At 39.1% G+C, this 115,343-nt stretch carries 90 protein-coding genes and 1 pseudogene (1 of these 91 running past the window's edge); 47 read left to right on the top strand and 44 right to left on the bottom strand.

From position 1 onward, the window contains the following. The first annotated feature begins 308 nt into the window (after positions 1-308). The 4 genes from H4K35_RS03880 (at position 309) to H4K35_RS03895 (ending at position 7,146) form a co-directional block, all read left to right on the top strand. A complete protein-coding gene (locus H4K35_RS03880; protein ID WP_182626082.1) occupies positions 309-1,364 on the top strand; it encodes a CNNM domain-containing protein in 1,056 nt (351 codons plus the stop codon). Positions 1,365-1,881: 517 nt separating this feature from the next. Beyond that, positions 1,882-4,440, top strand: coding sequence for an ATP-dependent Clp protease ATP-binding subunit (locus H4K35_RS03885; RefSeq protein ID WP_182626083.1), 2,559 nt, complete (start codon positions 1,882-1,884; stop codon positions 4,438-4,440). Positions 4,441-4,584: 144 nt separating this feature from the next. Then, positions 4,585-5,949: a 30S ribosomal protein S6--L-glutamate ligase gene (rimK, locus tag H4K35_RS03890; protein WP_182626084.1), complete on the top strand. Its 1,365-nt coding sequence runs from the start codon at positions 4,585-4,587 to the stop codon at positions 5,947-5,949. A gap of 54 nt (positions 5,950-6,003) precedes the next feature. Then, positions 6,004-7,146 carry an LETM1-related biofilm-associated protein gene (locus H4K35_RS03895; protein ID WP_182626085.1) on the top strand — a complete coding sequence of 381 codons (1,143 nt, stop codon included), beginning with the start codon at positions 6,004-6,006 and terminating at the stop codon, positions 7,144-7,146. On the opposite strand, the gene H4K35_RS03900 is transcribed toward H4K35_RS03895, so the two are convergent. Next, complete coding sequence (locus H4K35_RS03900) at positions 7,143-7,793, bottom strand: carbonic anhydrase (protein ID WP_182626086.1); 651 nt, start codon at positions 7,791-7,793, stop codon at positions 7,143-7,145. The genes H4K35_RS03895 and H4K35_RS03900 overlap by 4 nt on opposite strands. Positions 7,794-7,804: 11 nt before the next feature. Continuing rightward, positions 7,805-8,443: a carbonic anhydrase family protein gene (locus tag H4K35_RS03905; protein WP_182626087.1), complete on the bottom strand. Its 639-nt coding sequence runs from the start codon at positions 8,441-8,443 to the stop codon at positions 7,805-7,807. A gap of 389 nt (positions 8,444-8,832) precedes the next feature. On the opposite strand from H4K35_RS03905, the gene metK reads away from it, so the two are divergent. Next, complete coding sequence (gene metK, locus H4K35_RS03910) at positions 8,833-10,125, top strand: methionine adenosyltransferase (RefSeq protein WP_182626088.1); 1,293 nt, start codon at positions 8,833-8,835, stop codon at positions 10,123-10,125. 278 nt (positions 10,126-10,403) lie between these two features. Here the strand turns inward: metK and H4K35_RS03915 are convergent, their stop codons facing one another. The 3 genes from H4K35_RS03915 to H4K35_RS03925 form a co-directional block, all read right to left on the bottom strand. Next, positions 10,404-11,498, bottom strand: a complete 1,095-nt coding sequence (locus H4K35_RS03915) for an inorganic phosphate transporter (protein WP_182626089.1) — start codon at positions 11,496-11,498, stop codon at positions 10,404-10,406. A 17-nt stretch (positions 11,499-11,515) separates the two neighbouring features. Next, positions 11,516-12,160 carry a DUF47 domain-containing protein gene (locus H4K35_RS03920; RefSeq protein ID WP_182626090.1) on the bottom strand — a complete coding sequence of 215 codons (645 nt, stop codon included), beginning with the start codon at positions 12,158-12,160 and terminating at the stop codon, positions 11,516-11,518. 266 nt (positions 12,161-12,426) lie between these two features. Further along, complete coding sequence (locus tag H4K35_RS03925; RefSeq protein WP_182626091.1) at positions 12,427-12,942, bottom strand: hypothetical protein; 516 nt, start codon at positions 12,940-12,942, stop codon at positions 12,427-12,429. Positions 12,943-13,140: 198 nt separating this feature from the next. Between H4K35_RS03925 and H4K35_RS03930 the strand changes: the two genes are divergently transcribed. Beyond that, on the top strand, positions 13,141-14,769 hold the full coding sequence (locus H4K35_RS03930) for an acyl-CoA carboxylase subunit beta (protein ID WP_182626092.1): 1,629 nt from the start codon (positions 13,141-13,143) through the stop codon (positions 14,767-14,769). A 129-nt stretch (positions 14,770-14,898) separates the two neighbouring features. On the opposite strand, the gene H4K35_RS03935 is transcribed toward H4K35_RS03930, so the two are convergent. The 9 genes from H4K35_RS03935 to H4K35_RS03975 all read right to left on the bottom strand — a co-directional run bounded on the left by H4K35_RS03935 (position 14,899) and on the right by H4K35_RS03975 (position 33,990). Beyond that, on the bottom strand, positions 14,899-15,840 hold the full coding sequence (locus H4K35_RS03935) for a YeiH family protein (protein ID WP_182626093.1): 942 nt from the start codon (positions 15,838-15,840) through the stop codon (positions 14,899-14,901). Positions 15,841-15,911: 71 nt separating this feature from the next. Next, a complete protein-coding gene (locus H4K35_RS03940; protein WP_182626094.1) occupies positions 15,912-16,808 on the bottom strand; it encodes a LysR family transcriptional regulator in 897 nt (298 codons plus the stop codon). Positions 16,809-17,229: 421 nt separating this feature from the next. Further along, positions 17,230-17,751 (bottom strand): hypothetical protein, encoded by a 522-nt coding sequence (locus H4K35_RS03945; RefSeq protein WP_182626095.1) that lies wholly within the window; start codon positions 17,749-17,751, stop codon positions 17,230-17,232. Between the two features lie 7 nt (positions 17,752-17,758). After that, positions 17,759-18,478 (bottom strand): M15 family metallopeptidase, encoded by a 720-nt coding sequence (locus tag H4K35_RS03950; protein ID WP_220497647.1) that lies wholly within the window; start codon positions 18,476-18,478, stop codon positions 17,759-17,761. A 476-nt stretch (positions 18,479-18,954) separates the two neighbouring features. Next, a complete protein-coding gene (locus tag H4K35_RS03955; protein WP_182626096.1) occupies positions 18,955-19,236 on the bottom strand; it encodes a hypothetical protein in 282 nt (93 codons plus the stop codon). 8 nt (positions 19,237-19,244) lie between these two features. Then, positions 19,245-30,113, bottom strand: a complete 10,869-nt coding sequence (locus H4K35_RS03960) for an RHS repeat-associated core domain-containing protein (RefSeq protein ID WP_182626097.1) — start codon at positions 30,111-30,113, stop codon at positions 19,245-19,247. Positions 30,114-30,125: 12 nt separating this feature from the next. Beyond that, complete coding sequence (locus H4K35_RS03965; RefSeq protein WP_182626098.1) at positions 30,126-31,892, bottom strand: hypothetical protein; 1,767 nt, start codon at positions 31,890-31,892, stop codon at positions 30,126-30,128. 351 nt (positions 31,893-32,243) lie between these two features. After that, positions 32,244-32,870 (bottom strand): 2OG-Fe(II) oxygenase, encoded by a 627-nt coding sequence (locus tag H4K35_RS03970; protein ID WP_182626099.1) that lies wholly within the window; start codon positions 32,868-32,870, stop codon positions 32,244-32,246. Positions 32,871-33,063: 193 nt separating this feature from the next. Then, on the bottom strand, positions 33,064-33,990 hold the full coding sequence (locus H4K35_RS03975; protein ID WP_182626100.1) for a bestrophin family protein: 927 nt from the start codon (positions 33,988-33,990) through the stop codon (positions 33,064-33,066). A 270-nt stretch (positions 33,991-34,260) separates the two neighbouring features. On the opposite strand from H4K35_RS03975, the gene H4K35_RS03980 reads away from it, so the two are divergent. From H4K35_RS03980 to H4K35_RS04010, 7 genes are all read left to right on the top strand, one after another. Continuing rightward, entirely contained in the window at positions 34,261-34,851 is a 591-nt protein-coding gene (locus H4K35_RS03980) for a superoxide dismutase (RefSeq protein ID WP_182626293.1), read from the top strand. A 1-nt stretch (position 34,852) separates the two neighbouring features. Next, positions 34,853-35,299, top strand: coding sequence for a tetratricopeptide repeat protein (locus H4K35_RS03985; protein ID WP_182626101.1), 447 nt, complete (start codon positions 34,853-34,855; stop codon positions 35,297-35,299). Positions 35,300-35,314: 15 nt separating this feature from the next. Continuing rightward, positions 35,315-36,286 (top strand): ribonucleotide-diphosphate reductase subunit beta, encoded by a 972-nt coding sequence (locus H4K35_RS03990; RefSeq protein ID WP_182626102.1) that lies wholly within the window; start codon positions 35,315-35,317, stop codon positions 36,284-36,286. Positions 36,287-36,313: 27 nt separating this feature from the next. After that, positions 36,314-38,647, top strand: coding sequence for a ribonucleoside-diphosphate reductase subunit alpha (locus H4K35_RS03995; protein WP_182626103.1), 2,334 nt, complete (start codon positions 36,314-36,316; stop codon positions 38,645-38,647). Positions 38,648-38,753: 106 nt separating this feature from the next. Further along, complete coding sequence (locus H4K35_RS15650) at positions 38,754-38,933, top strand: hypothetical protein (RefSeq protein ID WP_220497649.1); 180 nt, start codon at positions 38,754-38,756, stop codon at positions 38,931-38,933. Between the two features lie 100 nt (positions 38,934-39,033). Further along, positions 39,034-40,479 carry a Na+/H+ antiporter NhaC gene (gene nhaC / locus H4K35_RS04005; RefSeq protein WP_182626105.1) on the top strand — a complete coding sequence of 482 codons (1,446 nt, stop codon included), beginning with the start codon at positions 39,034-39,036 and terminating at the stop codon, positions 40,477-40,479. 138 nt (positions 40,480-40,617) lie between these two features. Next, entirely contained in the window at positions 40,618-41,523 is a 906-nt protein-coding gene (locus H4K35_RS04010; RefSeq protein ID WP_182626106.1) for a DUF4822 domain-containing protein, read from the top strand. Between the two features lie 53 nt (positions 41,524-41,576). Here H4K35_RS04010 and H4K35_RS04015 read toward each other — a convergent pair whose 3' ends face one another. Then, positions 41,577-42,476 carry an AraC family transcriptional regulator gene (locus tag H4K35_RS04015; protein WP_182626107.1) on the bottom strand — a complete coding sequence of 300 codons (900 nt, stop codon included), beginning with the start codon at positions 42,474-42,476 and terminating at the stop codon, positions 41,577-41,579. Positions 42,477-42,618: 142 nt separating this feature from the next. Between H4K35_RS04015 and H4K35_RS04020 the strand changes: the two genes are divergently transcribed. From H4K35_RS04020 to H4K35_RS04055, 8 genes are all read left to right on the top strand, one after another. Next, entirely contained in the window at positions 42,619-43,242 is a 624-nt protein-coding gene (locus tag H4K35_RS04020) for an urease subunit beta (RefSeq protein ID WP_182626108.1), read from the top strand. 20 nt (positions 43,243-43,262) lie between these two features. Then, entirely contained in the window at positions 43,263-44,969 is a 1,707-nt protein-coding gene (gene ureC / locus H4K35_RS04025; protein WP_182626109.1) for an urease subunit alpha, read from the top strand. Between the two features lie 782 nt (positions 44,970-45,751). Next, the gene (locus H4K35_RS04030) at positions 45,752-46,390 is read left to right on the top strand and encodes a peroxiredoxin (RefSeq protein WP_002985718.1); all 639 of its coding nucleotides are present in this window, start codon (positions 45,752-45,754) and stop codon (positions 46,388-46,390) included. 28 nt (positions 46,391-46,418) lie between these two features. Next, positions 46,419-46,727 (top strand): co-chaperone YbbN, encoded by a 309-nt coding sequence (locus tag H4K35_RS04035; protein ID WP_182626110.1) that lies wholly within the window; start codon positions 46,419-46,421, stop codon positions 46,725-46,727. Positions 46,728-46,745: 18 nt separating this feature from the next. Next, positions 46,746-47,003: a hypothetical protein gene (locus tag H4K35_RS04040; protein ID WP_158963096.1), complete on the top strand. Its 258-nt coding sequence runs from the start codon at positions 46,746-46,748 to the stop codon at positions 47,001-47,003. Between the two features lie 144 nt (positions 47,004-47,147). After that, entirely contained in the window at positions 47,148-47,681 is a 534-nt protein-coding gene (locus H4K35_RS04045) for an NADPH-dependent FMN reductase (RefSeq protein WP_182626111.1), read from the top strand. A 231-nt stretch (positions 47,682-47,912) separates the two neighbouring features. Continuing rightward, the gene (locus H4K35_RS04050) at positions 47,913-49,022 is read left to right on the top strand and encodes an FUSC family protein (protein ID WP_182626112.1); all 1,110 of its coding nucleotides are present in this window, start codon (positions 47,913-47,915) and stop codon (positions 49,020-49,022) included. Positions 49,023-49,066: 44 nt separating this feature from the next. Continuing rightward, entirely contained in the window at positions 49,067-49,405 is a 339-nt protein-coding gene (locus H4K35_RS04055) for a hypothetical protein (protein WP_255492358.1), read from the top strand. A 19-nt stretch (positions 49,406-49,424) separates the two neighbouring features. Here the strand turns inward: H4K35_RS04055 and H4K35_RS04060 are convergent, their stop codons facing one another. Further along, positions 49,425-50,813, bottom strand: a complete 1,389-nt coding sequence (locus tag H4K35_RS04060; protein ID WP_182626295.1) for an aminopeptidase P family protein — start codon at positions 50,811-50,813, stop codon at positions 49,425-49,427. Between the two features lie 55 nt (positions 50,814-50,868). After that, entirely contained in the window at positions 50,869-51,582 is a 714-nt protein-coding gene (locus H4K35_RS04065; protein ID WP_182626113.1) for an SDR family oxidoreductase, read from the bottom strand. Positions 51,583-51,743: 161 nt separating this feature from the next. Between H4K35_RS04065 and H4K35_RS04070 the strand changes: the two genes are divergently transcribed. From H4K35_RS04070 to H4K35_RS04105, 8 genes are all read left to right on the top strand, one after another. Then, a complete protein-coding gene (locus tag H4K35_RS04070) occupies positions 51,744-53,078 on the top strand; it encodes an amidohydrolase family protein (RefSeq protein WP_182626114.1) in 1,335 nt (444 codons plus the stop codon). A gap of 423 nt (positions 53,079-53,501) precedes the next feature. Continuing rightward, the gene (locus tag H4K35_RS04075) at positions 53,502-54,317 is read left to right on the top strand and encodes a 2,3,4,5-tetrahydropyridine-2,6-dicarboxylate N-succinyltransferase (RefSeq protein WP_182626115.1); all 816 of its coding nucleotides are present in this window, start codon (positions 53,502-53,504) and stop codon (positions 54,315-54,317) included. 79 nt (positions 54,318-54,396) lie between these two features. Next, positions 54,397-56,262 carry an LTA synthase family protein gene (locus tag H4K35_RS04080; protein ID WP_182626116.1) on the top strand — a complete coding sequence of 622 codons (1,866 nt, stop codon included), beginning with the start codon at positions 54,397-54,399 and terminating at the stop codon, positions 56,260-56,262. A gap of 74 nt (positions 56,263-56,336) precedes the next feature. Continuing rightward, a complete protein-coding gene (locus H4K35_RS04085) occupies positions 56,337-57,086 on the top strand; it encodes a glycosyltransferase family 2 protein (RefSeq protein WP_182626117.1) in 750 nt (249 codons plus the stop codon). 40 nt (positions 57,087-57,126) lie between these two features. Further along, complete coding sequence (locus H4K35_RS04090) at positions 57,127-57,891, top strand: glycosyltransferase family 2 protein (RefSeq protein ID WP_182626118.1); 765 nt, start codon at positions 57,127-57,129, stop codon at positions 57,889-57,891. 116 nt (positions 57,892-58,007) lie between these two features. Then, positions 58,008-59,429 (top strand): right-handed parallel beta-helix repeat-containing protein, encoded by a 1,422-nt coding sequence (locus H4K35_RS04095; RefSeq protein ID WP_255492359.1) that lies wholly within the window; start codon positions 58,008-58,010, stop codon positions 59,427-59,429. Positions 59,430-59,496: 67 nt separating this feature from the next. After that, positions 59,497-63,165, top strand: a complete 3,669-nt coding sequence (gene purL / locus H4K35_RS04100) for a phosphoribosylformylglycinamidine synthase (protein WP_182626120.1) — start codon at positions 59,497-59,499, stop codon at positions 63,163-63,165. Between the two features lie 159 nt (positions 63,166-63,324). After that, positions 63,325-63,549, top strand: coding sequence for a hypothetical protein (locus H4K35_RS04105; protein ID WP_182626121.1), 225 nt, complete (start codon positions 63,325-63,327; stop codon positions 63,547-63,549). 118 nt (positions 63,550-63,667) lie between these two features. On the opposite strand, the gene H4K35_RS04110 is transcribed toward H4K35_RS04105, so the two are convergent. The 6 genes and pseudogenes from H4K35_RS04110 to H4K35_RS04135 all read right to left on the bottom strand — a co-directional run bounded on the left by H4K35_RS04110 (position 63,668) and on the right by H4K35_RS04135 (position 72,012). After that, positions 63,668-63,985 carry a rhodanese-like domain-containing protein gene (locus H4K35_RS04110; RefSeq protein ID WP_182626122.1) on the bottom strand — a complete coding sequence of 106 codons (318 nt, stop codon included), beginning with the start codon at positions 63,983-63,985 and terminating at the stop codon, positions 63,668-63,670. Between the two features lie 90 nt (positions 63,986-64,075). Next, positions 64,076-65,092: a hypothetical protein gene (locus H4K35_RS04115; protein WP_182626123.1), complete on the bottom strand. Its 1,017-nt coding sequence runs from the start codon at positions 65,090-65,092 to the stop codon at positions 64,076-64,078. A gap of 17 nt (positions 65,093-65,109) precedes the next feature. Further along, positions 65,110-65,757 (bottom strand): hypothetical protein, encoded by a 648-nt coding sequence (locus H4K35_RS04120; RefSeq protein WP_182626124.1) that lies wholly within the window; start codon positions 65,755-65,757, stop codon positions 65,110-65,112. A gap of 235 nt (positions 65,758-65,992) precedes the next feature. Then, positions 65,993-66,484, bottom strand: a complete 492-nt coding sequence (locus H4K35_RS04125; protein ID WP_182626125.1) for a hypothetical protein — start codon at positions 66,482-66,484, stop codon at positions 65,993-65,995. Then, positions 66,462-67,187: pseudogene (locus H4K35_RS15735) on the bottom strand (RHS repeat-associated core domain-containing protein); the annotation flags it as partial. The pseudogene H4K35_RS15735 and the gene H4K35_RS04125, both read right to left, overlap by 23 nt. A gap of 397 nt (positions 67,188-67,584) precedes the next feature. Next, positions 67,585-72,012 (bottom strand): translocation/assembly module TamB domain-containing protein, encoded by a 4,428-nt coding sequence (locus H4K35_RS04135; protein WP_255492360.1) that lies wholly within the window; start codon positions 72,010-72,012, stop codon positions 67,585-67,587. 209 nt (positions 72,013-72,221) lie between these two features. On the opposite strand from H4K35_RS04135, the gene tsaD reads away from it, so the two are divergent. Genes tsaD through H4K35_RS04155 form a run of 4 tightly spaced genes read left to right on the top strand, consistent with a single transcriptional unit; the run spans position 72,222 to position 76,243 of the window. Beyond that, the gene (gene tsaD / locus H4K35_RS04140) at positions 72,222-73,244 is read left to right on the top strand and encodes a tRNA (adenosine(37)-N6)-threonylcarbamoyltransferase complex transferase subunit TsaD (RefSeq protein ID WP_182626126.1); all 1,023 of its coding nucleotides are present in this window, start codon (positions 72,222-72,224) and stop codon (positions 73,242-73,244) included. 12 nt (positions 73,245-73,256) lie between these two features. Next, on the top strand, positions 73,257-73,964 hold the full coding sequence (locus tag H4K35_RS04145) for a 16S rRNA (uracil(1498)-N(3))-methyltransferase (RefSeq protein WP_182626127.1): 708 nt from the start codon (positions 73,257-73,259) through the stop codon (positions 73,962-73,964). 8 nt (positions 73,965-73,972) lie between these two features. Next, positions 73,973-75,064, top strand: coding sequence for an AI-2E family transporter (locus H4K35_RS04150; RefSeq protein ID WP_182626297.1), 1,092 nt, complete (start codon positions 73,973-73,975; stop codon positions 75,062-75,064). Then, a complete protein-coding gene (locus H4K35_RS04155; protein WP_182626128.1) occupies positions 75,065-76,243 on the top strand; it encodes a class I SAM-dependent methyltransferase in 1,179 nt (392 codons plus the stop codon). Between the two features lie 12 nt (positions 76,244-76,255). Here H4K35_RS04155 and H4K35_RS04160 read toward each other — a convergent pair whose 3' ends face one another. Next, a complete protein-coding gene (locus tag H4K35_RS04160; protein ID WP_182626129.1) occupies positions 76,256-76,816 on the bottom strand; it encodes a hypothetical protein in 561 nt (186 codons plus the stop codon). A gap of 487 nt (positions 76,817-77,303) precedes the next feature. On the opposite strand from H4K35_RS04160, the gene H4K35_RS04165 reads away from it, so the two are divergent. Beyond that, entirely contained in the window at positions 77,304-77,882 is a 579-nt protein-coding gene (locus tag H4K35_RS04165; protein WP_182626130.1) for a thioredoxin family protein, read from the top strand. 405 nt (positions 77,883-78,287) lie between these two features. Beyond that, on the top strand, positions 78,288-78,557 hold the full coding sequence (locus tag H4K35_RS04170) for a twin-arginine translocase TatA/TatE family subunit (protein WP_182626131.1): 270 nt from the start codon (positions 78,288-78,290) through the stop codon (positions 78,555-78,557). A 101-nt stretch (positions 78,558-78,658) separates the two neighbouring features. On the opposite strand, the gene H4K35_RS04175 is transcribed toward H4K35_RS04170, so the two are convergent. The 5 genes from H4K35_RS04175 to H4K35_RS04195 are packed head-to-tail and all read right to left on the bottom strand — an operon-like array spanning position 78,659 to position 82,905. Then, positions 78,659-79,315: a nitroreductase family protein gene (locus H4K35_RS04175; RefSeq protein WP_182626132.1), complete on the bottom strand. Its 657-nt coding sequence runs from the start codon at positions 79,313-79,315 to the stop codon at positions 78,659-78,661. Between the two features lie 10 nt (positions 79,316-79,325). Then, a complete protein-coding gene (locus tag H4K35_RS04180; protein ID WP_220497651.1) occupies positions 79,326-80,411 on the bottom strand; it encodes an RnfABCDGE type electron transport complex subunit D in 1,086 nt (361 codons plus the stop codon). Next, positions 80,412-81,683 carry an RnfABCDGE type electron transport complex subunit C gene (locus tag H4K35_RS04185; RefSeq protein ID WP_182626133.1) on the bottom strand — a complete coding sequence of 424 codons (1,272 nt, stop codon included), beginning with the start codon at positions 81,681-81,683 and terminating at the stop codon, positions 80,412-80,414. A gap of 6 nt (positions 81,684-81,689) precedes the next feature. Further along, entirely contained in the window at positions 81,690-82,607 is a 918-nt protein-coding gene (locus H4K35_RS04190) for an FAD:protein FMN transferase (protein WP_182626134.1), read from the bottom strand. Then, positions 82,576-82,905 carry a hypothetical protein gene (locus tag H4K35_RS04195; RefSeq protein WP_182626135.1) on the bottom strand — a complete coding sequence of 110 codons (330 nt, stop codon included), beginning with the start codon at positions 82,903-82,905 and terminating at the stop codon, positions 82,576-82,578. Before H4K35_RS04195 ends, H4K35_RS04190 begins: the two co-directional genes overlap by 32 nt. A 164-nt stretch (positions 82,906-83,069) precedes the next feature. Here H4K35_RS04195 and H4K35_RS04200 point away from each other — a divergent pair, with 164 nt between their 5' ends. Continuing rightward, complete coding sequence (locus tag H4K35_RS04200; RefSeq protein ID WP_182626136.1) at positions 83,070-84,080, top strand: sensor histidine kinase; 1,011 nt, start codon at positions 83,070-83,072, stop codon at positions 84,078-84,080. Positions 84,081-84,083: 3 nt separating this feature from the next. Next, positions 84,084-84,785, top strand: coding sequence for a LytTR family DNA-binding domain-containing protein (locus H4K35_RS04205; RefSeq protein WP_182626137.1), 702 nt, complete (start codon positions 84,084-84,086; stop codon positions 84,783-84,785). 10 nt (positions 84,786-84,795) lie between these two features. On the opposite strand, the gene H4K35_RS04210 is transcribed toward H4K35_RS04205, so the two are convergent. Further along, on the bottom strand, positions 84,796-85,179 hold the full coding sequence (locus tag H4K35_RS04210; RefSeq protein WP_182626138.1) for a nuclear transport factor 2 family protein: 384 nt from the start codon (positions 85,177-85,179) through the stop codon (positions 84,796-84,798). 156 nt (positions 85,180-85,335) lie between these two features. Between H4K35_RS04210 and H4K35_RS04215 the strand changes: the two genes are divergently transcribed. Then, on the top strand, positions 85,336-85,848 hold the full coding sequence (locus H4K35_RS04215) for a hypothetical protein (RefSeq protein ID WP_182626139.1): 513 nt from the start codon (positions 85,336-85,338) through the stop codon (positions 85,846-85,848). 38 nt (positions 85,849-85,886) lie between these two features. On the opposite strand, the gene H4K35_RS04220 is transcribed toward H4K35_RS04215, so the two are convergent. After that, a complete protein-coding gene (locus tag H4K35_RS04220) occupies positions 85,887-86,870 on the bottom strand; it encodes an aldo/keto reductase (RefSeq protein WP_182626140.1) in 984 nt (327 codons plus the stop codon). 209 nt (positions 86,871-87,079) lie between these two features. After that, positions 87,080-87,631 carry a DNA-3-methyladenine glycosylase I gene (locus H4K35_RS04225; RefSeq protein ID WP_182626141.1) on the bottom strand — a complete coding sequence of 184 codons (552 nt, stop codon included), beginning with the start codon at positions 87,629-87,631 and terminating at the stop codon, positions 87,080-87,082. Between the two features lie 227 nt (positions 87,632-87,858). Between H4K35_RS04225 and H4K35_RS04230 the strand changes: the two genes are divergently transcribed. The 3 genes from H4K35_RS04230 (at position 87,859) to H4K35_RS04240 (ending at position 93,058) form a co-directional block, all read left to right on the top strand. Further along, positions 87,859-89,418: an NAD(P)/FAD-dependent oxidoreductase gene (locus tag H4K35_RS04230; protein WP_182626142.1), complete on the top strand. Its 1,560-nt coding sequence runs from the start codon at positions 87,859-87,861 to the stop codon at positions 89,416-89,418. An 867-nt stretch (positions 89,419-90,285) separates the two neighbouring features. After that, positions 90,286-91,821 (top strand): hypothetical protein, encoded by a 1,536-nt coding sequence (locus tag H4K35_RS04235; protein ID WP_182626143.1) that lies wholly within the window; start codon positions 90,286-90,288, stop codon positions 91,819-91,821. Between the two features lie 145 nt (positions 91,822-91,966). Then, complete coding sequence (locus H4K35_RS04240) at positions 91,967-93,058, top strand: nitronate monooxygenase family protein (protein ID WP_182626144.1); 1,092 nt, start codon at positions 91,967-91,969, stop codon at positions 93,056-93,058. A gap of 25 nt (positions 93,059-93,083) precedes the next feature. Here H4K35_RS04240 and msrB read toward each other — a convergent pair whose 3' ends face one another. Next, the gene (gene msrB / locus H4K35_RS04245) at positions 93,084-94,079 is read right to left on the bottom strand and encodes a peptide-methionine (R)-S-oxide reductase MsrB (protein WP_255492366.1); all 996 of its coding nucleotides are present in this window, start codon (positions 94,077-94,079) and stop codon (positions 93,084-93,086) included. Positions 94,080-94,433: 354 nt separating this feature from the next. On the opposite strand from msrB, the gene H4K35_RS04250 reads away from it, so the two are divergent. Continuing rightward, positions 94,434-95,069 carry a LysE family translocator gene (locus H4K35_RS04250; protein WP_182626146.1) on the top strand — a complete coding sequence of 212 codons (636 nt, stop codon included), beginning with the start codon at positions 94,434-94,436 and terminating at the stop codon, positions 95,067-95,069. 87 nt (positions 95,070-95,156) lie between these two features. Next, positions 95,157-95,642, top strand: a complete 486-nt coding sequence (locus H4K35_RS04255; protein WP_182626147.1) for a PaaI family thioesterase — start codon at positions 95,157-95,159, stop codon at positions 95,640-95,642. On the opposite strand, the gene H4K35_RS04260 is transcribed toward H4K35_RS04255, so the two are convergent. The 8 genes from H4K35_RS04260 to H4K35_RS04295 all read right to left on the bottom strand — a co-directional run bounded on the left by H4K35_RS04260 (position 95,635) and on the right by H4K35_RS04295 (position 106,788). Next, entirely contained in the window at positions 95,635-95,946 is a 312-nt protein-coding gene (locus tag H4K35_RS04260) for a hypothetical protein (protein WP_255492361.1), read from the bottom strand. The two genes, H4K35_RS04255 and H4K35_RS04260, sit on opposite strands and share 8 nt — an antisense overlap. Before the next feature lie 142 nt (positions 95,947-96,088). Then, positions 96,089-96,481, bottom strand: coding sequence for a RidA family protein (locus H4K35_RS04265; protein ID WP_182626148.1), 393 nt, complete (start codon positions 96,479-96,481; stop codon positions 96,089-96,091). A 78-nt stretch (positions 96,482-96,559) separates the two neighbouring features. Beyond that, positions 96,560-97,363, bottom strand: a complete 804-nt coding sequence (locus tag H4K35_RS04270; protein ID WP_182626149.1) for a helix-turn-helix domain-containing protein — start codon at positions 97,361-97,363, stop codon at positions 96,560-96,562. A 98-nt stretch (positions 97,364-97,461) separates the two neighbouring features. After that, positions 97,462-98,703, bottom strand: a complete 1,242-nt coding sequence (locus H4K35_RS04275; RefSeq protein ID WP_182626150.1) for an MFS transporter — start codon at positions 98,701-98,703, stop codon at positions 97,462-97,464. Between the two features lie 203 nt (positions 98,704-98,906). Beyond that, positions 98,907-99,578: a metalloregulator ArsR/SmtB family transcription factor gene (locus H4K35_RS15880; protein ID WP_286466431.1), complete on the bottom strand. Its 672-nt coding sequence runs from the start codon at positions 99,576-99,578 to the stop codon at positions 98,907-98,909. Positions 99,579-99,661: 83 nt separating this feature from the next. After that, positions 99,662-102,130, bottom strand: coding sequence for a phosphocholine-specific phospholipase C (locus tag H4K35_RS04285; RefSeq protein WP_182626151.1), 2,469 nt, complete (start codon positions 102,128-102,130; stop codon positions 99,662-99,664). A gap of 6 nt (positions 102,131-102,136) precedes the next feature. Further along, entirely contained in the window at positions 102,137-103,609 is a 1,473-nt protein-coding gene (locus H4K35_RS04290) for a SusD/RagB family nutrient-binding outer membrane lipoprotein (RefSeq protein WP_182626152.1), read from the bottom strand. A gap of 11 nt (positions 103,610-103,620) precedes the next feature. Continuing rightward, the gene (locus tag H4K35_RS04295; protein WP_182626153.1) at positions 103,621-106,788 is read right to left on the bottom strand and encodes a SusC/RagA family TonB-linked outer membrane protein; all 3,168 of its coding nucleotides are present in this window, start codon (positions 106,786-106,788) and stop codon (positions 103,621-103,623) included. 339 nt (positions 106,789-107,127) lie between these two features. On the opposite strand from H4K35_RS04295, the gene H4K35_RS04300 reads away from it, so the two are divergent. The 4 genes from H4K35_RS04300 (at position 107,128) to H4K35_RS04315 (ending at position 112,649) form a co-directional block, all read left to right on the top strand. Further along, complete coding sequence (locus H4K35_RS04300) at positions 107,128-107,475, top strand: CidA/LrgA family protein (RefSeq protein WP_182626154.1); 348 nt, start codon at positions 107,128-107,130, stop codon at positions 107,473-107,475. Further along, positions 107,472-108,173, top strand: coding sequence for an LrgB family protein (locus H4K35_RS04305; RefSeq protein WP_182626155.1), 702 nt, complete (start codon positions 107,472-107,474; stop codon positions 108,171-108,173). The genes H4K35_RS04300 and H4K35_RS04305 overlap by 4 nt, the downstream gene beginning before the upstream one ends. A gap of 206 nt (positions 108,174-108,379) precedes the next feature. Beyond that, the gene (locus H4K35_RS04310) at positions 108,380-110,656 is read left to right on the top strand and encodes an FUSC family membrane protein (protein WP_182626156.1); all 2,277 of its coding nucleotides are present in this window, start codon (positions 108,380-108,382) and stop codon (positions 110,654-110,656) included. Between the two features lie 217 nt (positions 110,657-110,873). Next, positions 110,874-112,649: a long-chain fatty acid--CoA ligase gene (locus H4K35_RS04315; protein ID WP_182626157.1), complete on the top strand. Its 1,776-nt coding sequence runs from the start codon at positions 110,874-110,876 to the stop codon at positions 112,647-112,649. Between the two features lie 92 nt (positions 112,650-112,741). Here H4K35_RS04315 and H4K35_RS04320 read toward each other — a convergent pair whose 3' ends face one another. The 3 genes in view from H4K35_RS04320 to H4K35_RS04330 are tightly spaced (at most 48 nt apart) and all read right to left on the bottom strand, a layout consistent with a single transcriptional unit that may run on beyond the window. Then, entirely contained in the window at positions 112,742-113,263 is a 522-nt protein-coding gene (locus H4K35_RS04320; protein WP_182626158.1) for a DinB family protein, read from the bottom strand. Between the two features lie 48 nt (positions 113,264-113,311). Beyond that, entirely contained in the window at positions 113,312-114,115 is an 804-nt protein-coding gene (locus tag H4K35_RS04325) for a class I SAM-dependent methyltransferase (RefSeq protein ID WP_182626159.1), read from the bottom strand. 39 nt (positions 114,116-114,154) lie between these two features. Continuing rightward, positions 114,155-115,343 carry the 3' portion of a S41 family peptidase gene (locus H4K35_RS04330; protein WP_182626160.1) on the bottom strand. Its footprint extends 1,034 nt past the window's final position, so the window shows 1,189 of its 2,223 coding nt (coding positions 1,035-2,223); its start codon lies beyond the right edge, outside the window; its stop codon occupies positions 114,155-114,157.

Below are 115,343 nucleotides of genomic sequence, written 5' to 3' on the forward strand. Positions count from 1 at the left end.
TCTCTTCTGATTTTTCTCTTCTGATTTTTCTCTTCTGATTTTTCTCTTCTGATTTTTCTCTTCTGATTTTTCTCTTCTGATTTTTCTCTTCTGATTTTTCTCTTCTGATTTTTCTCTTCTGATTTTTCTCTTCTGATTTTTTTAACTGAGTTGCTGTTTTGATCTATTATTTGATAAACCTATATTTCATTCCATCAACTTCATTACCTTCTCTTGTCCTTTCAGTGCTCATTTTGTGTGTTTGAGTAAAATTGACTTCCATTAGAACTTAAAAAAACAATACTATTGTGCTTATAATTTTTTTTTGAATGAGTTTATTATTAATTTATTTATTTTTAGCCTTAACGGTATCTTTCATTTGTTCCATAGCGGAAGCTGTTTTGCTATCTACTCCACTTTCATTTTTGCATTCCAAAGCAGAGCATCAAGATCCTAAAGCGAAAGCTTTAATACACATGAAAAAAGACATCGACAAACCACTTTCTGCGATTTTGGCTTTAAACACAATTGCTCATACGGTTGGTGCTGCAGGTGTTGGAGCACAAGCTACGGCTGTTTTTGGCGAGGCTTACTTTGGAGTTATTTCTGCTATTTTAACTTTGTGTATATTAGTACTTACTGAAATTATACCAAAGACCTTAGGGGCGAATTATTACAAGACTTTATACGCACCAACGGCGACGGCCATATCGAGTATGGTTGTTCTTTGTTATCCTTTGGTCTTACTTGCTTCATTCCTAACAAGACGCTTGAGTAAAAAACAGCAAGAGTCGAGTATTAGTCGAGAAGAACTATCTAGCTTAGTAAAAATTGGCGAGCAAGAAGGGATTTTTAATGGCAAAGAGACCAAGATTATACAAAATCTAATCAGGCTTAAAGACGTGGCAGTTTCCACCATACACACCCCCCGAATTATGATGATTCAAGCGGATGAAGACACGAGGTTGCGCGAATTTTTGAGCAAAAAAGAATTGCTTCATTTTTCTCGAATTCCCATTTACAGTGAGCAATCGGAAAACATTGTAGGCTATGTATTGCGCGATACAATTTTTGAACATTTAGCGGCTGACGAATTTGACATTCCTTTAAAAGAGTTTAAACGTAATATTCTTCAATTTAACGAGCGAATGAGTGTTGTTGAAGCTTGGAGTAAACTAACGGAGAAACACGAGCACATTGCTATTATCACCAATGAATACGGGGAAGTTCAAGGTCTTTTGACGCTAGAAGATATTTTAGAAACCCTATTGGGCTTCGAGATTATTGATGAAAAGGACAAGATTGTCGATTTGCGTCAATATGCAGAAGACAGATGGAAAAGTAAACAACGCAAGTACCAATTTATAGAGAATAATCAATCGTAATCGCTTTAGTTTGGTCGTCCTTTGTTTGAGGTATACCTTATGTTGGCATACAGATCCCTATTCCTATTACTTATTGGTGCTTTTGTCAATTAATACAGTAGGAAGCTAACGACCTATATCTATAATAAGATACGATGAGTCTATAGACAAATATATAGCGTCTAATTTTTCAAGTTAAAACAACATCAACCATATCTTGGTGCTGTCCTTATCGAATAGAGTTTACCTTATATTTAAGCCTAAACACAGCCTTGTAACGGCTATTCATTAATCAACCTTGTTTAAATCATTTTCAAAGTTCTAGATAAGCTTTTGTTTTTCTCCGTTAAAAAGTAAACTATTCATATTAAAGTCATTTTGTTCGAATAGTTCCCAAAAAAAACAGACAGTAATATTTTTATTTACCAGTTTTTTTTTGTCAATTAGCATATGACAGAAGGGCAATAAAAGTGAACTAGGTACGCTTTTTGCCTTTACTATAGATATAGAAACAAATAATCACCTAAATTCAGTTAATATGGACGAAAATTTTTCACAAGAAATTAAAGATGTTATTTCCTTTAGTAAGGACGAGGCATTGCGTCTAGGTCATGACTTTATAGGAACGGAGCACTTTTTGTTAGCCTTATTGCGAATTGAGCAGGGTGAAGCATCAACGATTCTGCAAAATTTAGAGGTGGATATCGACTTTTTAAGACATAAAGTTGAGAACTTAACCCCCTATTCCACTACCAAAACAGCTGTAAACGAGAAAGGATCACTATATCTTACAAAACAAGCAGAAAGAGCCTTGCGCTTGACGTATTTAGAAGTAAAAGTATTCAAGAATATTGAGGTTACTTCGGCTCACTTGTTGCTTTGTATTTTAAAGAACAACGAGGATCCCATCACACAGATCTTGAATAAGATGAATGTGGACTATGAAAATGTAAAAAGATACTACGTTGAATTCCTCTCTGACGATCAGAAAGAAGCGAATAGTGAAGACATCTTCCACAGCCCAAAAGCTGAAACTTTTGAAGAATCAGGACAAAATGACAGTTCAGCAAACAAGAAGACTGACACTCAAGGGAATTTACCGAATAAGAAGAGTAAGACTCCTGTATTGGACAATTTTGGTCGAGATTTAACAGAGATGGCAATTGAAGGCAAGCTCGACCCAGTAGTTGGACGAGAGAAAGAGATTGAGCGCGTATCTCAGATTTTGAGTCGTAGAAAGAAGAACAACCCTTTGCTTATTGGTGAGCCTGGTGTTGGTAAATCTGCTATTGCAGAAGGTTTAGCCCTTAAAATTGTACAGAAAAAAGTATCTCGTGTTTTGTTTAACAAACGCGTAGTGACCCTTGATTTAGCGAGTTTAGTGGCGGGGACAAAATACAGAGGACAGTTTGAAGAGCGCATGAAAGCCGTGATGAATGAATTGGAAAAAAATACGGATATCATTCTGTTTATAGACGAGATTCATACCATTGTAGGTGCTGGAGGAGCCACAGGTTCACTTGATGCTTCTAATATGTTCAAACCCGCTTTAGCACGAGGTGAAATTCAGTGTATTGGAGCTACAACCCTTGATGAGTTTAGACAGCACATTGAAAAAGATGGGGCGTTAGAACGCCGTTTCCAAAAAGTATTGGTGGAGCCTACTTCAGTAGACGAAACAATAACGATATTGCACAACATCAAGGACAAATACGAAAGTCATCACAACGTGAGTTATACGGATGAGGCAATTGATGCCTGCGTAAAGTTAACCAACCGCTATATGACGGATCGCTTCTTGCCAGACAAAGCTATTGATGCTTTGGATGAAGTTGGATCACGTGTACACATCACTAACATTCACGTTCCTCAAAATATTCTAAGCTTGGAGCAAGAATTAGAAGAAGTACGCGAGAGTAAAAACGAAATGGTACAAAAGCAGAAGTACGAAGAAGCAGCTAACCTTAGAGATAAAGAAAAAAACATCGAAAAAGAGTTAGAGATCGCACAAGAAGCTTGGGAAAAAGATGTAAAAAACAATCGCATTGTCATTACTGAAGACGATGTTGCGGATGTGGTATCGATGATGACGGGTATACCAGTGAATCGAATTGCCGAAAAGGAAATCAATAAACTAGCCAATCTTCCTTCCATTATTAAAGGTAAAGTAATTGGTCAAGATGAAGCAGTCGGAAAAATTGCCAAGGCAATTCAGCGCAATAGAGCGGGATTGAAAGATCCGAACAAGCCGATTGGATCGTTTATTTTCTTGGGACAAACGGGAGTTGGTAAGACACAGCTAGCCAAAGTAATTGCCAAGGAGCTCTTTGATTCAGAAGATGCGTTAATTCGTATTGACATGAGTGAGTACATGGAGAAATTTGCGCTTTCTCGTTTAATTGGAGCACCTCCAGGATATGTGGGTTATGAAGAAGGAGGGCAATTGACGGAAAAAATCCGCAGAAAGCCCTACAGTGTAATCTTATTTGATGAAATTGAGAAGGCACACCCTGATATTTTCAATATGCTTTTACAAGTACTTGATGACGGACACCTAACCGACAGTTTAGGCCGCAAGGTTGACTTTAGAAACACCATCATTGTGATGACCTCTAATATTGGAGTACGCCAATTGAAAGATTTTGGACAAGGGGTTGGTTTCGGTACACAAGCGCGTAAAGAACAATCGGATCAACACAGTAAGTCAGTGATTGAAACTGCGTTGAAAAAAGCGTTTGCTCCTGAATTCTTGAATCGAATTGACGACATTGTAGTATTTAATTCTTTAGAGAAAGAGCACATTCATTCGATTATCGACATTGAATTGGCCAAATTATTCCAACGCATTGATGATTTAGGATACAAATTAATCCTCACTGACAAGGCGAAGAATTTCATTGCTGACAAAGGCTTTGACAAGCAATATGGGGCTCGTCCATTAAAACGAGCGATTCAAAAATACATTGAAGACCCTATTGCGGAAGAAATTGTAAATTCGAAGTTAACCGTTGGCGATACCATAACCTTGGATGCGCCAAAAGAAGAAAATGGAGAAGTTTTAACGATTAAAATAAAAACAAAAAAACCTGCTAATTAGCAGGTTTTTTCTTTTTATTCCTAGAGGTAGAGGCACTAAAGCTTTCTTGCTTGTTATATAAACGTTATTATTAAATTTTTTATCTTTATTCAATAATACTAATTACTTTAAAGTAGTACTTTCGCATTTGAATAATTAAATATAATGGTAGATAAACTCATTGTAGGTAGTGAAGAATGGTGTTCTTTCTCTACATTAAATATCCCAGCAATTAAAGCCCGTGTTGATTCTGGAGCAAAGACTTCTGCATTACATGCCGTAAACATTAGCGCATTTGAAAAAGACGGAGAGAAATGGGTCAAGTTTGATGTAAATCCGTTGCAAAATAATGGCAAGACCATTATACATTGCGAAGCCAAAATGGTGGATAAAAGAATTGTCAAGAGTTCTAGTGGATCTAGAGAGTCTCGCTATGTAATCAAAACCACCCTTGTATTGGGTGAAGCTTCTTGGGATATTGAATTAACCCTTACCAATCGAGATTCCATGGGATATCGCATGCTATTGGGAAGAGAAGCGATGGGCGGTCGTATTTTAGTAGATCCTGAAAAGCACTTTTTACTTGGTCAACCGACAGTAGAAAAATTAGACGAATATTACAACAAGCCCAAAGAAGCTAAAAACGGCTTGCGCATTGGGTTATTAGCGAGTAATCCTGACTTATACAGCAATCAACGCATCATTGAAGCGGGAGAATTGAGAGGACATGAAATGCACTTCTTAAATCTGAAATACTGCTATATGAAATTGGATGCGAATCAACCTGAAATTCACTATAGAGGTGGACGCGTATTAAATGATTTTGACGCTGTAATACCTCGTATACGCCCGAGTATGACGTATTATGGATGCGCCTTAACCCGTCATTTTGAATCTTTAAAAGTATATAGTTTAAACAGTGCAGCAGCTATTGCTCAGTCACGTGACAAACTGTTTTCCCTTCAGCTGTTATTAAATCACGGGATTGACATTCCGACTACGGGATTTGCCAATTCTCCTTTGGACACGAACGACTTGATAAAGATGGTTGGTGGTAGTCCGCTTATTGTCAAATTATTAGAAGGAACACAGGGAAAAGGGGTCGTATTAGCAGAAACTAAAAAAGCCGCTGAGAGTGTTATTAATGCATTTAAGAGTTTAAATGCCAACATCTTAGTTCAGGAATTCATCAAAGAGGCTAACGGAAAAGACATTCGCTGTTTTGTGGTGGATGGCAAAGTAGTTGCGGCGATACAACGCGAGGCTGTTCCTGGCGAATTTAGAGCGAATATTCACTTGGGTGGTACCGCATCGATCATCAAGGTAACGCCTGAAGAAAAACGCATTGCAATACGCGCTGCTAAAGCAATGAATTTAAAAGTAGCAGGGGTAGATATTATCCGCTCAGCTAAAGGTCCTTTGTTGTTAGAAGTAAACTCCTCTCCTGGTTTAGAGGGAATCGAAGGAGCGACAAATAAAGACATTGCCTCTGAAATGATTAAAGCAATTGAAAAACAAGTTAAATGGTAAAGAAATAGCGCCCTGCTATTTCTTTTCCTTCATCATCTAAATTTTCTTGTATTTATGAACCCATCAACGTCTGGCTGGATAAAAAAATACTTCGCAGAACAGGATAAGTATGCGATATTTCAAGCGACTACACCTACTGAATTAGCTCATGAAATTAGGGCGATTGGTTTTAGTTTCGGCAAAATAAACAGCCGTGCACTTCCAGAGATCTACACGACTTTTAACTATACCCAAGAGGAATTAGCGAAAATTTGTTTTTTACAACTGTTGGAGAAAATTTACTTTTTCCAATACCCTACTCATACAACAGACGAATTTGTAGGCTGTTTACTCGACTTTTACCAGCTTTTTGTCCCGCATAAAACCAATTTCTTTACGAGTTTATTTGAAGATAAGCACACCTATGCCCGATTGGAACACTTGTTTGCCATTAAGTGGAAAGAGAGTTTCTTTTCTCAATCAAAAAGCAACAATATTGTGCTTAATTTATTGGTGTTGTCTATCTATTTCTTGACGTTTGAAACACATTTAGCAGGAAAGATACACCCGAATTTATATCATGTATATATTGAAGATCTCATTCAAGAAATTTTAAATCACACTCAACACCAGACGGCGGACCTTCATTTGGTGGACGGATCCAATGACTTTGCTACGGAGGAAATTATGGAGGTACAGTCCTCCTATTTAGAGTCGAGCTTACTGTTGGATATTGTAATGTGTAGTTCGTGGAATAACGAGACTAAATCGCTTCATTTGCCCGATTTTTCGGTTGCTCCTTTTGAGCGTTTATCCTTTTCCCCTGAGCAAATCGAGGATAGCAGCAGCTGTTTTATGCTTTTTGTACAGCAAAACGACTACAACTACCACTATTTGAAATCGACGAATTTGTTCAACAATATGATCAACAATTCGACGAATTACGTGGAATTTTTAGTGGGAAGAAACAAAGGGCGTATTCTAAAAGAACTTCAGAAAAACAAACAGTTGATGCAGTTATTAATGGACTCTACGCATCGTAGTTTAGATAGTCAAGAAAAGAAATTGATCAAAAAGCAAACCTTAGAGGTTATCAAAACAATTCCTTCTCTTGCTATATTTATGTTACCCGGAGGTACTATTTTATTACCAATAATTTTAAAATTTATTCCTTCTCTCCTACCTTCTTCCTTTAACGAGAATTTGGATGAGGATTAGATTTTTCTAAAGCGCAGTTGATAGACTTCGTCAAGGTCTTGATTACTTGTCACATTCACCTCTAGATCAGTAACATAACCCGAATTCAATCCATATACCCATCCGTGTATACTCAGGTCTTGATTACGTGCCCAAGCGCCTTGAACAATAGATGTTTTAGCTAAGTCGTACACTTGTTCTTGCACATTGAGTTCGACAAAGCGATTGAAACGCGCAGTGGTATCGTCAATGCTGTCTAATTCGACGTTGTGCAAGCGGTACACGGTTTTAATGTGTCGGATCCAGTTGTCAATCAATCCGTAGGATTCATTTTTCATAGCGGCTTCCACTCCACCACATCCGTAGTGTCCGCAGACGATTATATTGGTTACTTTTAGGATATTTACGGCGTAATCTAATACGCTTAGCATATTCATATCCGAGTGAATCACCATATTGGCGATATTTCGGTGTACGAATACATCGCCTGGTTCTGCGCCGATAATCTCATTAGCTGGTACGCGGCTATCCGAACACCCAATCCATAAAACAGGCGGGGTTTGCTTGTGGCATAAACGCTTGAAATACTCAGGATTAATGGCTAGTTTTTCTTCTACCCAAGCTTTGTTATTTTCTAATATCTTTTTATAAAATTCGTTGTGTTTCAACCCTATAGTTTTTATTCAACAAACATTTCTTTTACGAAATCTACTTCTCCTGTCTCCACTTTGTAAAAAGCACCTACGATACCAATTTCTCCTTTTTCATACATTTCACAAAGAACTGTACTTTTGGTTAAAATGTGGTTGATGGTGTATTCGACATTGTAAAACGCGACCATATCTACCCCTTCTTTTGATTTGATATCTAAGTCAGGATAGTATTTTTTCACGTGTTCAACAGCTGGATCCACTTTGGCTAACAAATTGCTTAGGTGACCTAATTTAACGTCTTTACACGCACCTGTAATGGCACCACAATGTGAATGTCCCAAAACCATAATCAATTTAGAGCCTGCGAGCTTACAAGCAAATTCCATCGAACCGATGATATCTTCATTCAACACATTTCCTGCGATTCGCGTGCTAAACACATCCCCTAATCCTTGATCAAAGATCAATTCTGCCGAAGTTCTGCTGTCAATACAGCTCAAAATAATTGCAAAAGGGAATTGGCTTTCTTTCGTTTCGTTTACTTGTTCTAGTAAATTCGCATGTGATTTTAGGTTTTCTACAAAGCGCTTGTTTCCTTCCTTTAAAAAAGACAGCGCCATTTGCGGAGTCATTGACTTTTGATCGTCTATATTATGTAGTCTCATTTTTACGCGATTAATACGATAATAATTTCGAAACAAATGTAACCAAAAATGGCTTTTAAAATATAAATAAAGCAATATTCCTCTATATTTTTATCGATTTAAAAAAAACATAACACTTTTTAAGTAATTAATACGCGAGTATGTTTCATATCTGATTGGTATAAAGGTATATTTCCTCTGGAATAGTAGAAATCACATAATCGTTAAGGAGAATATAAAAAAGGATAAAATTTGTTCAGATTAAAAAATAGTTGATACATTTGCAAAGAATTTCATAGGAGGAAAAATTTGAACTGATTGCAACCTCGGTAAAAAATGCTAAAGCAGAATATATTGTATCTTCACTTTAGCCATTTCCTCTTTTTTAAACATTTTAAAAAACATACAATATGGCTTATTACTTCACATCGGAATCTGTAAGTGAAGGACATCCTGATAAAATTGCAGATCAAATTTCAGATGCTTTAATTGACAATTTCTTGGCTTTTGATTTAGAATCGAAAGTAGCATGTGAGACATTAGTAACTACAGGGCAGGTAATTCTTGCTGGAGAGGTAAAATCAAAAACGTATTTAGACGTACAACAGATTGCTCGTGATGTCATCAACAAGATTGGTTACACGAAGAGTGAGTATATGTTCGACGGCAATTCGTGTGGTATTTTATCTGCTATACACGAACAATCGGCAGAGATCAGTCAAGGAGTTGAACGCGCGAGCAAGGAAGACCAAGGCGCAGGAGACCAAGGGATGATGTTTGGTTATGCTACGACAGAAACGGAGGATTATATGCCTTTAGCGTTGGATTTATCGCATAAATTACTACAAGAATTAGCGGTTATCCGCAGAGAAAATAAAGAAGTAACCTATTTGCGTCCAGATGCAAAGAGTCAGGTTACCTTAGAATACAACGACGACAACAAGCCTGTGCGCATTGTAACAATTGTATTATCGACACAACACGATGATTTCATTCCAGCAGAAAACGCGACTGCGGAGGCGAAAGCGAAAGCAGAGGCTGCCATGCAAGCGCAAATCAAGAAAGATATCATTGAGGTATTAATTCCTCGTGTATTGTTGAAATACCCTCAATACAACTACCTATTTGAATCCAAAGAGGAGATTGAATTTTTAATCAACCCTACGGGAGTGTTCATCATTGGAGGGCCTCACGGAGATACAGGATTAACAGGAAGAAAGATCATCGTGGATACATATGGTGGAAAAGGCGCGCATGGTGGAGGTGCTTTTTCTGGAAAAGATCCTAGTAAAGTGGACCGAAGTGCAGCATATGCCACACGTCACATTGCTAAAAACCTTGTTGCTGCTGGTGTAGCTGAAGAGGTGTTAGTTCAAGTATCCTATGCGATTGGAATTGCTAAACCTACGGGAATTTACGTAAACACATACGGAACGTCAAAAGTAAACCTATCAGATGGTGAGATTGCGAAAAAAGTAAATGAATTATTCGATTTACGTCCGTACTTCATTGAAACGAGTTTAAAGTTGAGAAATCCAATTTACAGCGAAACAGCTGCTTATGGACATATGGGGCGCAAACCGCAGGTAGTAACCAAAACGTTCACACGACCTGGTGGAGAGACAAAACAAGTAGAAGTTGAGTTGTTCACATGGGAAAAATTAGACCGTGTAGCTGACATTCAACAAGCTTTTAATCTATAGTTTCCAATTGGAATACACAAACAAAAAGACGCTTAACCACCACAGGTTAAGCGTCTTTTTTGTGGGAGTTCTTGTACTACTTCAATATTAGAGCAATCAACAGCTCTCCCTCTATCTGAAAAGCATTGTAGAACAAGGGCTACTTAACAAGCAGTACAACAAAAAAAGGAATGATCGTACTGATCATTCCTTTTTGTATATGAAGTTGCCAAGTAGTTGAGATAGTATTTATATCGAGTACTAATCTTCTCTATCACTTAGCGAATGTAGTCTTTTAATTACATTACTGCAGCAACGATATAATAGACAATCATTGCAATAATAGCGGAAACTGGGATAGTTAGAATCCACGCCCACAACAAGTTTATCGTTACTCCCCAACGAACTGCAGATACACGTTTGGTAACCCCTACCCCTATGATTGAACCCGTAATGGTATGGGTGGTAGAAACGGGAATTCCCAAGTGTTCTGTTACGTATAAGGCTACGGCTCCAGCTGTTTCAGCGGCTACTCCTTCCAATGGCGTTACCTTTGTGATCTTACTACCCATGGTTTTTACGATCTTCCATCCTCCTGATAAAGTACCTAAACCTATGAATAAGAAGGAAGCTAAAGGCACCCACCACCAGTGCTCTACGAATACTTTAAACGTATCTACATCTCCCATATAAGCAGGATCCATATCTATGTTTATGTGGTAAAAGATTACAGCGGCTCCAATAATACCCATTACTTTTTGTGCGTCATTTCCTCCATGTCCCAAAGAGAACAAGGCAGAAGAAACTAATTGCAAGCGCTTAAACCACTTTTCACATTTATAGTGGTTTTGATTTCTGCAAATCCACATAATAGCAACAGTGATAAAATAGGCTAATATTAACCCCAGTAAAGGAGCTCCGAAGATAAATAAGAAGATTGGAATCACTTTGGAGTAAACCACAACATCTACCCCTTCAATAGAGAAACCACCTGCATGAGCAACGGCTGCACCAATAAAACCACCAATTAAGGTATGGGAAGAAGAAGACGGAATACCTAATTTCCAAGTAGCTAAGTTCCAAATAATTGCAGCAATCAAACCTGCAAAAATAACTTCTAAGGTAATAAAATTTTCATTAACTGATTTAGCGATGGTATTACCAATTTTAAACTCCCCAATAATATAAAGGGAGATAAAATATGCAACAAAGTTAAAAGCTGCTGCCCAAAGTACCGCTTGGAAAGGGGTTAAAACACGAGTCGTTACAATGGTAGCGATCGAGTTTGCAGCATCGTGAAAACCATTGATATAATCAAATCCTAGGGCTAATACGATAATAACGATTAGCATAATCCCACTTTGATTACTCAATATTTCTGTAAAAAATTCCATATACTTGCGCTAGATCATTAAGAGTATTTAACGATAACAGTTTCAAGTACATTAGCCACATCTCTACAACTATCTGTAGCCGTTTCTAACGCCACCATTACCTCTTTGTATTTTATAATTTCGATGGCGTTATTTTCATTTTCGAAAATATCGGCAACGGCCTTATCAAAAACTTTATCTGCTTTTCTTTCTAAGCGAGAAATATTTTTACATACAGTCGCTAACTCTTCTAGCTTTTTTAAATCTTTCAAGTGCAAAAGTCCCTTGTGTACTTCGCTACAAGCTTCTAGGTTTGCTTCAGTCAGTTTGCGCAAAGGTTTTGTGATTTTATCAATTTGATACAATCTCATACGAGAAGCAGCATCAGATAAATGGTCAGCTACATCGTCAACTGCTGTAATCAAATTGTGGATATCTTCTCTGTCAAAAGGCGTGATAAAGTTTTTTCCTAATTCGATTCTCGTTTTCTGTGCAATTGCTTCAATCTCCACCTTAATTACCTCAACATCTTTAAGTAATTTCTCTCTTTCTTTTGCTGGAGTATGCACAGCTTCGTTCAGCGTTTCTGATAGTTTTTTAAGCTTTACAGCTGCTTGTTCAAATAAAGGATAAAACGTCTTGTCCTTTGGAACTAAAAATTGAAAAATGTTATTCAATGACATTATATAGAATATATGTTATAAACAGGGACAAAATTACGCAATAATATCAACCTAATGTTTCCTTAACGTTAATTTTTATCTCAAAAGCAGGTTTCTTCTGATTTTATGGCAACAAAAAAAACTTACCCATTAGTAATCAGACACTTAATAATTTAATGATAAATTAATCTTTTGCGACTTTCTTAACCATAAAACAACCTAAAGATAACATTATTAAAATAAAACAGTTCATCGGTAAAGCTGTCAAGTAAGTACTATTCAACTTATTACTCTTGTTCTTCTTGATTTGGAATAACCCAAAGGGCTATTTTTCTCATGTGAGATATCAATAGATAGCCTAGTACTATATTAAATAGAGTAACAAACCAAAAATTGCCTGTTTGTACGTATTCATAGGGGTTATTTACTGATTTGGCTTTAAACCAAAACAGGGCATTGCTAACTAAAGAGGGAAGATTATCAACAATAAGTCTCAATCCAACAAAAAACACACCTAGTTGCGTCAAGCCAATCATCGTTAGCGATTTAGAAGGAATAGTGAGATTGGAGAAGCCTTTTTCTACTCGAAAAAAATCGACAATATGCCCCGCATAGACAAATAGCAAGACCAAACCAACTAGGAGTAGCAGGATATGGACTAGCTCCATTGCATTGGTTCCCATTACATCTTCCTTCATCCCGATTTGATAGAGAACCAAAGGGAGATTTAACACTAGAACATCGATCAATAATCCACCAGCCACTAACTTAACAACTAGGACAAACAAATCTCTTACTCTCATATTTTTTATTTTATAGCAACGAACTAATTTAACAAAATCATCGCAATTTCTATGGTTGCATTCCGCTGTTGAGTTACTTTCTATTCGAATACCATATAAATTTACGCATTCTTGAATATTACTGCTAGAGTAAGCCCTAATAATTTTTATTTTGTACTTTAGCGAAAACTAATAATATTATACACAACCTAGATAACTATGGATATTAACTTCAATAAAAACGAAGATCACAACAAGTTATTACTTTCTGATTTAAAACGAAAACTAGCAAAAGTTAAACTTGGTGGAGGTGAAAAGCGAATTGAAAAATTACACCAACAAGGAAAAATGACAGCCAGAGAACGCATTGATTATCTATTAGATCCAAAGACTAATAGTATAGAGATTGGTGCATTTGCGGGAGAAGACATGTATGAGGAGCACGGAGGATGTCCTTCAGCTGGTGTAGTGGTCAAGATAGGTTATATTAAAGGTAAGCAGTGTATTGTGGTAGCGAATGATGCAACAGTAAAAGCTGGAGCTTGGTTTCCTATTACAGGAAAGAAAAACCTACGTGCCCAAGAGATTGCCATTGAAAACAAGCTTCCTATTATTTATTTAGTAGACAGTGCTGGGGTTTATTTGCCCTTACAAGATGAGATTTTCCCTGACAAAGAGCACTTTGGACGAATTTTCAGAAACAACGCGATTATGAGTAGCATGGGGATCACCCAAATAGCTGCTGTAATGGGTAGTTGTGTAGCTGGTGGTGCTTATTTGCCAATTATGAGTGATGAAGCTTTAATCGTGGATAAAACGGGGAGTATTTTCTTAGCGGGAAGTTACCTTGTAAAAGCGGCGATTGGTGAGAGTATCGACAATGAAACACTGGGAGGAGCAACTACACATTGTGAAATTTCAGGAGTTACAGACTACAAAGCAAAAGACGATAAAGACGCTTTAGATACCATCAAAAACATTGTAGATAAGATTGGTGATTTTGACAAAGCGGGTTACAATAGAATTGCAGCTAAAAAACCAGCAGCTGATCCGAATGAGATTTACGGTATATTACCCAAATCACGTGCTGAACAATACGATATGATGGAAATCATCAAGCGTTTGGTTGATAATTCTGACTTTGAGGAGTACAAAGCGGGATATGGTCAATCCCTAATTACGGGTTATGCTCGTATTGATGGATGGGCTGTAGGTATTGTTGCCAATCAGCGCAAAGTGGTAAAAACTAAAAAAGGAGAAATGCAATTTGGCGGGGTAATTTACTCTGATTCTGCAGATAAGGCTACTCGTTTTATTGCAAATTGCAACCAAAAGAAGATTCCATTAGTCTTCTTACAAGACGTAACAGGCTTCATGGTAGGATCGAAATCAGAACATGGAGGGATCATCAAAGATGGTGCTAAAATGGTGAATGCGGTTTCAAACTCAGTGGTACCTAAGTTTACGGTAGTTGTTGGAAACTCGTATGGAGCAGGAAACTATGCGATGTGTGGAAAAGCATATGATCCACGTTTAATTTTCGCATGGCCAAGTGCAGAACTTGCCGTTATGGGTGGTGCACAAGCAGCGAAAGTATTGTTGCAAATTGAGGCTTCTTCGCTTAAAGCCAAAGGGCAAGAGTTATCTGCTGAAGAAGAACAAAAACTATACGATACAATTAAAGCAAAATACGACAAGCAAGTGTCACCTTATTACGCTGCTGCTCGTATTTGGACTGATGCTATCATTGATCCGTTAGACACGAGAAAATGGATTTCTATGGGAATCGAAGCAGCGAACCACGCACCTATCGAAAAACAATTTAACCTAGGGGTTATTCAAGTATAAATACAAAAAACGGCAATTTTAAAATTGCCGTTTTTTTTTACGATTTACAGTTTATGATTTACAGTACACCACTCACTACTCACCACTCACCACTCACCACTCACTACTCACCACTTACCACTCACTCTTCTACAGATATAAAATATAAAGCAGAGAACTTACTGAGATAAACACCCACAACAATACGCCTTCGACAAAAGGTTTAGCACCGACATTTTTCACCGTTCTATACGAAAGGGAAGTTCCTATTAAAAAGAGCGTCAATGTTAGTGCGGCTTTGGATAGTTCTACAATATAAGGTCCTAAAGGTTGAATAAAAGGAATATAAGAATTGGCTAACATCGCTAGAATAAACAATCCTATAAAGTAGGGAATTTTAACCTTTGACCCTTTATTTTTAAACAGTAAGGTTGATAAAAAGGCAATGGGAATCACCCACAAGGCACGGGCTAGTTTTACGGTTGTAGCGACTTCAAGGGCTTCATCTCCGTATTTTGCAGCTGCACCTACTACGGAACTAGTATCGTGAATGGCGATGGCTGACCACAACCCAAAGTCGACTTGGCTCAAGCCTAATGCATGACCAATAGGAGGAAAAATAATTAGAGCGACTGAGTTGAGAATAAACACAATGCCCAAAGCGACGGATATTTGTTTTTCATCCGCATCAATAACGGGTGAAACAGCAGCAATAGCACTTCCACCACAAATCGCCGTTCCCGAAGAAATGAGATAGGATATTTTCTTGTCAATTTTCAGCAGTTTTCCGATTCCAAATCCTAAAATTAACGTTAGGAAGATGGAAAAAATGGTCAAGACAAAACCGTCTTTTCCCGCTGCTAAAGCGCTGTAAACGTTCATTCCAAACCCTAAACCTACTACGGCTACTTTCAGCAGTAATCCAGTGGCTTTTTTGGTTTGTTTGCCATATGGATTCTCAAATATTTGTGCGTAAATAATGCCCAAGACCAAAGCAGTTGCCGAAGAAATAAAGGGAAACAAGCTCAGCACGGCTAAGCCAAGGAGTACTATTTTACTTCCGAGTGCCGTATTGCTATTTTGTACTGTCATAGAATATGTATTTTTAACAGTACAAAGGTCAATCATCTACCCAAGCGAGAAAAATACATAATAGTTATCGGTTATAACTTTAGGTTATATGATTTAATAAAGCGAATAAACAGTTCAACCAGGGCACTCTCCTGCCCTTGTCGTTGTACGATACTAAATTTTCGACGAATATCTAGTCCGTTGATATCCACTACAACTAATTCGTTATACTTCAACTCTTTTACAATCGCGTGTATAGAAATAAAGGCGAAACTATCGGAGTGTTTGAGGTACATTTTAATACTTTCGGTACTTGAAAAGTTCATTTCATTGCGCAATTGATTGAGGGAGATTCCCACTTGGTTCAAATTGCTTTCGATCACATCGAGGGTACCTGATCCGGTTTCTCTCAACAAGAAGGAATAGTCTTTGAGTTCTTCAGGATCAATGAGTCCCGTTTTATACTTGGGATTTTCCGCACGGCAAACCAAGACAATTTCATCATCAATAAAGTCGATATACTTGATTTGTGGGTTTTTGGAACAACCTTCAACAATTCCGACATCAATGTTTTTACTCAACAGGAGTTGTTCAATCACGGCGGAGTTTTCAGAGAGGACATCGAGGTGGATATCGTGTACTTTGGTTCTAAATTCGGCCAATAAAGGTGGTAAAACATATTGAGAAACGGTAGTACTCGCTCCTATTCGCAGGTTTCCATCCATTTTTGCATTTAAGGCATGCATATCGAATTCTAAATTGCGGTAGGTAGAAAAGATCTCCTCGGCGTAGTTATAGAGCAACTGTCCCGATTCGGTCAAGCGAATTGTAATTCCATCACGCACAAAGAGTTTGGTTTGATAATGACCTTCAATTTCGCGAATGTGTCTGGAAACGGCGGGTTGTGAAATCAACAGTTCCTTGGCAGCTTTGGTAAAGCTTTCCCTTTTTGCAACGGTATAAAAAACCTTCAACCGAAAATCAAACATCGTTTATCATCTTTATGGGTGTGAACTGATTTATTCTCTTGTAACAAAAATACAGAAAAAAATAGAAAGCAGCTGGGTTTATTCGATTGGTAAATTGGTATAAAATGGACCGTTTACTGTATACTGTTTTAATCCTCTTTTAATCGAATAAATTTCGATAAACTGTTAACTAAATTCACTGTTTCTTTTTTGTAGTCTTCGGCTGTACTTTACCTTTTGAAACACTTCTACCTTTGTCGTTGAACAGTCGAAGCCTTTTTTAATAGTATAACGGTGGTGGGGTGTTTCTTTTTTATCCACTAAACAATCCCCCTTAAAAAAAGTCTTTTCTAATTGTCATACTGAGTGAAACGAAGTAAAAATCCCTTTGATCCGTTTTGGAAGGTTGGGGTGGTGTTTTTAAAAAATATAATTTTTCTCTTTAATCATAATCTAAAGTTATTTCTTCTTCTTTCTTTTTATATTTTGATGTTGAAACTCTTTCGCCATTTTGAAGCCAAAAAATCAATTTTTGTTTACTATCTAAATAAAAAACATTCATCGTACTATCACTGACCTTAACATCACTATTGACATATATTGGGTTTTTGTACACTATATCCTTATCTTCTATTAAGATAAATTTTCCATCCTTTTGATAGATATCAACTGTTTTCTTTCCTCCTTCTCCATAATAAATGATTTCTTTTTTTAGTGTATCCGCTCCTTTATAATAAACTTTTACAACTCCTCCTTCTGAAGACTCATACAAATCACGTTGAATATTCTTCAATTGCATTTTTGAAGCTTCTACCATTGCTTTATACTTTTCTATCTTTTTGACAACATTTAAAGTATCTATTCCATTTTTCTCTATTTGGATTTTTAAGTTTTGTTTTTCACTTAATTTTCCACATCCTATTAGAAATAAGACTACTAAACTTAAAAAAAAACTATATTTCATATATAAATTAAAATTTAATATATCCATTAACTCTACTCCCTGAATTATACTTATTTCTTAACGATTGTATCGAGTTACCAAACATATTCTGAAAATGAGGTTGATCTTTGAATGACTTCCAATCTCCTCCCCATTCAAAACCATGCGATTTTCCCATAGTCGACAAACTATTCCAATCTAAATTATAATCAACTTTACCCTCAGTAATTCCAACTAAATCAAAAGCTAATCCAAAATTATGATTACTATACCCTCCTTTTGCATTAGTAACAATAGATCCTTCCGCTGTTCTTCCTTTTGCATATAAATCATTTTGCTCATCAAAAGTCCTTAATCCTTGAGCAATACGTATCAATGTGTTCTCAGATTCACTATTTGCTTCTTTCATAAAATTAGTGGCTTTCATTCTAATAGCAGGATGAAGATTTTGAATTTTGCTATCAGTCGGTGCATCTCCTGTAACGAACACATCTTCAACTTGTCCTTTATACTCAATTCTATTTGCTCCTGATCCCTCAATCCCTGGCACAATTCCAGGCATTGGGCTTACCTCATAGACTTTTTTATCATCTATCCCATCATTGAACAACCAATTTCCTTGTTTATCATAGTAATCTCCATCAACCACACTCATCCCCGTAGGATCAATCAGATTAATCGGATTATTGTGTACATAATGGTATGGATTCCAGGCAGGGAACTCTTCCGCTAACGGGTCCACACTCATCCACATCTACTTCTTCTTTTTCTCGCGCGAAGTCAACTTTTGTTTTCAAAAACCAACTATTCTTATAAAATTATAGTTTTTTTCAATTGAAAAAGCATATTAAAAACCTACGCCCAACCAATTAGACGAAGAAGACAGACAAACCGTGTTTAAAATCATTGATACCATGCTGACTAAAAAGAAGTTTAAAGACTTCTTTAATAAAAATATCGCAACGCTGTAAAACAAAATATGTTAAAGTTATAAAAAAGCAAAAGTACCGAATTCGGTGCTTTTGCTTTTTAGTGGTTGTATTTATTATTTATAGACGAACAGTAGACTTCTACAAATGAAGAAAGTTTTTCAAGTGGTTAGGAAAAAAACAGTAACGAAATTAATGTTCCAATACCACTCTTAAACCATAAATCGTTAACTAAAACCCAAACACAATCCGCTTGAGGAGATTGGTTATTCTTGTCTAGTTGCACCTATATTAACTATTTATCATTAAATAATTCTTTCAAAGGAGGTGGACCATCTCTTTTAACTTTTTCTACTGCTTCTAGCCAATATTCCCAAAAAGCACTATCAGCAGGTCGATTATGCATCAACCAATATTCACCACCACTTAATATATCAGTTAAATCATTAGATCCTGTCGCTTCCCAATATGATTTAAGCATATACAACATAGCTTCGTATCCTTCTTTTTCAGTAATTAGGTCATTACTGCTAATTATTCCGTTTTTATCTATTTTACCATTATTTATTAAACTCATATTGATTTTTATTTTAAACCATACCTAATAATCATTTCTTCAGCAGACATAGTTGAATACCCCGCTCCTTTAACTACTCCATTTTGTGTATATGTATAAATAGACTGCCCAGAACTATTTGCTCCCATATACCAACTTTTTCCATATGAATCTACGCCTAATGGTCTTGTATTAGCTAGTTTTTGTATCAAAGCTCTATTCGCAGGAGTATCAGCAAGTTTGCCACTGCCCTTAAATAAATGATTTGCTAACCTTCCCTCAGGTATAGCGTTAACTATACTAAATCCTTTAGCAGAAACTAATTCAGAAGCTATAGCAGGTAGTACAAAAGAACCAACCCCCTCAATGTAATTCAACATTGTTTCCTTAGCTCTTGCAGTCTCTCCTGTTGGATTAACCCAACCATCATAAGCCATTCGGAAATTGCCCATGAAACTCTTATCATTTTTTCGCTGATAATTTACATTTGTTATTCCGGCTTTATTAAGATCTTTTATACTATTATATATATCAATAGATCCGTCATTATTATGGACGGAGAAAACATCAGTTGGGTCTCCTTCCCAATCAGTACTGGTTACTTCATAAGCATTATATCTCCCTTTTTTGTTATTATCTGGATAAACAGTCCATACTGTTATTCGACCTCCTTCACCTCCTGTTTCCTCTGCTCGCATCCCCGTTGGATCAATCAGATTAATCGGATTATTGTGTACATAATGATACGGATTCCAGGCAGGAAATTGTTCCGCCAACGGGTCCACACTCAAAAATATACTCGTTCCCGGATCGTAATAACGCGCTCCATAATAGTAATAGCCCGTTTGTGCGTCTAATTCCTTACTATTGAATTTATACACATTCTCCAGAATGTTATTGGTACTCTGTTCCACCATGACCTCTCCAAACGGTAAATACTCAATGTATTGAACCGGTTTTCCGAAGATATCTGTAATATAGGACGTGCTGCCTAGATGGTCACTATGATACCACCAAACCGGACCGTGTTCTTCCATTGGATTAGCTACAATAGGAACCTGTGTTGGTGGTTCATCTCTCCATTGGTCGTCTATGCCTGGGGGCAATACAATAGGCGGAAATTCTGGTTCTACCTCTTCTTCTGGTTCTTCTCGCGGTTTGGACGGTATCTCTAAATCACAAAATTGAATGTAAAACCCTCCTTCTGTGCGGATCCAACTTATATCTTCTCCTCCATCTTCTCCCGCAAAAACAATACCTGGTAAATCATAACACTTTTTACAATCCGCATCTTTACAAATCAAACACAAATAGTACTTGAATAATAAATCGTATATCTCTGGTTTATCTTCGCGATCTTTATAGTATTCTATGAAATTAAGAAATTGATTGTAACAATCCAACTCGAGGCGATTAAAATCTACAACTGTTCCTAAATCAATTGGATCACGCGTGATGGGATCAAGTGGAATTCCGGTAATCGGATCATAGACATAGCCCGTTTCTGGGTCAATTACTAAACCATCTGCTGTTAGTTCTACGCAACCTTCAGCGTTGATTTGCTCTAGTGCCGCACAATAATCAGTTCTTCCCACTATAGTTTCATAACTCACGCAATTTCCTTGTGAATCCCATAAATTACACCTCTCTCGATACAGTATATGTTGTTCCAAAATAGCTAAAATCTGCTGTCTACAATACAATTTCTCTGGCGTATTATAAAGTGAATGCAATAAAAATTCAACTTGATTTTTACAGATAGCCTCCGAAATTTGGGTTGTATTAAAAATCTCATAATTTCTAACTCCTCTTGTTAGCTGTGCAGTTGCACTACGCATCTGCCCCCTCATAAACGTAGGAGGAGACACCTCTACAGTATTGTAATCTTCTCGGCTAAAATCTTCCACATCTTCCGCTTTTCCTATACGAGAAGCAATGCGCTTTGCATTGGCATAATAGTGTTTGGTGTAGGTCCCCTTAGTACACACTAAATAACCATTAGGATACAGCACTTCTCCTGCATTATAGGATCCATGTAAGTTCATTCGGCCATTGATATTCAAATTGGAAGATACTGTAATTCGCTTGCCTACACGTTCTCCTTTTCCATCATATAAGTAAATGCTCGATAGATTTCCATCATCTGTAATATCTGTTATATTATTATTGGCATCCCAGTTAAAACTGCGATTTTGATATGCTACAGCACTCGAAGTATTACCCGATGTTTCTATAACATCTATATTTCCAGTTGCTGTATAGCTAAAACGTTGTTCAAACCCATTACCATTATCACTCATACCCTCAATACGAGTAAGTTGAGGGGATCTTGAATCTTCATAGATATAATTCCTTTTTATCGAATTTTCTGTATAGGTTATTTGTCTCGTATTTTTATCTATTACAGCATGCAGCTGTGTTTTCTTACTGATCGCATGGTCTTTGGTGTAGTGCATGTCCAACATATAATTGTGTTCTTCTAACAAGCCATCCCATTTTCCTGCTGCCGTCTTCAGTCGATTAAATGCATCATACTCAAACTTTTTACGATACGTTCCTCCGATATTTAATCGCCGATGCTGGCTAAAATTATTGTAAATCCCTTTCACATTATTATTTCGGTCATATCGATAGACATTGCGTAAAAACACACTGAAACTGTTCGAATTATTTGCTTGTGGTGCAGCGAATTGAGCAGCACGCAAACGCTCCGTTAGATCAAATTCCTGCTTCATTTCCACCTTATTTCCATATTGAATATAGTAGGGTTGATCAAAGTAATTGTACTTCACTTGACTGAGGTATTCGACACCTTCATCATTGATCATACTCGTCAATTGTCCCACACTGTTGTAGTGGTAGTTGACCTTTTCTTTATCGGGATACACTAGCTCCAAGATTCTACCCCAAGAATCGTATTTATACTTGGTTTTAAAGTAATGTGGTCTGCCATGTTCATCAGAAATGAATTTGGTCTCTTCTACGACTTCCCCTAATTTTCCATACTTAAATTGATGAGTACCGCTTCGATCGGTCATTAATTTTAAGCGTCCTTGTGGTTCATAGACAAAATCGGCATCAATCTGATTCCCTACTATTTTTGTCAAACGATTAAAGTCATACGTATAGTTAATCGTTTGACCCGTTGCGTCTACTTTGGTCTTAATTTGTCCTAAATCATCATAGGTAAACGCAGTAATACCTGAGGCAGACGACCACTTTTCTATGACCCTGCCCAGCCAATCATAGTCGTATTTCGTAAAGTGATCCATGGCATTGGTCACTTGTCTAACTTGCCCCAACGCATCGTAAACAAATTCGGTAGAAAGTGTTTGTCTATCGCCCAATTGACTTTGTATGACCGTTTGCCCTAGTTTATCAAAATAGTTTATCGTCGTATTTCCTTCAGGTAAAATAACTTTTTGAAACATTAGATTCCCTTCAAATCCATAGCTGTATTTCGTAATCGCATCGATTCCATAGATCAGCTGATCCAAGACGCGATCTTGATCGTCATAGGTTGTCAAAATCTTGCGTTCATCTATATCCGTTGTGGGATAATACCTCGTTAAAAGTCTTTGAAAAACTTCCGCTTCAGCTAAGCCTTCCAAGCCCAATTCTTCTAGATCTAATGGCTCACAATACAGCTCTTCTTCGGATAAATAGTTTTCAACTGCACGTCCAAATTCGTCGTACTTTGTTTTACCTGATACGGCAAAGCGAAGTTTTGGTGTTCCTCCCTCACAACCGATATACTCCTCGTCATTGGCCAGTTGTTTTTTCACTTGAATGACACGTCCCAACCCATCGGTTAACATACTGGTATGCAAAATATGGCCATCACCCAAATTGTGTTGCGTCATCGATGTGCGATTAGTCCCATAGGTGTTGCGAATAGTCCATTCGGCTTCATACGGTCCTTTTACCTGTAATAACCGATTAAAAGGATCATAATCGCAATGTATTTCTTCTCCATATACATCCCTGACCAAAACCGGTTGTCCAAATACATTAACTAATTGTCTAGTCACATTGCCAAAAGGATCCGTAATTCGCGCTGGCACAACTTTAAAATAATCGCCATGATACTCTCGATTTCCCATTTGCGGACTAAACGGACCATAATCGTAAGTATAACTAAAGCCTCCTGGTAGCGTTCTTTTGCTAATATTACCTAAAATATCGTATTCATACTTTGTTATTGTGAAATCAGCATCTGTTACATAATGATTTACTTGAGCATACTTCATCGCATCGGGTGTAACAGTGGCAGTGGTTAATCTCAACTGTTGATTGTTTGTAGTTACACTCACTCGATGGCTAATCGGCAAGGTCTTTACGCCTAAATTATAAGCAATATCAACAGTTAACCCTCGATCAATATCCATATACCTCTTGACATTTCCCATTGTATCATACAACTGAAAGTCTTGTTGGGTTTGGTTAACCAAAGCATTGCTTCCCGTTTCGTCTTGATAGGTCCAATTTTTCGTTTGTATACTTGTAACTATAGGCAATACAGCTAATTTTTCTGTAAACACGCTTACTTCGGCACTGGAGGTTGTAGCCGTATGTATATCATCAACAAGCAAGCGACTATCGTAAAACTTATAGGTATACGTGGTTTCAGTCAACGGTCGTTTTCTCTTGTCTAAGGTATAGGTTCTCTTCGGCAATCCTTTTTTGTAGAGGTATTGTTTTAGGCTAGAACTAGTTCCGGGTTGATATAGCTCATTCTCTGTCATAGCATCCAATAGATACGCTGTTACTGTGGTACGGAACGGGATGCCTTCCCTATTTAACAAGTGGGCTTTTGTTTGACCAAACCCCAAGAAATTGCGCTCTTTTCTGTCTTTATAGCCATTAAAATATTCATAAGCATAGCGGGTGGTATTTTCTCCATCTCCTTCAAAGCCATCAAATACATTTACTTTAGTTAATGCCCATTTTTTATACGGCATCTTATAGGTTGATCCGATAACCGATTGGTCGATTGGATTGACTACATCATAATCTAAATCAATTTTTGCTCCTGTGCTTTGGGTCACTGTTTTCAGCAAATTCGTACGTCTAATACGCGATTTATAAACCGTTATGCTTTCATTGCGAGTAGAAGTGACATAATCGATAAATCCATCCCCGTCAAAATCCATATACCGGCTTTCTTCTGTAGAAATATTGCGCCCTGAAGCTGCTCCTACAGATACACAAAATTTAGGTCCTGTCAATATAATGGGAATGGGGAAATAAACACAGATCGTTAAATTTCCATTAAGTCCTGCATCTATAGATTTCTGTGTTTGACTCCCTGGTAGACTGCGTCCTGAAGACTCAAATCCCATTCCTGTATTGATGTAGTACTGTCCATCTACAATTTTTTCGGGTAATCCATCACCATTTAAATCAATATAAGTTACCGCATCCTTAGAAGTACTTGTTGAAATACTTAATCCCGCAGCTATATCTAGATTTGATTGGCTAGAAAAGCCTAGATTGAGAGATCCACTTCCACTACCTCCTATGGTTTCTGTTTTGCTTTTTTGCAAAGGTAGACCCTGCCAAATTGAACTCTGCTGAAATACTCCGCCATAGTTTAACAACACTTTTCCATCACTTTGCACGATATCAATCAATCCATCTCCATTGATATCTACATAAAAACGCGAGCTTGAATTATTCGTTGTGAATTTACTTCCATTGAGGGAGCCACTAGCTTGGTTTCCTATTTTTGTATTCAAACCGGCCATAAAATTAGCGGACCTAGTTGATCGATCTCCTAATTTTGGACTTCCCGTTATACCGGCATTCCCTCCTCCTGCAAGAGTTCCTGAACCAGCAATTGAAGTTCTAACCGTAAAATCCGCTTGAACAATGCGACTCGAAAGCCCGCCTCGCTTGGCGGTAACTTGAATACGTTCACCTATAATATCAGGAAATCCATCCCCATTGATATCCAGAAATTCATTTAACAATTCACTCGATCCTTTCGTATCTGCACGCCCTATACTAAATCCTAAAAACCCCAGGGATTTGTTCGTCGTATTATTTTTGAAATGCGAATATTTAGTAATTCCCGCAGCGCCATAGTTACCAACAGCTACAGCCGGTGGACGCAAATCGGGTATATCGTCTGTTAAGAATCGCGTATAAGGACTGATTGCTGTTGCCGATACATATAAATGTTCATGACTCTCCCAGCGGTTGCTCTCTTTATTGGGCAACAACATGGCAAAGTACTCCGACATATTACCAGCCGCATTTTGAATGTTATCCATATCCAACTCTACTTGATCCAACGTTAAGGTAGTATCCGTCAGCATATTATTTACCGTTGAATTAGATGCTACCGCTGAAGGTAGAACATGTCTCCCTATAATCGGTTGGTATGTGGCTTGGAGTTCTGCTCCTTTATAAGCAAATTGTCCCCAGTTTCTGTACATGGCTCCCCAAGCTTCTGTTGACTCCGAAGTATATACATTTGCTTTTACTTTTCCATTGGTATCCACTCCTGACATATAGGAGCTAGGATTTGCCCCACTTGCCGTCACTTTAATCAAAGGTTCATTATCGCCTGATTGATAAGCATCTACTAGTTCTCCTATTTTGTGTTCCGTGGTGTAGTACTCAAAATAGTATCTCGCTCCTACCCTTGGTGTTAAAGAAAACGAATCCGTATCTCCCAGATTTTCATATCGATTGTTTGACATCAAACGCTGTTTCTGAACGATAGTTCCACTGGCGTCAAATTTATAACGGAACTTTACATACCCCTTCGGGTCATTGGGGTTACGAGTACTTACTAAAGATATAATACTTCCATTTGGATTGCGAGCGACCAAATAGACATATCGATCCTGACAAGCCGCTTCCGTACATTCCGGCAAACGGAAATTATTTCTTATGGTCACGCTCACCCGTGGACCTTCAGCTGTATACTCCAACGGAATATTACTCGTATGTACTTTACTGTAATTAGAGTAATAGGGCGTGATATACAGGTCGGGATTTGCCGAATCTAGCGAGACTAATTTGGGCTTAAATTTAGTATCAATCGACTTCCAATCTATTTCAGAATCACTTAATACCTCAACTTTTATATAGTGAAAACTACTAGGTACCGAAGTGATCGTTTCCATATCTAAGAGTTGATTTGGAGAGGAAAATGTTGTAATCCCCTCAATATTACTCGTTTTTTCGTAAATCACTACATCATTTCCAAGAATTGCTACATTTCCGCCTACCGTTGTTCCCTTCTTAAAATAGGAAACGCGAAGGGTTACTCTATCATTCTCTTGAACAGTAAAGCTAGGCCATTCTAGACGGTATTTCCCAGCTTCTTTAAACATAAGTTCAAGCTTGCTTCCTACAATAAATCCATCGGCATACGATGAGGTATGTCGAGAAGAGTAGCTCATCGGATCTGGATTTACCCCTGTATATTCTACTTTTGGGTTCCAAGAAATTCCTAGCTCCGCTATGGGTACTTGGTTCGTATGTACACGAAAAAAAAGCAGTTCCCCTTTTTCAACCGTTAGGGTATGACTATGGGTTTCTCTTGAGGAAAGCATCAAATTAGGACCTACAACAAAACTCGCAACCTCCATATTTGTTTCGTGAAGTCTCTCAATGGAAAACTTAACTCCGCTCTCAAGGCCAATATGTTGTTTCTCTATGGTACCTGTTACTCGTATTTGTCCTGGTTTTGGCGCGCGCCATACCATTACAACATCCATCGGACCATTGGTCATATCAACCTGTGGAATTGGATTTAATACCGGGGCAACCTCTTCTTCTTTTAGTATAATAACTGGACTAATCGAGCTGTCTAAACTATAGGAAGGCGCTTGGGTTTGGGGGTCTATAGATCCAAAATACACCCGTTCATTATCCACCACATCCAACAAACCATCTGCATTGACATCCGTCATATAGGTTGTTGTTTTGGATGAGCTCTTCGAATTGGTACGACTTATATTGCCAACAAATATGTTGACGCTAAGTCCTTTGTCACTATTTTCACTTCTACTATATCCTAAATTCGGTAAGTCTTTGATTGGATAGACGTCGGCTGAAAAATTATTGCCTAAATTCTTGCGGTAATAAAATTTGATCCCGTCTTTAAAAACCTTGTCAGGCAACCCATCGCCGTCAATATCCGTCATCATTACTTTGATTTCCGCATTGGAAGAGCCCCCACCAAACGTTCCCCCTATGGTGGCAGCGCGACTAAAAGGCAACCACGAATTAGGAAAAATAGGTGTCACAATTCCCGCTGAACCTCCACCATTAAAATTCGTCAATTTTCCTTCTGTTCCCCCCAAAGCAGATAGGTATACATTATACCTATCGTAATCCGTGGCATAATCTTTATAGGTATTGATCGTTTGTCCTGTACTTTCAAAAAGGGATCCCGTACCAATATCATCGTGATAATCGAAGGTGTATTCTTCTACTGTAGGAGGGGTATTGTCTGTAGTAGGTCCAAGAACATTTTTATTATTGCTATTTGTATTGATGATGCGATAAAGTAAACTCCTTCCAAACTGTCCTGCTTTGTAAAAAAATTGATATTCATTATACGCATATCCCAATGATTTTCTTCCTTCATCAGATTGCATCTGAGAGGCTTTAACTTCCATACTGATAAGAATGCGATCTATTAAATCCACACTCTTCGCCTCTACACCATAGCGATTATTTGTCTTTACATCTAAACGAGGTCCACTAGGAATATCTATTGTGTTTTTTCGTGTTATTAAAACAGTAAATTCATGTAAATTAGTCCCTGAAGTTGACAATATTGGATTCTTATTGTACACAATCTGTTGTAATTGATAATCGCCACTTGAATTTTGGGTATAATCATATTGCATATAATTATCAAAAGGATCCATGACTTTAGTCAGATGCCATTTACCTTTAGCGTATAGGTCAAAGTAGGAGGTCCATCCAGTAGATCGATCCTCTATTAGCCAGGTGTAATTATTCACAGTGCCTAAGCGTTTAATCACTTGATTGGGGTTGTGTTGCATCTTTTTGAATGTGGCAGTTGTCTGTCGGTTCATCAGCGGATCTTTATGCGGTGCATAAAGGTTGTTATCCCCTTGCACCAATAACAATTCTTCTCCATTCAACAAGTAGGATTCTGTTTCTTTGGCCGTATCGTACAAAGGCACCCCCCAACGGGTATCAACCGAAATTGTAGGAACGGATAAACTCCACCCCAAACCAAAATCCCCTTCATCAGCCCCACTGTTATAGTTGACTGATAAATCGGGAGTCATCCCTTGTCTTCCTTGAGGTAAAATCAAGGGAAAAGTAAGTGCTGCATCGCCGCGATCATTAATTTGAGGTATGCTGACCATCGGAATATTTTCCGTGGGGTTCACAGCTTGTATCCCACTCAGTGTCGTGGGGGCAAAAGCATCTCCATCGGGGCTCTCGGGCTCTAAAATCACCCCTGCTACATAGTCTGTAAAGTGAGTCGTTAAAGCGACCACTTGCTGGCTCTCTTCCAATACATCAATCACCTGAACCTTGGTCCATTGTTTGATCGTGGTATCGAAGTAAAACACCTGTATATCCTTAGCGCTATACCCACGGGGCAAAGCCGTAGCATCATAAGGCAAGCGCAGGGTAACTGCTTGGTCAAATTGAGTGCCATCTGGCAAAAAGCGATAAGCACTCTTCTCAGGAGTAACGTTTATTAACGTCATCCCTGTAGGCGCATAATCACGGGGTCTCAATTCTTGAATCGACAGGGTAAAATCTTCTTTAAAACTCGCCGATGGAAGTTCAATCTCCACTTGATCGTGTTGAAACACTTGGGATTCTCCTTGTTTTTGAACGGCAAATTCCCGGCGTTCAAAGGCCGTTGTCAACGGTTTTACCTCGGCAAGCACACAGGTAGTCAACCATTGGATTTCTTGTGTTGCCACTATCCTCCCTTCTTTTTTTACTTCTGCCAATAAGGGCGTGGCTAAAGAATCTTCCGTTGTTTCTAGGTATTCAAACGTATCATGAATAATGGGAATGCGTTTTCCCGAAATATACAATTCAACCCCTTGTATGGCAGCTACCACCCCCGAAATGTAGGCTTGTCCCGTTATACTATCGCACAGGGTTGCATTGACCTGAAGTATTCCTTCTGTCTCTTGGGCTAGGCGTTTTTCAATTTGCAAATTGCGCACCAAATAAGGCGATTCAGGTTGTTCACCTGCGGTGAATAAGACCGTATTCACCCCCTGTTTTAAATTATACGGCGCTATATACTCTTCTACACGGGTCCACGCTTGATTTTTACTTTGTATATAACCTCCCGTACTCGTAGTGGTATTGATACTTTTAGCCACTGCTGTTGAACTCGAAGCGCCATATAACTCATAAGACAACACATAAGTCGCCTGAGCATCAATGGCTTCGGGTATGTTCACCTTAAACAGGTTATCTTCGGGATCATCATAAGGTAAATCAGCGGACTTCCCAATTACACCATAAGGCAGATCAGCGGCATACAAAACAACCGATTCCCCAGCACGGTCAACGGTTGACCGAAAGACAGGAGTTTGGGCTTCTGCTCTTTTCTCTTTTCTTATTTCCTCCTCTACCAGTACTTCCTCTGTTTGATCGTCTATTTGCTCTTCTACTTCATCTGCCACTTGAACGGAAGATGATGCCACAATAGAAACTACATCATCTAGATTCACTGTATCGTTGGTTGCTGTATTTTTCGGTAGCAAGCGCTCTTCCTCTACATCCATAGGCTCGTAAAAATAAGCCGTTGGTCTAAGCTGAATTGGGTTGGCATAGGCGGCAAACACGTCAAAAACAAAACTTTGCAGCAAGCCGATTAAAATAAAAGTTGAGATTTCTCTTTGGTAACATTTAAAAAATTGCATACTCCTACGGTTTTATTTGACAATTAATTTCTGAATGGATGTTTTACTATTGATGATGGAAACCAGTAAATAGGTGGTCTTTCCTCCAAGTCTATAGGTGTACTCGCCCCCCTCAATAAGACCGAGTTGCTGGCGTTGCATAAACTTGCCTTCTACAGTATAGATGTAGAAATCCACCCGTTTGGGAGATTCAAAGAAATAGTGTACGTTAAATTCCTCACCTGCTTTCACTGGATTTGGGCTAACCAACCACTGCTCATCCAACGAAGTCGAGGTTTTAACCTTTCGGTTTACACTAAAGTCAAAACGCTGGTGTTTTCCTCTAAGATCCGTGACTTCTAAGCTAAAGTCACTGGGGTAATTCACCCGTAAGACAGGAGCCGTTGAGATAATTCTATCACCGAGATACCAACGATACCTATAGGAGGAGTTCGGTTTCTTGAGTTGGGGCTGTATTGTCAGCAAGTCTCGACCATTTAGTGTCCATGTACTTGGCATGACAATCAAATTAGACGCGTCAAAATCTAAGGCAATTGAATCGAGGGTTGCTTGTTGTTCGTGACTATCGCGTACCGTAAAGGAATAGGTCGACTTCGGTAGCTCACTCAAGGCAAATGGCGTATGTTCTGTCACAAAGAAGTAGGCTTCATGGGTGTTCAAATCCGTCGCTTGAATTGCGTAAGGCGGCTCACTTGCTCCAGTAGTCAACAATTGATAGCTGTGATTAATTCCCAAGGTATCTTGCTCTATATCAATAGCAAAAGGTTGTACTCGACCAATCGACCAATAGGTATTTGAATGCGTATTGACGGTGATATTTTTAAAGCTCAACTGTAAGGTATCGGTCTTATCCTGGGCGATCTCCCCTCCTGCAGCCGTATAGAGATAATAATCCATATCCTTTTCGGGAGCTACGGCAAGGGAAAAATCGACGAGTAGATCGTGATCTCCTTTATTTTGCACCAACCATTGTCGTTTGAATCGATTGCTTTGGGAATCAAATGCTTTTTCTTTGGCATTATCGCCGATCAACACAAAGCTCTGATTGGCGAGAATTTCCTCATTATCTGCTTTTTTCAACACAACTCCTGGCTCTTCATTACTAGAGGTCGCTAGTTGTTCTAGCCCAAAATAGCGATCCTTGCCAAGGCCAATAATATGGTTATTAAAGGCTGCATTGAGCTTTGCATCCCATAGCTGTACTCCATTACTGCTCCAATACTTCGTTTTATCCGCTAAGGTAATGCCGTATTTCAACGCCAAATACGTTTCTATTTTATTGCGGGTGATTGGATTTCCACAATCGTTACAAATTAAAACCTCGTACAGCGCGGTATTGGATTTGTCGTAGGTATTGTCCAAATAGAAAATTCGCTTTCCATTTTTATTGCGATAATTGGCATTGACAAAGTTAAAATTGACAATAGCGCCTTGAGCTAGATATGCTAAGTCGACCTTTACTTCCAGGTCTGATTTAATCACATCCGTATAGAACGTATGTAGCGCTCCATCATCATATATCGAAAAGAGCTTCTCATTTGCTTTGATGCTCTTGACAACATAATAGACGTATGTGTGTTGAGAAGTGGGCAATTTCTTATTTAGGATGGGAAACACACCTCCAAAGTGAATTCTTGTATTATAGTTAAATCCAGCTTTGGACATTCCTGTTGATAATCCCTTGACCCAGACCAACTGATGGGCGTCACTTATTTGTTGTTGCGAAAGGCAATTCAAAAAACAAAACAGGGAAATAAAAGAGAGTAAGGTTTTAAACATACGCTTAATTGTTTACGATTGGTTCGATAAGATGAAGTCGAATCCCTCAATAGAGAAACCCAATCCGTATTTGGATGATCAGGTAATAGGAAAAAATCTAGTGGTCAAAATCTTCTTTTGAAGATTGTTTAAGGGTACATAGCAGCATGTGAAGAGCTACTGAACAAAACATGTATTACTGTGAATTTATCCCAAAAAAAACACAAAAAAAAAGTCTTATTTGATATTTTAATCAAATAAGACTTAATTATTTTAAATTTTTAATAAATAAGAGACTTTATTCTTTAAAGACCCTTATATAGAAACAACTCCCCTATCCATGCCATTTAGTTGATGACAAACCGATAACCGTTATCTTGTTTTCAGCCATCCTGTAATACTATAACGGGGTTTGTGCACGGTTCTCACCTCGTGTTCGATGGACTTACTGTCAAAAATTACCAAACGCCCAGGCAGTGCATAGACAATTTCTTCTCGTTCACCACCTGCATCATCGGGTAAAAACAACACCAATTCCCCTCCATTAGCAGGTGTCCAATCTTTTTCATTGAGGTACAAGACCACCGAAAGCGTTCGACGCGTATCTTTGTGAAACACATCCAGATGGCGCTGATAGCCTGTTCCTACAGGATAACTCGCATAGTGAAATTCCCCTTCTTGGATACCTAAGTAACAAGTGCGATTGACATAAGTGATAAACTCATTCATCCTTTGGAAGTACATTGCCTCCACCTCATCAGGCGTTTGCTCATTCAACCACAATATAAAATCCCCGCGCACTTCCTCAATCACCTGCTCCTCACTGGCCTGTCCAATTGCGGCTTTTTTAAATACTTGCAACTCTTGTTTCATAAAAAAGTTAGCGCGCAACAAGTCAATTTCCCTCTCCGTGAAAAAACAATCAACCACGGCATATCCACGATTCACTAAATCGTGTATTATTAACTCATAAAATGAATTTACTTCAAAGTCACCCATATATCATTAGATAAAAACTAAGCAAAAATAATTTACAAGACAAAAAAAATAATGCGCAAGAAGCACTTTTTTTTAGGTTTAGCTATGTTAATTTTTTCCCAACAAGAATACAGTAGAACGAAAGAAGTAAAAAAAGCCTATAAAAAAAGCACGCCAATATGCGTGCTTCTGTATTATTCGTAAGGGAAACCCTTTATTTGACAATATAATCTTCATTTGGAAGGACCAAAGCCGGCAGTGGTAAATCCGAAATTTCGGAGAGTGAATAAGCAATAGTACTACACATTTGATCCAGGGCTAAATCGTTTTCCTCTTCGCCAAAAGGCTCGGCGATTTCAGCAACTACGGCATCCAATGCAATAAAAGTATAGGCGACAAACGCAACAAAAAACGGCATAGTCCACACAATGAGATCAATCAATCCAAAAGGAAGTAAAAAGCTATACACATAGACGGTACGATGCAAGATCACAAAGTAAACAAAGGGTATCTTCGTATGGACAATGCGCTCACAAGCCCCTAAAACAATAGACAATTGCTCTATATTTTGGTCAATTCTCGCCTGTGTAATCGAATCTATTCGCCCCCCTCTGTGCTGTTGGTTGACCCATTTTGTCAGTTCACTCAACAAAAAAGCAGGTTTAAAGCGCTTGGTCAACATTTCTTGATACAGTTCTTCTGTTACATACGAACGAACAATAGACCAATCTGTTTTATTTCTCAATTGTTTATTCAACGCATAACAAAAGGCAATAATCAGCCGAATGGCTTTTTGCTTTTCTTCCTTTGTACAGGTTTCATCTTCTTCAATATAATGCAACAACTGAAAGGCCAAGGAACGACTGTGAATGACCAAACTCCCCCACTGTTTACGCCCTTCCCAAAAGCGATCGTAGGCCGCATTGTTGCAAAATCCCAAGAAAATAGCCAACGAAATCCCCACTAAGGCAAAGGCTCCTACATTAAGGGGTATTATGATATCTGGAAAAAAATAATGACTCCAATACACCAACCACGAAAATAAAAAAATGGCTAATAACGTAGGGGCGATCTTTTTGAGCACCGATCCCTTCCAAATAAAAAGCATCTGTACAATGTGCTTTTTCTCTCTAACTATCATATGCTTAAGAATTAAAACCCTACAAAATTACAAGATAACAAACAAATAAAAGGAGATTCAAGCATTTAATTCTCCTTTCCTTCTTATCCTACTGCTGAGCAGTTGGTTCTATTTCACAAAACAAAAGCAAACTAAATATAATTTTAGACAACTCTAAAATTATATTTTTATAATACTAAATAACTTATACCTTTGCAGAGAGGTTGACGGTTGACAGTTGACAGTTGACGGTCAACAATAAATAATAAACTAATATAATATAACATGAAAATTAACTTACAACTACCAGAGTTACCCTATGCAAAAGATGCATTAACTCCTCTAATCACAGAAGAGACCTTCGATTATCACTATGGCAAGCACCACGCGTCTTATGTCAACAATCTCAAGGATATTGTTCAAGACACCGCTCTTGTGGAACAAACGGTGGAAGAGTTGATCCTAACGGGGCATCAAAATCAAAACCAAGGATTGTTTAACAATGCTGCACAGCACTGGAATCACACTTTCTTTTGGCATTGTTTATCGCCCGATGGAGGTAAGGTTCCCACGGGAAAAATAGCAGCGCTAATCCAACGTGATTTTGGAAGTTTTGAGCAATTCAAAGCGGAATTTTCAACAACAGCAGCTAAATTATTCGGCTGTGGGTGGGCATGGTTGGCACAAAACGACCAAGGTATTTTGGAAATTATCCCCCTAAAAGAAGCAAATACGCCGATAACATTCAACAAAACGCCCATTTTGACACTTGATGTTTGGGAACACGCCTATTATATCGACTACAGAAACGCTAGACCTAAGTTTATTGAGAACTTTTGGGATATCGTCAATTGGGAATTTGCTAATCAAAATCTAAAATAAAATGAGTGATACCTGTATGAATCACCTGGAGCGTTATTGGAAAACCTTAACTGTATCCAGCAATGAAAATTTTAATCAAAAGAACTATCTCGAAGCTTTAAAAGGCTACAAAGAAGCGATGTATCGAGCTGAAGTATTGAACAATCATTGGGAATTGTGTGTGCAATTAAAAATTCCAGTCATACAGGTATTCCTTATTTCTTGTAACAATTTGGCCTATACCTATGAAGAATTACATCAGTTGGACCTTGCGCAAAAGTTCTTGAAACGAGCTATTTATTTCTTGATTCACGTCATGGAGCACAACGATATTGCTGCTAGTGATGTTCAGGCTGATCTTAAACAAGCCTTATTAACCTATGCTGATTTTACCCAACGACACCAACGCAACAAGGCAACAGACAGCACTTGGGATGCCTTGATGCAAACCCTAACAAAAAACCAATAAACAAATTAAAATGCTATGATAGAACCTATTTTACAAGAAAATAACGACCGTTTTGTTATTTTTCCCATTGAACATGATGACATTTGGGATTTTTACAAAAAGGCAGAAGCTAGTTTTTGGACAGCTGAAGAAGTAGATCTCTCTTCGGATCTTTCCGATTGGCAACATCAATTAAACGAAGATGAGCGCTTTTTTATCTCTCGCGTATTGGCGTTCTTCGCGGCTAGTGATGGCATTGTCAACGAGAATTTAGCGATTAACTTCATTCAGGAAGTACAATATGCTGAAGCGCGTTGTTTTTATGGTTTCCAGATTATGATTGAGAATATTCACTCCGAAATGTATTCTCTACTCCTAGACACTTACATCAAAGATCCCAAGGAGAAAGACTATTTATTACACGCCATCGACACCATTGACTGCGTACAAAAAAAAGCCCATTGGGCACTCCAATGGATCGAGAGCGACAACTTTGCCGAGCGGTTAATCGCCTTTGCTGCCGTAGAGGGAATTTTCTTTTCGGGTAGTTTTTGTTCCATTTTTTGGTTAAAGAAACGAGGATTAATGCCTGGGCTTACTTTTTCCAATGAGCTCATCAGTCGTGATGAAGGCCTGCATTGTGATTTTGCTTGTTTACTTTACCTCAACCACATCCAAAACAAACTGTCAGAAGACACTATACACACCATCATCCAAGATGCGGTGGCCATTGAAAAGGAATTCGTCACCGAAGCACTCCCGGTTCGCCTAATTGGCATGAACGCTGACCTAATGTGTCAATACATTGAGTTTGTTGCTGATCGCCTACTCCTTACTTTGGGCTGTAGTAAAATTTGGCATGCGACCAATCCCTTTGATTTTATGGAACTCATTTCTCTACAAGGCAAAACGAATTTCTTTGAGCGCCGCGTTGGAGAATATCAAAAAACAGGAGTCCTGCAACAAGATGCTACGGCCGTTGCTTTTTCATTGAACGAAGACTTTTAAAATTAACCACTTATAAAACACACACTTATGCATGTAATAAAGAGAAATGGAAAAATGGAAGCCGTACATTTTGACAAAATTACCGCTCGCTTACACAAATTAGTTTATGGACTTGAAATTACAGAAAATGAGATTATTGAAATAAGCAAAAAGGTCATTCAAGGGATATACGACAAAGTAACAACCACTACTTTAGATACACTTGCGGCGGAAACTGTGGCAGCCTATACCACGACACATCCTGATTTTGCCATTTTGGCTGCGCGTATTGCGGTGAGTAATTTGCATAAAAACACCTTAAAATCATTTGCTGAAACAGCCGAAAAGTTATACCACTATATCGATCCGATCACCCAAACCCACGCCCCTCTCTTGGCTGAGGAAACCTATGAGATCATTCAACAAAACGCTGATCGACTGAATAGTAGCATTATATACGAACGCGACTATTCCTTCGACTACTTTGGTTTTAAAACCCTAGAGAAATCCTATTTACTTCGCACAAATAACGAGGTTGCGGAACGCCCTCAACACATGTTTATGCGGGTGGCTATTGGCATTCACAAAAATGATATCGATGCGGCAATTGAAACCTATAACCTAATGAGTAACAAGTGGTTTATTCACGCCACTCCTACGCTTTTTAATGCAGGGACTCCCAAACCTCAATTGTCTTCTTGTTTTTTACTGAGCATGAAAGAAGACAGTATACAAGGGATATACGATACGCTAAAGAATTGTGCCTTAATCTCCCAATCGGCAGGGGGGATTGGGCTGAGCATCCACAATGTTCGCGCTACGGGGAGTTATATCAAAGGCACAGGGGGCGTTTCCAATGGAATACTACCCATGCTGAAGGTTTTTAACGAAACGGCTCGATACGTCGATCAAGGTGGGGGAAAGAGAAAAGGTGCAATTGCTGTGTATCTCGAGCCTTGGCATGCAGATATCCTTGATTTTTTAGACATTCGCAAAAACCACGGCAAGGAGGAAATGCGCGCACGCGACTTATTTCCTGCGCTGTGGATTCCCGATCTCTTTATGCAACGCGTTGAGGAGGATGCTTCTTGGTCCTTATTTGATCCTAATGAAGTTCAAGACCTTTGCGATTTATATGGCGACGCTTTTAACACCCAATACCAAGCCTATGAACGAGCCGATAAAGCCCGTCAAACCCTGCCCGCTAGAGCCTTGTGGCAGGCCATCGTAGAGACGCAAATTGAAACTGGTACGCCTTTTATGTGCTATAAGGATGCGGCCAATGAAAAATCCAACCAGAAGAACTTAGGCACTATTCGCAGTTCCAACTTGTGTACGGAAATTATGGAATACACCAATTCCCAAGAAATAGCCGTCTGTAATCTCGCCTCTATTGCCCTTCCCCGCTATGTTGAACACGGAAACTTCGACTTTCCAAAACTGTATGAAGTCACGCAAATCATCACGAGAAACCTCAACAAAATTATTGATCACAACTATTATCCCCTTGAGGAGACGGCGTATTCGAATAAGCGTCATCGCCCCATTGGTATTGGGGTACAAGGTTTGGCCGACGTATTTATGTTGTTGCGTTTACCTTTCGAAAGTGAGGAAGCACAAGCGCTAAATCGCGACATCTTTGAAACGATTTACTATGCCGCTTTAGAGGCTTCCATGAACTTAGCTAAAGAAAGCGGAAGCTATGAAACCTTCGCTGGTTCGCCTCTTTCTAAAGGGTTATTTCAGTTCGATTTATGGAAGACTTCTCCATCAGATCGATGGGATTGGTCGAGCTTACGAGAAGAAATTATCCGCCATGGCGTGCGCAATTCCCTTCTGCTTGCTCCTATGCCAACAGCTTCCACCTCGCAAATTTTAGGCAATAACGAGTGCTTTGAACCTTATACCAGCAATATTTACAACCGCCGAGTGCGCTCTGGGGAATTTGTCGTGGTGAACAAACACCTGCTTCAAGATTTAATTCAACTGAATTTGTGGAATGCTACTGTGAAGAATCAACTCATTGCAGCAAATGGCTCCATTCAATCCCTGCCCAACATTCCGGATGACATCAAAGCGCTGTACAAAACTGCATGGGAAATCAAGCAAAAATCCCTGATTGATATGGCGGCAGATCGAGGAGCATTTATCTGCCAATCCCAATCACTCAACCTATTTTTAGCAGAACCTACAGCTAGTAAACTGACTTCTATGCACTTTTATGCCTGGAAAAAAGGGCTGAAAACTGGCATGTACTACTTGCGAACAAGACCAGCCGTAGACGCCATCAAATTTACCGTTGATACGGCTCTACTTCAACAACCTACTTCAACAACAAGCTGCGCGCTAGACGATCCGGAATGCCTGTCTTGCGGAAGTTGATTTTATATGTGAGATTTGTTCGGTTTGCGCAAACCGCGCAAACCGCGCAAACCGCGCAAAAAACAAATCGAAGATTCATCGAACACCAAAACAAAATATAAACCAGGTGAGATACACCGCGCAAACCGCGCAAACCGCGCAAACCGTGCAAACCGTGCAAACCGTGCAAACCGCGCAAACCGTGCAAACCGTGCAAACCGTGCAAACCGTGCAAACCGTGCAAACCGTGCAAACCGCGCAAACCGTGCAAACCGCGCAAAAAACAAATATAAACTCAGTGAGATAAACCGTGCATTTTTGGTACAGTTTATGTGCATAAAAAGACCTGTACTCATCTAAATTGAGTATTTTTACTTTTTTATTCACCCTTTTTAATCCGGATCAACATGCAACAAAAACAAGAAAAGCCTATTTCATTAACACAATCACTAATCCCCGTCGTATTACTTGTTGTTTTATTGGCTATTAATGTTTTTGTATTCCGGGATGAGGCTTTATCAGGCACGAATCAATTTATTTTACTCCTCGGTGGAGCGATTGCCATTCTAGTAGGAACGTACAATCGCGTTTCTTATGACAAAATACTAACTCAGATTATCAATAACGTTCGAGACACCTCGAATGCGATTTATATCCTATTACTCGTAGGAGCCTTATCTGGGACCTGGTTGTTGAGCGGTATTATCCCCACGATGATCTACTATGGATTGGAAATATTACACCCTTCGATCTACCTCCCGGCCTGTGTGATTATTACCTCTATTATTTCAATTGCAACAGGAAGCTCATGGACCACTTCAGCAACCGTTGGTATAGCTTTGGTAGGCATTGGCAATGCCTTAGGTATGCCGTTAGGGGTGATTGGTGGTGCAGTGATTTCAGGTGCCTATTTTGGGGATAAATTATCTCCCCTATCAGACACGACAAACTTAGCTCCTGTTATGGCAGGAACGGATTTGTTTACCCACATCCGCTATATGCTCTACACTACAGTGCCTACGTATGTGGTCACCCTCATCCTATTCGTGATCTTGGGTTTTCTATACAGCGCTAATGGTGAAGTAAATACGCAAGAAACTCTTGATGCAATACGCAGTACCTTTCACATTACTCCCATTCTGTTTATTGTTCCCATTTGTGTAATCGCCTTAATTGTCAAAAAAGTACAACCAATTGCAGCCTTGTTAATTGGAACTTTACTAGGGGCTGTCTTTGCCCTTATATTCCAACCCGACATCGTTGTTCACGTTGCTGGTGGTGAGGTCTTTAATTTCTATAATGCATACAAAGGCGTAATGCTTGCCTTGACGACAGACATCCGCATTCTATCGCCTTTAGAAAGCCTCAATGGCTTATTTGAAGCAGGCGGTATGGCTAGCATGCTCAACACGGTTTGGCTAATTTTATGTGCGATGTTTTTCGGGGGAACCATGGAAGCAATCGGGGCACTCCAAAAAATCTCCCATGCGCTATTGCGCGTGGCCACAAGCTTATTTGGATTGTTCGCAAGTACAGTGGCGAGCTGTTTAGCCGTTAATATCACAACTTCGGATCAATATTTATCAATTGTCGTGCCTGGTAAAATGTTTGCTGAGGCATACAAACAAAAAGGATTGGCGCCTGAAAACTTGAGTCGAACCTTAGAAGATTCGGGTACAGTAACCTCAGTATTAATTCCGTGGAATACCTGTGGAGCCTATCATGCAGGAGTGTTGGGCATTCCGACGTTGACGTATTTACCCTATGCCTTTTTCAACTACCTAAGCCCTTTTGTAACCTTGTTATACGCGGCTTTAGACATTAAAATTAGGCGAATTGTCAAGAAGGACTAAGCCATAACAATCAAATCCCTCCTTTTGCGCCCTATACTGTAAGAAATCATAAAAATGCAGCAACAGAATGAAGAATATACCTTTTTCTTCTATTGCTTTATTTTTTACTCTTTCATTTGTTCTCGTAAATAAAAAAATATGAGACTAAAATTTTTAACAGCACTAGCAGTACTACTAGCTAGCAGTTCCTTCTTGCAATCGTGCTCGAAGGAGGACAACAATCGACCGCAATCCATCCAAGACAGCAAAACAACCCTACTGGCCACACATGTCTGGAAAACCACTGCCATTCGAGATCACCAAGGAAAGAAGCTCGATCTTGCTTCAGGTCCCGTTCAGACCTATACGGGTTATGCCTATTATCGTCGAGACGGAACATTTCGCTTTGTAGATTTCAATGACAAACCCAAACTATTTGGTACTTGGAAGCTAACAGATGGAGCAAGTAAACGCCATTTAACGGTGTACAACAACGAAAATTCTACCGCCTATACCCGGACCGTAGATCTCCTGGCGGTAAACAACAGTTTATTTTCCTATAGAATTGTGCCTGATCCTAGCAAACCCAACACATTCTATGAGGTAGATCACCAACCTGTGACCAATCATCCGGAACCCCTAACGCCAGCTCAGCTTTTGGCGGCCGTTCCTTGGAAAACTGTTGCTGTATTGGATATCACCGCAGGGGTTCAACAGGCTAAAAAACTGAACATGAATACAGCTCCTGCAGCCGATTATGTAGGAAATACCTACTATACTAATGTTCATGGCAATGCCTATTTCCCCAAAAATAAAGAAGGAAAATACGCCAATGGTACATTTGCTTTTACAGCGCTTAACGATAAGAAAAACGTGCGTTCAAAAGGAGATTGGTATGTTTCTGTCGATGGAACACAACGCACACTCATTGGTCGAAATCCCAATCAATCTATCGCTTGGGAACAAAAAGTTTATATCGTAGAACTAACTACGGCTAAGTTTACCTATGACATTCAAGTAGGTAAAAAGATGCTTCGCGTCTTTCATCAACCCTTAACAAATTAAATTCAGACTTGAACTATTCCAAGGCTTTTTCTCTTTAGAAAAAGCCTTGGATGTTATTCCCAACGATGTATAATATTTGCTCGTTCTATCCTTCTGTATTCATTGGGTGATACCCCCATTTCCTTTCTGAAAAACTTAGAAAAATAACTAGGCGATGGATAGCCCAATTCAAACGCTATAGCGGCGATATCTCGCGTGGTATTAATGAGGAGTAATTTAGCATAAGCCACATTAACCTCGTTAATCAATTGCTTTGCAGAACGTCCAAGTACGGTTTTAATACATCGATTCAAATAATTTTCTGACAAACACAAGGAATCCGCATAATAGCTGACAGATTTTTCCCGAATATGAGAGTCAATCACCAATTCTTTAAATCGATAGGCAATTTCTAAATCCCTCGAACTGAAGGTATAATTAACCGTATAGCAGTTTAAGCGCGATAAAATGGAGTAAAAAATAGGAACATACACACTAGGTCTAATCACGTGCAATCCCAATTCTCCATAGAGCAACAACATACTTGCGGTCAATGCCTGCGTATCGTAATACTCTAACTTGTAGTAAGGCATATACTTGATTTCCTCCTTTTTGTCGTGCATCAGTAAATACTGTGTAAAAATATCAGATTCATAGAAAATGATAAAACCCTTAACATCGTCAGAAAGGTATTGCGTAGCAGTCCAAAGCCCTTGTTTTACATGTAAACACTCACCTGGAGCAATGCGATAATGCTGAAAACTAATCAGCTGTTCAAATTCGCCTTGGGTAATAAAGATGATAAAACTAAAGGCCGTTCTATACGGGCTTACAGGCTTTACAATACCCGTTAAATATTCCTCTATTTTATAGATTTGAAGGGAGTTCGTATTGCTGAGTATCGCCAAATCGAGATAAGGCAAATATCTTTTTTTATAATCATAACTAGATAAAATCGAAGCAACTTCTTTCATATAAAAATACAGTAAAAAACACCTCTAAAGGTAAGTATAAAATCGATACGCTTCCATGGCATGAAAAGGGATAGTATTGGCATGATATGGCTATTTACTTGAGGTCAACAAGTTTTTACTTTTGTACAAAACTTTAAGAACTATGTATTTAACTCATCAAGAAAAGGAAAAAATGCTTCTTTTATTTGCGGCAATTGTGGCCAAGAGCAGAAAAGAAAAAGGATTAAAACTGAGCTATCCAGAAGCTGTAGCCTACTTATCTGGACATATAATAGAGGGAGCAAGAGAGGGAAAAACGGTACAGCAATTGATTGGTGAATGCAACCAATTATTAACCTGTGACGATGTTATGCAAGGGGTTCCCGAATTAATTGAGCAATTACAAGTAGAGGCGATGTTTGTCGATGGAACAAAGCTCGTTTCACTCAATTCCCCAATACCATCTAACCCGACTACAACGCTAGCTGCAGGGGCATATTCCTTTGCTTCTGACGACATTGAACTTTCAGCGGGCAGAAAACGCCTTCAAGTTTCAGTTGTCAATACAGCGGATCGTCCTGTACAAGTCGGATCTCACTTCCATTTTTACGAAGTAAATCCAGCCTTACATTTTGATCGTGAAAAAACCAAGGGCTATCACTTAGACATTGCTTCGGGCTTATCGATTCGATTTATGCCAGGGGTTACAGAAACAGTAGATCTTGTAGCATACGCAGGAGAAAAAATCATCCACGGATTTACAGGAAAAATAAATGGTTCGATTTAATTTAAAAGCAAGAAAGTAAGATGAAAAAAATATCACGTAAAGAATATGCCAGCTATTTTGGACCAACAACAGGGGACAAAATACGCTTAGCGGATACCGATCTTTGGATCCAAATTGAAAAAGACTATACCACCTATGGGGATGAGTTAATTTTTGGTGGCGGAAAAGTAGTACGCGACGGAATGGGGCAACATCCTTTAGCTACAAAAGAACAAGTGTTAGACACTGTAATTTCCAATGTGATTATTATAGATCATTGGGGAATTGTAAAAGCAGACATCGGCATTAAAAACGGCCTTATTGTAGGCATTGGAAAAGCGGGTAATCCTTTGATTATGGATGGGGTATCGCCCAATATGATTGTGGGAGTGGGTACGGAATACATCGCGGGTGAAAACCTAATTGTTACAGCGGGCACCATAGATACCCATGTGCATTATATTTGTCCACAGCAATTTGATGTTGCCCTGCAATCGGGAACGACAACTGTTGTAGGTGGAGGAACAGGTCCTGCGGCGGGCACCCTTGCTACAAACTGTACTTCAGGAGCTTGGCATTTGCAACGCATGGCTTTAGCAACAGACAAAATACCAGTAAATTTCATCTTTTTAGCCAAAGGAAACAGTTCGAGTGCCACAGCATTACACGAAATTGTAACTGCAGGTGCTGGCGGAATGAAAATTCACGAAGATTGGGGCAGTACGCCTTACGTATTAAACAAGTGTTTGGAAGTGGCTGATCAAGCCGATATTCAAGTGTGTATTCACACCGATACCCTAAACGAAGCTGGTTTTGTAGAAGATTCACTCAACGCCTTCAACGGAAGGTCTATTCACACCTATCACACGGAAGGTGCCGGCGGTGGACATGCACCTGATTTATTAAAAGTGGTTGAATACGATAATATTTTGCCTTCTTCCACTACACCGACCAATCCTTTTACCATCAATACTATTGATGAACATTTAGACATGATGATGATTTGTCATCACCTAGACAAAAATATACCAGAGGATATTGCTTTTGCTAAATCGAGAATTCGAGAACAAACCATTGCTGCTGAAGGTGTTTTACACGATATGGGAGCGATTTCCATGATGAGTTCCGATTCACAAGCCATGGGCCGTATTGGCGAAGTAGTGACCCGTACTTGGCAAATTGCCGATAAAATGAAGAAAGATTTTGGCCCCTTACACCCTGATACAAACAATGATAACTTCAGAGCCAAACGCTATATAGCCAAATATACGATCAACCCTGCAATAACACATGGTATAGCAGATTATGTAGGATCAATAGAAGTAGGCAAAATGGCCGATTTGGTTTTCTATCGACCGTGTGCTTTTGGGATAAAACCCGAAATGGTAGTCAAAGGAGGCGTAATTGCCTATGCAGGAATGGGCGATCCCAACGCGTCTATCTCTACTCCTCAACCTTATATGTACCGCCCAATGTGGGGCACTTTTGGCAAAGTCGTAGGAGAAATCTCAGCCTTGTTTGTAGCCCAACAAGCTATTGATCACGGTGGACTTCAAGAACTAGGGGTTGAAAAGGCACTTAAAGCAGTCAAGAATACCCGTCAGGTGAAAAAATCAGATTTAATTCACAATGCAAGTCAACCTCATATCCATATGAATCATCAAACCTATGAGATTCAGATCGACAATCAACCTGTTTCCATTCAACCATCCCAATCATTGCCTTTAAGTCAATTGTATCATATATAGACTTTTGGAAATAGAGAATAAAAAGGAGTAAAGTTTTCACAACAAGGTAGTAGAGCCCCCTACTACCTTCTTTTTACAGCTATTGACCCAAAGCGGTTAAGAAGGAAACACTAGATGTACCTTAGGCAGTAATTTTATTTCCTACAGTTGCACCCTTCTTGTACGAAAGCTGTTGACCCGTCCTAAAAAAACTGTACAGTAATAAAAGGATGAATAAAAATCTGTACAGTATGAAGTAGGATTATTAACTATAGCTGTACAGTTATAGTAGGACGAGACAAGATGAGTCCATAATGAGTCCATAGTGAGTCCATAGTGAGTCTATAAAAAACACGCTTTTTACTAGACTCACTATGGACTCACTTTGCTGTAACTCTGTACTCATATAGAAGGAAACCAAAGCATACCCTTTAGAAGATAAGAAGAAGAGGCAGGGCTTTAATTTCCCATCATCGCATATTTCCCATTATATCTCATCTCGTTTACCTTTGTTATGCCTTCGATAAATCTAGGCGTGGTTTTGTTTTTTACTCTTCCACTGGGCATTTTATAACAAATCCTTCACACATAGTGTCATTTTTTATTCGTATATTTAGGCTTCTCGAAATAAGTTTTACTGGCTTCCGTAAAATTACAAGAGTAGACGCTAATCACTATAAATAAAACTTATAGTAAAATAAATAACAATAATCAAATATAATGGTTTATACCAATTCGATACGCTACTTTTGTAAGAGAAATAAGAAAGGAAAAACAAATATTAACTTTAAAAAATAAATAATATGTCTTTAGTAGGTAAAAAGTTTCCAAACATTACAGTAGATGCAATTTCAGAAATGGGTGATAATTTAAGAATCAACATTTTCGAAGAAGCGACAAAAAACAACAAAAAAGTATTGTTATTCTGGTATCCGAAAGACTTTACTTTTGTATGTCCTACAGAATTACACGCTTTCCAAGAGGCTCTTCCTGAATTTGAAAAAAGAAATACAATGGTAATTGGAGCGTCTTGCGATACAAACGAAGTTCACTTTGCTTGGTTAAACACAGCAAAAGACAACGGAGGAATCGAAGGAGTTACTTACCCTATTATTGCTGATACACAAAGAAATTTATCTTCAGTATTAGGAATTTTAGACGTTGAAAGTGAAGTGTATAACGAAGAGTTGGATTCAGTACAAATCGAAGGATCAAACGTTACATACAGAGCGACTTATTTGATTGACGAAACAGGAAAAATCTTCCATGAGTCAGTAAACGATATGCCATTAGGAAGAAACGTTAATGAGTACGTGAGATTAATCGACGCTTACACACACGTTCAAACACATGGTGAAGTATGTCCTGCAAACTGGGAAGAAGGAAAAGACGCAATGAATGCAGACAGAAAAGGTGTTGCTGATTACTTAAGCAAACACTAATTAGGTATTAACGCAAAAAAACAAAAAAATGCTTTTAGAATTAGAACAAGATAACTTACAAGAAATTGTAGGTCAAAACGAAAAAGTAGTTGTACAATTTTCAGCTACATGGTGTGGTAATTGTAGAATTATGAAACCGAAGTTTAAAAAGCTTTCAACAGAAAAAGAGAATATCACTTTTGTTATTGCAGATGCTGAAAAATTCCCTGAATCGAGAAAACTAGCTGACGTGAGTAATTTACCTACATTCGCTACTTTTGTTAACGGAAAACTAGTGAACCAAACCCAAACAAATAAAACGGAAGTTTTACACGAGTTGGTTGGAGAAATCGGTTAATTCTAAAAAACAAATAGCATGAAATTACCTGTAATCAAGCATTTAACTCAATTTATTGAGGACAATGATCAAGACTATATCATAGAAACTTTAGAAGTATTGGAAAACCTAACGGAAGTTCCCTCTTTAAAAGACGAAGAATTAGACGTTATTGGTGAATTAATTTCCAATATGTACGGAGCACTAGAAGTTCAGAAATTAATGAAAGAAGGTGCTACACAAAAAGAAGCATTAAATAGCTTCATGCAAAGAGTACTAGGGTCTATCGACAAATAATCTTTATATTTTACATAAAAAGCTACGAGGTTTCACTTCGTAGCTTTTTTTTCTTCTCCCTCGATTGACTTTCTTGTTGTAGATTAAGCGATCTTCCCACCTATGCCACCTACCTTTGTATGGTAAATAAAAGATCACTCTACCATGAAAATAACAGCTTTTGCTGCTAGTAATAGCAGACAATCCATCAACTTAGAACTGGTAAAACACGCCCTTGCCGATTTTGGTGAACACGAGATTCAGCTATTGGATTTAAACGACTATGAAATGCCGATTTATTCTCCTGAGCGAAACCAAGAAGGTGTTCCAACACAGGCGTTAGCCTTTAATCAAATCCTAAAAAATAGCGATGCTTTAATTATTGGCTTAGCAGAACACAACGGAACATTTAGTACTGCGTTTAAAAATATTTTTGACTGGGGATCACGTGTTGACAAAACGCTTTTCCAACAAAAACCTATGTTTTTACTCTCTACCTCTCCAGGGCCTAGAGGCGGACAATTCGTAATGGAATCAGCTAAAAATATTTTCCCCTTCTTTGGTGGAAATATTAAGTCTCACTTTTCACTTCCTAGTTTTCAAGACAACTTTAAGGATGGAACTATTGTCGATGACAACCTAAAAATAGAATTTCAAGCGCGATTAGGCGATTTTAAATCAACATTACAACAACACTAAACACTGCTTTTTCAACAAAAGAGGTTATCCTTTAGGGGATAGCCTTTTTTTATTGCCATTCCTTCTTTTGTCCTCTATTTAAGTTCTTTCTCCTTTTTTTAAACTGCAAATTGATTCGTACCTTTGCACAACTTAAAAACGAGTAGCAGTTAGAAGCAATCCTATGTGCAAAACACTACTGCTCACCAGTAAACAGTTCATTTATGGTGAACTGAAAAAGCAGTGTAAACCATGACAACGAACTTCATTGTACAATTCCTTAAACAAGAAAGCCAGCACTTATTTCGAATGAAACACAGTGATCGCCTGTGGCATGTTCCCTTTATGGCGATGTTTGCCATTGGAGTTCCCCTGCTTACGGGATGGTATTTTGACAATCTACAGGCGGGTTTATTGGCGTGTTTAGCAGGATTAGTCATCCTCTATGTGCCTTCTAACTTACCTACTCCCCAGCGAATGTTTATTATGCTGGTGTGTTCTTTTGGATTTATGTTTTCCTATGTTGTTGGGGTTATTTTTAGCTTTAACTACCTCGTTTCTGCGGTTGTATTTGGCTTATTTGCCACGGCTGTGCATTGGATTTCGCTTTACTTTTCCATGCCTCCTCCGGGTAGTTTCTTCTTTATTATGATTGCTTCTATGGCGAGCAATACACCTTTTGACTTTACTACCATTGCCACGCGTATTGGATATTTTGTACTGGGTACCATGTTTGCCTGTACGTTGGCATTGATCTATAGCTTTATCGTCGGACGTCGATACCTTCCCCAAACTCCGGTGCGCATTATACAACCCGTTCCTATCAAAACGCAAGTAGACTACCTAATTCGCGCGTTGATTGTTGGACTATTTATGTTTATCTCTTTGTTACTAGGCAATTTACTGCATTTCAACAATCCATATTGGATTCCGATTTCGTGTTTGGCCATTATGCAGGGAATTTCTGTATATCACGTTTGGCAACGCGCCTTACACCGCATTGCAGGAACATTTATTGGCATTGGTTTGTGTTGGGTCTTGATCTCCATTTCACAACAACCCCTCTACTTGTGTATCTGTATTATGCTCTTGCAATTTATTATTGAGATTTTTATTTCGCGCAATTACACCCTTGCTGTGGTTTTCATAACGGCTCTAACCGTGTTGTTAGCCGAAGCGGGAAGCTCGTTAATACACTCCCCTAACACCTTAATTCAAAGCCGATTAATCGACATCATTATCGGTAGCTTACTCGGGGGAATTGGCGGTTGGCTCTTACACCATGAATACATAAGAGAGCATACGGTTGACCGAATTAGAAGCACGCGAATTGTGTTGAAAAGAAGACGAAAAAAAAACTAATTTACTCGTATATTTCGTCTGACTTAGTTGAAATCTCTAGGCGTATGAACAAGCACCAAAAACGAATGATTGTCTGTAAGTGGCTACCAAAAAACATAGCTGCCTTAACGCTGTACCCCTTTGTGATCTACAAAAAAGCCGCTTATGCCGAAGATCCTGTACTAGTCAACCACGAACGCATCCACCTCAAACAACAAATCGAACTGCTCATTATCCCTTTCTATCTCTGGTATGCAATCGAATTCATCCTGCGTTTTCTCTACTGTAGAAATTCGCGCAAAGCGTATCGAGCCATTTCCTTTGAACGAGAAGCATATGAGCACGAAGCCGACTTCTCCTATCTCGAGAAACGAAAGTGCTATAACTTTTTGAGAAAGAGATAGGAGAAACAGGCGGGTAGGACTACTGCAATTTTACATTTTCAATTTCTTCAACGGTTCGAATCAGTTCAGGTCCTAGATGTTGGAATCCATGGTCTTCGATGCGGAAATTATCTTCAATTCGAATACCGCCAAAAGATTTGTAGGCGTTTAATTTGTCGTACTGTATAAAATCGCTGTGTTTTTTTTCGGCTTGCCAGCGTTCGATCAATTCAGGGATGAAGTAAATCCCTGGTTCAATGGTTAGTACATGTCCAGTTTTCAACGCCTTACCCAAACGCAGTGATTTTAACCCAAATAGCTGTGTTTCTTTAGGTTGTTGAGGGGTATAGCCTACGTATTGCTCACCTAAATCCTCCATATCGTGTACGTCTAATCCCATGAGGTGCCCCAGGCCACATTGAAAAAACAAGGTATGAGCATGCGCTTGTACTGCGTCTTCTGCTCTACCCTTCATCAGTCCAAAATCAATTAGTCCTTGAGATAAAATCAAAGCAGCGTGTAGATGTACATCTTTAAACGCAACGCCTGCTTTCAGCTTGCTTTTTGCGCCTTCAAAAGCGGCGAGAACCACTTGATAGAGCTCGCGTTGTTCTGGGGTAAATTTGGCATCAACGGGAAAGGTACGCGTTAAATCAGAAGCATATCCACTTGGAGTTTCACATCCAGAATCATTCAACAACAATTGTCCCGATTGCAGCGTATTGCCCAAGTAGTGGTTGTGGAGGATTCCTCCATTCACAGTAACAATGGACGGATAAGCTAATCTGCAATTTTCCTGGGCGGCAACCTGTTGAATGGCAGCAGCTATTTCGTACTCTTTTACACCTGGTTTTGCAAGGCGCATGGCCGTTAAATGCATGGCATTGGTAATCGTCAGTGCTTTCTCTATTTCGCTGATCTCTTGATCTTCCTTAATCTCCCTTTGGGCAACCACAGCTTGAATAAAAGGTATAGAAGGCTGGAAATCAGCAATTGATAGTTGAAGTAATTCCCCTAACAAAATCTTATTCGCCGGTTGATAAGGTGGCAAATAATGTATGTTGCGTTGGGTCGTCATGGCTGTTGCCACATAATGAGCTAATTCAGCATACGAACGCATTTCAGTAACCCCTGCTCGCTCACATTTAGCCTGTAACGTTTCTTGTCTACCCATCCATACTAAAGCATCCATAGTCATTTCATCGCCGAAAATTACCGTGCGATTTTCATCTAAATCAACAATAGCAGCGATATGAGGCTGTTGTATTCCAAAATAGTACAAGAATGTACTGTCTTGGCGAAAAGGATACGTATTGTCCTCAAAATTAATGGGATATTCCCCGTTGCTTAAAAACAACAGAAGTCCTTGACGCCCCATTGTCTTCATCAGTACTTCTCTTCTATGTATATAGGTTTGACTGCTAAACATCATCTTTCTTATTAGATTTTATACAATTCATTTTTATTTGCTACACCCACCCCACTCAGACGTTAAAATCTTTCATTGCGGGCATATTGATTTCTTTTACACAAGTGGCCCTACTCGTTTGCAGGACAAAGCGAATGGCTGCTAACACATCCTCTAGGGGAATAAGCGCACCATCCGTTTGAGCTATTACATCCTCTACCGCAACATGGTGATCGTATTCCGTTGCTAGATAGCCTAAATTTAAAACACTTATTCCGATGCTGTGCTCGCGTAAGCTTTCTCGTAAAGCGTGTACCATGCCGCGCAAAGCAAATTTAGAAGCCGAAAAAGCCACTTCTCTCCCCTTGTGGTTTTCCAATCCCCAAGTAGACCCTATAAGAATAATCTTGGCATTAGGGCTTTGTTTCAAATGGGGAATAAAAGCTTGTAAAGACAATAGACAAGCGGTTACATTCGTCTGAATAATTTGAATAATCTCCGTTTCAGAAGATTGTTCAAAGTCATACGTATCCTCAAAAGCCTCTTGCTCCCAAATACCAACATTGTAAATCAAATAATCCAATGGTTGATCTGCAATCACTTTACGAACTGCTGCTACCGCTTCTGTGGGTTGGGATAAATCCGCTTGTATCCAAGTTGTATTGGGTGCTAGGTCAACTGGTTTGGATCGAGAAACACCATAAACAACATCGGTTTCCTGAGGAATCCCTTGGGCGATGGCTCTGCCTAACCCTTTACTGATCCCGTATAGTAAATATTTCTTACTCATTGTTCAACATTTATACACAAAGCTAAGGTAGAATAATCTATGCTACACATTATTATACAAAATTTAAAATAATCTCAACAAACACCCAAAAAAATATATTTCTTACCATAAAATACAAAAAACACAATTTAATTACTGTATATTTACGCTAAAAAATAAATATGATACATAATTTTTTAAAAATTAGTCTTCTTTTTGGTATTTTTTGTTTGACTACAACAACTATTGCCCAGTCTAAAATAGTACTTAAAAACGTAGAGATTTTTAATGGGAAGGACAGTAAAACAACGCGCGGTTCTATCGTCATAGAAAAGAATAAGATTTCAAAAATTTTAACAGGTGAGGTAGCAGCGGCAGATCTTGATCAAGCGCAAGTAATTGACGGTCAAGGTAAGTTTGTAATGCCGGGGATGATTGATGCGCATTGGCATTCTTTTTTAGCGGCCAATTCCAATCAAGCGATAATGTTGGGTGATGAGAGTTTTTTGTTCATCAATGCGGCGAAGGAATCAGAGAACACCCTACAACGCGGGTTCACTACAGTACGAGATTTAGGTGGCCATGTGATGGGAATCAAACAAGCCAACGACTACGGCATTAATAAAGGGCCGCGTATTTACCCTAGTGAGGCGATGATTTCACAAACGGGGGGACATGGAGACGCGAGTTTTCCTTGGACCGAGCCCCGTATGATTGACCATACACCTCCGAGATTTCAAGTGCTTGGCGGAAGTATTATTGCTGATGGAGAACAAGAAGTAACGGTAGCGGCGAGAGAGCAACTTCGAAAAGGAGCTTCTCAGTTGAAGGTGATGGCCGGTGGAGGTGTTGCAACGATCTACGATCCCTTAGACGCAACCCAATACACAACCAAAGAAATTAAAGCGGCCGTAGACGCGGCAGAGAACTGGGGCACTTATGTCACTGTACACGCTTATACCCCACGCGCAGTAAGACAAGCAATCGATGCTGGGGTAAAATGTATTGATCACGGGCATTTACTCGATGAAGAAACGGTTAAGTTACTTGCGCAAAAAGACATTTGGCTGAGCATGCAACCCTTTGATTTAGACGCAAGTGCTTATAGCAATCCCGAGCAAGCAGCCAATAAAAAACTAGTGGGAACAGGCACAGAAAACGTGTATACATGGGCGAAACGCCACAAAGTAAAATTGGCTTTTGGAACAGATTTAGTCGCTCCACCAAAAAATCCACTTAGACAAAATGAATTAGTTGTCAACCTCAAACAGTGGTTTAGCAACTTTGAAATACTGAAGATGATTACCTATGACAATGCACAATTGTTGAAAATGAGCGGACCTAGAAATCCTTATCCTGCTGATTTGGGTACACTCGCTGCAGGTGCTTATGCCGACATTCTTTTGTTTGACAAGAGTCCTTTGGAAAACATAGAGGTGATTGGCGATCCAAAAAACAATTTACTGTTAATCATTAAAGATGGCAAAGTAGTAAAAGATCAGATAACCCAGAAGTAATTGTTCTTCTCCCTTATATAAAAAGGCTTTTATCCAGGTGATAAAAGCCTTTTTTCTATTGGACACACCCTAGTTTTTCACCAGGTTCACTTCACAATTTTTAAACATTTATACTTATATTTGCTTCCACTTAAATTTAAAAATCAAATCGTGCGATTTACTAGATTAATTCATGTAAAACATCGGATAATTAGGTTTAAGCAATAGAGATAGTGCTCTGGATGCGAATCCAGTACAGCTGTTCTATTCTGTATTTGTCGTTGACGTTGATGCGCAAAGATTCCGTCTTGTTCAACAAGAAGGATGGAATACCAACTTCGCGCAAACTATCGCAACAACCTGTAAAGATTCAGTTCGGCTAAGCGGGTGAAAGGGCTGAATTAAAGGCCATTGAAACAAAAAGTAACTTTCAAAAAAACAAAGATGAATCATCTCCAACACATTATTGAACAGGCCTGGGCAGATCGTAGTTTGCTTCAGGATCAAGATACACAAGACGCTATTCGCGAGGTCATTGAAGCGATTGACCAGGGCAAATTGCGCGTGGCAGAGCCCGTTGATACAGGATGGCAAGTGAATGAATGGATAAAAAAGGCGGTTGTTTTATACTTCCCCATTCAAAAGATGGAAACCTTTGAGGTGGGTATTTTCGAGTACCACGACAAGATGCCTTTAAAGCGCAATTATGCGGCAAAGGGTATTCGCGTTGTTCCTCATGCCGTGGCAAGACATGGGGCCTATATTTCTTCTGGTGTCATTTTAATGCCTTCTTACGTCAATATTGGAGCATATGTAGATGAAGGAACTATGGTTGATACATGGGCTACTGTGGGTTCATGTGCGCAAATTGGCAAGCACGTACACCTGTCTGGTGGGGTAGGCATTGGTGGGGTATTAGAACCCCTACAAGCAGCTCCTGTCATCATTGAGGATCATGCGTTTATTGGTTCACGTTGTATCGTTGTTGAAGGCGTTCGCGTGGGTAAAGAAGCGGTTTTAGGAGCGAATGTCGTGTTAACGGCATCGACAAAAATCATTGATGTAACCGGAGATCAGCCTGTGGAAATGAAAGGATACGTACCTGAACGAGCGGTAGTCATTCCGGGGTCTTATACCAAAAAATTTCCCGCTGGAGAATATCAAGTGCCTTGTGCTTTGATCATTGGACAACGCAAACCATCGACTGATTTAAAAACATCGTTAAACGATGCATTGAGAGAATACAACGTTGCGGTTTAACACAACCACAACCCCTTAATACAATTACCACAGTATGCATCTACTGTGGTAATTTACGTTTAAATGACAAGTTAATTTTATGACTACGCTATTTTCCAAAAACATCAAAGTATTCACTTTGAGATTCTTACTTATTTTCGCCTTTTACCAACTCGTGCGCTTTGGTTTTTATTGGTACAATAAACATCTCTTAGATCCCATTGACTTAAAAGTAATCACAGGGGGTATTCGCTTTGATTTGGCAGCACTTGGCTTTATAAACCTTGCCTTTGCTCTACTGCATCTATGGCCAGGGAAATTTCAGACGAAAAAAGGCTATCAAACGTTTGTGTTTTACAGCTTTTACTTGGTCAACATTCTTATCCTTTGTTTAAATTTCGTTGATTTCGAATACTTTAGATTTATTGGCCGACGCAGTTCTTACTCCTTCATTACAGCTTCAGGGATGGAAAATGAATTGCCGAGGTTATTGAGAAATTTTATTGTAGATTACTGGTGGATTCCATTGTTCATGCTGGGATCCTTCCTTTTCTTTTGGTTTATTTACCGCAAGATAAACTACAAAATATACGACGCTCGTTTTAATTTTCCACAAGCCATTCTCGCCCTTGTTGTGACGGGTATATTGCTAATTTTTGGACGTGGCGGGTTCCAACCCAAACCCATCCGATTGGTTGACGCAGCAGGATATGGCGGCTTAAAAAACACCGCCTTGGTTTTAAATACTCCCTTTACAGTATTGAAAACAATGGGAAAAAAAGAATCCCTACCCGATTATAATTTCTATAGTGAAGAAGAATTGTTGAGCATTTTTAACCCCGTTCAGACCTTTCACTACGACTCGGTCAACAAAAAAAATGTTGTTTTGTTGATTGTTGAGAGTTTTGGCCGTGAGAATATGCATATTGGATTAACGCCTTTCATGGATTCACTAGCGGCAAACAGCTACTTTTTTGAGCATGGTTTTGCCAATGGCAAGGTTTCTATTGATGCTGTTCCCTCTACTATTTCGAGTATTCCCAGCCTAATGGATCGCACGTTTATTACCTCGAGTTATGCGTTAAACGACGTGTATCCGCTACCAAAAATACTCAACGATCAAGGGTATCACACTGCTTTTTTTCACGGTGCATTTAACGGAAGTCAGAATTTTGACCAATACGCTAATGTTGCTGGATTCAAAGAGTATTACGGCAAAAATGAATACGAAGGTCCAGAAGCTTTTGATGGAACTTGGGGTATTTTCGACGAAGAGTTTTTGCAGTTCTTCGCCAACAAATTAGATCAGTTCGACACGCCTTTCTTTTCGACTTTATTCACTATTTCTTCACATAATCCCTATACGATTCCAGAAAAGTACAAGGGGAAATTTCCAAAGGGAACAGGAGCAATACACGAATCCATTGCCTATGCAGATTATGCCCTGCGTCAATTTTTTAAAACAGCACAAACAAAATCGTGGTACAACAACACGCTTTTTATTGTCGTTGCTGACCACACCTCTTCTGATGGACAACAAGAAAAATGGAAAAACAATGTAGGGAAATTTAGAATTCCCATCTTGTTTTTTGCTCCTGATGATCCTTCGCTTCCTGTTGCCAAAGTTGAGCGCAACTTTCAACAAATTGACTTATTACCTAGTTTGATGGATTATTTGCAACTCAATACACAAATTGTGTCCTTTGGTAAGTCATACCGATCCGAACAAGATTTTGCGGTTAGTTACTTGAACAACCTCTACAACTACGAAGAGGGAGACTATTACTTGGCCTTTGACGGCACGCGCAGTTTAGGACTGTATAATTGGAAAGTAGACCCGGAGTTAAAAGACAATCTTTTACAGAAGGAAAAGGCAAAAGTGCAAGAAATGGAGCGTTTTCTTAAAGCTTACATCCAAACATTTAACGTTCGTGTAAAAAACAATCAGTTAATAATTAAAGAATAATTGATTGTTTTTTAGCATCTTTACGACAAAATAACAATGGTATAATCTGATACGTTACAAAAACAACATACACAATGGCTATAAGTGGATTAGTAATAACATTTAATGAAGAAAAAAATATAGGGAAATGCATTGATGCTTTATTTCAATATTGTGATGAAGTGATCATTATTGATTCCAACAGCAAAGACAAGACAGTTGAGATCGCCAAGAGCAAGGGCGCACAAGTTTACCTACAGGCGTTTTTAGGAGATGGACCTCAACGTTCTCATGGCTTGCAATACTGTAAAAACGATTGGATTATGAATTTGGATGCGGATGAATTTTTAGATGATGATGCATTAGCCTTTATACGGTCCAAATCTTATGAAAACAGTCCTTATGATGGCTTCAAATTTCGGGTTAAAAATTTCTTAGGCGATAAATTAATCAATTTTTCGGGTTGGTACCCTGATTCCAAGGTTCGTTTTTTTAACAAAAAAACAGCTCATCCATCAGCTGATATCACCCACCAATACATTGTAACCACCCAGGAGAAAAGTGTGAATGTTCACATTTTGCACTATGGTTGGCAGAATTACAAACAAGTGATTGACAAAAAAAATCAATATTCTACATGGGCATCCCAACAAATGTTTGAAAAAGGAAAAAAAGTTTCTGCGTTCAAACCTGTATTAAATGGTACGGTTGCCTTTATTAGATGTTATTTTTTCAAAAAAGGGTTCCTCAACGGGATTGATGGCTTGGCTTTTGCAATAATACAGTCTTTCTTCTCGTTTATGAAGTATGTAAAACTTATCCGATTGCATAAATCGAATCAATAGTTTGGATAAAAAAACACATTAAATTGCTTGAATCATATTTATGAAAAAAAAGATAACTCTTTTAATTCCCACCAAGAATGAGGAGTCTAACATAAGGGACTGCATTTTATCTGCTAAAAACATAGTAGACGATATCTATATTGTCGATTCTTATAGCACAGATAAAACGGTAGACCTAGCCCGTGAGCTTGGAGCTCATATTCTTTCTCGACAATTTGACAACTATTCAGATCAAAAGAATTGGGCAATCGCTCAAGTTCCTAACGAATGGATACTCTTACTGGATGCAGATGAAAAGATCACACCTGAATTAGAAAAGGAAATCACCGCTTTAGTAGAACAAGACACTATAGATCAATACGATGCCTATTGGGTATATCGCAAGAATTTCTTTTTTAATCGCGAAATAAAGTATTCAGGTTACCAAAAGGACAAGGTTATTCGCTTGTTCAAGAAAGCGAGTTCTCATTATACGAATCGCGTACACGAGTGTTTACACATTGAAGGGCATGTGGGTTTTTTGAAAGAGAAACTCTACCACAATACCTATCGTGGCTTTGATTTTCACTTGGCTAAACTGAGTCGATATGCCAGTTTACAAGCGGAGGATTACGACAAGAAGACTGGGAAATTAACGGGTTATCACTTCATTTTGAAACCGGGGATGCGTTTTTTCAAGCACTATATTATAAAACAAGGATTTAGAGATGGAATTGCGGGATTAATTCTCTCTTCCCTTAACGCTTATGCCACCTTTTTACGCTACGTGAAGTTGTGGATGTTGCGCAATAATATTGAAAGCTAACTGCAGGCGATTCTCGTTATTTTTTATACCTTTACTACTAAACGCTTCTTATGCATACTTTTAGGTTTTTATTTCTATTATTTGTGCTGTTCAGCTTCGCAAGTTGCCGAACGGATATGGATTTTGAACCCGCTACTCAAGCTTTGCGTTTTTCTTCGGATACGGTTTATTTGGATCCCGTTTTTTCAGAAACACAGTCGAGTTCCTATTTGGTAAAAATCTACAATACGAGTAATAAGAACATCAAAATTCCACAACTCAGGTTGGGCAAAGGTGATCAATCCTACTTCAATTTATTAGTAGAAGGGGTGTCGGGCAAACAATTTTCCAATGTAGAACTTTTAGCCAAAGACAGCTTATATGTTTTTATTCACACCTTAGGCAAAGCCGATCCACAAGCCAAGGAGTTCATTTACACCGATCAGTTACGCCTAATGGGCAATGCACAACCTCAGAGCATTGAACTGGTAACGTTGATCAAAGATGCATATTTTTTACATCCAGGAAAGGCGGATCAACAAGTGCTTCACGATATAAAAATTGCCGATGAAACAACAGTTGAGGGATTTTATATAGGAGATACTAACGTTCACGCAAAGAATACGCTCCACATGGACAATGCCAAGCCTTATGTGGTTTATGGGTATGCGATTATACCTGAGAATCAAACCCTCTATATCGCTGCGGGAACTGAATTATACTTCCACGAGAATTCGGGTATTATTGGCTTAAAAGGCAGTGCAATTCAAGCAAAAGGCACAAAGGAAGAACCCATTATATTTCGCCATGATCGCCTGGAAGCTTCTTATGCGTACACCGCGGGACAATGGTCGGGCATTCGCTTGGAACAACCTGGGGCTAGTACCTTAGATCACGTGCGAATCGAACAGGCAAAGATTGGTCTATACCTGGATCAGGCTGAGGATTTTACCCTGACAAACGCTCAATTGTACAATCATGCATATACCGCTTTAGAAGCGATAAACTCAACGCTAGTGGGGCAAAATATCGTGGCAGCTACAACGCAAAATGCAACAGTGGTATTGCGCAATGGTGGCAATTACCTTTTTCAGCATTGTACGTTTAGCAACAGTGGATTTCGTCCAGACCAACTGGCCTTGCGTATCGAAAATAGCAAGGATGCTCCTTTCGAACGCCTACTAATTCAAAACAGCCTGCTACACACAGCTATCGCACAGAGTTTTGCCTTTATAGGGGATGAAGCACCAAGCCAAGTACAATTTGACTCCAATGCGCTAAAAGATACCAGTAAGCGCAAAGCAACTGCTGCAGTATACAACTACGACAACGAACAGATGTACCTCAACAATATTTTCTTGGACACTCCTACCCTTGCGGCAGTGGATTTCCAAGATCCCAAAAAGAACCTCTTCTACTACTCTAGTCTGATGACACACTTACTCGCTAAGGGCAATCGCACTATTGCAGCAAGTGTTCCGCTTGATTTAGACGGTAAAGATCGACGAAACGCACCAGATTTGGGGGCTTACCAGCATATTGAAACTACGAAAGAATAATTTTTTAATTGTCTTTTTTTAGTATATTTTTGCATCTTACAACAACAACTAAAATAATCTTATCGCAATGATTTATTTCTTCGAAAACCCTTCGAAAAAGTTCTACGCTGTTCAGGTGGAGAACGTTTTATCTATTGAAGATATTCAAAAACTAAATTGGCTTTTTGGCAATGCTACGCATCTAGACCAAAAAGTAATCCACAACAAATTTATTGGTCCACGTGCAACGATGATTACTCCTTGGAGCACCAATGCGGTTGAAATTACCCAAAACATGGGCATCAATGGAATTGTTCGCATTGAAGAATTTTTCGAAGCAAACCAACAGGAATTTGATCCGATGTTGTCTCAAGTATACGAGGTGTTAAATCAAGATATTTTCGCGATTAACATTCAGCCTGAGCCTATTCTGTACATCGAAGATATTGCGAAATACAATCAAGAAGAAGGTTTAGCGCTAAATGAGGAAGAGATTGCATATTTAGAAGACTTAGCTCAAAAAATAGGACGTAAACTAACAGATTCAGAGGTATTTGGTTTTTCACAAGTAAACTCAGAACACTGTCGTCACAAGATATTTAACGGAACCTTTGTCATAGATGGAGAGGAGAAACCGACTTCTCTATTCAAATTAATCAAAAAGACGTCGGAGACGAATCCGAATGCGATCGTTTCGGCCTATAAAGATAACGTTGCATTTGTAAAGGGGCCACGTGTTACCCAGTTCGCACCTAAATCGGCAGATAAGCCAGATTTTTATGTGGAGAAAGAATTCGATTCTGTAATTTCATTAAAAGCGGAAACGCATAACTTCCCTACCACGGTAGAGCCCTTTAATGGAGCGGCAACGGGATCAGGAGGAGAGATACGCGATCGTTTAGCGGGGGGACAAGGATCATTACCATTGGCAGGAACTGCGATCTATATGACTTCTTACTCGCGTTTAGAAGAGAATCGCCCGTGGGAAAAAGCCATGGATGAAAGAGCGTGGTTATACCAAACCCCAATTGATATTTTAATCAAAGCTTCGAATGGAGCCTCTGATTTTGGAAATAAATTTGGTCAACCGTTAATTACGGGATCAATCCTTACTTTCGAACACGAAGAAGACGCGCGCAAACTTGGTTTTGACAAAGTCATCATGCAAGCGGGAGGAATAGGGTATGGAAAGTTAGAGCAGGCGAAAAAACACAAACCAGAACAAGGAGATCAAGTCGTGATTTTAGGTGGAGAAAACTACCGCATTGGTATGGGAGGAGCTGCGGTTTCTTCTGCTAATACGGGGGCTTTTGGTTCGGGTATTGAGTTAAATGCTATTCAGCGTTCAAACCCTGAAATGCAAAAACGCGCGGCGAATGCAATCCGCGGTTTAGTTGAAGCAGACCACAACCCTATTGTATCGATTCACGATCACGGAGCAGGTGGACACCTAAACTGTTTATCTGAATTGGTAGAAGAAACAGGAGGTCATATCAACCTAGATAAACTACCTGTAGGTGATCCAACACTTTCTGCAAAAGAAACGATTGGAAACGAATCACAAGAGCGTATGGGATTGGTCATTGCTCAAAAGGATATGGATACCTTAACGCGTATTGCGGAGAGAGAACGTGCACCGATGTATGCTGTGGGTGAAATCACCAATGATCATCGCTTCACGATTGAATCAGCAAAAACAGGAGACAAACCAATGGACTTTGCTATTGAAGAAATGTTTGGTAGTTCGCCTAAAACAATTATGGCTGATCAAACCATCGAACGCATTTACGCGGATTTAGATTATAGCGTTGAAAAAGTAGATGAATATTTAAACCAATTGTTACAATTAGAGGCTGTTGCATCTAAAGATTGGTTGACCAATAAAGTGGACCGTTGTGTGGGCGGTCGTGTGGCTAAACAACAATGTACAGGTCCTTTACAGTTGCCGTTAAACAATTTAGGGGCGATGGCGCTTGATTTCAAAGGAAAAGAAGGAATTGCTACAACAGTAGGCCATTCTCCTGTTGTTGCTTTAGTTGATCCAACAGCGGGAAGTAGAAATGCCATTGCAGAAGCCTTATCTAATATTGTGTGGGCGCCGCTAAACGAGGGAATGAAAAACATTTCTTTATCTGCTAACTGGATGTGGGCGTGTAATAACCCTGGAGAAGATGCTCGTTTATACGAAGCCGTACAAGCGTGTTCGGATTTTGCTATCGAATTGGGAATTAATATTCCAACAGGAAAAGACTCCCTTTCAATGAAGCAAAAATACCCGAATGACGAGGTAATTGCTCCTGGAACGGTTATTATATCTGCAGCATCAAACTGTACAGATATTACGAAAATCGTTGAACCAACCTTGAAAAAAGACGGTGGATCGATTTACTACATCCGCTTATCTCAAGATGAATTCAAATTAGGAGGTTCTTCTTTTGCACAGATTTTAAACAAAATTGGGCAAGAAGTTCCTACAATTCAAGATGCGGCTTATTTCAAAAAGGCATTTAATGCGGTTCAGGCCTTAGTAAACAATGGACAAATTGCAGCTGGACACGATATAGGAAGCGGTGGTTTAATCACTACCCTATTGGAAATGACGTTTGCTGATGTGAATTTAGGAGCGGCATACGACTTGACTGCTTTACATGAAAAAGACACCGTAAAAGCGCTTTTCAACGAAAATATTGGTTTAGTCATTCAGGCGAAAAACGACAGCGAGTTCGAAAAAGCACTAGCAGCAGCGGGTGTTGAGGCGACTAAAATCGGGACGGTTCACACGGAAGAAACTGTTAGCTTTAAAAATGGCAACGACAGCTTTAGCTATAGTGTTCCGGCAATTCGCGATACGTGGTTCAAAACCTCGTATTTATTGGATCAAAAACAAACGAAAAACGACAAAGCGACAGATCGCTTTAACAACTATAAAAAACAACCCTTACAATTTGCATTTCCTTCTCAATTTAACGGTAAGAAGCCGGCGATTGACGCGTCTAAACCTCGTCCAAAAGCAGCGATTATCCGCGAGAAAGGAAGTAACTCCGAGCGTGAGGTTGCCAATGCAATGTACTTAGCAGGATTTGATGTAAAAGACGTTCACATGACGGATTTAATCTCAGGAAGAGAAACACTAGAAGACATCCAATTTATTGGAGCAGTAGGTGGATTCTCTAACTCAGACGTATTGGGATCTGCAAAAGGATGGGCTGGTGCATTTATGTACAACGAAAAAGCTAACACTGCTTTGAAAAATTTCTTTGCGCGTAAGGATACACTTTCTGTGGGGATTTGCAACGGATGTCAGTTGTTTATGGAATTAGAGTTAATCAATCCAGAGCACGCTGTACACGGAAAAATGTTACACAACGATTCTCAGAAGCACGAGAGTAACTTTACTTCTGTAAAGATTCAAGAAAACAACTCCATCATGCTATCTACTTTAGCGGGTAGTACCTTAGGTGTTTGGATTTCACATGGTGAAGGTAAGTTCAACTTGCCAGAGGCAGAAAGCAACTACAACATTGTAGCGAAATACGCCTACGATAGCTATCCTGCTAATCCAAATGGATCGGATTACAACACAGCGATGTTATGTGATTCAACAGGACGTCACTTGGTAATGATGCCACATATTGAGCGTTCCTTATTCCAATGGCATTGGGCAAATTACCCTGAAGGTCGTCAGGATGAAGTTTCACCTTGGATGGAGGCATTTGTTAATGCGCGTCAATGGATCGAAGCAACGAACGAAAAATAAAATAAGTAAAAAGCCCTCTAATTCGAGGGCTTTTTTTATGGTCATTAACAAGTAATTAGCAGTAAACTACCTGCGTTGTCGAAAAAAATATGTAGCTTTATAGGAAGGCACTCAAATGCGTGCGCTTATCAATTGAAAAACATGTAAAAAGAAATCATTATGAAAGTAAGACCTATTCGTACGGCGGAAGATTATCACATGGCTATGATAAAGGTACAATTATTAGAAAGCACACCACAAAACAAAGATACTATTGATGAATTAGAGGTGTTGCATATTCTAATTGAAAAGTATGAGCGAGACAATGCCCCTATGGGAATGCCCGATCCGATTGACAGTATCAAAATATACAACCAATACTTTTCTGATGATAAAGAAGAGTAACTAAAAAAACCAACACCCTGCGTAAAGCCATGTGTTGGTTTTTTGTTTTATTTTTTACTATAGACATGACAGCGTCAAACGTGCTAAATATTTACATGAAGAAGGTTCAGGCTTTCCTCTACCCTATTTGTTTAATGACGTTGCGAACTCCACCTGCATTGAACACCTGTTGATAGCCTAACTGTTCCAATACTCTTTTTGCCTGTTGGCTGCGCATTCCACTTCGACAGTATACAATAATGGGGGTATCCTTACTATAGCGACCTATTTTAGTCGTTAATTGATCTAGGGGTATATTAATCGCTTTCTTTGCGCCTCCGCCGAGATATTCTCCTTGGGAACGCACATCAATGAGTAGCGCTCCTTCTTTTAATGCCTTTGCCCAGTCTACTTTTGCTTCAGATGACCCAAAAAGGCTTTTTAACCACTGTAACATATTTTTTCTTTTAACTATTCAAAGATAGTACACCCGTATAGGCTGTACCGTAACTTGTGTTACACTACGCTTATTTTGTAGTCCTTCGCCTTACTCTCGAAGTTTGAAAAAAGGATAGACTTCCTCGTAAAAATCGTGAGTTAACGCCACATCGCGAACAAAGCTTACAAAATCCATCTTGTAATCATATCGCGTATAGGGCGTATGTAGCATACATTGGTGAATGGCATGTCCCACTGCTTTTTGCTGCTGTGTATTCGCTAAGTCATACAGCTGTTTTAACAGGAGTCCGTCTGTGGTCCACTGGGCACTATGTTGTATAAACACTTGATCCAAAATTTGTTTCACTTGGATTTGCCACTGTTTATCGCTTTGCATATTGTTAAGCGATAAAGCAAACCAGGTGCTATAGTTTTGGTAAAAATCCTCAAACTTCTTACTGTGATGGGAAATGCGTTTGTCAAAAGCTTTCATCGCATTCATAATCGTTGCAAACAAAGCATAAGCAATGGGTTTATCGAGGTTTACGGTGATGAAATCATTTACTGGTTCAAAGGCAATTTCTAACGTATCTAAGATTTTTTTAATCTTCACACCTTCCAGCGTTTTCCTCTTACCAGCAACCGCCTTAAAGGTTTGCTCCATAATATCGGATACATAAGTAGCGGTATAGTCCGTTTTTTCTTGTGAAAACGTAACGATAAACTGTTGTTCTAAGGTTTTGTTTTTCTTGAATATTTCTGCCAACCACTGTGCCAGCGTCTCTTTGGTTTGCGCTTCTAACAAAGCACCACTGGCAGAAATCTTGGCTTTTGCTCTTCCTTTTTTAGCCAATTGTGTTGGTGCAACCTTCACTCCTTTTTGGGCAATATGCTGCAGTACCGCTGCCTGGTGAATACAGCGTGTTCCCTCCAGCACACAGTCACACGTCATTTGTTGGACAACTAGCTCATCTAGCTGTATGTGTACGTCATAGGTTGCTTCCCCTTCATCGACAAAAGCGACGAAATACCCTTTAACTTCTTCATCTAATTCTCTAACTTCTACGGTCTTAATTCTCGCTTTCTCTTGGGTAGTTAAGCGTTGAAGTAGTTCTTGTATGGTCATGTATGCGTTGTATTATTCTATTTTTTTGCTTGTTCACCGTCTAAAGCTATTTGAACAAGAGCAATTAGTTCATCTTTTGTCATCAATTGATTGAGGTAATCTTCTAGACTTCCCTCGTTGGTCATCTCGCCAAAAAAATCTTCGTGATCGGTGCCAAAAACGGTTGGATTATCTGGTTGAGGATCGTCTAAACTAATATACAATTGATCAGGGAATCCGTAACTGTAAAACAATTGTAAAAATTCACCACCTTCTTTTCCCGTCACTTTTTGCACTTCACTGAGGTCTATAAGGGTATCATCGTCAAAATATCCAATATACCACTCGTCATAATCGGCGGTCCCTGCTGTGAAAGGCGTAAATAGCACAGGTTGCCAAAAAGTTTGTCCATGAGGTTCTTCTGTCAGGACATAGAAGTGATCTAGGATTTTTTGATACAATAATTCGCGGTTGTTCTCTACTAAATCGCGATGTTGTTCAATAAAATCGCCTAGTCCATAAATAGGTTCCGTTTCTGCTGCCGTTGCCCAAGGCGTATCGACAGGTTTTCGGTATAAAACAGTCGAAAAGTCAATACTCAAGAGATCTGCTACACGCGAAATGCCTTTTACTTGACTAATATCTCCACCTAATTGACTAATTCGTTCTAAAATTTCTTTTTTCATCCTCTATTTTTTATCACCTAGCTATTACCTCTCGTCTTCCAATTGACAAGTTAATACTACCTACTAAAGTCTTAGTATGCTCAGCGGTTTGAATTTTCAAAGATACAACAAGTGGCCAGTTTACAGCTTACAGTTTTACTTCTCTTTATATTGAACAATCTTCCGTAAAGCGTGAACCGTACACTGTCAACTAAAAAACCTCAACAATCCCCTTTGGAAAGTTGGAGTTAGTGTACTATTTATTACTACTTTTATACAAAGCCTTATATAAAACTTCATCATTTTGCGTTACTGTTATCATAACATCCTCTTCTTTCATTGCATTAAACCCTTCAACATCATTAAATAAATTCGTATCTAAATCATTGTATTGAATCCCTATTTCGGAAAGTTCAATTAAAGGATCTGTTATAATCAACTTATAATAACATTGTTTATCTACTGTCACTCTATGCTTAAATAATTGCAAAAGTCCATAGCTTATTAAATAGCTAAAATCGTATTTGTAAACATAAAAGTTATAACTCATTTTGTTAGTGTAAACGATATTTGGTTCAACTATTTCTATAAAAGTTTTATTTTCAATTGCTTCTTCCTTTGGTACACTATTTATCTTCTGATTTTGGACAAAAAAACCATTAGGATCAATGAGTATAGAACCCAAATAATATATTACTGCAGTTAGTAAACAACATAAAACAATTTTAATTTTTTTGTTTATTTTCATTTCCTTTATTTACATCTTTTATTTTCAATTTATTATCAATACGCACACCACTATTTTTGCTTTCAATATCATTAAAATACGAATTAGGCCAAAAAGTAGTTGAATCTGCGCCTTCTAATCCACCTGCTTCAACTGCTCCATTAACATTATCTGTACACCAATTTGTAAAATTCGAATAATCATCTTTAGTTATCTTATCAGCTGTATTATACATCATAGTATTCTGTTCTTCTGTTGTTGTAATTTGATACGCCTTTTCATATCGCTGAAGAAGATTACCATCTCTATCTCTTTCGGAATTTTCAAAACCTTTTCCATCGTAATAATTATCCTTAAACGTATTGTGCTCTGATTGTGCAAACTCTTCAACAGACTTATATTTGCCTTTGTCAGATACTATATAACCAGGTTTTACAACTTCTTTTCCTTTTTCATTTTGATAGGTATATTTTCCTCCGTCCAACGAAAAATAAGTCCAACCTTTTTTGTCATCTCCTATAAACATTGCTAAATGTCCATATTTATGTCCTCTCCTTTGAGCTCCATAGGACAACACAACAATATCTCTACCATCGGGATCTATTGCATTAATCGGATTATTTGCCACATAAACATAAGGGTTAATATTGGGGTACTTTTCAGCATGTGGGTCCACACTCAGAAACACACTCATCGTCGGATCGTAATAACGCGCACCGAAATAGTAATACCCCGTTTACCTCCTCCTTATTATTTTTTAGGTCTCAGTGAATCTATCTCACCGAGTTATTATTTTGTTTGGGTGTTCGATGAACCTTGCTAACACTGCGGTTTCTCCTCACGAAGTACACTGAATACCAAAACAAATATAAGCGTTAATGAGATAAACGAAGTTCATCGAATACCAATAAACAATAATAAAGTAAATGAGATACATGGTCGCTATGATACCACCAAATTTTCCCTTGTCTAAATGGAGGATTCGGAATAGTAGATGGTAGTGCGTCCATGGTGACACCATTGCATATACATAGTAAAGCTTAAAAAAAGAGTGACCTTTTGGGTCACCCTTTTTTTTATCATTCTACAGTTACTTACTACTCCTGTAACTCCACTAAAAACTATCGCTCTTCAGGATGAGTTCCTGAAGACGACGGATTTCCTTTGCGCCTAGTTTCATAGAAGCGAATAAACTCTTTGCTATAATCAGAATCGGGTAAGTCTTCCGCCCGATTGTTTGAAGATTCTTTCTCTTCTTTTTTCTTTGCGCGTTTTTCTGCCTGATTTAAAAACTTCGACAATAGCTCTTTAAATGTATCAAAATCCACTTCATAAGTCAATCCTACACCTTGGGTATAACCAATGCCCTCTCCAATATAGTTGATGTCGTTTTCTCGATTAAAGAAGCGCGCATTTAGCGTTCCCTCTTCGTTAATGCGCAGCAATACTTCTACGTCACCCACAATTACCGATTGCTCTACACCACCCACAGGAACTCCTAGTTTTCCATTAACCGATATGCGATCGTTGACCTTAGTCGTAAAAGTTACCCCTAAACGACCTTCGGTTTGAGTGTATGGATTTCGTTCTCCTTGGGCGTAGTTCAGTCCTACTTTAAATTTGTCATCCGCATCGGAAAACAAATCATCAAAGATACTACTCGCACGTTCAAACAAGCTTCCTGCCAAAGCCGAAGATGAGTTGTCAGAAGAAAAGAATGACCCCGTAGCCAATAAGGCCATCGCCTGGCGTTCACGCGTATCTCTATCGCTTAACTTATAGTCTAATTCCGACTTAACAACGGAACTCACTGTTGGAAAATTAATATCAAAATCTACTTCCGGGCTACTCAAACTACCATTTAATACAATGGCAACATCCGTCGGCACTTTTCGGTTGATGATGGAATTGTCAATAATCACACTTGGATTAGCTTCAGTATGGTAAATCGCCTGTAGATCGAGAATCGCATTCATCGGGTTACCATCCCAACGAATGGTTCCATATTTCTTCACCACAAATTTTTTGTCAATTAACCCGCCATATTTGAAGTTGTATTCTCCTTCATAAGCCTGAAAATCTCCCCACATATTAAATTTACCCAACGTATTGATTTCCATCGTAATAAACCCTGCTCCTTTTCCACGCATGGCATGACCAGATTCGCGATCGAGAATAATTTCAATTTCGGCATCTGGTGTTACATAAAATTCAAAATCGAGCTCAATTCCACTGTTGCGGTACTTATAGGGATCGAAATCTACTCCCGTCAGACGTAATTTTTTCTCTTGAGGGGATAAGAAGTGAATGAAATTATTCTCTCCTGTACTTTGGGCTTCTTTTAGCGGAATCTTAATGGACGTTCCTTTATTGGAGGTCGCATTGATGTTGATACTCAACATTTCTATAGGCCCTACTATATCCGCTTTCCCGTTAATATAGGCCGTTCCATAGTACAAGCTTCCCTCTTCATATTGGGTATCCAAGGCCAAGAGATTAGAAGACGAGAGCGACAAATTCATCACCCAATCTTTAAAAATCTTATGGGAAACTGTTCCATCGACAAGTCCTCTTGTCTTGTATTTCGTATCCATTAAGCCTGCTTTGCGCAGAATGAACTGTTTGGTTGTAATATCTAAAGGAGTTTCCTGATCAAAGGCATAGGTCACTCCCGTAAACTTGGATTTGAATTTGGTGTCGTTTAAATACAAACGTCCATTGACATCTGGATTTTTAGGTGTTCCCAAAAACGAAATCTTTCCAAAAGCCGTTCCCGTCATATCACTTGCCACACTACTCAAGAAAGGCGCAATCGTTTGCAGCGGAAAATCAGTAAGTCCTGATTCTAAATTGAAATGCGTTTGCCTGTTGATCACATCTACATCCCCATTCAAATAAAATCGCTCTTTCTCATCATCGTCAACCAAGCTCGATTGAACCGTAAATTTTTCTAAGCTTTTGTTTCCGTCTACTTTGAAAAACATATCCCCCAGATACACCTTATTGATCAATAAGGAATCAATTGCAATATTCGCCTGGGGATGATAAATATCTCGTTGTTGGTAAAACTTAACATCGCCATCAATTTTCCCTCCAAAAGAAAGGTTTTCAATATCGGGGGTAATTTTAGCCAAATCTACATTACCGAAGGATAAATTCAACTGTTTATAGGTTGAATCACGCATCACACCACTGAGGTTTACCCGTTGTTTATTATGCGATATCGCCAGGGAATCAATGGTAAAATCCATCAGTGTTTTATTGAAAACTAATTTATTAGCTTTGTCGTTAAACTCGTTGATACTCCACTGGAAATCTTTGAAAAACACTTCGGATTTCTTGAATCCCACAACCGAAAGTTTCTCTTCGTTAATCGTGTGATACAAGTTTAATTCGTATTTGTCTTTTTTATTTTTCCCTCCTTTAAACTCAGAACGCACAAATAACGTATCGTTATGCGTTAAATTCAGCAAATTAAAATCGGTAACATCGTAAAAATTAGTATGGACACTATCAATGGAGACATAGGTATTGTAAATGGGGTTGGAATTGTTGACATTCAGGAGAATATTAAAAAATTCCACACCACTAACTGCAATACTAGGTGAATCGAAATTGAGTTTAAACAAATTTTCATCGCTGTCAATTTCACCATCAACGTGGGTTCTCTCGTTTAGGGTTAACTGTGGGAGAAAAACCTCAATTAGGCGATTGTGAACCGTAATATCAAAGTCGACGTACTGCCCTTTTTTAGTTTTATAGGGAGAGTAATTGGTATACAAACTACCCAATGCATTTGTAAACAACTTTTTTGACTCCACAAACAAGAATTTCCCTTTGATATATCCTTGAATAGCTTCTTTAGAATTGAGTTGTAAGAAACGTTCGCCGTCTGGTGTAAAGGTTGATTCAATTGAAAATTCATCAAACACATAGTGATCCTTACTATTGTCATAAACGGCATTGTGAACTTTAAATATTCCTTCTAAATCTTCTATATTATTGCCCTTGGCTTTAAATTCGAAGTCGCCCGTAAATTTAGACAGCGTATCATTGACGAATCCAAGTGCGTGTAGATCAGCATAATCCACTTGTGCAACGAAATCGTAGTTCTTTTCTTTGGTACTCAAGTCAATAGTACCGTTAAAATCGAGTTTTACATTGGGATCGGCACTGTGCAATAAGCCGCGGTAATACGGCATTTTCATTAAACCATCAATGGCCAATTGGGTATACTTATACTTTCCGAAAACGAATGAAAACACATCCCCCTTAACAGTTGTATTCAATGATTTTTGATTGAATCCATGTCCATCGACATATAGGTCAAAGGAGGTTAATCCAAACTGTTTATTATCAATAAAATGCCCTAAATCAAAGTGATCGAGTTTAATATTTCCTTTGTAAGTTGCGTGATTGGGATCATCTAATTGTTGAATGGCAATTTTGGCATTTCCCTTTCCGATAGAGGTCATCAATTCGATATCCGTATCCAGGGTTCTCTTGGTCAATTCAATGGTTCCGACAAGATTCACCAAGCCCAATGCCTCTAGTTCAGTTGGCAGTGTTTTGCCCAAGAGGTCAGGCATCAACGCGGCTAAGTTGTAGCGTGTCGTTTGTAAACGCGACAAATTTGCACGCATCCAAAAAGGTTTGTGATCGTCAAAAACGTTTCGAAACGCAAAATTCCCAATAATTTGAGAGTTATTCTCATCGACTAAATTTGCCTTTTCTAAAACAAAATCATTCATCACCCCTTTCATATGTCCTTTGAAAAAAACTTCCTTATTCGAAGCAAATTCATGGGCAAAAACGTTGATATCAGACGAATTTAGCTTTGCCTTTTTGATTTGAAAATCCCAGTTTACCTTATCGACAAATTCTTTCATGTCCCCTGGTTGAAAGCTCAACAGTAGATCTCCTTCAATATCAGATTGATCCGTAACCAAATGCAATTCTTTCAAACCAATAGTCGTTCGGGTATGGGAAAAATTGGTCGATAAATGTTGTACATTCATTCCCCAGTGATCCAGAAAGCTCACTTCTTTCACCAATCCGTATATTTCAGGCCCTTTGATAAAGAAATTATCCACTTGTCCTTTTAACTTTCTGAAATCTACTGCAACTTTTGCTTTGGTATTGTCGTCCGAAATAATCAGTTGGGAATTTTTGATAAAAATACGAGATGCTTTTAATCGAAACTTTCCTTCACCAGGTTGACCATCGTCAAAAATGGCGATCAGTTCATCCAAATTGGTTAGCTCTTCCTTTTCGTATTTGTGAATATTTAGGTATAGTCCGTTGATTCGCGTGGTTCCCAAATACACTTTTCCTTGTTGTAAAGCGTCGAGGTCTGCCAATCGCGTTTGCAATTGATCAATACTGATCAAGATATTTTGATGATTGTCTTTTGCCTCTACTCCTTTAAGGTGAATCACCCCAAAGATGTCGATAGCTAAGCGATCAATATAAAAGTCCGTACCAAATTTTTTGTTTATTTTCTCGGTTGCATATTGTGCCAAATAGCTTTGAACAACAGGCAACATCATTGATCCTACTGCTAGAATCAGCAAACAAAACAGCGCCAAGAATAGGCGAAAAACTATTTTTTTAAATTTTTTGATAACTATTAATGTTTTAAATTTGCTCCTTGTAATCTTCTTTCATTTGAGACCGAGGTACAATCAACAAATTTAATTAATTTTTGCCGTGATTGACCAAAAAAGAAGATATTAATTAGCTTTAAATTTAATTAAAAATGTCCATACAACCCACTTATATATTAGCGATTGAAAGTTCTTGTGACGACACGGCTGCAGCTGTTTTGGCGGACAATCGCGTGCTGTCAAATGTGGTGGCTCGTCAAGAGATACACGAAGAATATGGCGGTGTTGTGCCAGAGCTTGCTTCGAGAGCACATCAGCAGCATATCGTTCCTGTTGTTGATATTGCCTTAAAAAAAGCGGGAATCACCAAAGATCAACTACATGGCATTGCCTTTACTCAAGGGCCTGGTTTAATGGGATCGCTATTAGTTGGAGGGTCGTTTGCCAAGTCATTAGCACTGGCACTAGACATTCCTTTAGTTGCAGTCAACCACATGCACGCCCATATTCTATGCCATTTTATTGAAGAAGACGGTTTTGAACAACCTACTTTTCCGTTCTTGGCGTTGACTATTTCAGGAGGGCATACTCAAATTGTGCAAGTCAACAGTTTCTTTGACTTACAAGTATTGGGTGAAACAACAGATGATGCTGTAGGTGAAGCATTTGACAAATTGGCAAAAATTCTCGGTTTCCCTTATCCAGGTGGGCCGTTAATTGACCGTTATGCCAAAGAAGGAAGTCCAAAAGCCTACGCCTTCACCAAGCCAAAAGTAGACGGTTTGAACTTTAGTTTTAGCGGTTTAAAGACACAATTTTTATATTTCATCCAAAAGCAAGTCAAGGATAATCCCAACTTCATTGAGGAAAATAAGGCGGATATTTGTGCGTCTATTCAACAGACAATTATTGCTATTTTAATGGACAAGCTCAAAAAAGCGGTGGAACAAACAGGTATAACGCAAATTGCTATTGGCGGTGGTGTATCAGCCAATTCGGGTATTCGAAAAACCATGCAAGAAGCCGAGCAAAAATACGGGTGGAAAACGTTTATTCCCAAGTTTGAATATACCACAGATAACGCAGCGATGATTGGTATTGTTGGATACTATCGCTACCGCGAATCGCTATTTGCCGATTCGTCTGTTGTGTCCAAAGCGAGAATTGAATTTTAATCTACACCAAGTATGCAGTTATTTTACTCCCCTTCTATCGATAAAGAACAAACAACTTTCACCTTTGACAAAGAGGAAAGCAAACACATCATACGCGTATTGCGCAAAAAAGAGGGCGATATTCTCTTTGTAACCAATGGTAGAGGTACGCTATTTGAAACCAAAATTTCCTTGGCATCAGATCGCAGCTGTTTAACGGAAATTATCAACTATTCCGACAAAGAACAAAAGCCTTATCGCTCGCATTTAGCTGTAGCTCCTACAAAAATGAACGAGCGCTATGAGTGGTTCTTAGAAAAAGCAACCGAAATTGGCATTTGCGAAATAACCCCAATTATCTGTGATCACTCGGAGCGCAAAGTAATAAAAACCGAACGCTTCGAAAAAATCATTCAATCGGCAATGAAGCAATCCCTTCAACTGTATTTGCCCAAGTTAAATGATCCCATCACCCTCAAAGAGTTTTTGAAAAAAAACCATGAAGGCGAACTATACATTGCTCATTGTGAAGAAGATAAAGAAAAAGAACTACTTAAAAACAAGATTAAACCCAACGAAAACTACTTGTTATTAGTTGGACCTGAAGGTGATTTTTCTACTGTTGAAATAAAAATAGCGCTAGAAAAAGGTTTTAAACCTGTATCTTTAGGTCATACAAGATTGAGAACAGAAACAGCTGCTCTTGTTGCTTGTCATAGTTTTGTATTCGCTAACGAATAAATCCATGCATATTGAAAGCCAAAGAAATTTCTAAAGGCATCGTCCGCGCGATCCTCATTTTAAGTGGAATTGCACTAAGTGCTGTTTTGTTGTATCAAATCCGCACTTTATTCATTTACCTTGCGCTAGCTTTTGTTTTAGCCTTAATCGGCAAACCATTAGTTGATTTTTTACACCGCAAATGCAAGTTGAAAAAACTCTTTGCCATCAGTGTAACCATGGTCTTTTTTATTTTCGTGTTCATCGGTTTTTCTTTTATGTTTGTCCCGCTCTTCACCACACAAGCTCAAAACTTGTCCGTGTTGAATACTGCACATTTACAAGAGGATTTCAATGGACTGATCTCCAAAATTGACCTATATCTAGACGCAAAAGGCATTAGTTTGGACAAAATTGTGGAGGAATCCCATCTAAAATCACAACTTAACCTCGATTTCGTCCCCAATTTACTCAATACCCTTATCAGTATGTTGAGCGATATTGGAATTGGCTTATTCTCAGTGCTATTTATCGCCTTTTTCTTTTTGAAAGACCAAGTAGTCTTGGAATACCAATTCAAAAAGTTATTCTCTAAAAAGCACGAAAATAAGGTTCTAAACTCCATCAACAAGATTAACAATTTATTATCCCGCTATTTTTTAGGCCTTTGTGTGCAGATGTTTGTCATCTACATTTTAGCTCTTAGCGTATTGTTGATATTTGGAGTAAAAGGCGCTGCAACGATTGCTTTTTTATGTGCTATTCTCAATATTATCCCGTATATCGGTCCATTGATTGGCAATATTTTAGCTGTTGTGTTTACGATGTTAACCTATATTGGCGATGACTTTATTGAAGTTACACTTCCCAAAGCCATCTCCGTAATGATTGGCTTCCTTGTAGTCCAACTCATTGACAATGTGGTAAACCAGCCGTTAATCTTTTCTAATAGTGTTAAATCACACCCCTTAGAAATCTTTATTGTCATCTTAGCAAGTGGTATGTTTAGTGGAATTTTTGGAATGATTGCCGCAGTTCCCCTGTATACCTGTTTAAAAGTGATTGGAAAAGAGTTTTTCCCCAATGTTCGATTTATTCAAGTACTGACCAAAAAATTATAAGTGGATATTCAACTCCTGACACAACCTGAAGTTCAAGCCTATATAGAGGAACACCTAGCGGATTCCCTTGCCTCTTTGGCATTCAAAAAGAGTCCATTTCCCGATTTGACGATGTCGGATTTGCTCACGCAAATTGAGAGTAAGCAAAAGGCTAAAAACAAGCTTTCCAAGTGGTATAAGACGAAAAACATAGTTTTTCCTGCAAAATTGTCTATTGAACAAACCTCATCGGAAGAATGTGCAGCCTATAAAGCTGCATTGGTTGAAGGAGACTCCCTCATTGATTTAACTGGTGGGTTTGGCATTGATTGCTACTATTTTGCTCAGCGCATCAAAACAGTCACACATTGTGAGATACAACCCGAGCTCAGTGCTATTGTTCAACACAATTACCGACAACTCCAACAAGATAATATTGATTGCATTACTGGAGATAGCTTGATTTATCTAGCCAATAGCAACAAGCAGTTTGACTATATCTACCTCGATCCTGCACGGAGAAATCAAAGCAAAGAAAAGGTTTTTTTCTTGCGCGATTGCACCCCTAATATTGTGGAACACCTTGATTTACTCCTAGAGCATACCAAGACGATCTTAGTTAAAACGGCACCTCTCTTAGATATTCAAGCGGGTCTGAGCGAACTAAAACACGTGAAAGCTATTCACATCGTTGCACTGCAAAACGAGGTCAAAGAGTTGTTGTGGATCATCGAGAAAGACTACGTAGGAAAGATTGAATTAATTGCGGTCAACCTAACCAAAACAGAACAACAGCGCTTTGTGATTGATTTATCCGATGACAGCATTGCTACATATGCCCAACCGAAAACCTATCTCTATGAGCCCAATAGCGCCCTGTTGAAGACGGGAAAATTCAATGCAATTAGCGCCATTTTTAAAGTAGATAAATTACACCAACACAGCCAGTTATACACTAGCGATGAATTGGTAAACTTCTCGGGCAGACGCTTTAAAATAAAGCAAAATTTGCCTTATAATAAAGCTACAGCCAAAGAATATTTACAACAACAAAAAGCAAATGTCACCGTGCGTAATTTTCCGTTGAAGGTAGATGAATTACGCAAAAAATGGAAGATCAAAGAAGGAGGTGAAACCTATATATTTTTCACCACTACCCTATCCGATCAAAAGGTATTTCTAATTTGTGAACCCGTATAAAAATCAGCCTTATTATGCCGTTTCGTGAATCCAACACAGTTGAGAAATACTGTGCCAGGTAACGGTTACTGTAGTATTGGGATGCAGGGACAATCCTGGTTGATTGGCAACGAGTAAATAGCGTTTATCTTCGTAGAACACCTCAACTAAAGCGCGTTGTTGTGCATCCTCTCTTATCAACTTTCCCGCATGATCAATAGCCACTACACGTCCCATGGCTCTTAACTTTCCCTTTTGCACGCGTTTGCGATCAAATCGCGGATACAAGTGGTGATACACCCAAACCAAAGGCGTTAACCCCAAAATCATACTTAGAAAGAAAGAAACCACCTCAGCTGTGGTCCAATCAAAATTTTCAAAGTTCCACACAATCGCAACAACTAACGTCAGTGCAACGAGTAAACCCCCAAAAGATAACGTATCGCTAATGCAATGTCCCTTCGGTCGTGGAAAGGCTTTTGGCGTTGGCAAGGCATCCATACCTTTTGTTTTTCTACCAATTGATCTTGCTTGTGCTTGTTCGATAGAATCCTGCAAACCCAAGGCTAACGCATGTCTATACTTTTGTTTCATCTTTTCTGCAAATAATTAATGAACTGTACATCATAAAGCCAATAAAAAAAGTTACAATTACAACACACAGACTACAAATAGTAACAAATTGGGATCAATAAATAGAAAAAACTCTAGGTGAGAACGTGCATTGGTCATTTCCTTCTGCTTGCTCAAAAATCGCTTAAAAAAATAGAATTAGCCCATTGTTATTGTAAATTGTAACTTTAGATCATTGTCTTTTTTATTTCTTTTTCACAAGTCAAAAATACATACAATAAATTCGATAACAATCGAAAAATCAAAGTCTTAACTATTTCATAATTCAATATACACTTTCCAAACATTGGCGTTACATTGTCGAAATATTGCCCAACTTATCCGCTTCTTGTTCCTGTGGTTTTCATGGAAACTACTAGGTGATTATGAAAAAAATAACCCAAAGAAGTAGGGCAAATTGCACATAATTTCATTACTTTGTAGGGTAATTCCAAATGAATCGTTTCCTATGAAAAGAAAGATATTCTTTGTGGTAACCCTGCTGTCAACTTTAGCTTTTATGAGCTGTAAAAAAGAAGGAAGCACCATACCGCAACCGACTCAAGAAGCAACAGAAACAACTCCAACTACGGAAGTTGATACGGTTGCATTGAAAAAGCAAATTGAACAAGAAAAAGAAACCTTGAGCAAGCCTTATAATGAAGAAGAAGACGCACAAGCGAAATTAGATGCTCTTATCGCTCAAGCAAATAAAGAGGGGAAATTCGTATTTGTACAAGCGGGTGGAAACTGGTGTATCTGGTGCTTGCGTTTCAATGATTTTGTGCAACAGACACCTGAACTAAAGCAAGTAGTGGATCAAAACTATCTGTATTACCACTTAAACTATTCGAAAAACAACAAGAATAAAGCGGTATTTGACAAATACACCCCAAACAGCAAAGGATTGGGATACCCTTTTTTCTTTGTAATCGATGGGACAGGTAAAGTTACAAACATCATCTCTTCTGAAGCCTTAGAAGAAGGCAAGGGATATAGCACAGCCAAAGTGAAAGAAATGTTTATAGCAAACGCACCTAAAAAATAAAAAAATAGCCTCAACGATTTTGAGGCTATTTTTTTTCTAGTACCACAAACGCTTATTCTGCAACCAACCTCCTCAATAACACAGCTACAACAATTGTACAGATTGAGTCGTACGCATCGTGTACATCCATAGACGCAGTTAAATCGTCTTTTGCGATTGCCTAAATATAATTTTAAACCGATGCTTTTTTTGCTATTAGTAAGATTTAAACAGAACACCTTCAGCGAAGAGACATAATCGATAAAAACAGCTTTTATTTTTAGGTTCAATTGTTAATATTTTACACTTTTAAAACTCAAAAACCCTTACATATCCTAATTTCTGATAATAAAATTGTGTTAAATAGCATTATCCTATTTTACACCTGATTTACATTTGTTTTTCTCAACCATAAATTATTCAACTATGTTGATGACTACATTACCCTTAGGAGGAGTAGCGCCCTCTGAATTTATAGTTGTTGTTGTAATCGCTTTATTGCTATTTGGAGGTAAAAAAATTCCAGAATTAATGAAGGGACTTGGAACAGGAATTAGGGAATTCAAAGAAGCTACACGAGAAACAAATGCTACTACAGCAGCTCCTAAACAAAAAATCACGGAACCAATTACGGAAACTGTTGTTGAACCCGCTACAGAAGTAGATACAGCAACAAATCAAGTAGTTGAAAAGTAAAAAAAAGGTTGGATTTGATCCAACCTTTTTCTTTATAAATTGAGAAGTGAGCTATGGGCAATTTGTTCATCCCTCAGTTTGTATAAAACCGTTAGCGTAAACTATCGGATCACCTTAACCTTATCACTATAGCGAATGGGTGCTATAGGACTTTCGGCAGGATATCCTAAAGCGACGTTAATCGTTACTTCGTAATCTTCTGGAATGTTGATCAAGCGCAATAAGTCGGCATTTTCAGGTAAGTTCAAAATAGGAACAATCGTACCCAGTGGGCAAGTTCCTAACCCCAAAGCATGAGCGCTCAAGAGGATGTTTTGCAACGCAATTCCCGCGTCTAATCGCGCATGTGCTGCACCTTTTTCTGTAGCAATGACAACAAATGTTGGGGCATGATGTGAAATACTAAATCCAGGTTCCCTATATTTTGCTGCACTTCCTTGAAATTCTTTTCCTTGGGCAAAGGTTAAGAATCGCTGGTTGATTTCTGCAATAATCTTGGGGTTTTGGATAAATCGAATCTCCCAAGCTTGTTTATTCAAAGCACTAGGTGCATAGATCGTCGCTTTCATAATGGTATCCAATTGATCTTGGCTTACTTGTTGATCCGTAAATTTGCGAATCGCCCGACGCTGGAGTAAGTTGTCAATAATGGCTTCTTTTGCACTACCTTGGTAAACCACCTGTTCTACTTTGGTCTCTTGTGTACAAGAAGTAAATAAAACCCCTAGGGTTATTCCTGCATATAGGTATTTTTTCATTTTATTTCTTTTAAATAACGTTGTGAACTTGCTTTGCATACGCATAATTGAAATTGACAATAGTGTAAATGATATAGAGATAAACGAGATAGGGAATCCACCCGTAATAGTACAAGCTGATGACTGCCAATGCACAGCCCAAAATTTGTAGGGTTAAAAAGAAGATTGTCTCCACTTCTTTTTTGCGGTCTTTGGTTTGTCCCCATACTCTAGGTTGAAATACTTGGCTTATTTGAGGAGAGAATCCGTTGAGCAACAAAATGGAATAGGACATATATTCATAGCGAACGTTCCCTAAAATAAAAAGGTAGACTAGGAGTCCAATCATCGCGCCATAGTACAACTTTCCTTTAGCATTGGTAGGACTAGAAGGCATATCTGTAGCCATAAAGATTGTTGCTAATACAATACCACTCATGGAAAAGCGCAAATCCGTCTCCGTTCCCATCCAGGCGCTCAAGGTAAAGACACTCAACAGGGCCAAGGGAATATGCCAGCTAATTCTATTTCTCAACAGGAGATATCCTCCACCTAAAGCGAGGCAAAGGATGGAATATTCCCCCAAAGCACCAGAAGTTTTATATACTAAATCACTAAAATAATGGGAGATGAACGCATTGTCCAAAGCGGAGAACAAGTTTGAAGCGGGAGTTTGTATGGCGGCCTTGGTGTCCCAAATCGAGGGAGAAGTCATAGTCGAAGCAAAAAATACGCCCATAAATTCTCTGCCTACCAAAGCGGGATTAAACCGATTTTTACCCAAACCACCCCACACTATTTTGCCAAATAAAATAGCCGAAAAAGCGCCAAAAGCGACGATATATCCAGGGGTAATAGGCGACAGTGTACAGACTAACAACAAGGCTGTAACAACGGCTGATCCATCGCCTAAGGTGTTCTTTTTACCCAAAAACAGCCAGGAGCAACAAAACTCAGTGACTAAAGCTGTGAAAACAGCAATACCTACTTGATACAGCAGTAAATGGCCAAAAGCGATCCACCCTACAAACAAAGCAGGTAGCAACGCGATAACCACGTCGAGCATCAGGAGTTGAAGGCGATCAAATCGCGGTTTTATATACGGATACACAGCCATTTAACTCGTTTTAATTGAAGTGGTTACTACTTTTGTTTTTCCGTCAAAAATATGCTTCATCAACGGAATATCACTGGGGCAGCTATAAGCACAAGCACCACATTCGATACAATCGAGTAGGTTGAGATTGAGCAAGTCGTCCACTGCATTTCTTTCATTGTGACGCACAAATTCTAACGGCATCAATCGCTGTGGGCACACCTCTATGCACCAGCCACATTTAATGCAATTTTGCTGATTCTGAGGTTGTTTCTTTAACAACAAAACACCTCCTACTCCTTTGTGAAGTGGTGTGAGCCCTGATTGCGCGTGTTTGCCCATCATTGCACCTCCAACTATGGCCCAGTGGGTATTCGAATTCCATGTATTCGCCGTGGCTTGAATCAAGTGTTCCATCGGCGTTCCGACCTTAACTACATAATTTCCTCCTAAGGTTCCCTTCACCCCCGAAAGCGTTACCACGCGCTCAATCGCAGGTTTGCCTTCAAATAATGCTTGGTATATCGCCCAAATTGTTCCGACATTATTGACTATAATGCCGTGATTCGCAGGCACACTTCCTTTGTGAATCTCTTTTTGAGTGGCAGATCGAATCAGTTGTAATTCTCCTCCTTGGGGATAGTTATTTGGTAAAAGTTTGACCTCAACGTTCATATTTGCTTTCGCAGCGGCTTGGTGAATTCCCTTCTTTAACACCCTATTTTGCTTTTCAATTGCCCATATCACACGCTTTACCCCCAATACCGTTTGTATGACACTTACCGCTTGTAGGAGTTCCTCTATTTTCTCTTGCATTAAACTAAAATCTGAACTCAAATACGGTTCACATTCAGCTCCATTCAACAGCAAAGTATCAATCGAACCCTGAGCCACCCTATATTTTAAATGGGTTGGAAATTGAGATCCTCCAGCACCTACAATGCCGGCTTGCAGCAAAATATCGCAAAACCCCTCTAGTGTAAGGGACTTGTGTTCCACGGGTTGTAAGGGAACCTCAGCATCTTTAAAATCATTTCTCAACAAGAGAACGGCTTGTCCGTCTATTTCAGTGAACGCCTCAACCACACCAGAAACAGGTGCGTGTAACTGAGTGGCAAACGACCCAGTACTCTTGGCAATGGGCTGGTATTTACGCACGTATTCTCCCTGTTGAACCAGCGGATGCATCACATGGCGATACGCTTGTAAAGGCAGGTAAAAAAGAGCTGCATCTGCTATAGGTGCTATTGCACTTCCTCTGGTCTTTTTCTTGAATGAGGGAATCAAAACCATAGTGTATTATTTATTTTTATTGTGTTCAATTCGGTAGTAGTCAAAAGCAAAATGAGCGCGCAATTGAGCAATGACCGATTCTAATTCTCTCTCCTGTACCGTAAAAAGGGCGGTGGATAAGGCGTCTCCCAAAAAAGCAGTAGGCGTAATCACCCCTACTTGTGCCGTTGATACAGGATATCCCGTTCGCCCATCGAGGATATGCCCATAAGATTGCCCCTGTATAACCAATTGATTATGAGCAGAACCCGATAAGCTAAAACACGCATTCTCAATCGCAATAGTTCGCTCACATTGGTCAGGTATAAATGCAGAGGGAATATTGACTTTCCAATGCGGATGTGTAGCGTCATTTATCCCCATAATTGTACTTCCGCCAGCGTTTATAATGGCATCGGTTACTCCCCTTGCCTTTAAAAAAGCAAAGACTTGATCCACTGCATATGCCTTGATAAAAGACCCGGTTATTAACTCTTGTCCTCTGGCTATCCGCACAAAATTAGATCGAATGTCTATCTTGTGGTAACCTACCTTTTTCAGGGTATTGGCTAGATCCGTTGGAGATGGAACCCGTAGATCAGCTGTGTCTTGTTGGTAAAAACCCCAGAGGCGAATCAGGGGCATACAGCTAATATCATAACTCCCATTGGTAAGGGCAGCGATCAATTGCACTTGCTTTAACATCCCAATACACACTTCATCTACTTCAACCCATTGCCCTGCCTTTTGATTGATGCGACTAAAAAAAGAACCCGGTTGATGGGAATTGTAGCGTCGATCCAATTGGTCGAATAGCGCAAAACACTCCTCCAACAATCCCTCTCCATACACAACAGGTATTTTGATCTTCACTTGGCAGTGAAAGAGCCTTCGCGTTTGAGCGAAATATGCCTTAGAAACTGTCGGACGCATTTTCATCATCATGGTGTTCTACAGTTGTGGTTCCTCTGTTTTTTAGCGACTTGAAATTGACATTACCCACGTGTATCGTCTGAAAGTAAACGTGGTCATTTTTCCATACCCCTCGGGTTGAATCATAGGCTATCTCCTGAATTTCAAAAGGTCTATTCGAAATCATCGCTTCTTCTTGTTGTTGTTTCTCTTGGAGTGCTACTTGCTTTCTAGTCTCCTTGTACTTCTCCCAAAAACTGCGTTGCCCAAAAAGTAACAACACAATTCCCACTAGATATAAAACGAGTGACTGCGGCTTTCTGTGTATCATCTGCTAGTATTAAAACCATTTTAGGTTACAATAATACCAACTACGGATAAAAGTCAAAAGCAATACGGGTTATTCTAAAAAAGAAAATGACCAATTGCATTGGTCACGAAAGGCGGAGGCAATTTAAAGATATCCCTATCTTTGCAACAAAGAGTAGTAGCACAATGCGAGATTTTTTAGAGCGAAAATGGGCACAAGAATTGGGTATCTTGGTGTTCTCATTCATTTTATTTACCTTAAATGACTGGATACTCATTGCCAGTTGGAGGAGTCTTTTTTTGGGCTTGGTTTACTTTATGTTGCTATACGCCCATGCCCAATTGAACCGCTTTTACCTCTTACCTCTATTGGTCAAAAGGGATCGCATTTACCTTTACCTCTTTCTAACCCTTTGTTTGCTCTCGGTAACTGCCTTTTTTCTCAGTCATCTTACGCAAAGTTTTTTATATAAATCTTGCTTTTTGCATTCGAACAATTCCAAGCTCACCTTTCAATATCAATTGGGTGTTTTGTTGGGATCCAATGTTTGTATTTTGGGCACCACTCATTTTTTGGAGTATTACCGCAAACAAAAGGAAATGGCCCATCGAGAAATCATTACCAAAAAAAATGAAATCGACTTGTTAAACAAGCAGCTGAATCCCCATTTTCTCTTTAATACCCTAAATACGATTTATGGGTTGAGTATTGCGTTTCCCGATAAAACCCCTGATGCCATTATGAAAGTGTCTGAACTCTTGCGCTATCAAGTAGAAAATAGCAATAAAGATGTTGTGGCCTTAAGCGATGAGATTTCCTTTATTCAAAGCTATATCGAATTGGAACAAGAACGGGTGGGCTATCGCTGTGACCTCCGCTTTAGGTGGGATATAGACCAGGCAAACAAATATACAATCGCACCGTTGATCGTCTTTACCTTTGTGGAAAATGCCTTCAAACACGGAACCTCTACAATTGAACATTGTTTCATTCACATTGACCTACACGTCAACCAAGGCGTGTTACAACTCGATATAGTCAACCCCCTACCACTAAAATCGACAGCGCCTACCTCAACCAAAGTAGGCTTAGAAAACACAACAGCGCGCTTGCAAATGATTTACCCCAATCGACATACACTGCGCGTTTACCCAGAGGGAAATCAATTCATTACTCATCTATCAATTGACTTATAAATCATGGAACACCAACAATACAAATGCATGATTATTGACGATGAACCTGCTTCTCACTATGTCTTGCAGAGTTATATTGAAAAAAACGCCAATTTACAATTGGTCAAGCAGTGTTATAATGCTTTAGAAGCCATGGACTACATCCGTTTACACCCCGTGGATTTAATCTTCCTAGACATTGATATGCCACAAATGTCGGGCATTGAATTTTTAGAGAGCATTCCACAAGCGCCAAAAACCATTTTGACAACTGCTCATTCCCAATATGCCTTAAAAAGTTACGACTATGGCGTGTTAGATTACTTGTTAAAACCCATTTCTTTTCCTCGTTTTATCAAGGCAATTGAGCGTTTTTTATCGCTTTACCTCCCCCAAGAAGTTGAGCTACCTCCCTTGGGCATACAACTAAAAGTAGGAAAAGAAACAATTGAAATACAACAAGATACTATCAATTACATTCAGAGTTATGGCAACTATGTCAAGGTTTTTACTTGCGAAAAAGTTCATATTGTTACCACTACAACCCAAGAGATTGTGTCTCTTTTAGCTGCACAACATTTTTTGCGTATCCACAAATCTTATGTGGTAAATCTCACTAAAATAACAGCGTATACCGAACAGGACGTTTCGATACAAGGCGTTCAAATTCCCATTGGAATCACCTATAAAAGAGAACTTTACAATCGCTTGGACAAGGTGGAATAAGCGTTTTTACTTAAACTTTAGATCCTAAATCTTTACCCGATGCACTGCCCTCGAGCAAAAAAGTAAGCTCCTCACAACGGATTATCTTGCCGTCTTGAAAGGTAAACTCCGCCATCACTAAATGTTTGTGGTACGTTCCATCGCGCAAAACCGATTCTACCTGATGTTTTGTAAATACCACCTGATCCCTCACGGCAGTACTGCATACTTCTACCGCTACTCTTTCGATCAACTCTTTTAATTTTTTGATGTGTTGTTTAAAGGCCTTAAAATCCAACTGTTTCCCATCGACAACCTGTACGTAATCTGGTGAAAAATACGCTTGAATTAACGCTTCGTCATAGGTTTTACCCTCGATGATGTTGTGCAACATCTCTTGTACTCTTTTTTCCATTTTTACACGTTTGATTAAACAGTAGCAAAGGTGAAAAAATCATAGGCTACAGGCGATAACAATTGTTATCAAATAGTCGAGTGCCATTTTTTTTTCAACGCATTACAGAAGGTTTGGGTTTGTTCAGCTATCTTTGTGTATAAACACGATTCGATTATGAGTATACTATCAAAATTCACTATAGCAACAGAAGAGGGATTGCGCATTCTCTTTCAATTCAGAGAAGCTCAACTAAGAGGTATGTATGCCTCAAAAGTAAAAGAAGATCAGTTCAATCAGTACCTTAGCCAGCAATTAGATCACAAGGAAACCATTTTAGAGCTCAATGATTTAAGTACACAAATGTTGACGGTCTATCAAGACGAGATTCCTGCGGGCTATGCGATGATTAAGCAAGTGGATCAACCGGCATTGGCAGAGAACAAGGTGATCAACTTAACTTCCTTTTACCTCTTACCTGACTTTGATCAAGAAGAAGTGCGCGCTTCGCTCTGGAGTAAGACTTTGTCTTTAACGCGACAGTACGACGCCATATGGATGGAAGTTTTACAAGATAATCCGCTACTTCCGCATTACAAGGCATGGGGATTTGAGGTAGTATCACAACTACAGCTACCGCCTTTCGATCAACCGGCCTATCTTTTGGTTCGATGGAAAGACACATTATAAAAGTAAAAAAGGGAGTTTGTGAACTCCCTTTTTTACTTTTATATTTTTGCTAACGCTCGATTGATAAAATCAATTTCAGCTTCATTGAGGTCAATTTGCATGGCTTGTGCGTTGGCAACGGCTTGTTTAGCGTTACGCGCACCAGCTAAAGTAATTGTAATAGCGGGTTGCAAAGTCGTCCATCTCAAAACCAATTGAGCAAATGTTGCTCTTTTTTCTTCTGCTAAAGGGCGAATTTCCTCTAGGAAGTTTTCTACCTTTTTTAAGTCGAATTGGGCAAAGTAGCCTGAACGGTGATCTCCTTCGTCAAAGGCATTGGCTTTAAAATATTTTCCCGTTAACAGCCCTCGTTCCATTGGACTATAGGCAATGATACTCAGATCATGCGCTAAAGCATAAGGAACTAAATCTGCTTCAATACCGCGATTGAGCATACTATAGGGCACTTGATTGCTTACTATTCCCAAGGTATTTCTCGCTTCTTTTACCTGATCTACAGTATAATTACTCACCCCTGCGGATAGAATTTTTCCTTGTTGAATCAACAAGTCCATGGCTTCCATGGTTTCAGCAATGGGCGTTGTAACATCGGGCCAATGAATTTGCAATACATCGATATAATCTGTTCCCAATCGCTGTAGGCTATCTTCAACTTCTTTGATGACGCTTGCTTTACTAGCGAATTTATAAATAGCGATATCTTTTCCATTATTGTCTTGACTATTCATGACAAAAGTACCTTGAGGCGTTGCTAAGTCCCAGCGCATGCCGAACTTGGTTAGCAATTGTACTTGATCGCGGGCCATTCCCTTGATTGCTTCCCCAACGATTTCTTCACTTACCCCTTGTCCATAAATCGGGGCGGTATCAATGGTGGTTACTCCTTCGCGATGCGCAGCGATTATCGCTTCTACGGCTTCTTTTCGATCCGTACTTCCCCACATCCATCCTCCTGCTGCCCATGCACCAAAGGCAATAGCGGAAACTTCTATAGCAGAAGCACCTAATTTTCTAAATTCCATCTGTTCTGTTTTGGTTTACTTGAATACTAAACCCTAAAATCACTCGCGTTTTGGTAAGAATCATCGCTTTTCGATTTTAAGGATGTTATAAAAATAGCAAAAAAAGCGCGCAATTCCAAGAAAACAAGGGAGATATAAGAAAAACTTAACAGCCAAAACCAACAAAATCAAGCTGAAAATCAAAGAGATACCCCTGATCTCACTCTAGTTTACTCGTCTGCCAACCAAAGTGGTTTGTGCGTTAAAACCACCTCGTATATTGGGCAAGTCTCCACATGGGCTCCTTTTAAATAGCCAATACTCATTAAAAACTCATTGACAATTTCTCCTCCCGTAAAGCGAAAGTGTTTCTTAAACAATTTTACCCACTCCTCTTTCGTATTGGGGTGATGGTGTTTTAACCAGTTTTCAAAGGATCCGAATTCAACTTGCAACCCTTGAATAACCTTAGCATTTTCTATGGCAGCATTGATTTTTAATCGATTGCGAATGATTCCCGCATCTTGCATCAATCGCGCACGATCCTCTTCTGTATAAGCGGCAACGGCCGCCAGATCAAAATTGCTGTACGCCAATCGAAAGGCGTCTTCCTTTTTGAGGATGGTTTCCCAACTCAACCCCGCTTGGTTAATTTCCATCAGCAAACGCCCAAACAACTCATTGTCATCGTGTATGGGAAAGCCATAGTGGTGATCGTGATATTTTTTGTGTAGCGCTTTTCGATCGCCCGTTAATTGTTCAATGGTATCGCAATAAGACATCTTGTATAATTTTCTTGATTAATGAATAAGTGACTTCCCCTACATCCCCATCTACCGACACTTTACAGCAAAGATAAAATATCTATGCGACAACTGTTTGTCAGTTTGTTTTCAAAAAAAATAAAAAACACACCTTTTTTCTTTTTTTTAGCCTGTTGAATTCCGCCTTTACTTTTCCTTTTTTTAGCGTATTTTTGCGCTTTAATTTTTTATTGCTTTATAAAAAAATGCCACAAGAATTACAGTTACAAGTACTTCCTGAAGTTGCAGCTTCAGCCGATTTACTAACCCAACATGTTGCGCAACATATCCGAAGTACTGTTTCCGATATTCAGCACGTGACCATCCTCAAACGATCCATTGATGCTAGACAACGCGCCGTAAAAATCAACCTCAAAGTTCAGGTCTTTTTCGCGGGTGAAGAAGTCATTCACCGACACATAACTTTTCCCGTTTATAAAAACGTCAAAGACGCAAAGCGCGTAATTGTAGTTGGAGCGGGACCTGCGGGTTATTTTGCTGCCTTACAGCTCATAGAATTGGGAGTAAAACCCATCGTTATTGAGAGGGGAAAAGATGTTCGTGGCCGTCGAAGAGACTTAAAAGCCATTACAATTGAGCACCTTGTCAACCCCGATTCCAACTACTGTTTTGGTGAGGGCGGTGCAGGTACCTATTCAGATGGTAAACTATATACGCGCTCGAAGAAACGAGGCGACATCAATCGCATTTTAGAACTTCTGGTAGCCTTTGGTGCACCCCATGATATTCTCGTTGAGGCACACCCGCATATTGGCACCAATAAATTACCAAAAATCATGCAGGACATGCGCCATAAGATTGAGGAATTTGGCGGCGAGGTATTATTTGAAAAACGCGTGGTTGACTTTGTTTTAGAAGGCAATGAAATTCAAGGTGTCCTATTGGAAAATGGAGATAGGATTGAGGCGAAAAAAGTAATTCTAGCCACGGGACACTCTGCACGTGACATTTATGAATTACTCGATCGAAAAAATATCTTAATTGAAGCCAAGCCTTTTGCATTAGGCGTTCGCGCGGAACATCCTCAATCGTTAATTGATCAGATACAATATTCTTGTGACTACAGAGGGGAGTTTCTCCCACCTGCCCCCTATTCCATTGTAAAACAAGTCAATGGTAGAGGAATGTACTCTTTTTGTATGTGTCCAGGAGGTGTAATTGCTCCTTGTGCTACCGCCCCTGGTGAGGTAGTTACCAACGGTTGGTCTCCATCTAAACGCGATCAACCAACAGCGAATTCGGGTATTGTTGTCGAATTGCGCATGGAAGATTTTAAACCTTTTGAAAAATTTGGCCCTTTAGCAGGAATGGAATTTCAAAAGTCCATCGAACAAAGAGCCTTCCTATTAGCCGGTGAAACACAACGAGTTCCCGCTCAACGCATGGTCGATTTCGCTCAGAAAAAAGTGTCGAATGCTATTCCCAAAACATCCTACCTTCCAGGTACAACTTCCCTAGAACTGGGTGAGGTATTCCCTGGTTTCTTGACGGATATTATGCGAGAGGGATTTAAAGCCTTTGGACAGTCCATGAAAGGCTATTTCACCAATGACGCCATTCTTCACGCTCCAGAAAGTAGAACCTCTTCCCCTGTGCGAATCCCCCGTGACGATCGCTCTTTGGAACACCCACAAATTAAAGGACTCTATCCGTGTGGGGAAGGTGCAGGATACGCAGGCGGAATCATATCTGCCGCTATTGATGGTGAAAAATGCGCTATTCTATGCGTTGAAAGTCTATCGTAAATCATTCCTTTTCCCTATATCTAAAGTCTAGTTGTTCTCTCAACTAGACTTTTTTTATTTATATAGAAATAACCCCAATCGGGCGGATTTGAATCCGTGCGTTAGATTTTTGTTCGAGTCATGTTCGAGTCATGTTCGAGTCAGCTTCGGTAAATCGGGGGTAAACCCCCGTAAATACGCATGTTTACCGAAGAAGACCCGAAGAAAAGTAAAACAAAACCAAATAAAAAGCTGAATAACAGATGTTTGCGTTATTTATAAAGGAAGAAACAAGCCCATTTGTGCTTTTTTTTTCCAAATAATGGAAAAACGCGGAAGGTATTGCAACTTAAGGTCGCCCAATGTAGATTTATAGCGTATCCCGATCGCGCGGATGTGAATTCGTGCGTTAGATTGCGTTATAAGTTAAATTCCCTATGGCGCGGATTTGTAATCCGCTATTCTATACGTTGAAAGTCTATCGTAAATCAGTCCTTTTCCCTATATCTAAAGTCTAGTTGTTCTCTCAACTAGGCTTTTTTTCCTTATACAGAGATAATTTATGAATTTCCCTTTTCTACTAAAGATTTCACACCGCTTTATCTTTACCCCTTTCTTTATTTCCCATAGCACAGAAAATAATTCAACCTATTAACACAAAATAACAGTTTACATATTCACAAAACGCGAATTTACCGCTTTATATTATGTTAATTTATTTACTATTTAGTTAATTATTAGAAATAAAATTTAACTTGCACAGACGTAATTCTTTATATATTCAAATTAAAAAAGCTAAAAAATACACTTTTTTTGGATGATGTACTTACGTAAACCAAAATAAACCTAGGATGTTGGAAACAATATCTCAACTAATTCAATTTACTTATGAGAAAATTATCGTTTTTAGTTAGCTTTCTTTTACTTGCAACTGCAGGGCTTACATCATGTAGTAGTGATGACAACAAAGGGAGCCATAACACACCTATTACTGTAGAGCAATCAACAGGGACGTACCTTGGTGCTGTGGAGAACAAAGGAGAGTTCACTATCGTTTTAAAGACGAATAAAGGAGAATTTCACTTGAATTTCCTTTCAAAAGTAGTGGCAGAGGAAGATTTATTGGAAGCTACGCTACAACCTGAAACCTACTTAGTTGCTGAAGGAGGGATTATGTACACCCTGACCAGCAAGAGTGTGGTAAAACAAGGCGAGGCTCAGTACAAACTTATAGAAGGAGCACTTGCAGTAAGCCTTTCCAATGGAAGTTATACCTTTAAAGGGGTAGTAAAAGATGAGCAAGGAGTTGCTTATGACATCAACTTTACCCAAGTGATTGACATTGAACCCCTATACAATACGATTTATGAAGTTCAAAATGGTTGGTACTGGGGAGATAACGTATTTGATCACCCAGGTATAGCGGAATACATGACGTATTTTACACAAGGAGATACCAATCAATATGGAGAATTAGACGAAGAGGGAGATGGATACTATATTTCTGCTTCTCTTTTTGATGAAATGGCTCCAAAAGCATGGGAAGCAAAAATTCCAACCAAAACCTTTAGAGCATCTACTGAATTTGAAGTAGGGACTTTCAAAGTTGGATCAAAAGAAGCGATTGAGAATGGAGATTACGATTATTCTTTTGCCTCATTCCAACACAATGACAAAGCGGCTGGCATTCAAGAGGAACTGTACATTTTAGACGGTTCAATCAAAGTGATGGACAACGAAAAAGGGCAAGAAGTTCGCTTTAATATTGTATTAGAAAACGGGTCAAGACACCTAGGTAAATACATCGGAAAAGTAAAACAAGGCGATGAGTATACCATTTCTACCTTGAGAGCAGATAAAAGCGTTCAGCCATTAACACAGGGATTTTTAGAGTACAAAGGCAAATCACCGATCACAAATAAACCGAATAACCGTTGGAATATGTATTTATACTCAGGTACTTTAACGCCTTACCCTGGGGAGTATTTTGGTGTAGAGGGAAGTGGAGAATGGATGCGTGTAACGCTTTACACAGATGTAAACACAACGACGGATATTCCAGTTGGTGAATTCCCAATTGGAGAGGAACAAGCTGGAAATGCAGGTTTAGGTGGAGGTTCTGAACCAGGATTAGACTGGGGAACTTGGTTCTTCAAACAATCGATAAATGAAGCTGGAGAATCTGTAACATCCGATTTTGCTCCTACGCGTACAGGAACAGTAAAAGTAGAGAAAACAGGAGATCAATACACGATCACTGTCAACGCCATTGACGATAGAGAAAACAAAATTACTGCAAGCTATACAGGAGCATTACCTTTGGTAAACAACGCAAGTAGAGCTGCTACAAACCAAATAAAAGGAGTTAAAACATCCTACGGAAAAGGCAAAAAATTTGATGCTGCTAAAAACAGCAGAAACTAATTTGACTGGATCAAAATACGGAAGCCCAAGTGCAGTTGCACTTGGGCTTTTTTTATTTGTCATTCAACCAAAATACTGCTATTTATCATCTTATACTTTTATTTTTCCTTGTACTTTTGAGTATTAACCAATAAAGCTACAGCATATGCAAACAGGAAATTTTACTTGGGACAATCGAATTACACAACTAGTACAAACTAAATACCCGATCATACAAGCACCTATGTTTGGGGTAGCAACTCCTCAAATGGTTGCGGCAGCGGGCGAAATTGGCGTATTAGGCACCTTGCCTTTGGGTGATTTACCAGCGTCAAAATGCACAGCACTCATTCGAGCCACCAAACAACTTACATCTCATCCGTTTGCAGTGAATCTATTTTTAAATCCCTTGCCGGAACGCACAGCGGAATTAGAGCGTCAATATACACGGACTAAACAATTTATTGAAGACTTAGCCCAAAAATCAAATATAACAGTCAACTTAGCTCCCTATGATGAAGTACAGTATACAGATTACCGCGATCAAGTGGATGCAATTATTGCGGAAGGGTGTAAAATAGTTAGCTTCACCTTTGGCGTTTTTGACGATTCTACGATTGCCAAATTAAAGGCCCATCACATTGTACTCATCGGTACATGCACTTCCGTAGAAGAAGCCAAAGTACTAGAAAAAAAAGGAATCGATCTCATTTGTGTACAAGGAATAGAAGCAGGTGGTCACCAAGGAACATTTTTAAGTGAAACCCTACCAAAAATCGGCGGCTTATCCTTACTTGCTCAAGTGTCTGATGCGGTCCGTGTACCGTTGATTTACGCAGGTGGACTCTACAATGCCAAAACAATCTTAGCTACTAAAGCCCTTGGTGCAGAAGGATTTGCCATTGGCAGCTTATTAATGGGATCCCAAGAGAGCAATCTAGCCGAATTTGAAAAAGAAGCCTTGCGTCATGCTAAAGCCAATGATTTGGTGTTGACAAAAAGTTTTTCGGGTCGCTATGCTAGAGGATTAAACAACACCTTTACCAAGCAACTGGACCACACCGATTACATCCTACCCTATCCCTTCCAGAACAAGCTCACTGTAGCATTGAGGCGCATAGCAAAACAAAACGAAGATCCCGAGTTTTTGAGCCTATGGACGGGACAATCAAGAGGTCCCTATAGTGGGGCTTCCATTAAAGCGATTCTCACCCAACTCATTCACGAGGTGGAAACCCATAGCTCCACAACCGATTAAAAAAAAAGGCGAAGAAATTTCGCCTTTATTTTTTATCGAGCAACGGAAGATAGTCTTCATAACCTGCTGCTTTCATTTCTGCTTTGGGAATAAAGCGCAATGACGCCCCATTGATACAATAACGCAGGCCGCCCGTTTCCGCAGGACCGTCGTTAAAAACATGACCTAAATGCGCATCACCCGTTTTACTTCTCACCTCTACACGTTTCATCCCGTGACTGTTATCTGTTTTTTCAGCTATTAATTTCTTGTCAATAGGTTTTGTAAAACTCGGCCAACCACAGCCTGCATCGTACTTATCAGAAGAGATAAACAAAGGTTCACCTGTGGTAATATCTACATAAATTCCCTCGCCAAATTCCTTCCACAGCTCATTGCTATAGGCTCGTTCTGTCCCGTTATTTTGCGTTACTTCATATTGAATAGGAGTCAAGCTCTGTTTTAACACTTCCTTCTCCTGACGCTGATAAGCCTGTTTCTTTTTGGGGTTGGCATTTCGCGCATACTCAAATAAATCCGCTCCTATATGACAATAGCCCCCTGGATTTTTGTCTAAATAGTTCTGATGGTAGGTTTCTGCATCGTAAAAATTGCGCAAAGGCTCCACTTCAACTACGATTTTTTGGGTATAGGTTTGAGCTAATGCCTTAATTTTTTGCGAAATTAAGGCTTCATCTTCTGGATTAACATAATAAATTCCACTGCGGTATTGGGTCCCCACATCATTGCCTTGTCGGTTTAAGGTTGTTGGATCAATAGTCTTGAGAAACAAATCTAGTAACAATTCAAAATCAACCGTTTGTGGATCATACACTACTTTCACTGCTTCTGCAAAACCGGTATTCCCTGTGGTTACTTCTTTATATGTTGGCGCACTGGTCGTTCCATTGGCATACCCTACTGTCGTAGATAGCACGCCTCTTACCTGTTGAAAGAAGTGTTCCGTTCCCCAAAAACAACCACCTGCAAAATAGATTTCTCTTCTGTCTTTCTTCTTTCCTCTCCCTGTGTGATCAATCATTTCCTCTCTTGATTTATTGTTGTGAAACCAACTGCTATTCGCTAGTACCAATCCGCTTGCTGCTAGTATAACTATAAAAATAACTTTTTTCATGGTCCTGTATGTTAACGGTTTACCCTATCTTTATTTCTATTCGCTGCAAAGTATTGATTTTTTTACAAGTCTCTCTACAATAAAACATAAATTTAACGCTCTCACCCTATCCTCTTTTTTTCTATACATCCTCAAAAAAAATTTGGTACAAAAAGATGTTTAAAATACCTTTCACCTCCAGAAAGTAAAGCTGATTCTATACCGTTCACGGCGAATAAACCAGGTTCTACTGTCTCTGTTACCGACTTAAAAACCACAACGATGATCCCTTTTCCTCAACTAGCACTCTTTGCTTTGGCTGCTTTAGTATTAGCGATTACGCCTGGCCCTAATATGATTTATTTAATCTCGCGAACACTTGCGCAAGGCAAAAAAGCAGGACTGATGTCTTTATTTGGCGTGATGGTTGGTTTTTTATTTCACATACTACTGGTTTCTTTTGGATTAACTGCGGTTTTATTTGCGATTCCCTATGCGTACACCCTTCTAAAATGGACTGGAGCGCTGTATTTGGTATACTTAGCTTTTCAAGCCCTAAAACCCAACGGAAAAAACATCTTTGAAGTAGCGCAGACGATTCAATCAGATTCCCCGCGTAAATTGTTTTCTATTGGCTTTTTAACCAATGTGCTCAATCCCAAAGTGGCGGTTTTTTATTTGTCGCTATTTCCTCAGTTTATCAAACCCGACTATGGTCCGGTATTGGTTCAAAGTTTAACCTTAGGCACCACTCAACTACTCGTTAGCTTTTTAAATAACCTCTTGATTATTCTATTCGCCGCTAAACTCGCATCCTTTTTTCAAAAAAAACCTTTTTGGGTAAAAATACAAAAGTGGTTTATGGGCAGTGTGTTGCTTTTTCTAGCGACTAAAATGGTGTTGTCAAAAGGGAAATAGTGAACCGTAAAATGTGAACCATAAACCATAAACCAAAATACCGTATCTTGCACATGAACTAAATACTAGTATAAAAATTCAATTCACATGTCAAAAAATACCCGTACCTATACTTGGGAAGCCCCAACTGCTGTTTTAGAAGAAGCTAAAAACCTTACTGGATATGAGATCTTAGTTCGTGTACTTGAAGGTACACTACCCCAAGCCCCTACGTTAGATACCATTGGCAGTACACTACGCACGGTTGAAAAAGGACAAGCTGTTTTTGAATTACACCCTTCAGCCTTTTTATACAATCTGATTGGTACGATTCACGGGGGAGTGATCAGTACCGTATTAGATACAGCAATTGGCTGTACATTACTTACCACCCTAGCTGCAGGAGAAAGTTTTACCTCTTTGGATCTAAAAGTGAATTTCCTCAAAAAAATCACCAAAGACAGCCCTGTTTTACACACCCATACCACCATCATTCACCAAGGACGCACAACAGCCTATATGGAATCGAGATTGCTTGACCCAGAGGGAACCGTTTACGCCCATGCCGTATCTACTTGTATGATATTTAGGTAAATTCATCCTCTACCCTTTTCAATCCCTCTTCAGAATGAAGTTCAATAAAAAAATTTTCTAATTCGTTTAAGTCAAGTTTTTCAATTGCTATTCGATGCTCTTTTTTGTTATAGTCATACGAAATAGTACCATCATCATAAGCACCATACTTATCAAAAATTCGATTCATTTCTGTTACCTTTAATCGGTATTCTTGATCCGTTAACTGAAAATCTGAAGGATTCTTCGTCTTTTCGTCTTCTTTACTACACCCTGTATGAAGAATGCCTGTAATTGCCAATAAGCAAAAGAGTAATATTTTCATATGGATAAAATTTTTAATGGTTATTATTCTATAAAATTAGCAACAATAAATCAAATTAAAAATCTAAAAATCAAGTACTTACACCTAATTTCGCACTGAAATCAAACATCCTTTTTATACCAATACAAAAAGGATATTTCTTTTACTTCGCGGCCCAAATTTCAATTTCAATCGCAATTTCTGGCAATCCTAAAGCGGAAATATACGCAACGGTCATGGATGGATATTGATTTCCAAAAACGCTAATCCAGATCTGGTCAAAATATTCCCAATCGATGGTTTGTGTGGCCCAAATATTCACTTTGATTACATCTGCAGCAGTCAAGTCTTGACTAGCTAATAGAGCTTGAATATTGTCAAAAGTCAATTTTACTTGTTCATTAAAATTAGACGGAATCACGCCTTCTGCATTGATGCCAATTTGGCCTGAAAAGGTATAAAGTGTTGCATCTTTGGGAATGATAGTCACGTGAGCGTATTTTCCTACTGGGTGAGGTACATTAACAGGATTCATTCGACTGATTTTGTTTTGCATTTTTCTCTTTTTAAAATTATACTGCAAAACTAAAGCGTCATCTTTTGCTTAAATTGGATAAAACCGACAGCTTTAAAATTATTCGTCTTTGGCTGTTTTCCATTCGGGAAAGTTCGTCAATTTTTCATTCGAATACTGCAAGAACTGCGTGGGATTATTTCCTGTAAAAGCCTTAAACTCTCGAATATAATGCGATTGATCAAAATACTCTTGCTCGTAAACGAGACTAGTTAGCGTATCGAATTCTCTTGTGCGCAAGAGCGCTAAACTCGATTGAAAGCGCATAATTCTCGAAAATTGCTTGGGTGACATGCCGATATGTTGCTTGATCAATCGCTCTAATGTGCGTTCAGACAGCTGCATTTTGCGCTGAATTTCCGATAGCGATTCTCCTTGTTGTAGTAGAATTGAAGCGTATTTGGCCTTTTGATTTTCGTATTGTACCGCTTGAATTTGGTCTACTACAAAATGGGAAAGCAGTGAAATTTTCTCTTCTACTGTTTTGGCATAGCCTAATCGTTCTAAAAGTGAAGTAGAGACCAAATCGTCCAGGGGGATATTTTGATTCGTCAGTTCAAAGGCATCTACTTTAAAAATGGCTTTTAAGGCAGTCGGTTCAAAATATGCACCAATCAGGCGAAAAGGTCCGGTTATGATCTGGTTGGTATAGGTTGTAAAGGCTCCATACACATAAAGTTGAGGAGTGACTACTTCTCGTTCGTCTCGAAACAGATTGGGCGAATCTTGATAAATCAAAGCGGGAATTCCATCAGGTAGTACTTTAAACTGACGTTCCCCTTGTTGTTCTCCACTTTCTAACACCCAAAAGTAGCGGATGTATTCTTTTAAAGCGGGAATGGGTTTAATTTCTTGATATCGCATCGTCCTATGTACTTGGTAAGAGCAAAGATAGTATTTTTATCCTTGGCAGTTCCAATTGGGATAAAGCGCATCGCTACGCCAGTCTTATTCAATAACAATTACTTAACCAGTGTTTCTCTCATGCGAATCCAAACGACAATTCCCGAAAGGAGTGTAAGAAATCCCGCTAGGTGTACCGCCCATCTCAAGCCGAAATAATTACCAACAATACCCGCCATTAAAGCCCCTACAGCATAACCCATATCTCGCCAAAATCGATAAACCCCCAAGGAGGAAGCACGCCAATTGGGATGCGCCGCATCACTCACGGCAGCTAGTAAGGCAGGATACACCATTGCCGTTCCTATTCCCAATAGGATTGATCCTACTAATCCAGCAGTCAAGGGATCAAATCCCTCAATACCAATGACGATATGCCCAAGCACTTGGACGAACATACCCCAAACAATCAACGGTTTTCTACCCCACCTATCGGTCAACGGTCCTGTCACAATTTGTCCAACTCCCCAAACAATTGGATAAACAGCCTTAATCCATCCAACGCCCTCTACGCCTACTCCCATTGACATAAAAAGCAAAGGGAATACCCCCCAAGACATGCCGTCATTGAGGTTATTGATTAATCCCGCTTGCGAAATGGAAAATAGGTTTTTACTCTTCCACGATGTTTCTTTGAATACCCACCACAAACTCGGTCGTTCTTGTGGAACAGTTGCGGATTGCGCATGTAGATTGGCTTCAATTTTGGCGTAGGCACGCGTATCTTTAATCACTAAAACAGATAGGATCAAACCAAGAATTGTGTAGGCAATACCTAAGTAAAAAGGCGCGGGACGCAATCCGTAGTGGGACGCAATAATTCCCGTCAACAAGGCTGTAATCCCAACTGCGCCATAACCAGCAGCTTCATTTAATCCCATTGCCAATCCTCTGCGCTTGCTTCCCACCAAGTCAATTTTCATATTAACCGTCATCGACCACGCCAACCCTTGGCTAATACCCAACAATATATTGGCCAGTAAAATCCAATTCCACGACGGTCCATAGCCCAATAAAAAAGGAACAGGTAAACCGATGAGCCACCCCAAAACCAAAACCTTTTTACGCGTATACCGATCGGCTAATACACCAGAAACTAAATTGGTAAAAGCCTTCACTACCCCAAATGCGATGATAAAGGAAAAAATGACCACTTCCGATTGAATCCCAAACTCTTGTGTTCCTACCAAAGGAACTACTGTGCGCTCCAATCCCACCATTCCGCCAACCATCATATTGACAAGTACCAAAAGGGTGAATTGCTGCCAGTTTTCTTTTAATCCTAATTGTATAGCCTTCATAGGTTGTTTGTTTTGTTTGCTCTTTCCCACCAACTGTGGAAGGACAAATATAGCATTTCTTAACCATCTATTCAATAACTTTATTGAATAGATGGTTAAGAAATGCTTGGTCTGCTCTTTCATCGGTATTCAAAAGTGATTAAAACACAAAAGAGGCGCTAATGACGGATGCATAGGCCTCTTTTGAATATTATTTTTGCTTTTTAGTCTTCTGTTTGACGGGTGGGTAAACCTAATAATGCCCATTCGCCATACCCTTCTTCCAGGCGAATTGCTTTAAATCCCTTGCTGATTAACAAAGCAACGGCTTGATCTGCATAAACACAAAAGGGACCTCTACAGTAAACAACAAGGGTCTTTTTCTTTGTTAAGTTTTCCAGTGATTCTGCTAATCGACTGATTGGAATGGAAAGGGCATGCTCAATATGCCCCCGATGGAATTCTTCTTCCGGTCGTACGTCGAGCAATAGCACTTCTTCTCGTTCTAGCATTTCTGATAAGTTTTCAGCCTTGATCCCCTGTACAGTTGCGTTTACCTCTTGTCTGAAGTCGCCAATGGTCTTTTCTATTTCTGCATTAAACTCCATTCCAAGCGTTCGCAAGGACAGCCAAGTTTGGTATACGCTCTTACTGCTCAAGGTATACAAAACAAAATTTCCTTGTTTATTCACCTGAACTAGCGCGGCATTTTTTAAGTTTTGAAGATGCTGAGAGGTATTGGCCACAGATTGATCGATCGAAGTAGCTAGTTGTTCAACTGTAAAAGGCCCTTGGGCTAATAGATCAATGATCTCGAGTCGAACGGGGTTAGCCATAGCTTTAACTACTTTTGATAGTTCTGTATAAACGGTAGTCTTAAATGCTCTCTTATCCACAATTTACTTCTTTTACAAACGAATCACTTACTGAATACAACAAAGATACGTTATTTTGTTACGGTTTACCGTCAAGCGTACTCCTAATTCCACTTTGAAAAACTCGCCATATAGGGATCCGTAATACTACTTTTTCCGTTTTCGATATGACCAGCATATTGATACATAAAAGCCTTGTGATCTACCAAAGTAACTATAACATCATACCACCCTTTATAGTTGGCATAGTCCAATTCGATTAATTGTTCAGCCTGAGGGTCAACGGTTATTTTTTGATTTGTTTTTTCGTACACTACGTCTTGTATAAAAAACGAAAGGGGGAGGTTTGTCTTGTTTTTCAAGACGAGTTGTATCATTTGATTGGTCAGCACCCTAAAGTCAATTTCTACTTGGGGATCCGCTATATGACCCTTAAAATTGCGATAGAAGCCATTAAAACTATGTACACTAAAGTTATACAGTCCGTCTTCTAGGGCTTGTTTGTTCCAAGCATAGGTAATTGGGTCGTTTTCATCTACACTAAAATTCCAATTTCTTCCATTTTCGCCTTGAAACTTTTGATGGGAATACACTTGAAGGGGAGCCAAATACGCTTTGTTTTTCAACTGATTAGCTTCGATTTCAAAATGCATTTCTACTTCTTTGGCCTTCACTCTTATATTGGCATTGATATTATAGGGCAATCCACAGGCTTTTTTCACCCCTCTTTCTTGTTTTGGAAAAGCTTTGAGGTCATTCCACACTTGTTGCTGTTGTAGCTCAGCAGCGCTATATTGTGAGAAACCATGGGGTAGGTTTTTGTTTCGAGCAGATAAAATACGTTCTACATATTTATTGCGATCTACAAAGTCAATCTCCAATTTTTTCAAATCATTAGCTGGTTGAAACACAGAAGTCATATTACTACAGGTACCTCTTCTCCATAGAGATAAATTTTCTTCTATCACTTTTTTTCCTGTTTTTTTCTCTATGAAATACTCCAAGAACTGCAGGGTTGATGTTAAATCGCACACTTCAGAATTAACCCATCCCCCTCTGGTCCAAGGAGAAGCCACTACCATAGGCACGCGATATCCCAAGCCAATTGGGCTTGCCAAATTACTCTTGTTATCCCTTGCTTTGTCTTGTTCACGCGTCACCCATTCGTCTTGTGTATCTAAGTTTCCTGAGACTTTTCCTTGATTTTTATCTGTACTCAATGGTGGCACAAAAGGGGGTACATGGTCAAAATACCCATCATTTTCATCATATGTCAGAATAAAAATGGTTTTTTTCCACACGTCTGGATTTTTAGTCAAAATATCCAATACTTCAGATACATACCAAGCACCAAACCAAGGAGCTCCCGGATGATCTGAGAAATTACAAGGCGCAACCAACCAACTTACCATAGGCAATGCGTCTTGGTTGACGTCTTTTCTGAACTGATATAAAATATCTCCTTGTGGTACTTCAACTTTTTTTACTACTCCATTTTCCTGATATTCAATCTCTTCCAATTTGTGATAGGCGGGATCTGCTGTATTAGTAGTAAAGGCCTTGTTGTGAATATTTTGTTCAAAAGTACTCAACCTCCCAAAAGCATCTTCTCCATATTGTTCTAAGTATTGCTCTAGTTTCGCTTGCTCTTGGAGCAAGGTGTCAACAGTCGTACCTCCTTGTATTTCTTTTTGCACTTTATCTTGTAAACGCTTTAATTCCAATTGTTTGAAATGGATATGTGCTTTATGATAACGCACGTTGTACTGTTTGTAGAATTCCAGGTTATTATCTGTAAAATTCGCCAACCACGCTTCCTCTATATCCGAAAACCCGACAGGCAGGCTTAATTCATTTTGGTATACTTTCCACGAGATATTATTTTCTTCCAATCGTTCTGGATAGGTTTTCCAGCTGACGTCTTGGTAGTTGATTTGGCCATTATTGACGTGAGCTACAGAATTGGGATCGCGAGGATTCTCGCGTATAGCGCCTGCCCAAAAGTAAGAACGATTAGCGCTTGTTCCAGTCAAAGAAGAGCAAAAATGCTGATCACAAACGGTAAAAGCATCAGCAAAGGCATAGTAAAAAGGGATGTCTTCCCTTGTAAAATACCCCATAGTTAGTGGCATGTGGGCGTATTCTTTATTTCCTGGTTTCTTGGCGAGTAACCATTGATCCATTTTCCCATCATTTCTCGCTTCCACCATATCCTTCCAACTGTGGGGTAAACTACCCATCCAGGTGATTTTGGTATTTTCAATATCCAAGCGAAACGGCCCGTAAATGGAGTGATCTTGGTCTTTTTGAAACCAGACAGGCAGTTGATTCGGCTGGCGAATAACACGGGGATCATTAAATCCACGCACCCCACTTAACGTTCCGTAACAATGATCAAAAGAGCGGTTTTCTTGCATCAAAAACACCACGTGCTCCGCATCGAGAAAGGTGGTTCCTGGGTTTGCTTCAATGCTCAATGCACGCTGTATAGAAGCGGGCATGGCATTTAAAACCGTCATCCCGCCCATAAAAAGGGATGACGTTTTAATAAAATCTCTTCTTGTCGTACTCATCTTTGCTTATTTTAACCACCAACTAATTCCTCTAATATTATCTGAACCACTAAACTGACGATCCAATGCTTTTTGTAAATTCTCTTGATTTCGACTGTATTCTGAACTCGGATACTGCCATCTTGTTGGAGCGGTAACCCCTTGTTGAAGTTTAAACTCAGGGTATCCGGTGCGCAAATAATCGTAGTAAATTGTCATCCCCGCTTGGTGAAACATTATTAAATACTTTTGAGTCAAAATTTGTTTCAATTGAGACGCTATATCCCCTCCTTTATAGCGCACAGCCTCTTGTTGTACATAGCCCTCGTATTGCTCAGTACCATAGTAGTGCGCCAACCCTTTTGCGTATTGGGCGTAGTATTCAAAATTTCCTTTAATCCCCTTGAGATAAAACTCCTCTGCATTGCCAGCAATCCAACCTCTTGCTGCGGCTTCTGCTAAAATAAATTGCAATTCCGAATAGCTCAAAATCACATTTGTTTCTGTTGTTGGATCTTGGTAGTACCTATTTCTAACCTTGGAGATGTTTTTGCTTTGTACTAATTTTTCATTTTCTGCATAAGGTACAATAGGATCCCCACCGTTATATCCATTAAAATCATCTTCAGCTAATCCGTTTTCTAGGGCTGTAGCAGTGCGTTGAGCAAAGGCAAACAACCTTGGATCTTTCAACTCCTTTAATAAGTTGACAAACGTACTCGACATATACATACTAGATCCATACGAACTCGAGTTAAACTGAGGATAACGACTCCCCGCTTGATCAAAAAAGGTCAGCTGTCCATTATCTGCATTGTCCATCAATAATACCCCTTTTTGATAGATCTCATTAAAGCGCTGGGCGATATTTAGGGTCCCTACTTTTTGTTTTTTAGAAAGGGTTAAAAGGACTTTTAACTTATAGGATTCAATTAACTTTTCCCAACGATGCAAGTTTCCGTTGTAAATTATATCCCCTTGTAGGGTTGCATCCTTCTTGATTATTTGAGATGCCTGATCTAGCTCCTCTAAAATGCCAACAAATACAGCTTCTTGCTCATCGTACTTCGGAAATTGAATATCTCCTTCCCCTAGTAAGGCTTCAGAAAAGGGAATATCACCAAAGTTCATCGTCAATTCATAAAAGAAATGTGCCTTTAAGAAATGTCCAATTGCTAGGTATTCCTCTTTACCCGTTCGCGTTGCTTCATCCATCATTTTCTTGGTTTGCAGCAAATCATTATAGCGATTAAATCCCTTACTTCCCCATTTCAAATACTGATAGGTGCTTTCACCATCTGTTTGAATAATCATACGCGCTGCATATTCTTTATCAATATTCTGTAAGGAAAAAGCTGATTTTTCAATCTTAGTCAGCAGTAAATACGGATCCGTTTCTTTAATTTTATTTGGATCTTCATTCAATTTATCTAAGTCATGGCACCCTACTACGGTTAAAGCCAAGGTAATTGCATATAGTGTTTTAAGGTATTTTTTCATGATCATGGGTATTAAAATTTAACTTGTAGGCCTAATCCTATCCAGCGCGTGGAAGGATCTTGGATATCGTTTTTCGATGCTGTATCGTAATCAGGATCGGAATATAATCCTTTTGACTTTTTCCACATCCACAGGTTATACCCTGTTAATGAAGCCGACAACTGACTGATTTTGGATGAATTAACCATCGGTGTAAAATCGTAAGACAAGCTCAGTGTTCTCAATTTGAAATAGGTACGATCGAATACGTTGGCAAATAATTTGCTTTCTTTTTCCGTTACTCTAGCGCGGTAGGGGTAGTTTTGCGCCCAACTTTGCCAGCTTACACTTCCTGTATGTGTTTTAAACACGCGGGTATCTGAAATAACATTCCCCTGTACATCGGTTACTAATTCACCTGAAACGAGATTCACCCCTTCAGGAACGAATACTGGATTTCCTGATTTGTATTCTTGATCTCTGTATTGAACCGATTCCGGGTGTTTACCGCCCCACCACATTTTTTCCACTACTTCAGAGCGCATTACACCGCCCCAAATACCGTCAATTCCAATGTTTAAGCCCCAGTTTTTATACTTAAAACTGTTGTTCCATCCCAAGGTCCATTTAGGGTCTCTATGTCCTAGATAAGTTGCTTGTTTATTCGCCGTTGGCATTCCTGTTTTCTCATCTAAAATCACTTTCCCATCAGGTGATTTCATCCATTCTGTTCCATAGTAAGCATCCACTCTATCGTTGAGTCTCAAATCACCAAACTGGGCTGCTCCTTCGTGAATCTTAGTCAGAAGTCGGGTTCGCGCACTCCAGTTAATTGCTGAATTCCATTGAAAATTGTCGTTCTTTACTACAGCTCCTGAAAGGGTAACCTCCCAACCATTTGTGGTGTATTCATTGCCGTTGACTTTCATATTATTAAACCCAGAAGCCTCTGAAACGGGATAATCGATAATAAAGTTTGAATCCAATACGCGGTAATAGGTCACGTCTAGGTTGAGGCGTTTTTTGTAAAATGCACTAGACAGTCCCACCTCAAAGGTTTTTGATTTTTCAGGAAGTAAGTATGGATTTAAAACCGCATTGGGATATTCAACCATTTGGTTCCCGTTAAACGACGGATTGACAGGCGAATAAGTTGATTGCAATTGATAAGGAGTTAAATCACTTGAAACATTCGCCCAAGATGTATAAACTTTCAAGTAGTCAATTTGATGGGGCATCTCGATCAAATTTGACACTACGACACTCAAAGAGGCAGAAGGGTAAAAATACGAACGTTGACTCTTAGCCAAAGCAGAAGACCAGTCGTTGCGACCTGCAAAACTCAAGAAAAACGCGTTATACAAATCAAATTCGATGGTTCCATAAACACTGTTTACTGCTTTTTTCTCAAGGTAATTCGTCGCCGTTACAGGTCCTTTTGAGTTTCCTAAGTTGTGTACCCCCGGCACGGTAAGTCCATCTGCTGCTGAATAGGCATTAGTCAAACGGTAATAACGAGAAGCAGCTCCAGCATTCACACTGATACCCAAGTTATCCGTAATGCTTTTGTTGTACATCGCCAAAAAATCGTAATCCACATCTAAGCGATCATTTTTATCTAAGCTATACCCTCCTTCTCTGGAAGCACTGTAGTTAAAATAGGATTTAGGACTTTGTAATTCGGTATTATTATTGGTAGAAATCATCGAAGCACGCCCTTGTAACACCAAGTCTTCGGAGACTTGATAGCTCAAGCTCAACTGTGCATTGGTTACATCTTTATTCCAAATTCGCTTAAAGTATTCTGAACCAAACCAAGGGTTGTTATACCAGGCATAATTGTAACTCGCCTGCTTATACCCTTCCATCCCTGGTGTCCATAAATTGTTTTTTAGATCGCGTCCATTGACATCATCTCCCATCCAAATTAAAATGGTATACATATGCCCACTTGGATTGTAGTCGTAGTTTGGAACATTAGGAGCGTGTACGCGACTATAAGATAACTTGGAATCCATGGTCAACTTATCTGTCAGCTTGGTGGTTGATTTAAAATTCAAACTTCCTCTGTACATGCTAGTGTTAGGCACGCGATCCTTGTTGTACGAAAAATCTCCACCCAAGCGGAACGATCCCTTTTCAGACTTATTTGTCACGGCAAAATTCGTACGTGAAATAATCCCGGTTTCCAAGAATTCTTTTAAGTTATCGTGGTATTCCCATGCAATAGGAACTCTTTCATAGCGCGACTTATCGTCGTATTGTGTTCCTTCTACGTTTCCGTACCACGGAATGACACTTCCCGTTGCTTTATCGCGAATCGGACTGTTCCACTGTGGAATTTTTACTCCTGCTTCAAATTTAGGCCCCCAAATCATATCTCCATCGCTAATTCCCCCATCTTTTCCGTCCCAGAATTCGTATTGCCCATTAGAACCACTTCCGTATTCATTTTGGGTTTTAGGAAATAACGTATAACCCGCACTAATCATCGTATTTTGAGAGACCTCAACCATAACTCCCTCTGTTTGCGCATTTTTTGTCGTAATCATAATCGCTCCATTACGCCCTAAGGATCCGTATAATACGGATGCACTAGTTCCTTTGAGCACGTTGATATTGGCGATATCTTCAGGAGATACATCGTAAAAATCAGTGGTAACAGGTATTCCGTCAATCACAATTAATGGATCTTTTCCCCTTAAAGAAAATTTAGGCGATTGCAACATCCCTGGTGGATTAGATACTTGAAGTCCTGCTACTTGACCACTCAACAAACTTCCCATATTAGGTGTGGCTACTTCTTGTACTTTTTTGACATCGATAGCTTGTGTGGCATAACCAATCTTCTTCTCCGCTTTTGTAATTCCTAAAGCGGTAATTACCACTTCGTCTAAAGACGCTTGCTCGGGTTGTAACACAAAAGTAAAGTCCGCTGTATTTTGCACCGCTTTCTCAGCGTTTTTGTACCCAATAAAAGAGACAATAATCCAGTCTTTCTCATCTACTGATAAGGTAAATTTTCCATTCAAATCGGTGGTTGTTCCACTTGTTGTTCCTTTAATCACAACAGAGGCCCCTGGCAACTCTAATCCCGCTTCATCTTGTACAACTCCTGTAATATTACGCTTTTGTTGCGCATAGGTCAGCGTAATACAAAACAAGAATACGGTATTCCAAAATAGTAATTGTTGTCTCATGATTCTTCTTTAATTTAGTTGAGACAAATATTGTATTTTAGACTTGCTAACGTATTACGCTAAAAATAAGAATCCTCAGATTTACTTTAACTTAGTATTAAGAATTAAAACAAAAAGAAACAATAAAATAACATCTTAGAACAACTCCTTCTATTTCAACTCAATATCTTATTTACACGAGGTATTTTTCGCTATAATTCGTTCTGATTCGAGCAATTTTTCTTAGGTATACTGTTTTTTTTAGGATAAAAATTAACGATTAATTGGTCAAAATTCACCCGTATTTTCTCCCTTGCTCCCAATGCATTTTAGTAATTTTGCACAAAAATCACATCCAAAATGAACGTAGTCAAACAAGTTGCAGTCATCTTTGGCTGCCTTGCCTTTGGTGAATTAATCATTTACCTTACAGACATCAAGCTTCCTTCTAGTATTATCGGTCTTATTACTTTGTGGATCCTCTTGCAAACAAAAGCAGTAAAAGTGGAGGCAATTCGAGACATTTCAGGTTTTTTAATGCGTAACATGGGTATTTTTTTCGTTCCACCTTGTGTGGCCATGCTCAATTACTTCGACCTGCTTAGTGCGTCCTTTATTCCTCTTCTCGTTGCTACTCTAATCAGTACCATCCTCGTAGTATTCACAACGGGATTAACCCATCAATTAGTAAGAAAACGCAAAAAATGAGCTTTTTATCCAACCCTACGTTTCTCCTGTTTTTAGTAGTGGCCCTATATGCTTTGGGACTCTCACTTACTGAAAAATACAAGTGGATTATTTTCAATCCCATTATTTTATCCACAGCCATATTAATCACTTACTTGGTTGTATTAGATATTCCTTATGCCAATTTTAGTCAGGCAGGACAATACATTGACTTTTTTCTAAAACCGTCAATTGTAGCCCTAGCGATTCCGTTATACCTCAACTGGCCCGTAATTAAAAAACAGCTAGTTCCCATTGTGTTGAGTCAACTTGCAGGATGTATCACGGGAATTGTATCTGTCATATTTTTGGCCTATTGGACAGGAGCCGAACGGGAGATTATCTATTCTTTGGTTCCTAAATCGGTCAGCACGCCTATTGCACTTGAGATTTCCAAAACCGTACACGGCATTCCGTCCATCACTGCGGCAGCGGTAATGATAGCGGGAATATTCGGCAGTATGATTGGCTTTCAGTTGCTCAGCATTACCCACATCAGCAACCCCATGTCACAGGGAATCGCACTGGGCACTTCCTCACATGCCATGGGTACGATGAAAGCCATGGAAATTAGTAATAAATACGGGGCTTTTGCAAGTGTAGGGATGATTTTTAACGGGATTTTGACGGCCATCTTAGCCCCGCTTATTTTGTCGTTCTTACTGCCTTTTTTGCAATAACTTGCTTTAGTTTTAAATTATTATTAAATTCAGACGGGAATCCAACTACGGTAATGCTTTTTGAGTAACTTTATAGAAAAAAATACTGCGATCTAAAAGATTGCGATCTAAAATCACTTCTATCGCACAAAACTGTAGATAGTATTCCGCTCAAACACATAAAATTGCAGAGTAAAAAAGAAAACTAAAACTAAGCCACTGAATATATGCTTCATAAAGCAAGAAAATACACGGACAACACCCATTTAGCAGACTCCTTAAAAATCACCCTCTCGGGTGTAATTCCCTTTTTACTATTTATGCCAAGTCAACAATTTGACTGGGCGTTTGCTATGGCTGTTGGAGCGTTACTGACCGCACCCGTCGATATTCCCAGTAATCTAAAAGACAAAATTAACGGTATTCTCGTCGGTGCACTACTCGTTCCATTCGTTACTTTACTGTTGTCCTTGACCCAAAATCATTGGTTTTTTTATCCGGTATTCATCTTTATAATCTTTAGTTTGAGTATGATCTCCGTTTATGGACATCGTGCCAATATGCTATCTTTTAGTGGATTATTAGCAGCAAGCTTGGGATTAGCCCATAGCTATCAAGGGATAGATTTGTGGTTACACGGTTTGTTTTTACTCCTAGGTGGATTGCTTTATTTAGTGGTTTCCCTGAGCTTTTACTTTATTCGTCCTCGCCGTTATGGCGTATTGCAAACTTCTGAATGTATGGACCTTACCGCCGAATACTTACAATATCGCGCGCAATTGTGGAATAAAGAAGCGGATGCTGATAAAATCGTAGAAGAACAACTCAATATTCAGATTAAACTCAATGAAGTACACGAGAATTTACGAGAGTTTTTGGTGCTCAATAAAGCCAATACAGGCAACTCATCCAATAACCGCCGCTTACTCGTGGCCTTCTCTACGCTGGTAGAAATCTTAGAAATTGCCGTTTCTACTTCTTTTGATCACAAAAAATTACACGAATTACTCGAGGACGATCCGACCATTATACGCGATTATCAGCAACTAGCAGAAGATTTTGCTACCACTATTAAAGAGATTAGCGACTCCCTCAACATGGGGTTAAACTATAAACCGAAATACGACTTTGACCGAAAATTATCGGCATTGCAAACCAAACTCAATGACTTTATCGCTACGAGTACTTCACCCAACAAAGTCGAAGCCGTCCTTCTATTTTCTAACGTTTTACACTATGCACAAAGCCAGATTGATAAAATACACATCTTAGAGCGCATCTTAACGGAAAAGGTTTTTAGCGATAACGTAGAAGATCGCTTTAAAGAATTGGAAAAATTCTTAACGCCTGTTCACTATCGTTGGGGAACATTAATTGAAAACTTAACGTTTAACTCCACTATATTTAGACATGCTACCCGCCTTACCCTGACGATTTTAGTTGGACTTATCATCAGTAACATCTTCAATCCGTTGAACGGATATTGGATTTTGTTGACCATTGTCGTGATCATGCGTCCTGGATATGGATTGACGAAAACCCGATCATTTGAGCGTGTAATCGGTACAGTACTAGGAGGCTTAATTGCCTTTGGCTTGTTGTTTCTCATCCAGGACAACCACACCATTATCGCCTATCTGACGATCTTAACGATGATTCTCGGCTATTGGTTTTCCCATACCGATTACAAAGTAGGTGTAACTTTTATTACCATGTATGTGGTATTGATTTACGCTATACTTACACCTAATTTTATGGATCTCTTGATTTACCGCGTAATTGATACTGTGATTGGTGCCCTCTTAGCCTTAAGCGCGAACTATCTCTTATGGCCTTCTTGGGAATTTTTAAATGTAAACGTTCACTTGTCGAAATCCATCAAAGCCAACCAAGATTACGTCAAGGAAATCAAAGAGATTTACAATCAAAAGAACGATCCAACCCTTGCTTATAAATTAGCGCGTAAATACGCTTTTATTGAAATTGGAAACTTAATGGCGTCTTTTCAACGCATGATTCAAGAACCGAAATCCAAACAGCGTTTGCGTTCGGAAATATATGAATTAGCGGTATTGAATCACACCTTCTTATCCACAGCGGCTTCTATTGGAGTGTATGTACAATCCCGTCATACGACCAAAGCATCAGAATCCTTTAATATGGTGATGAATTACATCGATAAAAACTTACAGCTAACCAATAATTTACTCAACAACACCCCTTCGGAAGAAGACCTCATCACTGCGGAAGACATCGAAAGTTTCCGTGTCAGTATGAGTTATTTGCAGAACATTAGAGAATACGAATTGAAAAAATCGTTTTCTGATGATGCGCAAATTAAAAATCTAATGGAAGAATCGACCATGGTTATCCAACAATTAACCTGGTTGGCCCATCTGTCCGAAAAAATCTTAAAGATCAGTAAAGTGATCCGAGATAAACGCGAGGAAATGCAACAGAAAAAAATAACATTAAATCCCACGGTATTATTCAAAAAAGGATAATTGCGCGGCGTGAATTTTCGACAACAAATTCTTTTTTATAGCTAAAAAAACGAGGAGGCTCTTTATTTATCAATTGATTTTAATGCGAAAAACCAATCAAAAACAGCGTAAAATCAGGAGTATTACTTCTATTTTTTTTAATAGTTAACAACTTTATGGTCAGATGCGAAAAATTGTCTTTTTTTTCGTATTTTGCAGTAACTAATCAATTTTGACGATGATAAATCCAACTAGACTTTTCGATATACCTTATTTCCAACAAGAGAATTTTCCTTTGGAAGATGCATTGGTGACCAAAGTGAATGGTGTTTGGGAAAGAACATCATCCGCTGACTATCTACAAAAGGCCAACTGTTTATCACGAGCTCTTTTGCGATTAGGCGTGCAAACCAATGATAAAATCGCTGTTATCTCGAGTAACAATCAAACCAAATGGAACTTATTGGACATTGGTATTTTACAAATTGGAGCACAAAACGTTCCCATATACCCAACCATTTCAGCGGAAGATTATCAATTTATATTGAGTCACTCAGAAGCGAGTTATTGTGTGGTTTCCGATCAAGAAATCTACGATAAGCTGATGACTGTCATCGATCAATTGCCGTTGATAAAAGCGGTTTACTCCTTCGGTAGCATAGCAGGCTGTAAACATTTGGATGAATTGTTTGCCCTAGGCGCAGATGAATCCAATCAGGAGATCGTAGAACAGCGCAAAGCCAATGTGACCCCTGATGATCTAGCAACCTTGATTTACACTTCGGGAACAACAGGAAAACCCAAAGGAGTTATGCTGTCACACAACAATATTTTATCTAATGTATTGGGCAGTAGTGAACGCGTACCATTCACAAGAGAACAACACTTTAAAGCACTGAGTTTCTTACCGCTATGTCACGTTTTTGAGCGTATGTTGATTTATTTGTATCAATATAGCGGTGTTCGCATTTACTATGCGGAATCTATTGATAAAATGGGGGATAACATGAAGGAAGTTAAACCCAATGTAATGACCGTTGTGCCTCGTTTACTAGAAAAAGTATACGACAAAATCTTCGCGACTGGATCTGCTTTAACTGGTATTAAAAAGAGTATATTTTTCTGGGCACTTGAGCTTGGATTCAAATACGAACCATATAACCGCGGTGCTTTTTACAATTTCCAATTGGGTATTGCCCGCAAATTGGTCTTCAAAAAATGGCAAGAAGCCTTGGGCGGTGAAATGAAAATCATCGTTTCAGGAAGTGCGGCCTTACAACCGAGGCTATCACGTGTATTTAATGCAGCAGGGATTCCTGTAATGGAAGGCTATGGTTTAACTGAAACCTCTCCTGTAATTGCGGTAAACGACGCAAGAAACAGATCTATGAAGATTGGAACAGTGGGAAAACCCCTGAGCAATGTCATAGTGAAAATTGCAGAAGACGGTGAAATTATCTGTAAAGGCCCCAATATTATGTTGGGCTATTACAAAGATGAAGAGCGCACCAAAGAAGAGCTAAAAGACGGTTATTTCCATACGGGAGACATCGGTACCATTGATGAAGAAGGCTTCTTAAAGATCACAGATCGCAAAAAAGAAATGTTCAAAACCTCTGGTGGTAAATACGTCGCTCCTCAACTCATTGAAAACACGCTGAAACAATCGCGCTTCATCGAACAAATTATGGTCATTGGCGAGGGTGAAAAAATGCCAGCAGCATTGATTCAACCCAATTTTGACTTCGTGAGAGAATGGGCCAAGCGCAAACATATCAATATTGGAACCACCAATGAAGAACTCATTCAAAACGAGCAAGTTCGCAAACGTATCGAAAAAGAAGTGGAATACGTCAACCGTAAATTTGGCAAATGGGAACAAGTGAAAAAATTTGAACTTACTCCTGATGTTTGGAGTATTGACAATGGTCAACTTACCCCTACTTTAAAACTGAAACGAAGAGTTATTTTAGAAATCTACAAAGATTTATACGAGAAGATTTATAGAGACTAAAAAAGGAAGCCAATCGGCTTCCTTTTGTTTTATTCCTTTTAGTATTTCTTACTCACAAAAGGGAATTTGTCTGTACGACCACTCCCAACCTTTTACTTTTCACTTCCTACTAAAGCGTTCTGATGGTGCTCAACGTGATAAATAGCATTATAAGCCATTTCTTTCAACGTGATTAAACCTAAGAGTGGGTGTGGAATTTGCAAGCTTTCGAAGTCGTTTGTATTCATTTGCACAAGGGCGTCATTTAGTTTGCCAATTAAAGCTGTTAACTGCTGTTTTAATGCCTCTTTTGAGGGCATTTCTCCGGCAGGCGGTACAAACTGTTCCGGTGCCTTTCCTCCCGCCGCTAGTTGCTGCAAATAAATCGCCTTTAACTCCTCATAGGTTTTGTTGATTCGTTCTACTCGACCAAACTTTTCTTCAATCGTTTTTATCGGTTGCATATACACATAAACCAACGGTTGTACACATAACACCAAGTGATGAAGGTGTTGGGCAGCACTCCATTTTCCTGATGGGTGATAGAGATACTCCTCCTCTGTCATTTCACTCACGCGTTGAACAAAAGCTAAATATTTCAGTTCGAGTTGTTCTTTTATTTCTTGTTGATTCATAGATTCTTTATTTTTTGTTGGTTTATCGATCTTGCTTACCTATCTCTTCTATACAGTGGTAGTAGCAACAAGTGAATACACCATAGGAATTTTATCGCCTAAATGTTCAATTCTATACTTGTTGGGCTCAAATTCTATCGTATGGGAAAAACACGCATAAGGCGAATAATCAAACTCTTGAAACTGTTTGATAGATAATCCATTTTGAAGTAAACTACTTACCACCTCACTTAGGCTGTGATTCCAACACACATAGGATTGGGTAATATCCGCTGTTTTATCCGCATAGGTTCCGCTTTGTGTTTCGACAATAGCTTCTCGATTAAAATAGTTATACCCAACTTTTTGAAAATCATCATCAAACATCCAAACTACAGGGTGAAACTCAACAAAGATAAATTTTCCTCCAGGTTTTAAAAATGTTTGAATTACCTGTGCCCATTTGTCCATATCAGGCAACCATCCAATCACTCCATAACTGCTATAAACCACATCAAATTTTTCATTTAAATGGTTGGGCAAATCATAGACATCACAACATATAAATTGGGCCGATGACCCAGTTTCTTCTGCTAGTTGTTTTGCATTTCTAATGGCTTCATCCGATAAATCGACACCTGTTACTTCAGCACCAAGTCGACTTAAAGAGATAGTATCTTGCCCAAAGTGACATTGTAAATGCAAAATCTTTTGCCCTTTACAATCGCCTAATAAACTGAGTTCAATCTCATTTAAAGAGCTCTTTCCTTTCTTGAATCCTTCTACATCATAAAATTCTGATTCTACATGGGCCTGCGTACGGTTATTCCATGAATTACGATTAATCTCTATATAGTTGAATTCTGGTTTCATCTTTTTGCTTTTTGTTTGTTATTCGTTGCGATTTGTTGTTTACTTTTTAATTAATTCAATCGCCTTTTCTAACAACTCATCTCGTTGTTCACGTACGCCTTGAATTGTTCTTTTCACCTCGATATCTGGTACAATACCAATGCGTTGCGTTTGTTCTCCATTGGGATAATACACGCCTAATCCTGAAATAATCGTTCCTAAACCTCCAGGTAGTACTACCTGCGAAGCATTACCATCCGCCCCAGCCGTTTGACTCCCAATTACAGTTACATTTTTTCCTGCACGAAAAGCCATTGCCGTATATTCCGCTGAACTTTGCGTGCGGGCATCTACCAAAACAATCACTTTGCCATTATACGGCTCAGCATCTGGTTTAATCCAAAGGCTCTCCCCAAACACAATTTCCCCTGGATTATTGTAATTCGGTTGGCTAAATTTTACAAAAGGAGTTGGTTGCTCTACAAAATAGCTCCCTAGCGTAAAAGGCGTAAAGGCATTGGGATAATTTCGAATATCTATCACAATCCCTTTGGTGTTTCTAAACGCTTTTTTAATCGATTCAACATCATTATCTTGAATACTTCCCAACGTCACATAGCCAATCTCTTGGTCTAAAAAGCGATAACTCGGTTCTCCTGGTATCGTTTTAAACCAGCCATACGAATTGATTTTACTTTTTGGAAACATCGGTACAATACCTTTTTTTTCTTGATTATCTTTCGTCAAATAGGTAATTGTTACCTGATCTTCTTTGGTACGCAAAATATTAAATAAACTAATATCTCTCAATTGAGCACTGCGATTAGAAGCAGGATGATAAGGAGAAATACTATCTAAAATAGAGGTAATACTTCGATGATTAAGATGTGTGATGCGATCTCCAGGTTCAATTTTAAGGTTTTCCAACAATTCTGGATTGTAAATTTCAGTTACTACTAACTGGTCTTCAATAAATTCAACGCGAAAAGGGGCATAATTACTCCCTCTCATTTTTTGTAATTCCTTACTTCCTTGCCATAAATCTGAGTGCGTATCGTTTACTTCTGCAATCAACTGAACTGTGGCTATTTCATAAGCCAATCGATTTTTAGCTTCAATAAACGGCTGAATATGAGCGGCTAAAACAGTTTCCCAGTCGTTATCCGTTATATGGCGATTGGGCATATAGTATTGCATCACGTTCCAAAAGCGATACAAGGTCAACAAGCGAAATCCCGCATCTGGATAT

Origin of the sequence: Myroides sp. NP-2 (assembly GCF_014145665.1) — a bacterium.
In the GTDB taxonomy this organism is placed as follows: Bacteria; Bacteroidota; Bacteroidia; order Flavobacteriales; family Flavobacteriaceae; genus Flavobacterium.

Bases quoted from the DNA above. Each gene is read 5' to 3' on its own strand.
- H4K35_RS04320 (WP_182626158.1), bottom strand. From the start codon at position 113,263: ATGAATCAACAAGAAATAAAAGAACAACTCGAACTGAAATATTTAGCT.
- H4K35_RS03945 (WP_182626095.1), bottom strand. From the start codon at position 17,751: ATGAAATATAGTTTTTTTTTAAGTTTAGTAGTCTTATTTCTAATAGGA.
- H4K35_RS03915 (WP_182626089.1), bottom strand. From the start codon at position 11,498: ATGGAATTTTTTACAGAAATATTGAGTAATCAAAGTGGGATTATGCTA.
- H4K35_RS04195 (WP_182626135.1), bottom strand. From the start codon at position 82,905: ATGATACACAGAAAGCCGCAGTCACTCGTTTTATATCTAGTGGGAATT.
- H4K35_RS04010 (WP_182626106.1), top strand. From the start codon at position 40,618: ATGAGACTAAAATTTTTAACAGCACTAGCAGTACTACTAGCTAGCAGT.
- H4K35_RS03995 (WP_182626103.1), top strand. From the start codon at position 36,314: ATGCATGTAATAAAGAGAAATGGAAAAATGGAAGCCGTACATTTTGAC.
- H4K35_RS04275 (WP_182626150.1), bottom strand. From the start codon at position 98,703: ATGAAGGCTATACAATTAGGATTAAAAGAAAACTGGCAGCAATTCACC.
- rimK (WP_182626084.1), top strand. From the start codon at position 4,585: ATGGTAGATAAACTCATTGTAGGTAGTGAAGAATGGTGTTCTTTCTCT.
- H4K35_RS04030 (WP_002985718.1), top strand. From the start codon at position 45,752: ATGTCTTTAGTAGGTAAAAAGTTTCCAAACATTACAGTAGATGCAATT.
- H4K35_RS04055 (WP_255492358.1), top strand. From the start codon at position 49,067: ATGAACAAGCACCAAAAACGAATGATTGTCTGTAAGTGGCTACCAAAA.
- H4K35_RS04300 (WP_182626154.1), top strand. From the start codon at position 107,128: ATGAACGTAGTCAAACAAGTTGCAGTCATCTTTGGCTGCCTTGCCTTT.
- H4K35_RS04135 (WP_255492360.1), bottom strand. From the start codon at position 72,012: ATGATGTTGCCTGTTGTTCAAAGCTATTTGGCACAATATGCAACCGAG.
- H4K35_RS03975 (WP_182626100.1), bottom strand. From the start codon at position 33,990: ATGATAGTTAGAGAGAAAAAGCACATTGTACAGATGCTTTTTATTTGG.
- H4K35_RS03880 (WP_182626082.1), top strand. From the start codon at position 309: ATGAGTTTATTATTAATTTATTTATTTTTAGCCTTAACGGTATCTTTC.
- H4K35_RS03970 (WP_182626099.1), bottom strand. From the start codon at position 32,870: ATGGGTGACTTTGAAGTAAATTCATTTTATGAGTTAATAATACACGAT.
- H4K35_RS04095 (WP_255492359.1), top strand. From the start codon at position 58,008: ATGGATTTTGAACCCGCTACTCAAGCTTTGCGTTTTTCTTCGGATACG.
- H4K35_RS04070 (WP_182626114.1), top strand. From the start codon at position 51,744: ATGATACATAATTTTTTAAAAATTAGTCTTCTTTTTGGTATTTTTTGT.
- H4K35_RS03935 (WP_182626093.1), bottom strand. From the start codon at position 15,840: ATGACAGTACAAAATAGCAATACGGCACTCGGAAGTAAAATAGTACTC.
- H4K35_RS04120 (WP_182626124.1), bottom strand. From the start codon at position 65,757: ATGAAAAAAGAAATTTTAGAACGAATTAGTCAATTAGGTGGAGATATT.
- H4K35_RS03920 (WP_182626090.1), bottom strand. From the start codon at position 12,160: ATGTCATTGAATAACATTTTTCAATTTTTAGTTCCAAAGGACAAGACG.
- H4K35_RS04230 (WP_182626142.1), top strand. From the start codon at position 87,859: ATGCCACAAGAATTACAGTTACAAGTACTTCCTGAAGTTGCAGCTTCA.
- H4K35_RS04165 (WP_182626130.1), top strand. From the start codon at position 77,304: ATGAAAAGAAAGATATTCTTTGTGGTAACCCTGCTGTCAACTTTAGCT.
- metK (WP_182626088.1), top strand. From the start codon at position 8,833: ATGGCTTATTACTTCACATCGGAATCTGTAAGTGAAGGACATCCTGAT.
- H4K35_RS04015 (WP_182626107.1), bottom strand. From the start codon at position 42,476: ATGAAAGAAGTTGCTTCGATTTTATCTAGTTATGATTATAAAAAAAGA.
- H4K35_RS04215 (WP_182626139.1), top strand. From the start codon at position 85,336: ATGAGTATACTATCAAAATTCACTATAGCAACAGAAGAGGGATTGCGC.
- H4K35_RS04260 (WP_255492361.1), bottom strand. From the start codon at position 95,946: ATGAAAATATTACTCTTTTGCTTATTGGCAATTACAGGCATTCTTCAT.
- H4K35_RS03950 (WP_220497647.1), bottom strand. From the start codon at position 18,478: ATGAGTGTGGACCCGTTAGCGGAAGAGTTCCCTGCCTGGAATCCATAC.
- H4K35_RS04075 (WP_182626115.1), top strand. From the start codon at position 53,502: ATGAATCATCTCCAACACATTATTGAACAGGCCTGGGCAGATCGTAGT.
- H4K35_RS04250 (WP_182626146.1), top strand. From the start codon at position 94,434: ATGATCCCTTTTCCTCAACTAGCACTCTTTGCTTTGGCTGCTTTAGTA.
- H4K35_RS04185 (WP_182626133.1), bottom strand. From the start codon at position 81,683: ATGGTTTTGATTCCCTCATTCAAGAAAAAGACCAGAGGAAGTGCAATA.
- H4K35_RS03895 (WP_182626085.1), top strand. From the start codon at position 6,004: ATGAACCCATCAACGTCTGGCTGGATAAAAAAATACTTCGCAGAACAG.
- H4K35_RS04190 (WP_182626134.1), bottom strand. From the start codon at position 82,607: ATGATGATGAAAATGCGTCCGACAGTTTCTAAGGCATATTTCGCTCAA.
- H4K35_RS03985 (WP_182626101.1), top strand. From the start codon at position 34,853: ATGAGTGATACCTGTATGAATCACCTGGAGCGTTATTGGAAAACCTTA.
- H4K35_RS04175 (WP_182626132.1), bottom strand. From the start codon at position 79,315: ATGAAAAAATACCTATATGCAGGAATAACCCTAGGGGTTTTATTTACT.
- H4K35_RS04035 (WP_182626110.1), top strand. From the start codon at position 46,419: ATGCTTTTAGAATTAGAACAAGATAACTTACAAGAAATTGTAGGTCAA.
- H4K35_RS04050 (WP_182626112.1), top strand. From the start codon at position 47,913: ATGACAACGAACTTCATTGTACAATTCCTTAAACAAGAAAGCCAGCAC.
- H4K35_RS04255 (WP_182626147.1), top strand. From the start codon at position 95,157: ATGTCAAAAAATACCCGTACCTATACTTGGGAAGCCCCAACTGCTGTT.
- H4K35_RS03885 (WP_182626083.1), top strand. From the start codon at position 1,882: ATGGACGAAAATTTTTCACAAGAAATTAAAGATGTTATTTCCTTTAGT.
- tsaD (WP_182626126.1), top strand. From the start codon at position 72,222: ATGTCCATACAACCCACTTATATATTAGCGATTGAAAGTTCTTGTGAC.
- H4K35_RS04145 (WP_182626127.1), top strand. From the start codon at position 73,257: ATGCAGTTATTTTACTCCCCTTCTATCGATAAAGAACAAACAACTTTC.
- ureC (WP_182626109.1), top strand. From the start codon at position 43,263: ATGAAAAAAATATCACGTAAAGAATATGCCAGCTATTTTGGACCAACA.
- H4K35_RS03960 (WP_182626097.1), bottom strand. From the start codon at position 30,113: ATGCAATTTTTTAAATGTTACCAAAGAGAAATCTCAACTTTTATTTTA.
- purL (WP_182626120.1), top strand. From the start codon at position 59,497: ATGATTTATTTCTTCGAAAACCCTTCGAAAAAGTTCTACGCTGTTCAG.
- H4K35_RS04125 (WP_182626125.1), bottom strand. From the start codon at position 66,484: ATGAAAATAAACAAAAAAATTAAAATTGTTTTATGTTGTTTACTAACT.
- H4K35_RS04065 (WP_182626113.1), bottom strand. From the start codon at position 51,582: ATGAGTAAGAAATATTTACTATACGGGATCAGTAAAGGGTTAGGCAGA.
- H4K35_RS04020 (WP_182626108.1), top strand. From the start codon at position 42,619: ATGTATTTAACTCATCAAGAAAAGGAAAAAATGCTTCTTTTATTTGCG.
- H4K35_RS04225 (WP_182626141.1), bottom strand. From the start codon at position 87,631: ATGTCTTATTGCGATACCATTGAACAATTAACGGGCGATCGAAAAGCG.
- H4K35_RS04240 (WP_182626144.1), top strand. From the start codon at position 91,967: ATGCAAACAGGAAATTTTACTTGGGACAATCGAATTACACAACTAGTA.
- H4K35_RS03965 (WP_182626098.1), bottom strand. From the start codon at position 31,892: ATGTTTAAAACCTTACTCTCTTTTATTTCCCTGTTTTGTTTTTTGAAT.
- H4K35_RS04115 (WP_182626123.1), bottom strand. From the start codon at position 65,092: ATGACCATACAAGAACTACTTCAACGCTTAACTACCCAAGAGAAAGCG.
- H4K35_RS04160 (WP_182626129.1), bottom strand. From the start codon at position 76,816: ATGAAACAAAAGTATAGACATGCGTTAGCCTTGGGTTTGCAGGATTCT.
- H4K35_RS04090 (WP_182626118.1), top strand. From the start codon at position 57,127: ATGAAAAAAAAGATAACTCTTTTAATTCCCACCAAGAATGAGGAGTCT.
- H4K35_RS04210 (WP_182626138.1), bottom strand. From the start codon at position 85,179: ATGGAAAAAAGAGTACAAGAGATGTTGCACAACATCATCGAGGGTAAA.
- H4K35_RS04325 (WP_182626159.1), bottom strand. From the start codon at position 114,115: ATGAAACCAGAATTCAACTATATAGAGATTAATCGTAATTCATGGAAT.
- H4K35_RS04110 (WP_182626122.1), bottom strand. From the start codon at position 63,985: ATGTTACAGTGGTTAAAAAGCCTTTTTGGGTCATCTGAAGCAAAAGTA.
- H4K35_RS04305 (WP_182626155.1), top strand. From the start codon at position 107,472: ATGAGCTTTTTATCCAACCCTACGTTTCTCCTGTTTTTAGTAGTGGCC.
- H4K35_RS03905 (WP_182626087.1), bottom strand. From the start codon at position 8,443: ATGAGACTACATAATATAGACGATCAAAAGTCAATGACTCCGCAAATG.
- H4K35_RS04045 (WP_182626111.1), top strand. From the start codon at position 47,148: ATGAAAATAACAGCTTTTGCTGCTAGTAATAGCAGACAATCCATCAAC.
- H4K35_RS03930 (WP_182626092.1), top strand. From the start codon at position 13,141: ATGGATATTAACTTCAATAAAAACGAAGATCACAACAAGTTATTACTT.
- H4K35_RS04270 (WP_182626149.1), bottom strand. From the start codon at position 97,363: ATGCGATATCAAGAAATTAAACCCATTCCCGCTTTAAAAGAATACATC.
- H4K35_RS04235 (WP_182626143.1), top strand. From the start codon at position 90,286: ATGAGAAAATTATCGTTTTTAGTTAGCTTTCTTTTACTTGCAACTGCA.
- H4K35_RS04105 (WP_182626121.1), top strand. From the start codon at position 63,325: ATGAAAGTAAGACCTATTCGTACGGCGGAAGATTATCACATGGCTATG.
- H4K35_RS04310 (WP_182626156.1), top strand. From the start codon at position 108,380: ATGCTTCATAAAGCAAGAAAATACACGGACAACACCCATTTAGCAGAC.
- H4K35_RS04285 (WP_182626151.1), bottom strand. From the start codon at position 102,130: ATGAGTACGACAAGAAGAGATTTTATTAAAACGTCATCCCTTTTTATG.
- H4K35_RS04170 (WP_182626131.1), top strand. From the start codon at position 78,288: ATGTTGATGACTACATTACCCTTAGGAGGAGTAGCGCCCTCTGAATTT.
- H4K35_RS04085 (WP_182626117.1), top strand. From the start codon at position 56,337: ATGGCTATAAGTGGATTAGTAATAACATTTAATGAAGAAAAAAATATA.
- H4K35_RS03940 (WP_182626094.1), bottom strand. From the start codon at position 16,808: ATGTTTGATTTTCGGTTGAAGGTTTTTTATACCGTTGCAAAAAGGGAA.
- H4K35_RS03955 (WP_182626096.1), bottom strand. From the start codon at position 19,236: ATGAGTTTAATAAATAATGGTAAAATAGATAAAAACGGAATAATTAGC.
- H4K35_RS04290 (WP_182626152.1), bottom strand. From the start codon at position 103,609: ATGAAAAAATACCTTAAAACACTATATGCAATTACCTTGGCTTTAACC.
- H4K35_RS04040 (WP_158963096.1), top strand. From the start codon at position 46,746: ATGAAATTACCTGTAATCAAGCATTTAACTCAATTTATTGAGGACAAT.
- H4K35_RS04220 (WP_182626140.1), bottom strand. From the start codon at position 86,870: ATGGAATTTAGAAAATTAGGTGCTTCTGCTATAGAAGTTTCCGCTATT.
- msrB (WP_255492366.1), bottom strand. From the start codon at position 94,079: ATGATTGATCACACAGGGAGAGGAAAGAAGAAAGACAGAAGAGAAATC.
- H4K35_RS03925 (WP_182626091.1), bottom strand. From the start codon at position 12,942: ATGAGAGTAAGAGATTTGTTTGTCCTAGTTGTTAAGTTAGTGGCTGGT.
- H4K35_RS04080 (WP_182626116.1), top strand. From the start codon at position 54,397: ATGACTACGCTATTTTCCAAAAACATCAAAGTATTCACTTTGAGATTC.
- H4K35_RS03990 (WP_182626102.1), top strand. From the start codon at position 35,315: ATGATAGAACCTATTTTACAAGAAAATAACGACCGTTTTGTTATTTTT.
- H4K35_RS04315 (WP_182626157.1), top strand. From the start codon at position 110,874: ATGATAAATCCAACTAGACTTTTCGATATACCTTATTTCCAACAAGAG.
- nhaC (WP_182626105.1), top strand. From the start codon at position 39,034: ATGCAACAAAAACAAGAAAAGCCTATTTCATTAACACAATCACTAATC.
- H4K35_RS04295 (WP_182626153.1), bottom strand. From the start codon at position 106,788: ATGAGACAACAATTACTATTTTGGAATACCGTATTCTTGTTTTGTATT.
- H4K35_RS04180 (WP_220497651.1), bottom strand. From the start codon at position 80,411: ATGGCTGTGTATCCGTATATAAAACCGCGATTTGATCGCCTTCAACTC.
- H4K35_RS04205 (WP_182626137.1), top strand. From the start codon at position 84,084: ATGGAACACCAACAATACAAATGCATGATTATTGACGATGAACCTGCT.
- H4K35_RS04200 (WP_182626136.1), top strand. From the start codon at position 83,070: ATGCGAGATTTTTTAGAGCGAAAATGGGCACAAGAATTGGGTATCTTG.
- H4K35_RS04265 (WP_182626148.1), bottom strand. From the start codon at position 96,481: ATGCAAAACAAAATCAGTCGAATGAATCCTGTTAATGTACCTCACCCA.
- H4K35_RS04060 (WP_182626295.1), bottom strand. From the start codon at position 50,813: ATGTTTAGCAGTCAAACCTATATACATAGAAGAGAAGTACTGATGAAG.